At 30.4% G+C, this 115,343-nt stretch carries 109 protein-coding genes and 6 pseudogenes (1 of these 115 running past the window's edge); 83 read left to right on the top strand and 32 right to left on the bottom strand.

Annotated elements, in window-relative coordinates; genetic code table 11:
- The 11 genes from pstA to hypA form a co-directional block, all read left to right on the top strand.
- A protein-coding gene (pstA, locus tag ELQ04_RS02315; RefSeq protein ID WP_002921169.1) for a phosphate ABC transporter permease PstA crosses the window boundary here: on the top strand, positions 1–1,007 show its 3' portion. It extends 82 nt beyond the left edge of the window; the window shows 1,007 of its 1,089 coding nt (coding positions 83–1,089); its start codon lies beyond the left edge, outside the window; its stop codon occupies positions 1,005–1,007.
- Positions 1,004–1,744 carry a phosphate ABC transporter ATP-binding protein PstB gene (gene pstB, locus ELQ04_RS02310; RefSeq protein WP_002776307.1) on the top strand — a complete coding sequence of 247 codons (741 nt, stop codon included), beginning with the start codon at positions 1,004–1,006 and terminating at the stop codon, positions 1,742–1,744. The genes pstA and pstB overlap by 4 nt, the downstream gene beginning before the upstream one ends.
- A 79-nt stretch (positions 1,745–1,823) precedes the next feature.
- Positions 1,824–3,140 (top strand): MATE family efflux transporter, encoded by a 1,317-nt coding sequence (locus ELQ04_RS02305; RefSeq protein ID WP_044778156.1) that lies wholly within the window; start codon positions 1,824–1,826, stop codon positions 3,138–3,140.
- Positions 3,116–3,763: a M48 family metallopeptidase gene (locus tag ELQ04_RS02300; RefSeq protein ID WP_004316426.1), complete on the top strand. Its 648-nt coding sequence runs from the start codon at positions 3,116–3,118 to the stop codon at positions 3,761–3,763. The genes ELQ04_RS02305 and ELQ04_RS02300 overlap by 25 nt, the downstream gene beginning before the upstream one ends.
- Positions 3,764–3,804: 41 nt before the next feature.
- Complete coding sequence (locus ELQ04_RS02295; protein WP_004316423.1) at positions 3,805–5,325, top strand: hypothetical protein; 1,521 nt, start codon at positions 3,805–3,807, stop codon at positions 5,323–5,325.
- Positions 5,306–7,492: a carbamoyltransferase HypF gene (gene hypF, locus ELQ04_RS02290; protein ID WP_004316421.1), complete on the top strand. Its 2,187-nt coding sequence runs from the start codon at positions 5,306–5,308 to the stop codon at positions 7,490–7,492. The genes ELQ04_RS02295 and hypF overlap by 20 nt, the downstream gene beginning before the upstream one ends.
- A 72-nt stretch (positions 7,493–7,564) precedes the next feature.
- Positions 7,565–8,308 (top strand): hydrogenase nickel incorporation protein HypB, encoded by a 744-nt coding sequence (gene hypB, locus ELQ04_RS02285; protein WP_002785900.1) that lies wholly within the window; start codon positions 7,565–7,567, stop codon positions 8,306–8,308.
- The gene (locus ELQ04_RS02280; protein ID WP_002776342.1) at positions 8,308–8,589 is read left to right on the top strand and encodes a HypC/HybG/HupF family hydrogenase formation chaperone; all 282 of its coding nucleotides are present in this window, start codon (positions 8,308–8,310) and stop codon (positions 8,587–8,589) included. Before hypB ends, ELQ04_RS02280 begins: the two co-directional genes overlap by 1 nt.
- Positions 8,573–9,664, top strand: a complete 1,092-nt coding sequence (hypD, locus tag ELQ04_RS02275) for a hydrogenase formation protein HypD (protein ID WP_044778157.1) — start codon at positions 8,573–8,575, stop codon at positions 9,662–9,664. Before ELQ04_RS02280 ends, hypD begins: the two co-directional genes overlap by 17 nt.
- Positions 9,661–10,635, top strand: coding sequence for a hydrogenase expression/formation protein HypE (hypE, locus tag ELQ04_RS02270; RefSeq protein WP_044778158.1), 975 nt, complete (start codon positions 9,661–9,663; stop codon positions 10,633–10,635). The genes hypD and hypE overlap by 4 nt, the downstream gene beginning before the upstream one ends.
- Positions 10,635–10,979, top strand: coding sequence for a hydrogenase maturation nickel metallochaperone HypA (gene hypA / locus ELQ04_RS02265; RefSeq protein WP_044778159.1), 345 nt, complete (start codon positions 10,635–10,637; stop codon positions 10,977–10,979). Before hypE ends, hypA begins: the two co-directional genes overlap by 1 nt.
- Before the next feature lie 21 nt (positions 10,980–11,000).
- Here the strand turns inward: hypA and ELQ04_RS02260 are convergent, their stop codons facing one another.
- The 3 genes from ELQ04_RS02260 to ELQ04_RS02250 form a co-directional block, all read right to left on the bottom strand.
- The gene (locus ELQ04_RS02260) at positions 11,001–12,044 is read right to left on the bottom strand and encodes a type I restriction endonuclease (protein ID WP_002799865.1); all 1,044 of its coding nucleotides are present in this window, start codon (positions 12,042–12,044) and stop codon (positions 11,001–11,003) included.
- 92 nt (positions 12,045–12,136) lie between these two features.
- Positions 12,137–13,102, bottom strand: coding sequence for a DNA polymerase III subunit delta (gene holA / locus ELQ04_RS02255; RefSeq protein ID WP_044778160.1), 966 nt, complete (start codon positions 13,100–13,102; stop codon positions 12,137–12,139).
- A complete protein-coding gene (locus ELQ04_RS02250; protein WP_044778161.1) occupies positions 13,095–15,029 on the bottom strand; it encodes a ribonuclease R family protein in 1,935 nt (644 codons plus the stop codon). Before ELQ04_RS02250 ends, holA begins: the two co-directional genes overlap by 8 nt.
- Before the next feature lie 118 nt (positions 15,030–15,147).
- Here ELQ04_RS02250 and ilvC point away from each other — a divergent pair, with 118 nt between their 5' ends.
- Genes ilvC through ELQ04_RS02225 form a run of 5 tightly spaced genes read left to right on the top strand, consistent with a single transcriptional unit; the run spans position 15,148 to position 19,267 of the window.
- Positions 15,148–16,170: a ketol-acid reductoisomerase gene (gene ilvC / locus ELQ04_RS02245; protein ID WP_002921147.1), complete on the top strand. Its 1,023-nt coding sequence runs from the start codon at positions 15,148–15,150 to the stop codon at positions 16,168–16,170.
- A 3-nt stretch (positions 16,171–16,173) separates the two neighbouring features.
- On the top strand, positions 16,174–17,256 hold the full coding sequence (locus ELQ04_RS02240; protein WP_002938302.1) for a divergent polysaccharide deacetylase family protein: 1,083 nt from the start codon (positions 16,174–16,176) through the stop codon (positions 17,254–17,256).
- Positions 17,246–18,019: a DNA-processing protein DprA gene (locus ELQ04_RS02235; protein WP_002938303.1), complete on the top strand. Its 774-nt coding sequence runs from the start codon at positions 17,246–17,248 to the stop codon at positions 18,017–18,019. Before ELQ04_RS02240 ends, ELQ04_RS02235 begins: the two co-directional genes overlap by 11 nt.
- On the top strand, positions 18,016–18,399 hold the full coding sequence (gene ruvX, locus ELQ04_RS02230) for a Holliday junction resolvase RuvX (protein WP_002856861.1): 384 nt from the start codon (positions 18,016–18,018) through the stop codon (positions 18,397–18,399). Before ELQ04_RS02235 ends, ruvX begins: the two co-directional genes overlap by 4 nt.
- A 28-nt stretch (positions 18,400–18,427) precedes the next feature.
- Positions 18,428–19,267, top strand: coding sequence for an RsmB/NOP family class I SAM-dependent RNA methyltransferase (locus ELQ04_RS02225; RefSeq protein WP_074469326.1), 840 nt, complete (start codon positions 18,428–18,430; stop codon positions 19,265–19,267).
- Between the two features lie 175 nt (positions 19,268–19,442).
- Here ELQ04_RS02225 and msrA read toward each other — a convergent pair whose 3' ends face one another.
- Genes msrA through aspS form a run of 4 tightly spaced genes read right to left on the bottom strand, consistent with a single transcriptional unit; the run spans position 19,443 to position 22,835 of the window.
- Positions 19,443–19,940, bottom strand: a complete 498-nt coding sequence (gene msrA, locus ELQ04_RS02220) for a peptide-methionine (S)-S-oxide reductase MsrA (RefSeq protein WP_002855174.1) — start codon at positions 19,938–19,940, stop codon at positions 19,443–19,445.
- Between the two features lie 40 nt (positions 19,941–19,980).
- Positions 19,981–20,499, bottom strand: coding sequence for an inorganic diphosphatase (gene ppa / locus ELQ04_RS02215; RefSeq protein ID WP_002855031.1), 519 nt, complete (start codon positions 20,497–20,499; stop codon positions 19,981–19,983).
- A 9-nt stretch (positions 20,500–20,508) separates the two neighbouring features.
- Positions 20,509–21,087 (bottom strand): adenylate kinase, encoded by a 579-nt coding sequence (locus ELQ04_RS02210; RefSeq protein ID WP_002855137.1) that lies wholly within the window; start codon positions 21,085–21,087, stop codon positions 20,509–20,511.
- Positions 21,084–22,835 carry an aspartate--tRNA ligase gene (gene aspS / locus ELQ04_RS02205; RefSeq protein WP_044778163.1) on the bottom strand — a complete coding sequence of 584 codons (1,752 nt, stop codon included), beginning with the start codon at positions 22,833–22,835 and terminating at the stop codon, positions 21,084–21,086. The genes ELQ04_RS02210 and aspS overlap by 4 nt, the downstream gene beginning before the upstream one ends.
- 90 nt (positions 22,836–22,925) lie before the next feature.
- On the opposite strand from aspS, the gene ELQ04_RS02200 reads away from it, so the two are divergent.
- The 12 genes from ELQ04_RS02200 to mrdA all read left to right on the top strand — a co-directional run bounded on the left by ELQ04_RS02200 (position 22,926) and on the right by mrdA (position 33,700).
- Positions 22,926–23,786, top strand: a complete 861-nt coding sequence (locus tag ELQ04_RS02200) for an NAD(+) kinase (RefSeq protein ID WP_002938314.1) — start codon at positions 22,926–22,928, stop codon at positions 23,784–23,786.
- Positions 23,786–25,309: a hypothetical protein gene (locus ELQ04_RS02195; RefSeq protein ID WP_002938316.1), complete on the top strand. Its 1,524-nt coding sequence runs from the start codon at positions 23,786–23,788 to the stop codon at positions 25,307–25,309. The genes ELQ04_RS02200 and ELQ04_RS02195 overlap by 1 nt, the downstream gene beginning before the upstream one ends.
- A 102-nt stretch (positions 25,310–25,411) precedes the next feature.
- Positions 25,412–26,656 carry a bile resistance response regulator CbrR gene (gene cbrR, locus ELQ04_RS02190; RefSeq protein ID WP_002938318.1) on the top strand — a complete coding sequence of 415 codons (1,245 nt, stop codon included), beginning with the start codon at positions 25,412–25,414 and terminating at the stop codon, positions 26,654–26,656.
- A complete protein-coding gene (locus ELQ04_RS02185; RefSeq protein ID WP_002866502.1) occupies positions 26,647–27,462 on the top strand; it encodes a TatD family hydrolase in 816 nt (271 codons plus the stop codon). Before cbrR ends, ELQ04_RS02185 begins: the two co-directional genes overlap by 10 nt.
- The gene (locus tag ELQ04_RS02180) at positions 27,462–28,580 is read left to right on the top strand and encodes a lytic transglycosylase domain-containing protein (RefSeq protein ID WP_002852087.1); all 1,119 of its coding nucleotides are present in this window, start codon (positions 27,462–27,464) and stop codon (positions 28,578–28,580) included. Before ELQ04_RS02185 ends, ELQ04_RS02180 begins: the two co-directional genes overlap by 1 nt.
- Positions 28,540–29,367, top strand: a complete 828-nt coding sequence (locus tag ELQ04_RS02175; RefSeq protein WP_002852227.1) for a septal ring lytic transglycosylase RlpA family protein — start codon at positions 28,540–28,542, stop codon at positions 29,365–29,367. Before ELQ04_RS02180 ends, ELQ04_RS02175 begins: the two co-directional genes overlap by 41 nt.
- Positions 29,368–29,372: 5 nt before the next feature.
- On the top strand, positions 29,373–29,861 hold the full coding sequence (locus tag ELQ04_RS02170) for an HAD-IIIA family hydrolase (RefSeq protein WP_002866504.1): 489 nt from the start codon (positions 29,373–29,375) through the stop codon (positions 29,859–29,861).
- A complete protein-coding gene (locus ELQ04_RS02165; RefSeq protein WP_002921129.1) occupies positions 29,852–30,367 on the top strand; it encodes a hypothetical protein in 516 nt (171 codons plus the stop codon). The genes ELQ04_RS02170 and ELQ04_RS02165 overlap by 10 nt, the downstream gene beginning before the upstream one ends.
- Complete coding sequence (locus ELQ04_RS02160) at positions 30,349–30,810, top strand: LptA/OstA family protein (RefSeq protein ID WP_002859586.1); 462 nt, start codon at positions 30,349–30,351, stop codon at positions 30,808–30,810. The genes ELQ04_RS02165 and ELQ04_RS02160 overlap by 19 nt, the downstream gene beginning before the upstream one ends.
- Entirely contained in the window at positions 30,807–31,403 is a 597-nt protein-coding gene (yihA, locus tag ELQ04_RS02155) for a ribosome biogenesis GTP-binding protein YihA/YsxC (protein WP_002893924.1), read from the top strand. The genes ELQ04_RS02160 and yihA overlap by 4 nt, the downstream gene beginning before the upstream one ends.
- The gene (locus ELQ04_RS02150; RefSeq protein ID WP_002855248.1) at positions 31,400–31,894 is read left to right on the top strand and encodes a membrane protein; all 495 of its coding nucleotides are present in this window, start codon (positions 31,400–31,402) and stop codon (positions 31,892–31,894) included. The genes yihA and ELQ04_RS02150 overlap by 4 nt, the downstream gene beginning before the upstream one ends.
- Positions 31,895–33,700 carry a penicillin-binding protein 2 gene (mrdA, locus tag ELQ04_RS02145; RefSeq protein WP_002859991.1) on the top strand — a complete coding sequence of 602 codons (1,806 nt, stop codon included), beginning with the start codon at positions 31,895–31,897 and terminating at the stop codon, positions 33,698–33,700.
- Positions 33,701–33,819: 119 nt separating this feature from the next.
- Here mrdA and ELQ04_RS02140 read toward each other — a convergent pair whose 3' ends face one another.
- The 10 genes and pseudogenes from ELQ04_RS02140 to ELQ04_RS02095 all read right to left on the bottom strand — a co-directional run bounded on the left by ELQ04_RS02140 (position 33,820) and on the right by ELQ04_RS02095 (position 45,044).
- Positions 33,820–35,610, bottom strand: a complete 1,791-nt coding sequence (locus ELQ04_RS02140) for an aminopeptidase P family protein (RefSeq protein ID WP_002893926.1) — start codon at positions 35,608–35,610, stop codon at positions 33,820–33,822.
- A gap of 15 nt (positions 35,611–35,625) precedes the next feature.
- Positions 35,626–37,178 (bottom strand): annotated as a pseudogene (locus ELQ04_RS02135) (peptide MFS transporter).
- 170 nt (positions 37,179–37,348) lie between these two features.
- A pseudogene (locus ELQ04_RS02130) lies at positions 37,349–38,877 on the bottom strand (peptide MFS transporter).
- A 126-nt stretch (positions 38,878–39,003) separates the two neighbouring features.
- Positions 39,004–39,552: a hypothetical protein gene (locus ELQ04_RS02125; protein WP_002855032.1), complete on the bottom strand. Its 549-nt coding sequence runs from the start codon at positions 39,550–39,552 to the stop codon at positions 39,004–39,006.
- Complete coding sequence (locus ELQ04_RS02120; RefSeq protein ID WP_079264673.1) at positions 39,545–40,651, bottom strand: hypothetical protein; 1,107 nt, start codon at positions 40,649–40,651, stop codon at positions 39,545–39,547. Before ELQ04_RS02120 ends, ELQ04_RS02125 begins: the two co-directional genes overlap by 8 nt.
- Positions 40,638–41,513, bottom strand: coding sequence for a GTPase Era (era, locus tag ELQ04_RS02115; RefSeq protein ID WP_002893664.1), 876 nt, complete (start codon positions 41,511–41,513; stop codon positions 40,638–40,640). Before era ends, ELQ04_RS02120 begins: the two co-directional genes overlap by 14 nt.
- Positions 41,510–42,829: an ATP-dependent protease ATPase subunit HslU gene (gene hslU, locus ELQ04_RS02110; protein ID WP_002893662.1), complete on the bottom strand. Its 1,320-nt coding sequence runs from the start codon at positions 42,827–42,829 to the stop codon at positions 41,510–41,512. The genes era and hslU overlap by 4 nt, the downstream gene beginning before the upstream one ends.
- The gene (gene hslV / locus ELQ04_RS02105) at positions 42,826–43,368 is read right to left on the bottom strand and encodes an ATP-dependent protease subunit HslV (RefSeq protein WP_002855129.1); all 543 of its coding nucleotides are present in this window, start codon (positions 43,366–43,368) and stop codon (positions 42,826–42,828) included. The genes hslU and hslV overlap by 4 nt, the downstream gene beginning before the upstream one ends.
- Positions 43,368–43,811: a 50S ribosomal protein L9 gene (gene rplI, locus ELQ04_RS02100; RefSeq protein WP_002854980.1), complete on the bottom strand. Its 444-nt coding sequence runs from the start codon at positions 43,809–43,811 to the stop codon at positions 43,368–43,370. The genes hslV and rplI overlap by 1 nt, the downstream gene beginning before the upstream one ends.
- A gap of 12 nt (positions 43,812–43,823) precedes the next feature.
- Positions 43,824–45,044 (bottom strand): argininosuccinate synthase, encoded by a 1,221-nt coding sequence (locus tag ELQ04_RS02095; RefSeq protein ID WP_002854869.1) that lies wholly within the window; start codon positions 45,042–45,044, stop codon positions 43,824–43,826.
- Positions 45,045–45,198: 154 nt separating this feature from the next.
- Between ELQ04_RS02095 and ELQ04_RS02090 the strand changes: the two genes are divergently transcribed.
- The 10 genes and pseudogenes from ELQ04_RS02090 (at position 45,199) to ELQ04_RS02045 (ending at position 56,034) form a co-directional block, all read left to right on the top strand.
- Complete coding sequence (locus tag ELQ04_RS02090) at positions 45,199–45,444, top strand: RNA-binding S4 domain-containing protein (protein WP_002860004.1); 246 nt, start codon at positions 45,199–45,201, stop codon at positions 45,442–45,444.
- Complete coding sequence (tsaE, locus tag ELQ04_RS02085; RefSeq protein WP_002854905.1) at positions 45,441–45,848, top strand: tRNA (adenosine(37)-N6)-threonylcarbamoyltransferase complex ATPase subunit type 1 TsaE; 408 nt, start codon at positions 45,441–45,443, stop codon at positions 45,846–45,848. The genes ELQ04_RS02090 and tsaE overlap by 4 nt, the downstream gene beginning before the upstream one ends.
- Positions 45,841–46,569 carry an LPS export ABC transporter ATP-binding protein gene (gene lptB / locus ELQ04_RS02080; protein ID WP_002855252.1) on the top strand — a complete coding sequence of 243 codons (729 nt, stop codon included), beginning with the start codon at positions 45,841–45,843 and terminating at the stop codon, positions 46,567–46,569. The genes tsaE and lptB overlap by 8 nt, the downstream gene beginning before the upstream one ends.
- A complete protein-coding gene (locus tag ELQ04_RS02075) occupies positions 46,569–47,819 on the top strand; it encodes an RNA polymerase factor sigma-54 (RefSeq protein WP_002854994.1) in 1,251 nt (416 codons plus the stop codon). The genes lptB and ELQ04_RS02075 overlap by 1 nt, the downstream gene beginning before the upstream one ends.
- 163 nt (positions 47,820–47,982) lie before the next feature.
- Positions 47,983–49,407: an anaerobic C4-dicarboxylate transporter gene (locus ELQ04_RS02070; RefSeq protein ID WP_002856715.1), complete on the top strand. Its 1,425-nt coding sequence runs from the start codon at positions 47,983–47,985 to the stop codon at positions 49,405–49,407.
- Between the two features lie 157 nt (positions 49,408–49,564).
- Positions 49,565–49,734 (top strand): annotated as a pseudogene (gene kdpF, locus ELQ04_RS02065) (K(+)-transporting ATPase subunit F).
- Between the two features lie 9 nt (positions 49,735–49,743).
- Positions 49,744–51,435, top strand: a complete 1,692-nt coding sequence (gene kdpA, locus ELQ04_RS02060) for a potassium-transporting ATPase subunit KdpA (protein ID WP_044778274.1) — start codon at positions 49,744–49,746, stop codon at positions 51,433–51,435.
- 9 nt (positions 51,436–51,444) lie between these two features.
- Positions 51,445–53,490 (top strand): potassium-transporting ATPase subunit KdpB, encoded by a 2,046-nt coding sequence (kdpB, locus tag ELQ04_RS02055; RefSeq protein WP_004316763.1) that lies wholly within the window; start codon positions 51,445–51,447, stop codon positions 53,488–53,490.
- Between the two features lies 1 nt (position 53,491).
- The gene (gene kdpC, locus ELQ04_RS02050; RefSeq protein WP_004316759.1) at positions 53,492–54,100 is read left to right on the top strand and encodes a potassium-transporting ATPase subunit KdpC; all 609 of its coding nucleotides are present in this window, start codon (positions 53,492–53,494) and stop codon (positions 54,098–54,100) included.
- A 2-nt stretch (positions 54,101–54,102) separates the two neighbouring features.
- Complete coding sequence (locus ELQ04_RS02045; RefSeq protein WP_004316757.1) at positions 54,103–56,034, top strand: sensor histidine kinase KdpD; 1,932 nt, start codon at positions 54,103–54,105, stop codon at positions 56,032–56,034.
- Here ELQ04_RS02045 and uvrB read toward each other — a convergent pair.
- A complete protein-coding gene (uvrB, locus tag ELQ04_RS02040) occupies positions 56,029–58,002 on the bottom strand; it encodes an excinuclease ABC subunit UvrB (RefSeq protein ID WP_044778273.1) in 1,974 nt (657 codons plus the stop codon). The two genes, ELQ04_RS02045 and uvrB, sit on opposite strands and share 6 nt — an antisense overlap.
- Before the next feature lie 153 nt (positions 58,003–58,155).
- Here uvrB and ELQ04_RS02035 point away from each other — a divergent pair, with 153 nt between their 5' ends.
- Genes ELQ04_RS02035 through ELQ04_RS02020 form a run of 4 tightly spaced genes read left to right on the top strand, consistent with a single transcriptional unit; the run spans position 58,156 to position 60,887 of the window.
- On the top strand, positions 58,156–58,386 hold the full coding sequence (locus ELQ04_RS02035) for a hypothetical protein (RefSeq protein WP_002852327.1): 231 nt from the start codon (positions 58,156–58,158) through the stop codon (positions 58,384–58,386).
- A complete protein-coding gene (locus ELQ04_RS02030; RefSeq protein WP_002854947.1) occupies positions 58,376–58,618 on the top strand; it encodes a hypothetical protein in 243 nt (80 codons plus the stop codon). Before ELQ04_RS02035 ends, ELQ04_RS02030 begins: the two co-directional genes overlap by 11 nt.
- Positions 58,615–59,052, top strand: coding sequence for a prepilin-type N-terminal cleavage/methylation domain-containing protein (locus ELQ04_RS02025; protein WP_004316749.1), 438 nt, complete (start codon positions 58,615–58,617; stop codon positions 59,050–59,052). Before ELQ04_RS02030 ends, ELQ04_RS02025 begins: the two co-directional genes overlap by 4 nt.
- Positions 59,034–60,887, top strand: coding sequence for a primosomal protein N' (locus tag ELQ04_RS02020; protein ID WP_004316747.1), 1,854 nt, complete (start codon positions 59,034–59,036; stop codon positions 60,885–60,887). Before ELQ04_RS02025 ends, ELQ04_RS02020 begins: the two co-directional genes overlap by 19 nt.
- A 9-nt stretch (positions 60,888–60,896) precedes the next feature.
- On the opposite strand, the gene ELQ04_RS02015 is transcribed toward ELQ04_RS02020, so the two are convergent.
- Positions 60,897–62,291 (bottom strand): DUF2972 domain-containing protein, encoded by a 1,395-nt coding sequence (locus ELQ04_RS02015; RefSeq protein ID WP_057100498.1) that lies wholly within the window; start codon positions 62,289–62,291, stop codon positions 60,897–60,899.
- A gap of 145 nt (positions 62,292–62,436) precedes the next feature.
- On the opposite strand from ELQ04_RS02015, the gene ispG reads away from it, so the two are divergent.
- A complete protein-coding gene (gene ispG, locus ELQ04_RS02010; protein WP_004316745.1) occupies positions 62,437–63,510 on the top strand; it encodes a flavodoxin-dependent (E)-4-hydroxy-3-methylbut-2-enyl-diphosphate synthase in 1,074 nt (357 codons plus the stop codon).
- A gap of 29 nt (positions 63,511–63,539) precedes the next feature.
- Here the strand turns inward: ispG and flgH are convergent, their stop codons facing one another.
- Positions 63,540–64,238: a flagellar basal body L-ring protein FlgH gene (gene flgH / locus ELQ04_RS02005; RefSeq protein WP_004316743.1), complete on the bottom strand. Its 699-nt coding sequence runs from the start codon at positions 64,236–64,238 to the stop codon at positions 63,540–63,542.
- A gap of 91 nt (positions 64,239–64,329) precedes the next feature.
- On the opposite strand from flgH, the gene pta reads away from it, so the two are divergent.
- From pta to ELQ04_RS01990, 3 genes are all read left to right on the top strand, one after another.
- The gene (gene pta, locus ELQ04_RS02000; protein ID WP_079264672.1) at positions 64,330–65,835 is read left to right on the top strand and encodes a phosphate acetyltransferase; all 1,506 of its coding nucleotides are present in this window, start codon (positions 64,330–64,332) and stop codon (positions 65,833–65,835) included.
- A 13-nt stretch (positions 65,836–65,848) separates the two neighbouring features.
- On the top strand, positions 65,849–67,036 hold the full coding sequence (locus ELQ04_RS01995; RefSeq protein ID WP_044778238.1) for an acetate kinase: 1,188 nt from the start codon (positions 65,849–65,851) through the stop codon (positions 67,034–67,036).
- A gap of 70 nt (positions 67,037–67,106) precedes the next feature.
- Positions 67,107–67,598 (top strand): hypothetical protein, encoded by a 492-nt coding sequence (locus tag ELQ04_RS01990; RefSeq protein WP_002855147.1) that lies wholly within the window; start codon positions 67,107–67,109, stop codon positions 67,596–67,598.
- Here the strand turns inward: ELQ04_RS01990 and ELQ04_RS01985 are convergent.
- Together ELQ04_RS01985 and rsmH are read right to left on the bottom strand one after the other, a co-directional pair.
- A complete protein-coding gene (locus tag ELQ04_RS01985; protein ID WP_044778237.1) occupies positions 67,586–68,524 on the bottom strand; it encodes a hypothetical protein in 939 nt (312 codons plus the stop codon). The genes ELQ04_RS01990 and ELQ04_RS01985 overlap by 13 nt on opposite strands.
- Entirely contained in the window at positions 68,524–69,462 is a 939-nt protein-coding gene (rsmH, locus tag ELQ04_RS01980) for a 16S rRNA (cytosine(1402)-N(4))-methyltransferase RsmH (RefSeq protein WP_134224428.1), read from the bottom strand. Before rsmH ends, ELQ04_RS01985 begins: the two co-directional genes overlap by 1 nt.
- 158 nt (positions 69,463–69,620) lie before the next feature.
- Between rsmH and ELQ04_RS01975 the strand changes: the two genes are divergently transcribed.
- From ELQ04_RS01975 to flgG, 5 genes are all read left to right on the top strand, one after another.
- Positions 69,621–71,111: a peptidylprolyl isomerase gene (locus ELQ04_RS01975; RefSeq protein WP_002937906.1), complete on the top strand. Its 1,491-nt coding sequence runs from the start codon at positions 69,621–69,623 to the stop codon at positions 71,109–71,111.
- Entirely contained in the window at positions 71,108–72,496 is a 1,389-nt protein-coding gene (gene ftsA, locus ELQ04_RS01970) for a cell division protein FtsA (protein ID WP_074469321.1), read from the top strand. The genes ELQ04_RS01975 and ftsA overlap by 4 nt, the downstream gene beginning before the upstream one ends.
- A 15-nt stretch (positions 72,497–72,511) precedes the next feature.
- Entirely contained in the window at positions 72,512–73,624 is a 1,113-nt protein-coding gene (gene ftsZ / locus ELQ04_RS01965) for a cell division protein FtsZ (RefSeq protein WP_002937904.1), read from the top strand.
- Positions 73,625–73,779: 155 nt separating this feature from the next.
- Positions 73,780–74,592, top strand: a complete 813-nt coding sequence (locus ELQ04_RS01960; RefSeq protein ID WP_002937899.1) for a flagellar hook-basal body protein — start codon at positions 73,780–73,782, stop codon at positions 74,590–74,592.
- 28 nt (positions 74,593–74,620) lie between these two features.
- A complete protein-coding gene (flgG, locus tag ELQ04_RS01955; protein ID WP_002852142.1) occupies positions 74,621–75,412 on the top strand; it encodes a flagellar basal-body rod protein FlgG in 792 nt (263 codons plus the stop codon).
- A gap of 65 nt (positions 75,413–75,477) precedes the next feature.
- Here flgG and glnA read toward each other — a convergent pair whose 3' ends face one another.
- Entirely contained in the window at positions 75,478–76,908 is a 1,431-nt protein-coding gene (glnA, locus tag ELQ04_RS01950; protein WP_044778236.1) for a type I glutamate--ammonia ligase, read from the bottom strand.
- A gap of 203 nt (positions 76,909–77,111) precedes the next feature.
- Between glnA and ELQ04_RS01945 the strand changes: the two genes are divergently transcribed.
- The 18 genes from ELQ04_RS01945 to ELQ04_RS01860 all read left to right on the top strand — a co-directional run bounded on the left by ELQ04_RS01945 (position 77,112) and on the right by ELQ04_RS01860 (position 90,077).
- Complete coding sequence (locus tag ELQ04_RS01945; RefSeq protein ID WP_002852254.1) at positions 77,112–77,807, top strand: chemotaxis protein; 696 nt, start codon at positions 77,112–77,114, stop codon at positions 77,805–77,807.
- On the top strand, positions 77,804–79,057 hold the full coding sequence (locus ELQ04_RS01940) for a peptidase U32 family protein (protein WP_002937898.1): 1,254 nt from the start codon (positions 77,804–77,806) through the stop codon (positions 79,055–79,057). The genes ELQ04_RS01945 and ELQ04_RS01940 overlap by 4 nt, the downstream gene beginning before the upstream one ends.
- Positions 79,058–79,552 (top strand): 5-(carboxyamino)imidazole ribonucleotide mutase, encoded by a 495-nt coding sequence (gene purE / locus ELQ04_RS01935; protein WP_002937894.1) that lies wholly within the window; start codon positions 79,058–79,060, stop codon positions 79,550–79,552.
- 9 nt (positions 79,553–79,561) lie between these two features.
- The gene (locus tag ELQ04_RS01930) at positions 79,562–80,098 is read left to right on the top strand and encodes a DUF3972 domain-containing protein (RefSeq protein ID WP_002852251.1); all 537 of its coding nucleotides are present in this window, start codon (positions 79,562–79,564) and stop codon (positions 80,096–80,098) included.
- An 11-nt stretch (positions 80,099–80,109) separates the two neighbouring features.
- Positions 80,110–80,973: a glycine--tRNA ligase subunit alpha gene (gene glyQ / locus ELQ04_RS01925; protein WP_002861386.1), complete on the top strand. Its 864-nt coding sequence runs from the start codon at positions 80,110–80,112 to the stop codon at positions 80,971–80,973.
- Positions 80,960–81,685 (top strand): Nif3-like dinuclear metal center hexameric protein, encoded by a 726-nt coding sequence (locus ELQ04_RS01920; protein WP_002937892.1) that lies wholly within the window; start codon positions 80,960–80,962, stop codon positions 81,683–81,685. The genes glyQ and ELQ04_RS01920 overlap by 14 nt, the downstream gene beginning before the upstream one ends.
- A gap of 9 nt (positions 81,686–81,694) precedes the next feature.
- The gene (locus ELQ04_RS01915; protein ID WP_134224426.1) at positions 81,695–82,411 is read left to right on the top strand and encodes a zinc ribbon domain-containing protein; all 717 of its coding nucleotides are present in this window, start codon (positions 81,695–81,697) and stop codon (positions 82,409–82,411) included.
- On the top strand, positions 82,408–83,565 hold the full coding sequence (gene waaA / locus ELQ04_RS01910) for a lipid IV(A) 3-deoxy-D-manno-octulosonic acid transferase (RefSeq protein ID WP_002937888.1): 1,158 nt from the start codon (positions 82,408–82,410) through the stop codon (positions 83,563–83,565). The genes ELQ04_RS01915 and waaA overlap by 4 nt, the downstream gene beginning before the upstream one ends.
- Positions 83,546–84,298, top strand: coding sequence for an RluA family pseudouridine synthase (locus ELQ04_RS01905; RefSeq protein WP_002893636.1), 753 nt, complete (start codon positions 83,546–83,548; stop codon positions 84,296–84,298). Before waaA ends, ELQ04_RS01905 begins: the two co-directional genes overlap by 20 nt.
- A 67-nt stretch (positions 84,299–84,365) precedes the next feature.
- Positions 84,366–85,703, top strand: a complete 1,338-nt coding sequence (gene ffh / locus ELQ04_RS01900) for a signal recognition particle protein (protein WP_002937885.1) — start codon at positions 84,366–84,368, stop codon at positions 85,701–85,703.
- Between the two features lie 64 nt (positions 85,704–85,767).
- Positions 85,768–85,995, top strand: coding sequence for a 30S ribosomal protein S16 (gene rpsP / locus ELQ04_RS01895; protein WP_002852274.1), 228 nt, complete (start codon positions 85,768–85,770; stop codon positions 85,993–85,995).
- Positions 85,996–85,997: 2 nt separating this feature from the next.
- Positions 85,998–86,240, top strand: coding sequence for a KH domain-containing protein (locus tag ELQ04_RS01890; protein ID WP_044778235.1), 243 nt, complete (start codon positions 85,998–86,000; stop codon positions 86,238–86,240).
- A complete protein-coding gene (rimM, locus tag ELQ04_RS01885; protein WP_002937878.1) occupies positions 86,233–86,772 on the top strand; it encodes a ribosome maturation factor RimM in 540 nt (179 codons plus the stop codon). The genes ELQ04_RS01890 and rimM overlap by 8 nt, the downstream gene beginning before the upstream one ends.
- On the top strand, positions 86,769–87,473 hold the full coding sequence (gene trmD, locus ELQ04_RS01880) for a tRNA (guanosine(37)-N1)-methyltransferase TrmD (RefSeq protein WP_044778234.1): 705 nt from the start codon (positions 86,769–86,771) through the stop codon (positions 87,471–87,473). The genes rimM and trmD overlap by 4 nt, the downstream gene beginning before the upstream one ends.
- Positions 87,474–87,483: 10 nt before the next feature.
- On the top strand, positions 87,484–87,840 hold the full coding sequence (rplS, locus tag ELQ04_RS01875; RefSeq protein ID WP_002854824.1) for a 50S ribosomal protein L19: 357 nt from the start codon (positions 87,484–87,486) through the stop codon (positions 87,838–87,840).
- A 133-nt stretch (positions 87,841–87,973) separates the two neighbouring features.
- Complete coding sequence (gene uraH, locus ELQ04_RS01870; protein ID WP_044261162.1) at positions 87,974–88,387, top strand: hydroxyisourate hydrolase; 414 nt, start codon at positions 87,974–87,976, stop codon at positions 88,385–88,387.
- Between the two features lie 23 nt (positions 88,388–88,410).
- Positions 88,411–89,751, top strand: a complete 1,341-nt coding sequence (locus ELQ04_RS01865; RefSeq protein ID WP_044261161.1) for a 3-deoxy-7-phosphoheptulonate synthase class II — start codon at positions 88,411–88,413, stop codon at positions 89,749–89,751.
- Positions 89,748–90,077 (top strand): ArsC/Spx/MgsR family protein, encoded by a 330-nt coding sequence (locus tag ELQ04_RS01860; protein ID WP_002854966.1) that lies wholly within the window; start codon positions 89,748–89,750, stop codon positions 90,075–90,077. The genes ELQ04_RS01865 and ELQ04_RS01860 overlap by 4 nt, the downstream gene beginning before the upstream one ends.
- A 12-nt stretch (positions 90,078–90,089) precedes the next feature.
- On the opposite strand, the gene ELQ04_RS08950 is transcribed toward ELQ04_RS01860, so the two are convergent.
- The gene (locus ELQ04_RS08950) at positions 90,090–90,332 is read right to left on the bottom strand and encodes a SelT/SelW/SelH family (seleno)protein (RefSeq protein ID WP_257407388.1); all 243 of its coding nucleotides are present in this window, start codon (positions 90,330–90,332) and stop codon (positions 90,090–90,092) included.
- 192 nt (positions 90,333–90,524) lie between these two features.
- Here ELQ04_RS08950 and dnaE point away from each other — a divergent pair, with 192 nt between their 5' ends.
- Positions 90,525–94,127 carry a DNA polymerase III subunit alpha gene (dnaE, locus tag ELQ04_RS01850; RefSeq protein WP_002877994.1) on the top strand — a complete coding sequence of 1,201 codons (3,603 nt, stop codon included), beginning with the start codon at positions 90,525–90,527 and terminating at the stop codon, positions 94,125–94,127.
- Between the two features lie 12 nt (positions 94,128–94,139).
- Here the strand turns inward: dnaE and ELQ04_RS01845 are convergent, their stop codons facing one another.
- The 5 genes from ELQ04_RS01845 to ELQ04_RS01825 are packed head-to-tail and all read right to left on the bottom strand — an operon-like array spanning position 94,140 to position 98,076.
- Positions 94,140–94,772, bottom strand: a complete 633-nt coding sequence (locus ELQ04_RS01845; RefSeq protein WP_002938606.1) for a YggS family pyridoxal phosphate-dependent enzyme — start codon at positions 94,770–94,772, stop codon at positions 94,140–94,142.
- Between the two features lie 34 nt (positions 94,773–94,806).
- On the bottom strand, positions 94,807–95,556 hold the full coding sequence (flaC, locus tag ELQ04_RS01840) for a flagellin C (protein ID WP_002938605.1): 750 nt from the start codon (positions 95,554–95,556) through the stop codon (positions 94,807–94,809).
- Positions 95,557–95,593: 37 nt separating this feature from the next.
- Positions 95,594–96,064: a DUF4149 domain-containing protein gene (locus ELQ04_RS01835; RefSeq protein WP_002858582.1), complete on the bottom strand. Its 471-nt coding sequence runs from the start codon at positions 96,062–96,064 to the stop codon at positions 95,594–95,596.
- A 12-nt stretch (positions 96,065–96,076) separates the two neighbouring features.
- Positions 96,077–96,892 carry a HemK/PrmC family methyltransferase gene (locus ELQ04_RS01830; protein ID WP_002922339.1) on the bottom strand — a complete coding sequence of 272 codons (816 nt, stop codon included), beginning with the start codon at positions 96,890–96,892 and terminating at the stop codon, positions 96,077–96,079.
- Positions 96,889–98,076, bottom strand: coding sequence for a M48 family metallopeptidase (locus tag ELQ04_RS01825; protein WP_002938602.1), 1,188 nt, complete (start codon positions 98,074–98,076; stop codon positions 96,889–96,891). The genes ELQ04_RS01830 and ELQ04_RS01825 overlap by 4 nt, the downstream gene beginning before the upstream one ends.
- Before the next feature lie 98 nt (positions 98,077–98,174).
- Here ELQ04_RS01825 and ELQ04_RS01820 point away from each other — a divergent pair, with 98 nt between their 5' ends.
- Entirely contained in the window at positions 98,175–98,387 is a 213-nt protein-coding gene (locus tag ELQ04_RS01820; RefSeq protein WP_002938600.1) for a hypothetical protein, read from the top strand.
- Here ELQ04_RS01820 and mog read toward each other — a convergent pair.
- Together mog and corA are read right to left on the bottom strand one after the other, a co-directional pair.
- A complete protein-coding gene (mog, locus tag ELQ04_RS01815) occupies positions 98,384–98,926 on the bottom strand; it encodes a molybdopterin adenylyltransferase (protein ID WP_044778233.1) in 543 nt (180 codons plus the stop codon). The genes ELQ04_RS01820 and mog overlap by 4 nt on opposite strands.
- A 20-nt stretch (positions 98,927–98,946) precedes the next feature.
- Complete coding sequence (corA, locus tag ELQ04_RS01810; protein WP_002799370.1) at positions 98,947–99,930, bottom strand: magnesium/cobalt transporter CorA; 984 nt, start codon at positions 99,928–99,930, stop codon at positions 98,947–98,949.
- A gap of 116 nt (positions 99,931–100,046) precedes the next feature.
- Here corA and ELQ04_RS01805 point away from each other — a divergent pair, with 116 nt between their 5' ends.
- From ELQ04_RS01805 to ELQ04_RS01775, 7 genes and pseudogenes are all read left to right on the top strand, one after another.
- Positions 100,047–101,066: an extracellular solute-binding protein gene (locus tag ELQ04_RS01805; protein ID WP_002938598.1), complete on the top strand. Its 1,020-nt coding sequence runs from the start codon at positions 100,047–100,049 to the stop codon at positions 101,064–101,066.
- 37 nt (positions 101,067–101,103) lie between these two features.
- A pseudogene (locus tag ELQ04_RS01800) lies at positions 101,104–102,428 on the top strand (esterase-like activity of phytase family protein).
- A pseudogene (locus ELQ04_RS01795) lies at positions 102,425–103,233 on the top strand (alkaline phosphatase family protein). The pseudogenes ELQ04_RS01800 and ELQ04_RS01795 overlap by 4 nt, the downstream one beginning before the upstream one ends.
- Positions 103,230–104,069, top strand: a complete 840-nt coding sequence (locus tag ELQ04_RS01790) for an ABC transporter permease subunit (RefSeq protein WP_002836379.1) — start codon at positions 103,230–103,232, stop codon at positions 104,067–104,069. The pseudogene ELQ04_RS01795 and the gene ELQ04_RS01790 overlap by 4 nt, the downstream one beginning before the upstream one ends.
- Entirely contained in the window at positions 104,070–104,849 is a 780-nt protein-coding gene (locus ELQ04_RS01785) for an ABC transporter permease (protein WP_002878002.1), read from the top strand.
- Positions 104,850–104,852: 3 nt separating this feature from the next.
- Positions 104,853–105,843: pseudogene (locus ELQ04_RS01780) on the top strand (ABC transporter ATP-binding protein).
- Positions 105,840–106,478, top strand: a complete 639-nt coding sequence (locus tag ELQ04_RS01775) for an HAD family phosphatase (protein WP_002781807.1) — start codon at positions 105,840–105,842, stop codon at positions 106,476–106,478. Before ELQ04_RS01780 ends, ELQ04_RS01775 begins: the two are co-directional and overlap by 4 nt.
- Positions 106,479–106,501: 23 nt before the next feature.
- On the opposite strand, the gene ELQ04_RS01770 is transcribed toward ELQ04_RS01775, so the two are convergent.
- Positions 106,502–107,257, bottom strand: coding sequence for a basic amino acid ABC transporter substrate-binding protein (locus ELQ04_RS01770; RefSeq protein ID WP_002854837.1), 756 nt, complete (start codon positions 107,255–107,257; stop codon positions 106,502–106,504).
- 595 nt (positions 107,258–107,852) lie between these two features.
- On the opposite strand from ELQ04_RS01770, the gene ELQ04_RS01760 reads away from it, so the two are divergent.
- From ELQ04_RS01760 to ELQ04_RS08670, 5 genes are all read left to right on the top strand, one after another.
- Positions 107,853–110,165 carry a hypothetical protein gene (locus ELQ04_RS01760; protein WP_250492244.1) on the top strand — a complete coding sequence of 771 codons (2,313 nt, stop codon included), beginning with the start codon at positions 107,853–107,855 and terminating at the stop codon, positions 110,163–110,165.
- Between the two features lie 11 nt (positions 110,166–110,176).
- Positions 110,177–112,216, top strand: coding sequence for a filamentous hemagglutinin N-terminal domain-containing protein (locus ELQ04_RS01755; RefSeq protein WP_079396641.1), 2,040 nt, complete (start codon positions 110,177–110,179; stop codon positions 112,214–112,216).
- Between the two features lie 308 nt (positions 112,217–112,524).
- Entirely contained in the window at positions 112,525–113,538 is a 1,014-nt protein-coding gene (locus ELQ04_RS01745) for a hypothetical protein (RefSeq protein ID WP_074469327.1), read from the top strand.
- A gap of 9 nt (positions 113,539–113,547) precedes the next feature.
- The gene (locus tag ELQ04_RS08820; protein WP_079396640.1) at positions 113,548–113,898 is read left to right on the top strand and encodes a hypothetical protein; all 351 of its coding nucleotides are present in this window, start codon (positions 113,548–113,550) and stop codon (positions 113,896–113,898) included.
- Positions 113,899–114,000: 102 nt separating this feature from the next.
- On the top strand, positions 114,001–115,200 hold the full coding sequence (locus ELQ04_RS08670; RefSeq protein ID WP_243832996.1) for a ShlB/FhaC/HecB family hemolysin secretion/activation protein: 1,200 nt from the start codon (positions 114,001–114,003) through the stop codon (positions 115,198–115,200).
- The last annotated feature ends 143 nt before the right edge of the window (positions 115,201–115,343 follow it).

Genomic DNA, 115,343 nt, shown 5'->3' with positions numbered 1-115,343 from the left:
TTTTTCTTTGTATCTTTTTAGGAAGTGTGGCTTATCTTGGATTTCCTGCTTTTAAGCAAACCTATATTTTTGTAGAGGCTAATAGAAATTCTCCTGCTTATGATCTTTTATCTCGCGCTGAGCAAAGAAAGATAAGAACAGGGCAAATCACTGAAAAAACTTGGCTTTTGGCAAATTCAGAAGTGGATCAATATATGAAGCAAAAATATAATCGCCTTAGTGAAAAACAAAGAACTTTAGTCGATGATCTTGTGCAAAAAGGCGAGATAGAGCTTAAATTTAATAGCAATTTCTTTTTAAATGGGGACTCAAAATCTCCTGAAAATTCAGGAATTTTATCTTCAGTTGTAGGGACTTTGCTTGTTATGCTTGTCTGTATGGTTGTGAGTGTTCCTATAGGCGTTGCAGCGGCAATTTACTTAGAAGAATTTGCGCCACAAAATATCCTTACACATTTTATAGAAGTGTGTATTAACAACCTTGCAAGTATTCCAAGTATCTTGTTTGGACTTTTAGGACTTGGAGTGTTTATCAATCTTTTTGGAATGCCTCGCTCAAGTGCTTTAGTGGGTGGGCTTACTTTGGCGATCATGAGTTTACCTATTATCATTGTTTCAACCAAAGCGGCTTTAAAAAGTGTGGACATTAACATGAAAAACGCCGCTTATGCCTTAGGCATGACAAAGGTTCAAATGGTAAAGGGCATTATGTTGCCTTTGGCTATGCCTATGATTTTAACAGGTTCTATTTTGACTTTAGCTCAAGCTATAGGAGAGACTGCACCTTTGATGATTATCGGTATGATAGCATTTATCCCTGATGTAGCTAGTTCTATTTTTGATCCAACTAGCGTTTTACCTGCTCAAATTTACTCATGGTCGGCTATGCCAGAGCGTGCATTTTTAGAAAGAACAGCAGCGGGTATTATTGTGCTTTTAGGGCTTTTAGTCGTGTTAAATCTTAGTGCGATATTATTAAGAAAATATTTTCAAGGAAAATTAAAGTGATAGCAAAAACAACAAATTTAAATTTATTTTATGGAAAAAAACAAGCTTTATTTGATATCAATATGCAAATAGAACAAAACAAAATTACCGCACTCATCGGTGCTTCTGGATGTGGTAAATCCACTTTTTTGCGTTGTTTTAACAGAATGAATGATAAAATCGCAAAAATCGATGGTTTAGTGGAAATTGAAGGAAAAGATGTTAAAAATCAAGATGTAGTAGCTTTGCGTAAAAATGTAGGCATGGTTTTTCAACAACCTAATGTTTTCGTAAAAAGCATTTATGAAAATATCTCTTATGCACCAAAACTTCATGGTATGATTAAAAACAAAGATGAAGAAGAAGCTTTAGTGGTGGATTGCTTGCAAAAAGTAGGGCTTTTTGAAGAGGTTAAAGATAAATTAAAGCAAAATGCCCTAGCTCTTTCAGGCGGACAACAACAACGCCTTTGTATCGCAAGAGCTTTAGCAATAAAACCTAAGCTCTTGCTTTTAGATGAGCCAACTTCCGCACTAGATCCTATTAGCTCAGGTGTTATAGAAGAGCTCTTAAAAGAACTAAGTCATAATCTTTCTATGATCATGGTTACGCATAATATGCAACAAGGTAAACGCGTGGCTGATTATACTGCATTTTTTCACCTAGGTGAGCTTATAGAATTTGGTGAAAGTAAAGAATTTTTTGAAAATCCAAAACAAGAAAAAACCAAGGCTTACTTAAGCGGTGCTTTTGGATAATAAAACCGCTATTTTTAGCGGTTTTATTTTAAGAAAAATTTGTTAAAATTTGCCTTTTATCTTTAATAAGGCATTAATCATGGCAAAAAAACAATTCTCCTTAACAAGACTTAGTTTTCCTATATTTTGGGATTTGCTTTCTAAGTATTTAACTGTGATTATCAATACCGCTATGGTGTCGCATTATTCTAATTTTCTTGTCGGTGCTATGGGTGCTGGAAATCAAATTTTAGATCTTTTTATCACTATTTTTTCATTTTTAAGTGTGGGTTGTAGTGTGGTGATCGCACAAGCAATTGGTGCAAAAGATCAAGTTTTAGCAAGAAAAGTTATTCATCAAAGTTTGTTTTTAAATGCACTTTTAGGCTTTGTATGCGGTGTGCTTATTTTATGGCACGGGGAGTATTTGCTTTATCTTTTAAAAATCCCACAAGAATTGCTCAAAGATAGCGAAATTTACTTGCATATGCTTGCAATTTGTTTGTTTTTTGATGCCATAGGAATTGTTTTAGCGGCTATTGTAAGGGTTTATAATATGGCTTATTGGGTCATGCTTATAGGCTTTTTGATGGATATAGTGGTAATTTGTGGAAATTATTATGTTTTGCATTATACAAAATCAGAACTTTTTGGAGTAGGGCTTAGTAATATTTTTGCTCGTATTGTTGCTATAGTGGCTTTACTTGTGATACTTTTTTATAAACTTAAAATTCATCTTAAAATCAAAGAAATGATAAAACTTGAAAAAGAAGTTTTAAAAAAGGTTTTAAATATAGGAGGATTTTCAGCAGGGGAAAATCTTTTGTGGATAGTCCAATACACTATAGCCTTTGCTTTTGTAGCAAGCTTAGGTGAAGCAAGCTTGAGTGTACAAACGATTTATTTTCAAATTTCAATGCTTATCATGCTTATAGGACAAGCTACGAGCATAGCTAATGAAATTATAGTAGGTAAATTAATCGGTGCTAGATATGAAAATATCGCTTATAAACATACTTGGCGTGCTTTGTATTTTAGTGTGGTGGCAAGTGCTTTAGTGGCACTTTTGAACTATCTTTTTCAAGATTTTACTATGCAAATTTTAGGGCTTAAAGAAGAGTTAAAAAATTTAATGATACCTTTATTTGCTCTTTCAATCTTTCTTGAAATTTCACGCACTTTTAATATAGTTATGGTGAATTCCTTGCGTGCAAGTGGCGATGCTAAGTTTCCATTTTTTAGCGGACTTGTTTTTATGATGGGGGTATCTTTACCTGTGGGTTATGTGCTTTGTTTTCATTTTAATCTTGGAATTTTAGGGGTTTGGATAGGATTTTGTGCAGATGAGTTTTTGCGTGGAATGGTAAATTCATACAGATGGAAAAGTAAAAAATGGCAAGGCAAAGCTCTAGTTTAAAATCATTTATTTATAAAGATGAGTGCTATTTTTATTCTAAAAAACGCATAAAAACTTTAAGATTAAGGCTCAATGAAAGGGGTGAGTTTGTTCTTAGTATTCCTTATTTTTGCACCTTTAAAAGTGTTTATGAGTTTTTAGATAAATCAAGTTCTTGGATGAATGAGGCAAAAAAAAGATTTGAAAAAAAAGCCTTAAAAGATGATGAGTTAATCTTTTTAGCTAAAAAATATAAAATTATATTTGATGTAAATGCCAAAAAAACTTATTTTAATAAAGATAAAATTCTTTGTCAAAATAAAGCAAAATTAGATTTATTTTTAAGACAAAATGCTAAAAAGATTTTTACTTTTTATCTTAAAAAATGGAGTCAAAAAACAGGTTTATTTTACACGCATTTAAGCATTAAAAATATGAAAACGCGTTGGGGTTCATGTAATCACAATAAAGCTTATGTTAATTTAAATTTAAAACTCATTCAAAAGAGTTTAAAGGCTATTGAATATGTGATTTTGCATGAAATATGCCACTTAAAATTCCCCAATCATAGTAAAGAATTTTACGATTTTATTGAGTATTTTATGAGTGATTTTAGGCAAAGAGAGAAAGAATTTTTAAGTTAAAAATGTTATATTTATAGTTTATTTTTCAAAAAAGGCATAATATGACTTTGGATTTTGATTTTATTTATAATGCGGATAATGATATTTTTGAATATTTATTGCGTTTTTATGCGAAAAATTATAACTACACCCTTAGTAAAGAAGAAAATACTTATCATTTTTCTATCGATGCAGATGAAGAAAATTTAAAGACTTTTTGTGATTCTTTGAATTTCATGAGTCATAGCGTTTTTTTGAAAAAATTTGATGTAAAAGCGGGGCAGGATTTTAGCCCTTGTATACCAGAAGATAAAGAATTTTCGAAATTTTCTTATATTACTCATTTAAATTCTAATGCTTATCAAGAAAAAAAACTTTTAAACAAAAACGAATGGGGCGTGTTTTGTGAGTGTGAATTTTCAAGCAATTTATCAGAATTTGAAAAAATCAATGAAGAAAATTTCAATATTTTTTTAAATCTTGCTTTTGATTTGTTAAGTCAAGAAAAAAAGATTTATTTAAAAGATAAAAATGGTATTTATGAATTTTCTTTGTTTAAGAACAAATTTATAGGAGATTTTTTACTTCCTTGTGATATTAAAGCTATAAATTCAGTTTTTGTTTGTTCAAATGAAAATTTAAAACTTCTTGCAAGTTTGGAAAAACCTTTGATGAAGCTAAGGCTTAATGCTATGTTTAGAAAAAATCACAATCTTGATTTTAATGATTTTAAAATCAGACTTGCTAGGGATTTGTTTTGCTTTGCTTTAGGTTTAAAACTTTTTAAAAATGAATATAAATTTTTAAGCATAAAAAAGATAGAAGAATATCAAAAAGATTTTTATATCAGTGCTTTAGATGAGCAAGTGGTGGTTTTGGAAGGCTTTGAATTTATCAATGCTAAGGCAAGAGAGCTTATTTTTTCTAAAGAAGATAAAAATATGGCAAGAATTTCTTATCTTGTAAGCCGTTATAAAGAAAAGGCTTTTATTTTAGAGCTAAGTAAAGATGATGAAGATATTTTGCTTATCAACAAAGAGCTTAATTTACTTAAACTTTCCTTACCAAAACACAGCAAAGAGCTTTATGATGAGATTAAAAAAGATGAAATTGGTGCAAGGCTTTTAGAAAATTTTAGCAAGGAATTTCCTCTTTTAGATGAAAATTTTGAACTTCAAAACAATTTTTATTCCTTGCTTGGCTTGGTAGGAAGAGTGCTAAATTTGGGTAAAAATTTACAAGAGAGTGCTAGTGAGCTTTTAAAAATCGCTGATGAGTCAAAAATGCCTCGTGGAGTAAAGATTGATTATCGTTTGAAAGAAGATAAAAGTTTTGATTATACAAGAACTTTAAGATCTGCTATGAGTTTTATGTTAGCAGGTGTGGATAGTGCTAATATCGCTTATGGAGCGATTGAGAGTTTGGCTTATTTCTTGCGTGATACTTATGATGAATTAAGAGAGAAAAAGCAAAGTGATTTAGCACTTATAAGTGGATCTTTGTTTGAACATAAATCTTTGCTTAAAAATACTTTAAAACATCTTAAAAATTGTCAGTTAAGCGATGTGCCACTTAGGGTATAAGATTAAAATCTCAGGTCTAGTTCAAGGGGTAGGTTTTCGCCCTTTAGTTTATGAACTAGCTTTGAAATCAAAGCTTTTTGGAGAGGTAAGAAATGATGGTTTTGGGGTAGAAATCATCCTTGCTTGTACTCAAAAAGAATGTGAAAATTTCATAGAAAATTTAAAAAATCATCTTCCACCTTTAGCAAGAATAGATAAGCTTATAATGACCCGAATTTCTATTTCAAACTATGAGAATTTTAGCATTACTCCTTCTTTAAAGAATACAAAAAGCACGCCTATGTTAAGTGATTTTGCGCTTTGTAAGGAGTGTAAAAAAGAATTTTTTGATGAAAAAAATCCACGCTTTTTATATCCTTTTATCACTTGCACACATTGTGGGCCACGCTTTAGTATTATAAAAAGTCTTCCTTATGATAGATTTAATACTTCCATGCAAGAATTATTGATGTGTGAGTTTTGCAAAAGTGAATACGAAGATCCTAAAAATAGGCGTTTTCATGCCCAGCCCATCAGTTGTCCTAAATGCAAAATCAATGTTTTTCTTAAAAATCCAAAGGGTGAAATTTTAGCCAAAGATCAAGAAGCTTTTATGCAAAGTGCGAAGTTTTTAAAAGAGGGTAAAATTTTAGCCATAAAAGGCATGGGTGGTTTTCATCTCATGTGCGATGCTTTTAATGAAGAAGCTTTAAAAACTCTAAGACTTAGAAAAAATCGCCCTAAAAAACCCTTTGCTTTGATGTGTAAAGATTTACAAAGTGCTAAAGAACTTGCCTTTATAGATGAAAAAGAAGAAGCTTTGCTTGGTGGGGTTTTGGCTCCTATTGTGATTTTAAAGGCAAAAAAAGCCTTTTCTTTGATCGCTCCTGATGTTGATAAAATCGGTATTATGTTAGCTTATACGCCTTTACATCTTTTGCTTTTTGAGTATTTTAAAGGAAGTCTTGTGGCAACAAGTGCGAATTTAAGCGGAGAAAGTATCATTAAGGATGAGTTTAATTTGTGTCAAAAACTTGATAAAGTTTTTGATTTTTATTTAGATTATGATAGGGAAATTATCAATGCAAGTGATGATAGTATAGTTCAAGTGGTAAATGGTGAAACTATGTTTTTGCGTACTTCAAGGGGTTTAAATCCTTTTTATTTGGAAAGAAATTTTAATAAAAAAGGCACTTTTTTAGCTTTGGGTGCGGAGCTTAAAAACGAATTTGTGATTTTTTATGAAAATAAACTTTTAATTTCTCCTTATATAGGGGATTTGAAAAGTTTTGATGTGCATGAGAGATTTTTTAAACTTTTAGAATTTTTTAAACAAAATTATGATTTGAAATTTGATGCGATTTTGTGCGATAAACACCCGCATTTTAGCTATGCAAAAGAATTTGAAGAAAGGATTAAAATTTCTCATCATTATGCGCATTTTTGTGCGGCTTATTTTGAATATGAAGAAAGTTTTGCAAAAGATGAAAAGGCTTTAGCTTTTATTTGTGATGGAACAGGTTATGGCGAAGATGGCAAAATTTGGGGTGGAGAAGTTTTTGTAGGAAATTTAAAAGAATATGAAAGAATTGCACATTTTGAAAATTTCACTCTTATAAATAGTGATATTAAAAATATACAAAATTTAGCTCTAAGTCTTATTTTTCATTATGATTTAGAAGATAAGGCTAAGGAGTTTTTAGCAAAAATTCCAAAAATCAAACTTAAAAATCTTAAAAAAATTTATTCTCAATCTAACTTACAAACAAGCTCTTTAGGACGCATTATCGATGCTTTTGGGAGTATTGTTTTTAACTTAGAAAAAAGTTCTTATGAAGCCCAAGTTGGCTTAATGTGTGAAGCTTTTTATGATAAAAATCTTGATTTTTCTTATAAGCTTTTTGTAGAAAAAGGGCAGGTTAATTTTAAAAATTTAATCCTAGGGGCTTTACAAGATGAAAAAACTAAGGCAATTACAGGTATGTTTAATGCCTTAGCAAATTTTATCATAGATTTTAGCAAAGATTATGATTTAAAAGTGCTTTTAAGTGGAGGAGTTTTTCAAAACAAAACCTTACTTGAAATTTTAAAAGCTAAAAATTTTGATTTTTTTATACCTTTAAAATACCCTTGCAATGATAGCTCCATAGCTTTAGGGCAAATGGTACATTTTTTAAAAAAAGAGTGATTTTATCTTTAAACTCATAATTTTTTAATGCTTTTAAGGTTAAAATGAAACAAAAAATATAAAGGAAAGAAAATGTGTAAAGATTGCGGCTGTTCTATAAATTCAAGCCATACGCATGATCATCATCACGATCACCATCATGAAAATCCAAGTTTAAAAGAAAGTAAAACCATAGAAGTAATTTCTAAAATTTTAAGCAAAAATGATGAAGAAGCTAAACACAATAGAGCGCATTTTAATGAGGCTAACACGCTTTGTATCAATTTAATGAGTTCTCCAGGTAGCGGAAAAACCACGCTTTTAGAAAGCACGATCAAGGCTTTGAAAAATGAACTTAAAATTGCTGTGATTGAAGGGGATTTAGAAACCAATAATGACGCTATAAGAGTAAAAAATGCCGGAGCTTTGGCGTATCAAATCACTACAGGGCAAAGCTGTCATTTGGATGCTTTTATGGTGCATGAGGCTTTGCATCATTTAGCCATTGATGATGTGGATTTGCTTTTTATAGAAAATGTTGGAAATTTAGTTTGTCCTGCAAGTTATGATTTAGGAGAGCATTTAAATGTGGTTTTGCTTTCGGTAACTGAAGGAAGTGATAAACCGCAAAAATACCCTGTGATGTTTAAAAAGGCTGATATAGTTTTAATCACAAAGGCAGATTTGGCCCATCATTTTGATTTTGATGTTAAAGAGGCGACTAGGTTGATTAAAGAATTAAATCCTAGAGCAGATATTATCACTCTTGATGCAAAAAATGGCACTAATATGGAGCTTTGGTATAAGGTGCTTAAACTTAAAAAGGAGCTTTTTTAATGTGTTTATCTATACCTTCTGAAATTTTAGAAATCGATGAGCTAAATAATGCTTTAGTGCAAACTTTAGGTGTGAAAAGAAAAGTTAATTTGGATTTGATTGATGAGCCTTTAAAACAAGGCGATTATGTGTTAATCCATGTAGGCGTTGCTATGGAAAAAATCGACAAAGAAGCTGCACTAGAAAGCATTAAAACCTATCAAGAAATAGTAGAAAAAATGAATAGTGGAGAGATAAAAAGTGATGAAGGAGATTTGGGTTTAAATGAATTTCATCGATGAATTTAGAGATAAAAAAAGCATTTTAGCTTTAAAAAAACTCATAGAACAAGAACTTAAAAATCCTATCAATATCATGGAAATTTGCGGTGGGCATACGCATAGTATCATGAAATATGCCCTACCTTCTATTTTGCCAAAGGAAATTAACTTTATCCATGGGCCAGGATGTCCTGTTTGTGTTATGCCAAGAGTTCGCATTGATACAGCTATCAAGTTAGCCTCCATGAAAGATACGATTTTTTGTACTTTAGGAGATCTTTTAAGGGTGCCTGGAAGTGAAATTTCTCTGCTTGATTTAAGAGCTAAAGGGGTTGATGTTAGAGCGCTTTATTCTCCACTTGAAGTTTTGGAAATTGCTAAGCAAAATTTAAATAAAAATATCATCTTTTTTGCTATAGGTTTTGAAACTACTACGCCTATGAGTGCTTTACTTCTTCAAAAGGTTATAGAAGAAAAAATAAATAATGTCTTTTTTCATATCAATCATATCACAGTTCCAGCACCTATAGAAGCGATCATGAATGATGAAAATGTAAAAATCAATGCTTTTTTAGGCCCTTCTCATGTGAGTGTGATTACAGGTTATGGTATTTATGAGCCTTTAGCAGCAAAGTTTAAAACCCCTATAGCGGTGAGTGGTTTTGAGCCAGTTGATATTTTAGAAAGTGTGTTAAATATCATAAAACAAAGCAATGAAGGCACTTTTAAAGTGTATAATCAATACAAAAGAGCCGTAAGTAAAGAAGGTAATGTTAAAGCACAAAATTTAGTAAAAAAATACTTTAGGGTGTGTGATTTTGAATTTCGTGGCTTAGGACTTATTAAAGATGGGGGCTTGGAGCTAAAAGAAGAATTTAGCGCTTATGATGCGAGTAAAAAATTTGATTGTGTGGTGCAAAGTAAAAATGAAAGCAAAGCCTGTATTTGTGGGCAAATTTTAAGAGGTTTAGCCAAGCCTTATGATTGTAAAGTTTTTGGTAAGGCTTGTACGCCAAGAAGTCCTATAGGAAGTTGTATGGTTTCTGGAGAGGGTGCTTGTGCGGCGTATTATAAATACTCAAAGGTGAATGTATGAAAAATATTTCCTTAGCCCACGGAGGTGGTGGAGAAGAGATGAACGAGCTTTTAACTAAGCTTTTTAAGATCTTTGATAATGAAATTTTAAACGCAAATAATGATGCGGCGATTTTGGGAAATTTGGCTTTAAGCACGGATTCTTTTGTTTTAAGTCCGATTTTTTTAGATGAAGAGGTCAATATAGGCAAACTTTGTGTTTGTGGTTCTATTAACGATGTTTTGATGGTGGGTGCTAAGCCAAAATATCTAAGTTTAGGGCTTATCTTAGAAGAAGGTTTTGAACTAGAAAAATTAGAACGCATTTTAAAAAGCATTAAAGAAGAATGTGAAAAATGCGGAGTTATATTAGTTTGTGGCGATACTAAAGTTGTTCCTAAGGGTAAGGCAGATGAAATTTATATCAACACTACAGCCTTAGGCGAAATTATTTCTAAAAAAGAAAGTAAAAATATCAAAGCAGGGCTTAGCATACTTCTTTCAGGCGATATAGGAAGGCATGGAGCTAGTGTTTTAATCAAAAGAAATGAGTTAGAAGCTGATATTAAAAGTGATTGTAAAGCTTTAGATAAAGAGGTTTTAGAGCTTTTAGAAAAAGATATAAAGGTTGTAGCCATGAGAGATGCTACTCGTGGTGGGCTTAGTGCGGTTTTAAATGAGTGGGCAAAGCAAAGCGGAAATGATCTTTTGATCTTTGAAGAAAAAATCATCGTTCAAGATGAGGTTTTAGGACTTTGTGAGCTTTTTGGTTATGAGGCTTATGAGCTTGCAAATGAAGGCACTTTTATACTTTGCGTGGAAAAAGAAGATGAGTTAAAAGCCTTGGAAATTCTAAAAAAATACAATGCAAATGCGAGTATTATAGGAGAAGTTTTAGAAGAGAAAAAAGCACGCGTGATCTTACAAAACGCTTATGGGGCAAAACGCTTTTTAGAAAGCCCTAAAGGCGAACTTTTACCAAGAATTTGCTAATGCACGAATTAAGTATAGTAGAATCTTTAATCGAACTTTGTGAAGAAAATGCCTTAAACAATAAGGCTTGCAATGTGCAAGAAATTTATGTAAAAATCGGGCGTTTAAGCGGTATAGAAGTGGATCTTTTTAAGCGTTGTTTTGAAACTTTTAAAGAAAACTCAAATATTTGTAAAAATGCTAAACTTTTTATAGAACTTGTCCCACTTGAAATTTTATGCTTAAAATGCAATCAAACAAGTATTTTAGAAGAAAATGTTTTTAAGTGTCCTAAATGTCAAAGTATAGAATATAAAATCACGCAAGGTGAGGACTTGCACCTTATGCGACTTGTGATGGAGTGAAAGTAAAATCAATAAATGATTTTACTTTCTGCTTTCAAATGCTTTGATAATATCTGCTTTATATTGATAAATATCTTCTAATTTTTCTATATTATAACTTGCTCCATCCGGAAAACTAATAGATTTTTTGCTTGTATTAAAATATAATCTACATATCCACTTAGTAACTTTGCCTTGATATAAAATACTAAAATAGCTTAAAGTATCTTTGTAACTTACATCTTCAAGATTGGCACTGACACTAGCAAGAATTGATTTTACTATATAGAAACCTTGTAATTCTTCTTCTGTTGTGACAATATCTTTACTTTCATCAATTTGCTCATCATTTTCATCATCGTTTATGTTTTGAAGATTGTTTTTAATGCTTGTGATTTTTTCATAAGCTAAATCATTAATAATTTCTTTAAAAGATTTTTTAATGTAATTTTTGAATTCTTCTAAAACAGCACTAGTCATTCTTTTTTCTGTCATTTGTTTAGCAAAAAAACTTGTAAATTCATCGCTTGGATTTTCTATTTCACTTTTAAAAATTTCTTGTATACTTCGGTAATATTTTTTCTCCATAGCAATGCTTAGAATTTCATCTAAGTTTAAGTCAGTGCAAATAAAACGTTTTAGATCTTTAATATCTCTAGGTTTAAGTTTTTCAAGATTAACAACTAAAAATGGTATTTTATCCATAAGATTTTGTTGTTCAATATCTGTAAAAAATCTATATTCAATACCATTGGTAAGAATGGCAAATTTAATACTAGGATTAGTGTTAAAATATCTTACAAGCTGATTGTTATGATTATCTAAATTTTCAGTATGATTTTTAGCTTCAATTAAAATAAAAGGTTTTGAATCTTTGAAAATAGCATAATCCACTTTTTCGCCTTTTTTAGTTCCTATATCTGCTGTATATTCTGGCACAACAATACTAGGGTTAAAAACATCATAACCTAATGTTTTTAAAAAAGGCATTATAAAAGTCATTTTTGTAGCTTCTTCAGTATTGACAAGTGTTTTGCGTTCAGCTATTGTTTCAACGATGGCATTTAATTGATTTTCAAAATCCATTTTCATTCCTTTTGTTTTTATTAAAAGTATTATAGCAACATTTTTTAGTTTTATAATAAAAAAAGTGATTTTAATTTTTATAATTTTACTATTTAGCTTTTCAAAATCCTTGCAAGTTTAAGCAAATTTGAAATTAAAAATTCTTTTTTTACGAGCTTAGAATTGGTTTTAAGCTCGTATTCGCATTTAAGCAAAAGAGTGAAAATTTCTTTATATTGTTCGATTTTTAAACTAAAGGCTTGAGAGCTTAAATTTTGTCCCACTTGAGGAGGTGGAGTATAGCCTAAAAGATCTTTAAAGTCAATTTTACCATTGACTTTAGCATAAAGTGCGATTTTAAATAAACGATAAAAAGAATTATACAAAGAGTTGATTAAAGCAATTTCATTAAAATTATCTAAAATTTTTTCAAGTTCGCTTTTAAAGTCTTGTTTCTTTAAAATTTTCTCAAAAAAGCTTTCAAAACTTCCTGTATTCAAACTATAGCAGTATTGTTCTATGGTTTTTTCATCTACTCTTAAACCACTAAATTTATTAAGCTCGCTCGCAGCAAGATATAAGTTTTCATCAAAACTTGTAAAAAGAGTAAATAAAGCATTTTGAGTGATTTCAACCCCTAGTTGTTTTGCTTTTATGCTTAAAAGCTCCACGCCTTCTTTAGCTCCGTTAGCTTTGAAAAATCTTACAAAATGAGGAGAAAAAATTTTTTCTATATCGCTTTGTTTAGAACTTTCATCATAAAGCTCTAAAAGAAAGAAATTGTCCGTATTGTTTTTACAAAGATCTACTAAAACTTTAAGATCTTTTGTTGGAATTTTTTTAGAAGTTTTAATTTCGAGTAATTTTTTTTCACTAAAAAGCGATCCTGCGCTTAAAAAATCACTCGCACGAGTGAAGTTGTATTCTTCAAAAAAAAGTTTTAAAGTTTCATCGGGCTTATATTTTTCTTTTATAAATTCAGCATAAAGTTCGTTTTGAAAATTATCTGCTCCATAAAGAAAGAAAAAATTGGGTATTAAACCTTTAGAAAGTAGGGTTTGAAGCTCTTTTCTATACATTTTCTTCCTTTATAAGTCTTTGGGTGATTTTAGCATAAATTTTTGCCATAACTATATCCGCTTCCATGATTTGCACTTCAACACTTTCTAGCAAATTTACACGCGTATCATAAAGGATTATATCCGCTCCTTTGATTTCATCATCTAGTTTAGCTATACAAACTCCATCATTTTGAACAACTAAAGCTTTAAATTTTTTGCCTATATTTTTAGCTGCCCATCTAGCAAATTTTCTATCCATAAAATCAAAAGCAACTTTATCCGCCTCTCTTTCAAGTGTGCTAAGATTCTCGCAAGTGCTTTCTATGTTTAAAAGTAGATAATTAAAAAGTTTTTCATCGTTTTTTTGTTTGGCTTTTAAAAGTCTGTGCAAAATAAGATCAGAATACCTTCTTATAGGGCTTGTAAAATGTGAATATTTATCAAAACCTAAGCCAAAATGTCCTGCATTGACGCTAGAATATTCTGCTTTTTTTTGTGCTTTGATGATGAGTTTATCTACTTCTGCTCTTAAATTTAACTCATCGGCTAAAGCTTGTATGTCGCGTATGAGTTCAGGAAGATTGGGTTTAAAATTTACATCGATGCCTAGTTCGCGTAATTCATTTAAAAGCTTATCGATTTTTCTTGCATCAGCACTTAAGTGATTCCTAAAAACACCTATATCTATGAGTTTTGCTGCGGCTTTATTGGCTAAAAGCATACAATCTTCGATCAAATTATGCGAAGGCGTGTCTTTTTCAAAAACTGTACTTTTTAGACTTAAATTTTCATCTAAATTCATTCTTAATTCTTCGGTGCGAAATTCAAAGGCATTTTTAAGACGCATTTTGCGTAAATTTTTTGTGATTTCAAAAAGCTCATAAAGCCATGAAAGCTCTTTTAAATCAGGTTTTTGTATTAAAATTTCATCAACCTCATCGTAATTAAAACGGCGTTTTGAGTTGATAATACCTTCAAAAAGTTCTTCTTTTATGACCTTATTTTCATGATCGAGTGTAATTTTAAAACAATACGCTAAGCGATCTAAATGAGGTTTTAAAGAACAGATATTTTCACTTAAAGGACGCGGTAGCATAGGTATAGCAATATGTGGAAAATAAATAGAAAATCCACGATTTCTTGCTTCTTTATCTATAGCACTATAAGCATAAACATATTCGCTAATATCAGCAATAGCTACATAAATTTCTCGTTTTTGAGTATCAAAATAAATCGCATCATCAAAATCTTTTGCATGTATAGGATCTATGGTGCAAAAAGGCAAGGCTCTTAAATCCATGCGATTTTCATACATACTCGCATCAACGCTATCACCGTTTGCTAGAGCTTCTTTGATACAAGCGTCGCTAAATTCGTTATTTTTATTAAAAAGAGCTAAGGAGATTTTTTCATCTACGCTTTCATCATCGATATGTCCTAAAACTTCTATAATATTGTTATTTTCATTTTCTATTTTTAAAATTGTCCCTAAAGGTAGTGCTTTTAAGGATTTTTGAGAAGCTTTTAAGGCAGTGCTTAATCCTGTTTTGATATTCATTCCAAGCACGGCTTCGCCGTACCTTTTGGTGATCACTAAAGAGGTTTCATTGGCTCTTTTTAGAACTAAAATCACCTTTGCACTGGGGCGTTTTTTCTTTAAAGATAGAAGTTTTACTGCGACTATATCTTTATAGTTTGCACCTTTTAGGTTTTTGTTTTCTATCAAAAGATCTTTTTTGAAACTTTCATCAAAGCATTGTAAAAAACCTGTGCCTTTGCTTGAAATATCAAGTACTCCAAAGGCAAAACCATTGTTAAGATAGTATTTGTTTTTGTGTTCTTTGATGATATGATTAGCTAAAAGCTCTCTTAAAATTTGTTTAAATTCATTGCTTACTTCATGAGAGTTAATGCCATAACTAAGATTGTTTAAAAATTCTTTCACTTTTGATACTTTATGATTTTTTGTAAAATTCTTACATAAAGTTTATAAAAAAAATATGAAATTTATACTTTAATTGCTATAATAATACCTTTAATTTTTGAATTTTTAAGGAGTGAATATGGCTATTACAGTATATTATGATAAAGATTGTGATTTAAATTTAATCAAATCAAAAAAAGTAGCAATTATAGGCTTTGGCTCTCAAGGACACGCTCATGCAATGAATTTAAGAGATAATGGCGTAAATGTAATTATCGGACTTCGTGAAGGTAGTGTAAGTGCTGTTAAAGCAAAAAATGCTGGTTTTGAAGTAATGAGTGTAAGCGAGGCTTCTAAGACAGCAGATGTGGTTATGATTTTAGCTCCTGATGAAATTCAAGCAGATATTTTTAATGTCGAAATAAAACCAAATTTAAGTGAAGGCAAGGCTATAGCTTTTGCGCACGGTTTTAATATCCACTATGGTCAAATTGTTGCTCCAAAAGGTATAGATGTTATCATGATAGCACCTAAAGCACCAGGACACACAGTAAGAAATGAATTTACTTTAGGAGGTGGAACTCCTTGTTTAATAGCCATCCATCAAGATGAAAGTAAAAATGCTAAAAATTTAGCCTTAAGTTATGCAAGTGCGATTGGGGGCGGACGCACAGGTATTATAGAAACAACCTTTAAAGCCGAAACAGAAACAGATCTTTTTGGTGAACAAGCCGTGCTTTGTGGTGGACTTAGTGCTTTGATTCAAGCAGGTTTTGAGACTTTGGTTGAAGCAGGTTATGAACCTGAAATGGCTTATTTTGAGTGTTTGCATGAAATGAAACTTATTGTGGATTTGATTTATCAAGGTGGTATTGCAGATATGCGTTATTCTATCTCAAATACTGCAGAATACGGCGATTATATCACAGGGCCAAAGATTATCACTGAAGAGACTAAAAAAGCGATGAAAGGTGTTTTAAAAGATATACAAAATGGTGTTTTTGCAAAAGATTTTATCTTAGAACGCCGTGCAGGTTTTGCTAGAATGCATGCAGAACGCAAAAATATGAATGATTCTTTGATAGAAAAAACAGGGCGCAATTTGCGTGCGATGATGCCTTGGATCAGTGCTAAAAAATTAGTAGATAAAGATAAGAACTAAACATTGTCAAAGAAAAAATTAGTTCAAATTCAGCGTTATTTAATCATAGCTATACTTTTTTTACTTTGTATAGCTTTAGCTTTGGGAATTTTAGTAAAATATCAAAATTCCCAAGATGTTTCTTCTGTTAAGCCGGATTATTTTATTGATAAACAAGAAGATTTAATTTCATCAAATAAAGATCATTATGAAATTGGTATTTTTCAAGAGAATGAGTTTGATAATAATAAATCTGTAAGTATTTTAGAGCAAAAAATTCAAGAAATCGATGATTTAAATACAAGTTTAAATGAGCAAAATTTAAGCAGTGTGGAGCAGAATTTAAGTTTAGAGCAAAATCAGAGTTTGGAACAAAATTTTATTCCAAAAGATACAAATTTAACCCAAGATCAAAATTTAGCTTTTGATGAAGATATTCATTTAAATAAAATTTCTAAAAAACCAAAACTTGCTATTATTATCGATGATATGGCAAATGCAAGTCAGGTTAGAGGTTTAAAAGCTTTAAATTTAAAGTTAAATCCTTCTTTTTTTCCGCCAGATAAAAACCATATCGAAACGCCAAAACTTGCTTTAAAATTTGATTTTTATATGGTGCATTTACCTTTAGCAGCAATTAATTACAATAAACCCGAGCTTGATACTTTAAATCCAAATGATAGCAAAGAAAGAATTTTTAAAAAAATCAAGCAAATTAAAAAAGATTTTAAGGATTTAAGATATATTAATAATCACACAGGAAGTTTATTTACAAGCAATGAAGAAGCTATGAGAAAGCTTTATGAGGCTTTAAAAAATCAAAATATATTTTTTGTAGATTCTAAAACTATAGGAAATTCTAAGGCAAATAAAATCGCTAAAGAACTCAGTATGCCTTATATACAAAGAGATGTGTTTTTGGATAATGAAGATGATGTTAATTATGTTAAAAAACAACTCGAAAGTGCAGTAAAACTTGCACAAAAAAAAGGTTTTGTTATAGCCATAGGACATCCTAGGAAAAATACTTTTAAAGCTTTAGAGCAAAGTAAGAATTTGTTAAAAGGCGTTGATCTTGTGTATTTGAGTGAAATTTATGGCAAGTGAAATTTTGCCTGATGAATTTTTAGAACTTTTTAAAGATTTAAAAAAGCCTCCTAAAAAATTACACTATAAAGGAAATTTATCTTTATTAAAACAAGATAAAATCGCTATTATAGGTTCAAGGCGTATGAGTGTTTATACGAAAAATTGTGTTTTTTCTTTAGCGAGTATGCTTAAAAATGCTCATCTTTGTGTGGTAAGTGGCGGTGCTTTGGGTGTGGATATCACCGCAAGTGTGGCGGCTATGCCAAATACTATAGGTATTTTTGCTAATGGTTTAGATCAAATTTATCCAAGAACTAATGAAAAAATCATTAAACAAATTTATGAAAATGCTTTGGCTTTAAGTGAATATGAAGATGATTATTTGCCAAAAAATTATGACTTTTTACTAAGAAATCGTTTGGTTATTGCTTTAAGTAAGGCTGTTGTAGTTGCACAAGCAGATATAAAAAGTGGTTCTATACAAAGTGCAAAACTTGCTTTAGAGCTCAATAAACCTTTATATGTTTTACCGCAAAGACTAGGAGAAAGCACAGGGACTAATTTGCTTTTAAAGGAAAATAAAGCAAAATTGATTTGTGATTTTAAAGAATTTGTAAGTGAGTTTGCAAGTATAGATACAAATCAAGATGAGTTTTTAGAGTTTTGTAAAAAAGGTGTGAGTGTTGATGAGGCTTTAAAAATTTATGGACAAAAAGTTTATGAATATGAACTTGAGGGAAAAATTTCCATCGAAGGGCTTTTTATAAGGGTTTTAGTATGAGAGCTTTGGCTTTAGATGTAGGTTTAAAACGCATAGGTGTAGCGCTTTGCGTAGATAAAAAGATTGCTTTGCCTTTAGATGCAGTTTTAAGAAAAAATCGCAATCAAGCTGCCAATGAAATCAAAAATTTACTTAAAATACATGAAATTTCTTTACTCATTGTAGGCATTCCTAAGGGTGGATCAAGCGAAGAAGAAATGACAAGACGCATTAAGCATTTTGTATCTTTGCTTGAATTTGATAAAGAAATTTGCTTTGTAGATGAAAGTGGAACAAGTAAAGAAGCTTTAGGATACGGCGTAGCCAATACACGCAAAAAAGATGGTAAATTAGACTCTTTATCCGCTTTTATCATGATAAAGGATTATTTTGCTCTCTAGAATAGAAAAACTTTATACTAAAGATGAAATGCAAAATATTTTATCTTCTTTTGCTCAAGAAAAAAATGTTTGTGTATTTGCAAATACTTTAAAAACTAGCATTGAAGAATTAGAAAAAGAATTTTTAAAACAAAATTTAAAATTTAAAAAGATCAATGCTTATTGTTATTTGTTTGATGCCAAAGATAAAGCTATCTTAAGTTCTATGAAAGCTTTTAATGAGGCGTATTTTTATATACAAAATTATTCTTCTTATTTGTGTGCTTTAAATTTAGAAGTTAAAGCAGGGCAAAGTGTTCTTGATATGTGTGCAGCTCCGGGTGGCAAAAGTATCAATCTTGCAAATTTTATGCAAAATACAGGTTATTTAGCTTGCAATGAGATGAGTAGGGATAGATTTTTTATTTTGCAAAAAAATCTTAAAAATTACGGCGTGAATGCTAAAGTTTTTATGAAAGATGGTAAAAATATAGGCAATTTATGTCCTTTAAAATTTGATAAAATTTTACTCGATGCACCTTGTTCAACTTTTGCTAAAATAGGTTTTGATTTGGAAAAAAGTTATAAAGAAATCAAAAATATTGCAAAAACTCAAAAAAAACTTCTACATTCTGCTTTAAAGGCATTAAAAATAGGAGGAGAGCTTGTATATAGTACTTGCACCTTTACCAAGGAAGAAAATGAAGAAGTGATAGAGAATGCTTTAAAAAGCGAGTTTAAATTAGAGCTTTTAGATATTGATTTGGAAAATATTGAGGCTAAAGCAGGGCAAAGTGAAGAATTTGCTGAAATTTCAAAATGCAGACGGATTTTACCAAGCTTAGACTATGATGGATTTTTTATAGCTAAGCTTAGGAAATTATGTTAATTGATAAAATTATTCACATTTAAATACAAATTCATAAAAAAACTTAAAAAACAATAAATAATTTTTTCTTTATTTTAAAGCTTAAAGTTCTATTTTTAAGTACTTCGAAAAGAAAATCACAGCGTGAAAAGGCTGTGAATAAAGTTGAAATTTTTTTAACCTTAAAAAGATGAAATTAGTCTGATTGTATTTTTTGCAGTTTTGGAGCTATTACAGCTTGACAATATCCTTGATTGGGATTATTTATAAAATAATGTTGATGATAGTTTTCAGCTTTGTAGTAAGTTTGCAATCTTGAAATTTTAGTAACTATTTTTTTGCTAAATATTTTTTGCTGTTCTTCGATGAAATTTTGAGCTAAAATTTTATCTTCTTCATTTTCGTAAAAGATTATTGAGCGATATTGTATACCAATATCTCCACCTTGTTTATCTATGCTTGTTGGATCATGAATTTTAAAAAAGAGTGTTAAGATTTCAAGAAGAGAGATTTGTTTTTCATCGTAATTTATTTTGACAACTTCTATGTTACCATCACCATTGCACACGCTTTCATAGCTAGGATTTGGATTTCCTCCGCTATATCCAACTTCAGTATCGATTACACCTTTTAGGCGTTCAAATACGGCTTCAACACACCAAAAACAACCACCACCTAAAACGATATTTTTCATTGCGAGTTTTCCTTGAGTTTAGCCCTTTGAAGGGCTAGGATTATTTGTAGTTTTTGATTGCTTTTTCTAAAATTTCAATTGCAGCTTTTTCATCTTTAAAATCTTGCACTTTAACCCATTTGTTTGGCTCTAAAATTTTATAAGTTTCAAAGAAATTTTTGATTTTATTTAAAGTTGCTTGTGGTAAATCCGTGTAAGTTTTTATATTGTCATATCTTGCATCTATTTTTGAATTTGGAACTGCAAGAAGTTTTTCATCCATTCCGCTTTCATCTTCCATGATTAAAACACCAATTAAGCGACAAGGAATCACGGCTCCAGCTTGGATAGGATATTCATTAAGCACTAAAATATCCACAGGATCACCATCATCAGCCAAAGTATTGGCAATAAAACCATAGTTTGCTGGATAAAACATCGCACTAGCCATAACGCGATCTACCATGATAGCACCACTATCTTTATCGATTTCGTATTTGATGCTTGAGCCGTATGGAATTTCGATTACGGCATTGATTTTATTTGGAATATCTCCGATTTTGATTTTGCTTAAATCCATTTTTTCTCCTTATATACTTTGAATTTTTTTAATCAGTTCTTTCATGTCTGCAACGATAGGTTCGATAGTGCGTTCCCCATCGATAATAAAATGAAGTTTTTTCTTTTGATAAAAATCTAAAATTTCATTTAAAGGTTCTGTATAAACTTTCATTCTATTATAAAACACTTCTTCATTATCATCTGCACCACGATTTCTGCCTAAAACTCTTTCTTTGGCAACTTCTTCGCTTACTCTTACTTCTATGACACCTTTAAGACAAATTTCATTTTGCTCACTTAAAACCTTATCAAATTCCATCATTTGCTCTACACTTCTTGGATAACCATCGATGATAATAGTTTTAGTTGGAGCAGCTTTTAGAGCACAAACTATAGTATTTACAACAACATCTAAAGGAACAAGATTGCCTTTGGATATAAAACTATCTATAGTTTTTCCAAGCTCACTCCCGCTTGCTACTTCAGCTCTTAAAAGATCTCCTGTTGAATAGTGTGTGATATTTGTCGCATCTGCTTGTGCGATTAAACTAGCATCGGTAGTTTTTCCACTACCTGGTGCACCTATGATTAAAAACAATTCTTTCATTTTATATTCTCCCTTAATTTGATTCCTAATTCTCTCATTGCTTCATTGCTAGCAGGCGATGGTGCATCTGTCATTAAGCATTGCGCTCTTTGGGTTTTTGGAAAGGCTATAACCTCTCTTATACTGTTTGCTCCTGTAACTAGCATGATGAGTCTATCAAGTCCTATAGCGATACCTCCATGTGGTGGAGCACCAAAACTTAAAGCATCAAGCAAGAAGCCAAATTTTTCTTTTTGTTGTTCTTCATCGATATTTAAAAGTTTAAATACTTTTTGTTGAATATCGTTTTTATGGATTCTTATACTACCTCCACCTAGCTCAACGCCATTTAACACTACATCATAAGCAATAGATGAAATTTCTTCTAAATCAGTCTCATCGATATTTTTTGGCATGGTAAAAGGATGGTGCATCGCAGAATAACTTCCATCATCATTTTGTTCAAACATAGGAAAATCAACAACCCATAAGAATTCTAAGGCATTTGGATCTATAAGATTTAACTCGTTGGCTAAGAAAATTCTAAATCTTCCCATATAATCAAGCACGGTTTTTTTAGCTCCTGCACCGAAAAATACCACATCTCCTACTTCAAGCTCACAGCGTTTGCTTAGCTCATTTAAATCTTCTTCGCTAAAGAATTTGCAAAGCGGACCTTTAAGCCCATCTTCTTTAACTTGTATAAAAGCTAAGCCTTGGGCACCAAATTTACGCACAAATTCTTCAAATCTTTGCATTTGTCTTTTTGAAAAAATAGTATCGCCTTTTGGAACGCGTATGGCTTTGATGCGATTTTTCTTTGTATCTTTGGCAATATTTGCAAAAATTTCATTATTTGACTTAGCAAAAATATCAACCACATCAATAAATTTAAGATCAAATCTTAAATCCGGCTTATCAGAGCCATAATTCTCCATAGCGTCTTTGTATTGCATTTGTCTAAAAGGAGTTTGAATTTCTTTGCCACAAGCTTTGAAAATATCTTTTAAAAAAGTTTCAGCTACATTGATTACATCTTTTTGTTCACAAAAACTCATTTCAACATCAATTTGTGTGAATTCAGGTTGGCGATCAGCTCTTAAATCTTCATCTCTAAAACATTTTGCGATTTGAAAATAACGATCAAAACCGCTACACATTAAAAGTTGTTTGAAAAGCTGAGGGCTTTGTGGAAGAGCATAAAATTCACCCTGATGAACACGAGAAGGCACGAGATAATCTCTTGCGCCTTCGGGAGTAGCTTTGGTAAGAATAGGGGTTTCAACTTCTAAAAATCCCATATTTGCTAAAGAATTTCTAGCTGCTATACAAGCTTTAGAACGCAAGGCAAAATTTTCATAAAGTTTAGGATTTCTTAAATCTAAAAAGCGATATTTTAAGCGTAATTCTTCATTTACACTTTCATCGGCTATAGCAAAAGGAGGTACGGCGCTTTCATTTTCTATGGTAAGTTTAGAAACAACTACTTCGATTTCTCCTGTTTTTAATTTAGGGTTTACAAGTCCTTCGCCACGCGGACGAATAGCACCTTCTACAATAAGTACAAATTCATTTCTTGCATTGGAAGCGATTTCATGAGCTTCTTTGCTATCATTCGGATCGCAAACAAGTTGGATAATGCCACTTCTATCTCTTAAATCTATAAAAATAACTCCACCATGATCGCGGTAGCTATTTACCCAACCGCAAAGTTTAACGCTTTGACCAACATGGGAAATTCCCAAGTCTGTATTATAATGACTTCGCAAATTTATTCCTTGAAAAAGATTTTTTAAGATAATGAGCAAAATTATAGTATTTTTATTCTTTTGCTTTGCTAAGATTTGATATAATTTTTTATGCAAAATAAAATAGATTATAAAAATATTAAAAAAATCGGACTTGTTACACGACCCAATGTGAGTTTAGATAAGGAAATTTTAAAACTTCAATCGATTTTATCTATATATAAAGTTGAGCTTGTATTGTTTAAAGAGAGTTCTGAAATTTTAGATTTGCCAAAGTATGGATTGGATGATTTGTTTAAAATATCTGATTTTGTTATTTCTTTAGGTGGAGATGGAACTTTGATTTCTTTATGCCGTAAAGCTTGTGAATATGATAAAGCAGTTTTAGGAATTCATGCTGGACATTTAGGCTTTTTAACAGATTTTAAAGTTGATGAAGCTAAAAATTTTTTTCAAGCTTTTTTTCAAGGAGAATTTAGAATAGAAAAGCCTTATTTGTTAAGTATTTTTTTAGAAGATAAGCAAGGAAAAATTTTAGAAAAATTGGCTTTTAATGATGTGGTTATCAGTAAAAACAATCAAGCTTCTATGGCTCATATAGAAGTTTTTAGAAAAGAAAAGAAATTTAATGAATATTTTGGAGATGGGCTTATTGTTGCAACTCCTGCGGGTTCAACAGCTTATAATTTAAGTGCAAATGGGCCCATAGTTTATACTTTAGCTCAAGCTTTTATCTTAACTCCTGTTTGTTCTCATTCTTTAACACAACGCCCTATTGTTTTGCCAAAAGGTTTTGAAATAGAAATTATGGCAAAGGATTGTATACTTTGTATTGATGGGCAAGAAAATTATAAAATGAATGATTTTAAAAGTATAAAAGTGGGTTTAAGTGATAAAAATGTGGCTTTAATTCACCCAAAAAATAGGGATTATTTTCAAATTTTAAAAGAAAAATTACACTGGGGAAATTGATGATAAATAGAATTTTTATGAAAGAAAATCTTGGTTTTAAAAAGGCTGAGCTTGAAATTTCTAAAGGACTTACCGTTTTTACAGGCCTAAGTGGAGCTGGAAAATCAGTTTTGTTTAAAGGAATTTTATCCGCATTTTCTTTGAGTGAAAGTGAGGCTAAAATTGTCGAAATAGAACTAGATGATAAGTTAGATTTAGAAAGTTTCGGTATAGAAAGTGAAGAGGAGAATGTTTTTAAGCTTTTAAAAGAAAAAAACACAAAATATTTTATTAACAATCAAAGCATAGCGAAAAAAAGTTTGCAAAATTTAAGTAAAACTTTTATTAAGTATTTAAGTGCAAAGGAAAATAATGAATTTGGAAATGAAAAATTTTTAAATCTCTTAGATGCCTTGGAAATGCAAGAAAATACAAATTTTATTTCCTTTTTAGAAGATTTTAAAAAAGATTTTAATGCTTATAGTCAAATTTCTAATGAGCTTAATGTAATTTTAGAAGAAGAAAAAAAAGTAGAAGAATTAAAAGAACTAGCTAGAGTGCAAATTGAAAAAATTTCAAGCATTAATCCTAAAATAGGTGAGTATGAAGAGCTTTTAATACTTAAAAAAAAGCTTTCTAAAAAAGATAAATTAGAAGAAGCTTGGAGCAAGGCAGAGCGTATTTTTGAGCTTGAAAAAGTTGTTATTGAAGCTTTAAATTTAAGCGAAGTTGATGCGAGTTTTTTTAGTGAATGTTTAAATGAATTACGCGTGATTTGTGAAAATCAAAAAATGGAAGATTTGGATTTTGATGTGGAGACACTTTTAGATCGCATTGAAAATTTATCCTATCTCATTAAGCGTTATGAAAGCATAGAAAATGCTTTAGAAGTTTTAAAACAAAAAAAACATGAACTAGAACATTATGAAAATTTAAGTTTTGAAAAAAAAGAACTTGAAAAAAAATTTCAAGAATTAAAACAAAAATTAGAAGAAAAAGCGCAAATTTTAAGTCAAACAAGAAAGAAAAACCTTAAAAAATTGGAAAAATGTTTAAATAATTATCTTAAAGATCTTTATATGAAAGACGCAAGTTTAACGTTTAAAGAAAATGAAAAAATTTCAATTTTAGGCAAAGATGAGATAATACTAGATATTAATTTAGCTAATTTAAAAAATTTAAGTTCAGGTGAATTAAATCGCTTAAGACTTGCTTTTATAGCTACAGAATGTAAAATTTTAAATGCAGGTAAAGGGATATTATTTTTAGATGAAATCGATGCAAATTTAAGCGGAAAAGAGGCTATGAGTATAGCCAAGGTTTTAGAAGAGCTTTCTAAGTTTTATCAAATTTTTGCTATTTCTCATTTGCCTCAACTTTCCTCTAAGGCGCATAATCATTTTTTAGTTGAAAAAAATGGCGAAGAAAGCAAGGTAAAAAAGCTTGATCAAGAAGAAAGAATTAAAGAGCTTGCTAGGATGGTAAGTGGAGAGCTTGTTAGTGATGAAGCAATCGAATTTGCTAAGACCTTGTTTAAGAATTAAGCGGATTTTTTATTTTACTATGTTAGAATATATAACTATAAAATTTCCTTTCTTTGAAACAAATATATTAAAAATTTTAGATATAAAGGTATTTTACACACTATGAATAAGAAAATTTTAATTATTGATGACAATAAAATGCTCGGCAAACTTTTAGCTAAAAAAATTCAAATGACTTTAGATTATGAGGTAGATATTGCTTTTGGTTTTGCCGAAGCTAAGGAATTAATGAATAATGATTATTTTTTAGCTTTTGTGGATTTATGTTTGCCAGATGCCCCAAATGGTGAAGTTGTGGATTATATTATAGAAAAGAAAATTCCTGCTATTGTTCTTACAGCTAGTGGTGATAAGGCTACTAAAGAAAAATTTATGGATAAAGATATATTAGATTATATTTTTAAAGAAAGTGAAACTTGCATTGATGAGATTATTAGTTCTATTGTAAAACTTAATCAATATGCAAAAACTAAAGTGATTTTAGCTATGAGCAAGCTACCTGAACGTAATGAAATTAAAAAAATACTTACTCAAAGACAATTTAATGTTTTAGCTGCAGCTCATGGTGAAGAAGCAATGAGTTATTTAAATGATAATAATGATGTTAAGCTTATTATAGCAGATGTCAATATGCCAGTAATTAGCGGTTTTGAGCTTTTGATTCAAGTAAGAGAACGTTTTAGTGATGATGAATTAGGTGTGATTCTTTTGGGGGATCATAATGATTCATTTGAAGCGAATTCTTTTAAAAATGGAGTTAATGAGTATTTGTTTAAGCCTTTAAGCAAAGAAAGTTTTAATTGTCGCTTAGATCATTGTTTATCTTACATGGATGATAAAAAATTTTTAAGCACTTATAATGTTTTAGATCCTGTATCTGGGGTTAAAAATTATAATGCTTTAATCGATGGAATAGATGATTATTTTAACGAAATAGCAACAAAAGACGAGGAATTTGCTTTTGCTTTCTTAGATATAGATAATCTTCAAATGATTAACGATGAATACGGTCGTGAAGTTGGTGATGAAGTAATTAAAATCTGCGCCAATGAAATAGTCAATGAAACTAAAGGAAGAGATCTTGTAGGTAGATATAGTGCAGAAAAAATTTGTATTTTACTTAAAAATATATCCCAAGAAAGAGCGATTAAAATCTTTTCTCGTATACGAGTAAATATAAAAAAGGCTGGTGTTTTAGTTAATTTAGATGAAGTCTTTTTTACAGCTTCTATAGGCGTGGTTTTTGGAAAAAGTGGAGATAAGATCGATTCTTTGGTTGATAAAGCAAGTAAAATATTGTCTCAAGCAAAAGATAATGGCAAGGATAGAGTTGAAGTATGTTCTTAAATCTTGATTTTCAAGATGGTTTAAGGATTGTTGATACACATTGCCATCTAGACAGTGAAGCATTTAAAGATGATTTAGATGAAACTTTAAATCGTGCTTTTAAAAATGGTATAGAGAAAATCATCATACCTGGTGCTGATATAAAAGATTTGCCCTATGCAGCTACAATTGCTCATAAATATAAAAATATTTTTTTTGCAGTAGGGGTGCATCCTTATGAAATTGATAATTATGATGAGAAAATTTTAAGGCAGTATTTATACGATGAAAAGTGTGTAGCTGTAGGTGAATGTGGGCTTGATTATTTCCGTTTTAAAAGTGATCTTGCTGAAGAAATTCAAAAAGAAAAAGAAAATCAAAAAAAGATTTTTATCGCACAGCTTGAACTTGCTATTGAATTTAAAAAACCTGTTATCATTCACTCAAGAGAAGCAAATCATGATACTTATGAGATTTTACATGGGTATTCTAAGGATCTTGTAGGAGGAGTTTTACACTGCTTTAATGCAAGCGAACATTTGCTAACTCTTTTTGAAGATGGATTTTATTTTGGTATTGGGGGAGTTTTAACTTTTAAAAATGCTAAGAAATTAGTTGAAATTTTACCTAAAATTCCAAAAGATAGACTACTACTTGAAACTGATGCTCCATATCTTACTCCAGAGCCTTATCGCGGTAAAAGAAATGAACCTTTGTTAACTCAATTTGTAGCAAACAAAATGTGTGAAGTATTGAATTTATCAAGAAAAGAGCTTCTAGAAATTTGTTTTAACAATTCTGAAAAATTATTTTTTAAAGGTTATTAATGAAAAAAATTTTATTGTGTTTTTTAATATGTTTTAATTTTCTTTTTGCACAAATTAATACTCCTGAATTTTATGAAAGACAAATGAATGTTTTAAGAAATTTAGATATTAATCCAAGTTTTATTAGTGATTTGATTTTTGTGCAAACTCAACAAGATATAAAATCAAAACATGCTCAAACTTTAATAGATAGTATGCAAAATTTTTCAAAAGTTACTCCTATGATAAGAAAAATTTTAGCCCAGCAGGAAGTTCCTGATGAGATTTTGTATCTAGCTATGGTTGAATCAGGCTTGAAAACTCATAGCGTTTCTAATGCCAAGGCTGTAGGGGTTTGGCAATTTATGCAACCAACAGCTAGAAATTTGGGTTTAAGAATCGATGCTTATGTTGATGAAAGGCGTGATCCGGTCAAGTCAACTTATGCCGCTACAAATTATTTAAAAGAGTTAAAAGAAGAATTTGGCAAATGGTATTTGGCACTTTTAGCTTATAATTGCGGAAATGGCAAGCTAAGACAAGCTATCAAGCAAGCAGGAAGTGATGATTTAAGTGTTTTATTGAACCCTGATAAGAAATATCTTTCTTTAGAAACTAGAAATTTTATAAGAAAGATTTTAACGCTTGCTTTTTTAGCCAATGATAGGGATTTTTTACTAGATAAAGATGCGTCTTTAATGAATTATGCTTTAAGCAATGAATTTGCAAAAGTTGATGTGCCTTCTTCTGCATCTTTAAAAGAAATAGCTAAAAATTTAAATATGGATCTTGCAACTTTTAAGAAATATAATCCACAATTTAAACATAATTTTACGCCTCCTGGTAAAGGGTATTATATGTATATACCACTTAATAAAGTAGCATTTTTTGATAAAAATTTTAAAGCAGAAAAACTTGCAAAGGTTGATACAACTATACCTATGACAAGAACTTATACCGTTAAGTCTGGTGACTCTTTATATAAAATAGCAAAAAATTATAATATAAGTGTTGATGAAATTCGAGAATTCAATAAAATAGCAAAAAATCATCTTAGTATTAATCAAAAATTAATTATACCAATCAAGGAGAATAAAAATGCAAATAAAAACAATTACACTAAAGTTGTCAGCCGTTAGTCTAGGGGCTTTATTTTTTAGTGGTTGTTTAGGCACTAGTTTTTTTTCTAGCTTGGATAATGCTCAAGTGTATTATCCTTCAAATGATTTTAAAAGCAGTCCTAGTTCTTCAGGGACTAAAGGAACGATGAAGCCTTATACTATCAATGGTAAAACTTATTATCCTACTGTTGTAGCAGTAGGCGAAACTGCTGATGGTATTGCGAGTTGGTATGGGCCAGGCTTTCACGGCAAGAAAACCTCTAATGGCGAAACCTATAATCAAAATGCTTTAACCGCGGCTCATAAAACTTTACCTATGAATACCATCTTAAAAGTAACCAATTTAAATAACAATCGTCAAGTTACCGTTCGTGTGAATGATAGAGGTCCTTTTGTAAATAATCGTATTATAGATTTATCAAAAGGAGCTGCTAGTCAAATTGATATGATTGCTTCAGGAACAGCTCCAGTAAGGCTTGAGGTTATAGGGTTTGGATCAAGTAATTCGGGTAATAATATTGTACATTCTAATGTAAACTATGGAAATAGTGGAGAGATTGCGAATAATGGACAAATTTATGAAGGTGGAAATTTCATGGTTCAAATTGGAGCCTTTAAAAACCCAGCTGGAGCACAAACGATAGCAGCAAGATATAAAACTTATAGAACTTATAGCTCTACTATACGCACAAGCTCAGTGGATGGGTTAAATCGCGTTTTCTTAACAGGCTTTAGAAGTGAAGATGAAGCAAGGGATTTTGCTGCAAGTGGTGCATTTGCAGGTGCATTTGTTGTAAGAGAGTAGAAATTATGACAGAATTGATTTTTTTGGATGTAGATGGCTGTTTAACTGATGGGAAGATTATTTATACTTCTAATGGAGAATTTATTAAAGAATTTGATGTAAAAGATGGAGCGGCTATCGAGGCTTGGCTAAAGCTTGGTAAAAAAATTGCTATTATTACAGGTAGAAATTGTCCTTGTGTTGAAAAAAGAGCTAAAGATTTAAAAATAGAAATTTTATATCAAGGCATCAAGGATAAGTTAGCTTGTGCAAAAGAAATTTTACAAAAACTTAATTTAGATTTTTCTCAGTGTGCGGCTATTGGGGATTATTTTAACGATAAGGCTTTGCTTGAAAGTGTAGGGCTTAGTTTTAAACCAAAAGATGGTCATAAAGATTTAAATGTAGACATAGTGCTTAGCAAAAAAGGTGGTAAGGCTGCTGTAGCACAGATGATAGAAATTTTAGTAGAAAAAAATCATCTAGAAGAAGAATGGAATAAGCTTTGGCTATAAAAATTTTTGGAATTTTAATTGCTCTTTTTACAATTACTTTTACGATTTTAAGTTTGCAAGATCCGTATTCTTTGAATTTGCAAACTAATGCTTTAAATTTTAAAAATATTGAGGCTAAAAATTTGAAAGCTTATGAGAGTAATACTAGTACAATTAAGGCATATTATAAGGCAAATTCTTGGGTGAGATATGCAGATAGAGATGAATTTAATGATTTTATTACTTTAAATTTAGATTTTAATCTTAGCGCGAATCGTTTAGAATTTTTTAATAAAGATATGAGCAAGGTTTTGTTTGAAGGAAATGTTACTTATATAGGTTCTAATAATGTCAAAATTATTTCTCAAGAGGTAGAATACCAACCTAAGGATAAAATTTTACACACAAATACTAATTTTAAAGCTCTGATCAATGGAAGTATTATTAACGGAAATACTTTAAACTATGATGTAAAAAACAAAATTTTAAATATCCAAGGAGTAAATGCGTGGTTGCAAGACAAATAATTTTATTGTTAGCTTGTGTAAGTGTAACTTGGGCAACTCAAATTGAAGTAAAAGCTTTAAATTTTTATTCAGATGAAAATAAGGGTGAAAGTATTCTTAGTGGAAATGTAGAAGTAATTAGGGGTGATGATATTTTAAATTCTGAAAAATTGATTATTTATACGGATAAAAATCGCAAACCTATTCGTTATGAAGCAATGCAAAACGCTAGGTTTAAGATTGTTTTAAAAGGTAAAACTTATAAAGGTAGTGGAGATAAATTTATTTATAATGTTATTAAAGATACTTACGAGATTAATGGTCATGCTTATATAAATGAGCTTGGAAGCAATCAAAAACTTTTTGGTGATAAAATAATAGTCGATAGAAAAGCTAATATTTATCGAGTAGAGAGCAAGGATCAAAAACCTGCTCGTTTTGTATTTGATCTTAAAGACAAATGATAATTAGTGCTAAATTTATCACTTCTTTAGTGAAATTTGATGAGAATTTGAGCTCAAATTTTAGCGAAGTAGCATTTTTGGGGCGCTCCAATGTCGGAAAAAGTTCTTTAATCAATTCTTTGTGTAAACAAAAAAATTTAGCCAAAAGTTCGGCAACTCCTGGAAAAACTCAGCTTATAAATTTTTTCGAAGTAACTTGCAAAAGAAATGAAGAAAAATTTAATATCAATTTTATCGATTTGCCAGGGTTTGGTTATGCAAAGGTTTCTAAAAATTTAAAAGAAATATGGAATCAAAACTTAGATGAATTTTTAAAATTAAGAACCTCGATAAAGTTATTTATACATTTAATCGACTCAAGACATACTCATTTAGAGATCGATGTAAATTTAAATGACTATTTGAAAAGATTTTTACGACCTGATCAAAAAATTTTAAAAGTTTTTACCAAATGCGATAAATTAAATCAAAGTGAAAAAGCTAAGTTAAAAAATGAATTTAAAGACTCTATTTTAGTTTCAAATTTGAATAAATTTGGCCTTGATTCTTTAGAAGATATTATTATCAATCAAACTTTAGGTCTTGATAAATGAGAAGAAATTTAAGTGCTTATAAAGCAAAATTTAATGGAGCTTATGTCTTTTTAGGATTTTTTTTTCTAATCTATCAGATTCTTGGTTCGACTTTTATATATGCTCCGTTACTTTATGGGATTTTTTTCTGTTATATGTTTTGCTTACTAGAAGAGAGAGAAAGAACTTTTTCAAAGCTTGATTTTAGATGGTATTTTTCTTTATTTTTTTTATTTTTTACTGATATAACTTATAATTTTTTTATTTTTTCATCTTGGTTGGCATTTTTTATTTTTTATTATCTTTGTGCAGATTGGATTAAGACAAATTTAAAAATTGGTAAATTTATCCCTGTTGTTTTTGTGCTTTGTGCTTACGGCATTATTTTGTTTTTGGATATGATATTGTCTTATATTGGAGATGAAAAAATTAAAATTTTAGGATGGGCGTATATTGTTTCAGTTTTTATAGAATGTTGTTTAGCTTATGTGTTTTTTAAAGGTAAAATTTAAATGAGAATGCGTTTAGTTGTTGGATTTATACTATTGTTTTTTATATTTTTATTAAGTCGTGTGTATTATTTGAGTATAAAATCAAATGTATATTATGAAGAACTTGCCAAACAAAATGCCATAAAAACTGAATTTTTACCACCTGTTAGGGGTCAAATTACAGATAGAAATGGAACTTTATTGGCTATTAATGATTTGGGTTTTAGTATTTCTATTAAACCTTATTTGAGTATTAAAAAGTCAAATAAAGGAATTTTAGATAAAGAATTATCTGAACTTACAAATTTATTTCCCGATTTAAATGCTAGTAAATTAGCAGAAATTTATAAGAGAAATGATTCTTACTATAATCAAGATTTTATTAAAGTAGTAGATTTTATACCCTATGATGAGATTATTCCGCATTATTCAGAGTTAAATCTTAATAAAACAATAAAAATAGATCCTGTTGTAAAAAGAAAATATCCTTTTGGAAAATTGGCTTCGCATATTATTGGGTATGTAGGTAAGGCAAATTTGCAAGATGTTCAAGAAAATGAAATAGCAAAACTTTCTAATTATACAGGAAAAAGTGGTATAGAACGCTATTATAATGATATTTTACAAGGAGAAAAAGGAACTAGGGTTTATAAGGTTAATGCCTTAAATCAAGAAGTAGAACAGCTTTCTTACACTCCTGCTATGTCTAATGATATAGAACTTACGATAGATATAGAGCTTCAATCTTATTTAACTTCATTGTTTGAAGGGAATGCTGGAGCTGCTATAATTATGAATGTAAATGATGGATCTATTTTAGCTGCAGGGAGTTTCCCTGAATATGATCTTAATCCTTTTGTAACAGGGATTTCTTTTAAGGATTGGGATGAGCTTTCAAATAGTCTTGACCATCCTTTTACAAATAAACTTATAAATGGATATTATCCTCCAGGTTCTGTTGTAAAAATGGGAGTAGGGCTTTCTTTTTTAAATTCTAAAAATATTAGTCCATCAACTCAATATGTTTGCAATGGAAGCATTGAGCTTGGAGGTAGGTTTTTTAGATGTTGGAATCGATCAGGCCATGGACCTGTGGATTTAAAACATGCGATAAAATATAGTTGTGATGTTTATTTTTATAATGGCAGTTTGCAAGTTGGAATCGATCAAATAAGTGAAACTTTATCTCGCATTGGCTTTGGAGCGAAAACAGGGGTAGATTTACCTAGTGAATTTGTAGGAACTTTACCAAGCAAAGAATGGAAGATGCAAAGATATAGACAATCTTGGTTTCAAGGTGATACTTTAAATACAGCTATAGGTCAAGGTAATTTTCTTGCAACACCTATGCAAATTGCTAGATATACAGCTCAAATCGCAAAAGGTGGAGAGGTTATACCTCATTTTTTAAAAAGCATAGAAAATAATAATACAACTATAGAAAATCAAATGGATGAAAATAAAAAAGAAATTTTTACTTTATTTGAAAAGAGTCAATTGCCTTATATAAGAGATGCAATGTATGCTGTTGCTAATGAGCAAGGAGGAACCTCTTATCGTTATTTGCATAATCTTGATGTGAAAGTTGCAGCAAAAACAGGAACTGCTCAGGTTGTGGGATTTTCACAAACAGATAAAAATAGGGTCGATGAAAAACAATTTGAGTATTATACTAGATCTCATGCGTGGCTTACTTCTTATGCTCCTTATTCTAAGCCAAAATATGTAGTTACCGTTCTTTTGGAACATGGTGGGAGAAATATTACTTCAGGGGCAACTGTAGCTAAAATTTATCAAAAAATGATTGAACTTGGATATTTTAAATAATTTTTAGTTGTAAATTGAGTTTTTCAAAAAAACTTTTTTAGCAATTGGTTTAAAAACCTTGTATTAAACAAATTATAAGTTTAATACAAGGAAAATTTATCTATGTTAATAAAAGTATCTTAAAAGATAGCTTTTGTTCTTTTTTCAAGCCAAACTAGAGCTTTTGGATAATCACCTAGCTTAGGAGAAAGTTTTTCAAATACTTCTTTGTGATAATTGTTTAACCATTCTTTTTCTTTTTCATCTAACATTTTTGTATCAATACAAGATATTTCAAAAGGACAAAGAGTAACAGGTTTAAAGTATAAAAACTCTCCAAAATCTTTATTTTTAGGATTTTCTACTTTGGTATGAATAACTAAATTTTCAAGTCTTATACCCCATTTACCTACTTTATAAATACCTGGTTCTATGGAGGTTAGCATACCTTCTTTGGCTTTTGTTTTTTCAAGCACAGGGGATAGATAAGATAAAACTTGTGGACCTTCATGGACATTTAAAAAATATCCCACGCCATGTCCTGTGCCGTGTATATAGTCAATTTGTTCTTTCCATAAAGGTGCGCGTGTGATTGCATCAAGTAAGGGCATAGCTATATCTTTTGGAAAAATTGCACTGGAAATGGCAATATGTGCTTTTAAAACCAAGGTATAGTCATGAATTTGTTCTGCATTAGCCTTTCCTATTGGTACAACGCGTGTAATATCTGTTGTGCCGTTTTTATATTGTCCACCAGAATCAATAAGTAAAAGCCCATCTTTTTTAAGATAAGCAAAACTCTCTTTTGTGGCTTTATAATGTGGATATGCTGCATTTTCGTTAAAGCCTGCTATAGTGGCAAAACTATCACTTATGTAGTACTTGCTTTGTGCTCTAAATTCGCTTGCTTTAGCATCTATGTCTAATTCGCTTATTAATTCTTTATTTTCTATCGCTTCTTCAAGCCATGCAAAAAATTTACATAAAGCCACTCCATCTTCTATCATAGCATCTTGTATATGCGCTATTTCTTTTGTATTTTTAGCTGCTTTTAAGTGAGTGCTTGGATTAATTTCTTGAATGATTTTTACGCTTTTGTCTAAAGAATTTATGAGTAAAGCGGTCATTTTTGAAGGTTCAATAAGCAAATTTGTATTTGCAAGTTTTTCAAGCTCCATGATGATTTCATCATAATTTTTAAGCCAAAACCCATCTAAATTTAATTTTTTTTCAAGTTCTGAATTTACTTTTTTCTGATCAACAAAAAGCAAAGCTTTGTCTTCCAAGATTAGCAAATGACTTAAAAATACAGGATTATAATTTACATCATTCCCTCTTAAATTTGTAAGCCAAGCTATATCATCAAGGCTGGAGATTAAATGAGAGGTAACATTTAAATTTTTCATTTTTTGACGCACTAATGCTAATTTTTCTTTTCTTGAGTAAGAGCAGTATTCTAGTTCGTGTTCATAAATTTTTTCTTGTGGTAAAGTGGGACGATCTTTCCAAAGTGGACTTATCAAATCTATATGTTTTAAATTTGCCTTGCAATTAATCTTTAAATCTTTTTGCAAAGATAAAGGTAAAAGTGCAAAATCGATGCCTAAAATTTGATCTTCGCTTAAATTTTTTTCCAACCATTTGGTAAAAGTATTTTTAGCATCTTGCTTTTGTAAAAGTATGCCACTACCTTCTAATTCCTTTTGTGCTTGAAGCCAATATCTTCCATCTACCCACAAAAAGCCCTCTTCTTGTGTGATAAGAACTGTTCCAACAGAACCCTTAAAGCCACTGATAAAGACTCTGTTTTTGTAATATTCTGGTAAATATTCGCTCAAATGCGGATCCGCGCTTAAGATGAGATAGGCGTCAATATTATTTTCTTTCATTAATCTTCTAAGTTCTAATACTCTTTGTTTGTAAATACTCATATTTTCTCCTTAATATTAATTTTTTAGTATTTTATTGATAGGTTTTTTGAGTATAAGTAAAATTATAACAGCACCAAGTAATATCCACATACATTGGTAAAATAAATTTGGCAAATAAGCTATATTTTCTTCACTTGCTTTACCACCTATGAATCCAGCTAAAGCATTGCCTAATGCACTTGCTACAAACCAAAGTCCCATGACTTGAGATTTAATTAAATTAGGTGCAATTTTTGTCATTATAGAAAGTCCCACAGGGGAAAGGCAAAGCTCTCCTAAAACCATAAGCAAAAAGCTACTGACAAGCCACCAAGGTGAAACTAAAATAATTTGTGATGAATTTTCTAAATTTTCTCTTAATATATTAGCATCGCCATTTAAACTAATTGCATGATTTGAAGCTAAAGCCATTATTAAAAATGCCAAAGCTGCACCCAAAAGTCCTAATGCAAATTTAATAATAGATGAAATTTCTTTATTATTTTTGGCACATATAGTCCATATAAAAGCACTAAAAGGTGCAAAAAGTATAACAAATAAACCTCCAAGAGATTGAAACCATATTGTAGGAATTTCATAATTTAATATGGTTTTATCTGTTAATTTTTCTGCAAAAAAATTAAAAGAAGTGTATTGTTGCTCATATACTGACCAAAATAACGCAGCCGCTAAAAATAAAACAATAAAAATAATTAAATTTCTTTTTTCTTCTATTTTTAAAGAAGTAAAAGCGAAAAGATATAAAAAATAAATTCCAGCACAAGCTAAGATAGTTAGAATAATATTTTTATTAATAACTTGTGCATCTAATTTTATAAAACCACCAAGGATTAAAAATATTGCTCCAAGTAAAACAATACCTGATACAATATGATGTAAAATGCATTTTTGCTTTTTTTGCTTGGTCTATCCCAAGTAGCGTCTATGCCAACTTTTTCATCAAATTCTTTTAAATCAGGCATAGTTTTTAGGTAGAAAATAATTACCGCTAAAAGCATACCAATCCCACCTGCACCAAAACCAAAATGCCATCCGTATTCTTTTTGTAAAAAGCCGCAAATTAAAGGAGCTACAAAAGCACCAAAATTAAAGCACATATAAAAAAGAGTAAAACCAGAGTCACGCCTTGCATCATTTTTTTTATAAAGCATTCCAACCATTACAGAAGCACAAGTTTTAAAAAGTCCTGTACCTATAACCAAAAAAACCATACCAACAAAAATCATTTTATTGTTAAAATAAGAAAAGGCTATGCACAAATGTCCAAATGCTATAGTTAAAGCACCTAGTAAAATTGCTCTTTTTTGTCCTAAGTAATTATCCGCAAGCCATCCACCTGGCAAAGCAGCAAGATATAAACAACTTGCAAAAATTCCCATAATTGCACTTGCTTCTTCAGGTTTTAAGTTCATTCCACTTTTTTCAAAACTTGCTATCATAAAAAGGTAAAGCAAGGGACGAATTCCGTAAAAAGAAAATCTTTTCCAAAGCTCAGTAAGTGAAAGAGATAAAAGTGGTTTTGGATGTCCAAAAAATGAAGTATCTAAATTTTTTACATTTTTACTCAATTTATATCCTTTGTGTATTTTTATTTATAAATTATAGACAAGAAATTAAAAAATATGTATAACTTTGTAATATTTTTAAATGATTTATATCATAATGTTACTTTTTTGCAAATATAAAAAAAGAAATATTAAGATCAATTTTCAACTTTGGTGTATTTTGTATTTTAAGTTTAGTTAGATAATTGCTTATTTTTTTCGTTAAGAATTTTATAAATTGGTTTTTTAGCAATAAAAAGTAAAAGCGCTACAACAAAAAGCATCCACATGCATTGTACAAAAATATTAGGAAGTTGATCGATGTTTTTAATATTGACATTTCCCCCTATAAGTCCTGCAACAAAATTTCCAAGTGCACTTGCTACAAACCAAAGTCCCATGATTTGATTTTTGATTAAATCAGGGGCAATCTTAGCCATTATAGAGAGTCCAATAGGAGACACGCATAATTCCCCAAGTGTTAAAAAGAATATACTTATGATAATCCAAGCCATGGATATTGGTAAACCATTGTTGTTTATTAGATTTTGTGAAGCAAAGGTCATCATCATAAAACCAATACCGGCAAATAATATTCCTAAAGTAAATTTTCCAATGGAAGAAAAATATATATTTTTTTTCTCTAAAAATATCCAAATATAACTTGCTATAGGAGCAAGTACGATGATAAAAATTGGATTAAAAGATTGAAACCAGTTTGTTGGAATTTTCCAATCAAAAATATTTCTATTTGTAAAATCTTGCGCAAAAAGATTATAAGCGGTAGGTTTTTGTTCAAAAGTGCTCCAAAAAAAATGGCTGCAAAGAATAAAACAATTAAAATTGTTAATTGCTGTTTTTCTCTTTTATTTAAGGTTTTAAAAACAAAAAGATATATGAAATAAATTACCAAACATAGTAAAATTACAATTAGAAGTTTTTTTGATAGTATTATGGGATTAATATCTGCAAGATTAATAAAAATTAGAAAAAATCCAATAATACTTAACAAGCTTATACTTAGTATAAGAGTTAAATTTTTACTTTTTTTAAATGGTTGTTCCCAGTTTTGCTTTAAAGTACAATTTTTATGAAATTCTTCAAGTTCAGGGGTAGCTTTAAAATATAAAATAAGCAAAGAGATTAACATACCTAAACCTCCTATGCCAAATCCTAAATGATAATTCCATTTTGCTTGAACAAAACCACATATAAGAGGAGCAATGAATGCTCCAATGTTAATTCCTATATAAAAAATCGTATAGCCAGTATCGCATCTTGTATCATTTTGTTTATACAACATTCCAACTGTTACAGAAGCGCTAGTTTTAAAAAATCCAGTACCAATAACGATAAAAGTAAGTCCTAGGAAAAATATAGGTGTGCTTAGAATAGATAAGGCTATGCTAATATGTCCTAAAGCTATAATAAAAGAACCTAGAAATAAAGCCTTTTTTTACCCTAAATAATTATCAGTAATCCAGCCTCCAGGAAGTGCTGCTAAATACAAGCATCCTGCAAAAATGCCATAAATTGCCGAGGCGTATTCAGTGCTTATTCCAAGTCCACCTTTGCTTATGGTTGTTGCCATGAAAAGCACAAGTAAAGATCGTATGCCATAAAAAGCAAATCTTTCCCAAAGTTCTACCATTGATAGAGAGAATAAAGGCTTGGGATGACCTAGGAAATTTGTATCGAGTTTTTGTATTTCTTGTTTAGTCACTTCCCAATACCTTTCTTTTTTATGCTTAAAATATTTTAACTAATAGTAATAGAAAAATAATTAAATTACAATATTTTTAAATATTTTTTTTATAATAATATTTAAAAATATAATATTTTAATATTATTATAAATTAACAAATTTAAACATTAAATCAAGCTTTAATTTTAAACCCTGTGTATTGTATAGTTTTATTTTATCAATTTTTAAAGCTATAGGAAGATTTTCTAAATTTTGTATAAAATTGAGCAAGTCTTTAAAGTTGCCATTTAAACTTAGAGAAACATAATTATAGTGGATAAAATTTTTGTTTTCTTGGGAAAATTTTATTTCATTAATGGTTAAATTTTTGGATAAATTATTGATTTTTTTATTGAAAAAATCTTTATCATAAGAAAATAAATGCAATTTTTCTTTATAGTATTTTAATTTTTCTTCCTCTGTTTTTATCTGTTTTGTTAGCTTTGTTTCTATTTCTTTAAGATGTGAATTTTCTATTTTTGCTTCATTTAATGCAAGGTAATTATGTTCTACTAATGTTTTTTGAAAAATATCTTCCAAAAAGTGATCGTGAATTTTAAAAGCTAAAAACAAAGCACAAAGACAGATAAAAGAAATAAAAAGAAATTTTTCCCTAGGATTTAAATTCTGCAAAAATACTTCTATTTTATTCATGTATGACTTCTAACATGATATTCAATGTTTCTTCATTTTTATCAAGAATTTTAAAAGCAGAATTTAGATTTTCTAATGCTCTTTTAAAGTGGTTTTCATCGATAAAAGAAAGAATGATTTTTGTTTGTTCAAATTCAAGATTTGTGATTTTAAGTTCATTGGAGTTAAGCCATGATATGATTTGATTTAGAATGATTGCCTTATTTTTGTCTAAATTGATTTCTTTTGTTATGGTGGATAAAATATGAAATTGTTGTTGTGTAGATGATATTTTATTGGAAAGAGTAAAGTTTAAATCTTGTATGTTTGTTAATAATTTTTGCTTATCTTGTTTTAGTTTAGAAATTTCTTCTTGTATGATAAAATTTTTATTTTGAATTTCCTTATTTTGTTTGTACTCTATAAAATCTTTAAATAATAAAATCATCATGCTAAGACTAAAGCTAAAAATAAATATTAATATAATTTTAAAAGAAGTAGATATTTTTATTTTATTATGCTTGATAAAATTACAATTTTGATCTAGATTTTTTATACTATATGAACTTAATTTCAATAAACTATTTTTATCAAGAATATCATTTAGATTTAAACATTTTATTTGAGATGAGAAGTAATGTTTGATTGTATCCAAATCCTGATAAAGTAGCAATTTGCTTTCATAGTGTTTTAAAAGTTCTGTAAATCGATTTTGTTTAAAAAATAAATCCATATTACCTGGGTTGAAATTTTCGATTTTTTTAAGATTGATAAATTTTCCTTCTTGGTAAAAATATAAATATAAAGTTTGATCATATAAATTTAAAACACAATAATCACTTTCCTCAATAAATCTTTCATCAAACAAAGCTTGAAAAATTAAAGGCTCGGGAAAGCAAAAACGACTTTTTTTCAATTTGTAAACAGGTGCTAAAAAACAATGATAAATTTCATTATGTTTAAAAAAAGCTATTTGATAGTCAAAGGGTTTGCTTAGCTTAAAATCTGCGGTTAAATTGTTAAAAAGTTCGTCTTCTTTGGATATTCCTGTTCTTTGAGCATAGAGCAAATCTGTAGATTTTATAAAATTTATTTTATTTAATGAATTAATTTTCATCATTTAAAAGTTTTTTTAAAAATTCTTCATCTTTTTGCCAGTTTTTTTTCACTGTTACAAAAAGCTTTAAAAGTACTTTTTTTTGTGCAAGTTTTGAAATTTTAAAGCGTGCATCTTTGCCTATTCTTTTTAAAGTTGCCCCTTCTTTTCCTATAAGCATACCCTTGTGAGAGTTTGTATCTGTGATGATATTGGCTTCTAGGATTAAAAGATTGGGCGTGTCTTTGGTGCGATTGATAAGCACTTCGCTACTATAAGGAAGCTCATCGCTTAAATTTTCATAAATACTTTCAAGTATGAAATCTCTATAAAGTTCTTTTTCGCTACTCGCACTTAAAAATTCAGGATCATAAAAATATTCATGTTCGTCAAGATATTTTACTATCTCATCTAACAAGCCTTTTTTATAGCTTTTTTTCTTAGAAGAATAAGGAATGACAGCCTTAAAATGTTGGCTAAATTTTGCATATTCGCTAAGTTTTTTTAAAAGCGTAGCATTGTCGGTTAAATCTACTTTATTTAAAGCGATGATATGTGGTACTTGTGGGTTTAGACTAAGAAAATTTTCATAGTCTTTTGTACTATCAAAAACACTCGCCACAAATAAAATCACATCACAATCCCCTATAGATTTAATAGCGCTTTGGACAAGCAGTTGATTAAGTGTAGCACCGCTTTCGTGAAGTCCTGGGGTATCGATGAAAATGATTTGATTTTTTTCATGCATCACTATGGCTTTGATTTTACGCCTTGTGGCGTTTTGTTTGTGAGAAACTAGGGCGATTTTTTCTTCTAATAAGGAATTGATTAAAGTACTTTTTCCTGCATTAGTACGCCCTATGATGCTAACAAAGCCACTTTTCACAAAATATACCTTGCAAGATCTTTATTTTCTATGATATCTCCGAGTTTTTCTTCTACCATTTTTTTATCCACTACGAATTTTTTACCCGCATACTCATCAGCTTCAAAGCTTAGATCTTCAAGTAATTTTTCTATCACAGTATGTAAGCGTCTAGCACCTATATCTTGCATTTCTTCATTGGCTCTTGAAGCTATTTTTGCTATTTCTTTAATGGCTTCATCATCAAATTCAAGTTCTAAATTTTCAGTTTTTAAAAGCTGAGAGTATTGTTTTAAAAGTGAATTTTTAGGGCGTGTTAAAATTTCATAAAGAGCTTTATCATCAAGACTATCTAATTCCACTCTTAAAGGAAAGCGTCCCTGAAGTTCAGGGATAAGATCACTTGGTTTGCTAAGATGAAAAGCTCCTGCAGCGATAAAAAGAATATGATCGGTTTTTAAAGTACCTATTTTTGTTTGTACATTTGATCCCTCGACTATAGGAAGTAAGTCTCTTTGCACCCCTTCTTTACTTGGATCTTGGCGGTTTGAATTTCCGCTTGAAACAGCGATTTTATCGATTTCATCAATAAAAATAATCCCTTCATTTTCCGCTCTTTTTAAAGCTTCACTTTTGATACTTTCTTGATCTAGGATTTTTTCTCCTGCTTCATTTTTTAAAGCATTTTTAGCGTCTTTGATTTTCATTTCTTTTTTGACTTTTTTACTGCCAACGCCTATAACCTTAACTATATCTTGCATTGCACCCATTTCAGGAGGTAGGTTAGGATTGGTATCGAACATATTTTGTGAAATTTCTATCTCTATGGTGCTTTCATCAAGATCGCCATTTCTTAGCTTAGTTCTCATTTTTTCAAGACTGTTTTTATATTCTTCTTGTTTTTCATCGCTGATACCCTTTGGTAGAGGTGGCAAAAGTTTTTCTAAAATTTTATTTTCTATAAATTCATTGATTTTATCTTTGTTTTTTTCTCTTTGCTCATTTTTTACCAAATTTAAAGCCGCATTGGCAAGATCTCTTACCATGCTTTCTACATCACGACCTACAAAACCTACTTCAGTATATTTACTCGCTTCGATTTTAATGAAAGGAAAGCCCATCATTTTAGCTAAACGCCTAGCGATTTCTGTTTTTCCTACACCTGTAGAACCTATCATTAAGATATTTTTTGGCACTATATCATCTTGCAACTCAGGGCTAAGTTGCATTCTGCGGTAGCGATTTCTTAAAGCTATAGCTATGATTTTTTTAGCTTTTTTTTGTCCTATGACATAATCATCTAAAAATTTAACAATTTCTTTTGGAGTTAGATTCATTTCTCATCCTCGATCACATAAGTTTTGATATTAGTATTGGTATAAATGCAAATTTCACCCGCGATTTGAAGGCTTGATTTTACAAGCTCTTCTTCATCTAAACTTGCATGTTTTGCTAAGGCTCTAGCCGCTGAAAGTGCATAGTTTCCACCACTTCCTATGGCTGCGATTTGTCCATCTTCGGGTTCAACCACATCGCCTGTGCCTGAAAGTAAAAAAATGTGATTTCTATCAAGTACAAGCATCATGGCTTCAAGTTTTCTTAGGTATTTGTCTTTTCTCCATTCTTTAGAAAAATCAATGGCAGCTTTTAAAAGATCGCCTTTAGAACTTTGAAGGAGATTTTCAAACATATCAAAAAGATTAAAAGCATCAGCTGTTGAGCCTGCAAAACCGGCTAAAACTTTACCATTATTAAGTTTTCTTATTTTTACGGCATTGCCTTTTAATACCGTGTTTCCAAAGCTTACTTGTCCATCTCCGCCGATTACGGATTTGTTTTTGCCTTTGTAAGCTAAAATCGTTGTTGCGTGAAACATTATTCCGCCTTTATATTTATATTAAATTTAGCGTGGATTGCGTGTCCGAGCTTTACGCTTACTTCATGAAGTCCAAGACTTTTAAAAGTGTCACATTCTAAACTTTTTTTATCGATTTCTATATGGCTTTGTTCTTTTAGGGCGTGAGCGATTTCATCTTTGGTTACACCACCAAACAAACTTCCATTTGCACCTACGGGTTTTGAAATTTCAAGAGTGATTTTGCTAAGTTCTTCTTTGAGTTTTTCTAAATTTGCGATTTCAAAGCGTAAATTTTCAGCCTCTTTTTTCTTGTCGCTTTCGTATTTTTTTAAGACTTCATTAGTAGCTGCTTTAGCAAAGCCTTTGGCGATTAAGAAATTTTGTCCGTAACCGTCTTTTACTTCTTTTACTTCGCCTGCTTTTCCAAGTGCTTTTACATCTTTGATTAATAATACTTTCATTTTATTCCTTTATTAAAATTTTCTTCCATTTTTTCCTGCGATGATAAAACGCAAAGCATTAAGCTTGATAAAACCTGCTGCATCTTTTTGATTATACACTTCATCTTCTTCAAAAGTACAATAAGCTGCGTTAAACAAGCTATCGTTAGCACTTTCGCGTCCTATAACCATCACATTGCCTTTATAAAGCTCGAGTTTTACTCTACCATTGGCATGAATTTGAGACTCATCGATTAAGGCTTGAAGCATCATTCTTTCAGGCGAGAACCAATAGCCATTATAAATTAAACTTGCGTATTTTGGCATGAGTTCATCTTTTAAGTGTGCTGCTTCTCTATCAAGCGTGATGCTTTCAAGCGCTCTGTGTGCTTTTAAAAGTATAGTACCGCCTGGAGTTTCGTAACAACCACGGCTTTTCATTCCTACATAGCGATTTTCTACTATATCAAGGCGTCCTATACCGTGTTTGCAGCCTAGTTCGTTAAGTTTGGTTAAAAGTCCTGCAGGACTTAGTTTTTCTCCATTTATCGCTACTAAATCTCCTTTTTGGAAATCAAGTTCTATAATTTCACTTTCATTTGGAGCGTCTTTTGGGCTTTTACTCCATCTCCACATATCTTCTTCAGGTGCGTGTGCAGGATCTTCTAAAACAAGTCCTTCGTAAGAAATATGAAGTAAATTTGCGTCCATAGAATAAGGGGATTTTCCTTTTTTCTTAGAAATATCAATACCGTGTTTTTGCGCATAAGCAAGGAGTTTTTCACGACTGTTTAAATCCCACTCACGCCATGGAGCGATGATTTTTAAATCTGGGTTAAAAGCAAGATAGCCAAGTTCAAAACGCACTTGATCATTTCCTTTACCTGTGGCACCATGGCTTACCGCATCAGCACCTGTTTGCAGGGCGATTTGTGCTTGAGTTTTTGCTATAAGTGGTCTTGCTATACTTGTTCCTAAAAGATATTCTCCTTCATAAATCGCATTGGCTCTAAACATAGGAAATACATAATCTTTAACAAATTCATCTCTTAAATCTTTAATGAAAATATTTTCTTCTTTTATGCCTAAAGAAAGGGCTTTTTTTCTTGCAGGTTCGAGTTCTTCACCTTGACCAATATCTGCTGTAAAAGTTACAACTTCACAATTATACTCATCTTGAAGCCATTTTAAAATAATGCTCGTATCAAGCCCCCCAGAATACGCTAAAACTACTTTTTTTACTTCATTTTTCATAAGATATCCTTTGTTAAAATAGATTTGAAAATTGTAAAATTGTATCCAAATTTCATTAAAGAAAAGTTTTTACTTGCTATTTTCTTAAAAAATAAAGCAAAGGCGTAAGCAAATTTTGTTCCAAAAATTGATTTTTTTTGCTAAAATTGCTTTTATGAGAGTAGATAAATTTTTAAATGTAGTTAATATCACGAAAAGAAGAGCTATTTCTGAGGATATGTGTAAAAGTGGTGTAGTGGGGATTAATGGCGTTATTGTTAAAGCGAGTAAAGAGGTTAAGGTGGGTGATATCATCACTTTACATTTTACTGAATACACCCAAAAATATAAAGTCCTAGCTATACCTAGCACGAAAAGCATTCCTAAAAACGCACAAAATGAATATGTGGTAAAATTATGAAAGAATTTATTTTAGCAAAAGATGAGATCAAAACGATGCTTCAAATAATGCCTAAAGAAGGTGTTGTTTTGCTTCAAGGAGATTTGGCTAGCGGAAAAACAAGCTTAGTACAAGCTTGGGTTAAATTTCTTGGTCTTGATGCAAGGGTGGATTCTCCAACTTTTTCCACTATGCAAAAATATGAAAATCATGATATTTGCATTTATCATTATGATATTTATCAAGAAGGTTTAGAAGGACTTTTAGCGAATGGTTTATTTGAAAATTTTTTTGAAAAAGGTTTGCATTTGGTTGAATGGGGCGGTGAAAATTTGAAAAAAACTTTAATGAAATTTGGAATTTCTACTATCCAGATTAAAATTAGCATTAAAGACGACAAAAGAAAGTATGAAATTTATGAGTAAATTAGAAATTGTAAATTTAGAAAAAATTATTAAAAAAACTAAGATTATACATGGAATTTCTTTAGAGGTTAATAGCGGAGAAGTTGTAGGACTTTTAGGGCCAAATGGTGCAGGAAAAACGACAACTTTTTATATGATATGTGGACTTATTTCCCCAAGTAGTGGAAAAGTTCTTTTAGACGGTTTAGATGTGACAAAAGATCCTTTAAATAAAAGAGCTAGATCAGGGATAGGTTATTTACCTCAAGAAAGTAGTATTTTTAAGGATTTAAGTGTAGAAGATAACCTGCTTTTAGCGGCTCAGATTTTTTATAAAGATAAAAAAATTTTACATGATAAAGTTGAGCAAATGCTTGAACTCTTAAGTATAGAGCCTATTCGTTTAAGGAAAGGTTTAAGTTTAAGTGGAGGTGAAAGAAGGCGTTGTGAGATCGCTAGAAGCTTGATGTGTGAACCTAAGTTTTTGCTTCTTGATGAGCCTTTTGCAGGTGTTGATCCTATAGCAGTGGCTGAAATTCAAACTTTAATTAAAGAGCTTAAAAGATTGGGGATTGGGGTTTTAATTACCGATCATAATGTGCGTGAGACTTTGGCTATTTGTGATAGAGCTTATGTTATAAGATCGGGCTCTTTGCTTGCTAGTGGGAATGCTGATGAAATTGCAACCAATAAAGACGTGAAAAAGTATTATTTAGGAGCGGAGTTTAAACTCCTTGATTGATGTTAAAGCAAAAAATCACCCAAGCACCCAAGACTAAAATTTCTCAAACTTTACGCTCTTGGTTGCCGATTTTACAAGCAAATATAGAGGATTTAAAAGAAAATTTAGATAAATTTGCTGAGGATAATCCTTTCTTAAATGTTCAAGATTCGATACAAACTCATGATAAGGGTAAGAATTATTTTGATTCATTTTATAAACATAATGTAAATTCAGCTTTTGTGGATAGTAAAGGACTTGCCAAAAAAAGTGTTTATGAGCTTTTAAATGAACAGATTCTTCCTCCTTTGTTTCCTACAAACAAATCTCAAGAACTTGCAAAAAAAATTATAGAATGCTTAAATGAGGAAGGATATTTTGAATACGATGAAGAATTTTTAAAAGAGTATTCTTTGGAAGAAATTGAGCGAGTAAGAGCAAGATTTAAATTTTTAGATCCTGTAGGAGTGGGAGCTAAAGATTATAAAGAAGCATTTTTATTTGCTCTTGAAAATATGGAGTTAGATGAAGATATTGATGAGTTTTGTAGAATGTTGATTATGGATTTTGAAAATATACAAAACTATACCAAAGAGCCTTTATATAAAGAAGCATTGGCTGTACTTAAGCGCTTTAGCACTCCTCCTTTTTTGGAATATTTTGAAGATTCTCGTATAATTGTTCCTGATATTTTTGTTTATAAAGAAAATGGTGAAATTAAAGTAAAAATCAATGATGATTATTATCCTGAAATTTCAATCCAAACTGATGGTTTAGAGCATGATTTTTTAAGTCATTACATCAAAGAAGCAAAAAATTTAGTTGATGCTTTAGCGATGAGAAAAGCTACTCTTTATAAAATAGGGCTTATGATAGTAGAATATCAATATGATTTTTTCATGGGAAAAGAGATAAAACCTATGACTTTTAAGGATTTAGCACTTGATTTAGAACGCAATGCTTCGACTATATCAAGAGCTGTGGCAAATAAATATTTAAGTTGTGAAAGAGGACTTATTCCCTTGCGTGATTTTTTTGCTTTTGCTCTTGATGAAGAGGGAGAGACTTCAAATGTAGGTGTTAAAGAATTTGTGGCAAATTTAGTAAAGAATGAAGATCGCAATAAACCTTTAAGCGATAGTAAAATTTTAGAATTAATCAAAGAAGAATTTAAAGTTGATATAGGGCGAAGAACTATTACAAAATATCGCAAACATCTTAATATAGCAAGCTCTACAGATAGAAAAAAATTATATGAACTTGAAGGATAAAATTCTATCAATCTATCAAACCCATTACACTTTTGTTTTATATTTAAATTTAATTTAAATATTATAAAAAATTATTGTTTTATTTTTAGAAATATTATTCTTTAATTTAAAAATGTGATACAATAATAACTGTTTTTAAATATCAATTTTCAAAGGAGTTAAAATGGACTTTTTAACAAGCCTTAGTGAGGGAGGGCAATTTGCAATCCAAATCATTATCGTTTTAATTTGTCTTTTTTACGGTGCAAAAAAAGGCGGCATAGCGCTTGGTTTACTTGGTGGTATAGGTATTTTAATGCTTGTATTTGCTTTTCATATAAAGCCTGGAAAACCAGCCATAGATGTTATGCTTACAATTTTAGCGGTAGTGGTTGCGAGTGCAACTTTGCAAGCAAGCGGTGGTTTGGATGTTATGCTTCAAATAGCAGAAAGAATTTTAAGACGCAATCCTAAGTTTTTAACAATATTAGCGCCTTTTGTAACCTGCTTTTTGACCATACTTTGTGGAACAGGACATGTGGTTTATACTATTATGCCTATTATTTATGATATAGCGATTAAAAACGGTATTCGTCCTGAGCGTCCAATGGCGGCAGCTTCTATATCATCACAAATGGGTATTATTGCATCTCCTGTATCTGTGGCTGTTGTAAGTTTGACTGCTTTGCTTTTAAATGCTAATCATAAATTAGCAGGTTTTGATGGTTATATTAATCTTCTTCAAATTACCATACCTAGTACATTATTTGGTGTATTGTGTATAGGAATTTTTTCTTGGTTTAGAGGAAAAGATTTGGATAAAGATGAAGTATTTCAAGAAAAACTTAAAGATCCTGAATTTAAAAAATATGTTTATGGGGATTCTAAAACACTTTTAGGTGTTAAACTTCCAAAAAGCAATTGGGTTGCAATGTGGATTTTCTTAGGAGCTATTGCTTTAGTGGCTTTATTAGGTGTATTTGATTTCTTGCGTCCAAACTGGGGACAAGTTGTAAAAAATGGCATTCCTCAAGTAGATGCTTTAGGCAATCCTAAAATGGATGTTTTATCCATGGTTTCAGTTATTCAGATGTTTATGCTTTTAGCAGGTTCTTTGATTATCATCTTTACTAAAACAGATGCAAAGAAAATCGGCTCTAATGAAATTTTTAAATCAGGTATGATAGCACTTGTTGCGGTTTTTGGAATTTCTTGGATGGCTGATACTATGTTTGCAGTTCACACTCCTATGATGAAAGCAGCGCTTGGAGATATAGTAAAAGAGCATCCTTGGACTTATGCTGTAATGCTTCTTTTAATTTCAAAATTTGTAAACTCTCAAGCAGCAGCTATTTCGGCTTTTGTTCCTTTGGCTTTAGGAATTGGTGTTGAACCTGGTGTAATTGTTGCCTTTGCGGCTGCTTGTTATGGGTATTATATTTTACCAACTTATCCAAGCGATTTAGCTACTATACAATTTGATAGATCAGGTACTACTCACATCGGTAAATTTGTTATCAATCATAGTTTTATTTTACCAGGTCTTATAGGTGTAATCACTTCTTGTATAGCAGGATATTTTATTGCTATGGCAGCGGGTTATCTTTAACAATTTTTAGCAGGATTTTTCCTGCTAAATTCTTCATTTGTCTTTTTATTTAATATAGATAAAAATTATAAATAAATCATAAAATTAGCATTAATCAAAATATAAGCTTAACAAGGATAGAATAAATCCTATTTTGAATCAATGAAAGGGCTATCCTATGGATGTTATCTTTGCTTTGCTTCTGCTTTTAGCTTTTGGTAGTTTATGGTTTTTTATCCGTTTTTGTGAAATTCAAACTAGGACACGCGGATGATATTTTTATTAGTTTTAAGCTTAATACTTGCTCTTTATTTATTTTATGCTCTATTATATCCTGAAAAATTTTAAAGGAAAAATATGCTAGAAATTTTAATAACACTGATTATAGCTTTTATATTGGCTTTAATTTTTGGAAATTATCTTTATAAAATTGCAAGCTGTAAAAAAACTATTTTTGATTTTATTTTTAATCCAATTGACAACTTAATTTATAAAATTTGTGCAATTGATAGAAAAAATATGACTTGGCAAAAATATTCTTTGCATTTAATTGCTTTTAATGCCTTAGTGGCTATTTTTTCTTTCGTGATTTTTTATTTACAAGATAAACTTTTTTTAAATCCCAATTCGATAAATTCTATGAAAGGGGATTTGAATTTAAATACTGTAATTAGTTTTATTACAAATACAAACCTTCAGCATTATAGTGGAGAGAGTGCTTTAAGTTTGCTTTCCCAAAATACAGGCATTTTACTTGCTATGTTTGTTTCAAGTGCAAGTGGATATTCTGCTTGTATGGCTTTTTGTCGTGCTTTATGTGGTATGCAAATGGGAAATTTTTATGAAGATTTTACGCGTATTATTACGCGTTTGATGTTGCCTTTAAGTTTTATTTTGGCTGTAATTTTTATCTCTGAAGGCGTGGTGCAAAACTATCACGCAAATTTTAGCGTGCTTACTTTAGAAAATAAATTTCAAAGCATTGCCACAGGTCCTGTTGCAGCTCTTGAGTCTATAAAACATTTAGGGACAAATGGGGGTGGTTTTTTTGGTGCTAATTCAAGCATGCCTTTTGAAAATCCTACTTCACTTACAAATTTTTTACAAATTTTGTCCATGATGCTTATTCCTAGCGCCTGTGTTGTAGCTTTTGGATTGATGGTTTATCATAGAAAAGAAAGACAAGATTTTGCTCTTATGGGAAAAGAAGGGGGAGTTATTTTTGGTGCAATGGGGATTATTTTTATCATTTCTTTGCTTTTAATTTATTTTAGCGAAAAAATGTCAAATCCAAATTTGGATTCTTTGGGTTTAAATGCAAATTTGGGAAATTTAGAAGGTAAAGAAATAAGATTTGGCACAGATGGTTCGAGTTTATTTAGTGCTGTAACTACTGCTTTTACTACAGGAAGCGTCAATAATATGCATGATAGTTTAAATCCTTTAAGCATCAGTGCTACTTTGCTAAATATGATGTTAAATGTAGCTTTTGGTGGAGAAGGAGTAGGGCTTATGAATATGATTATTTATGTGCTTTTAACCGCGTTTATTTGTGCATTAATGATAGGCAGAACTCCAGAATTCTTGGGTAAAAAAATAGAAAGCGCACAAATGAAGCTTATAGCTTTGGTGATTCTTATCCATCCTTTATTAATCCTTGTTTTAAGTGCATTAGCTGTTGTTTTTGCAAAAGATAGTATAAGCAATCCTAGCTTTCATGGCTTGGCTCAGATTTTGTATGAATTTAGTTCTTCGGCAGCAAATAATGGTTCAGGACTTGAAGGTTTACAAGATGATAATTTATTTTGGAATTTAAGTACAGCTTTTGCTATGTTTTGTGGGCGTTATTTGGTTTTAATAGCTCAGCTTGCTATAGCTGGATCGCTTTTGGCTAAAAATACACAAGAAAATACTGCAAATTCTTTAAAAACGGATAATTTAACTTTTATGTTTGTGCTTGTTTGTATTATATATATTTTTGCTGCACTTACTTTTTTTCCAGTGCTTACTTTATCAAGCGTTGCAGAATATTTATCTTTATGGCATTAAGGAGAGTCAATGTCTAAAAAACAAAATAAACTCATTACAAAAGAAATTTTAAATAATGCCATAAAAGGAGCATTTTTAAAATTTGATCCACGCTTTATGGTAAAAAATCCTGTTATATTTATGGTGGAAGTTGGATTGATTCTTACTTTGATTTTAAGTATTTTTCCTACTTTGTTTAATGGAAATTCTGATGAAAGAATTTATAACATCTTAATCACTTTTATTTTATTTATAACCTTGCTTTTTGCAAATTTTGCAGAAAGTATTGCAGAAGGAAGGGGTAAAGCCCAAGCAGCTACCTTAAGACAAAGCAAAAAGGATTCTAAAGCTAGACGCATAAAAAGTGATGGCAGTGAAGAAATGCTTAATTCTAGCGAGTTAAAAATAGGTGATATAGTTTTAGTTAAAGCAGGTGAACTTATACCTAATGATGGAGAAATTATAGAAGGTGCTGCAAGTGTTGATGAATCAGCTATTACAGGTGAAAGTGCTCCTGTTATGCGTGAAGCGGGCGGTGATTTTTCTTCTGTTACAGGTGGGACTACGGTTTTAACTGATTTTTTAAAGATTAAAATTTTAGTTGGAGCTGGGGAAAGTTTTTTAGATAAAATGATCAATCTTGTAGAAGGTGCTGCGCGTCAAAAAACTCCAAATGAAATTGCTCTTAATACTCTTTTAATTGTTCTTAGTTTGAGTTTTTTGGTGGTGGTTGTAAGTTTATATCCTTTTATGCAATTTTTAGGCGTGAGTTTGCCTATTTCGTGGTTAGTAGCATTGCTTGTATGTCTTATTCCTACAACTATAGGGGGGCTTTTATCAGCTATAGGAATAGCAGGTATGGACAGGGTAACGCGTTTTAATGTGATCGCACTTTCAGGCAAGGCTGTTGAAAGTTGTGGTGATGTTGATACTATGATTTTGGATAAAACAGGAACGATTACTTTTGGAAACCGTTTGGCAAATGAATTTTATGAAGTCCAAGGTATAAGTAAAGAAGAAATGATTAAAGCTTGTGTTTTATCCTCTTTAAAAGATGAAACTCCAGAAGGTAAAAGCATAGTTGCATTGGCTCAAAAAATGGGTTATGAATTAGAAGGTAATGATATTAAAGAATTTATCGAATTTAGCGCTCAAAATAGAATGAGTGGTGTGGATTTGCAAGATAATACAAAAATTCGCAAAGGTGCTTTTGATGCTATAAGAGCTTATATAAGCGAAATGAATGGAAAAATTCCTAGCGATTTAGAAACTAAGGTAATGGAAATTTCAAATCTTGGTGGCACTCCTTTGGTAGTGTGTAAAAATGAAAAAATTTTAGGAGTAATTTATCTAAAGGATACAGTAAAACCAGGACTTAAAGAGCGCTTTGATGAGCTTAGAAAAATGGGCATAAAAACTTTAATGTGTACTGGAGACAATCCTTTAACAGCAGCTACTATAGCCAAAGAAGCAGGTCTTGATGGATTTATAGCAGAATGCAAGCCTGAAGATAAAATAGAAGCCATTAAAAAAGAACAAGCCCAAGGTAAGATAGTAGCCATGACAGGAGATGGAACCAATGATGCTCCAGCTCTTGCACAAGCTGATGTAGGTATAGCTATGAACTCAGGAACTCAAGCAGCCAAAGAAGCAGCCAATATGATAGATCTTGATTCTAATCCTACTAAAATTTTAGAAGTAGTTGAAATAGGAAAAGGTTTGCTTATTACTAGAGGCAGTCTTACAACTTTTAGTATGGCAAATGATATTGCTAAGTATTTTGCTATTTTACCTGCTATGTTTAGTGTGGTTTTACCTCAAATGCAAATTTTAAATATTATGCATTTGGCTACCCCGCAAAGCGCTATTTTATCAGCACTTATTTTTAATGCTATTATTATACCTTTGCTCATACCTATTGCTATGCGTGGAGTTAAATTTAAGCCTATGAAAAGCGAGCATTTGCTTTTAAGAAATTTAAGTATTTATGGTTTAGGTGGTATGATAGCACCTTTTATAGGGATAAAAATAATTGATATTCCTACAGCTTGGATACTTAGAATTTTAGGAGTGTGATATGCTTAGAACTTTGCTTAGTTTTTTTGTGGTAATGCTAATATTGTGTACTCTTATTTATCCTTTTGCTTTAAATACAGTTGCAAAATTTATTTTTCCTTATCAATCAAGTGGAAGTTTAGTGGATAAAGAAGGTCGTCCGACTTTGGATATAAGCAAAGCGGTAGGTTCAAAGCTTTTGGGTCAAGATTTTAATAAGCCTTATTTTCTACATTCAAGAGCATCTGTATCAAATTACAATACAAGTGATGCAAATGAAAGCAGTGTAAGTTCAGGTGGATTTAATTATGCTATGTCAAATCCTGCTTTAAAAGAGCGTGTGCAAAAAGATTTGCAAAAATTTTTAGATGAAAATCCGCAAATTACAAAAGAACAAATTCCTTTGGATTTGTTAAGCGCTTCGGGATCAGGACTTGATCCTCATATCAGTCTTCAAGCAGCCCTAGTGCAAATTCCTAGGATAAGTCAATCTTCAAAAATTACCAAAGAAGAATTAGAAAAAATCATTCAAGAAAATACCGAGTCTAAATTTTTAGGGATTTTTGGGGAAGAAAAGGTTAATGTTTTAGCTGTTAATATAGCTATTGCTAAAGCCATGAAAAAAGAATAAACATGCAAAGACAAAGTCCTGAACAAATTCTTAAAAAACTTGAGGTTAAAGCCAAGGAAGAAGAAAAAAACAAACTTGCAAAATTAAAAATCTTCTTAGGTTATGCTGCAGGTTCTGGAAAAACTTATGCTATGTTAAGTGAAGCTAGAACTTTAAGGGATAATGGAGTTGATGTTGTTTTAGGCTATATAGAGCCTCACGATAGACCTGAAACAATGGCTTTAACACAAGGTTTTGAAAGTATAGCTAATCTTGAAATTCCTTATAAAAATATAGTATTAAAAGAATTTGATTTAGACGCTACCCTTAAGAGAAAACCTGCTTTGGTTTTAGTAGATGAGCTTGCACACACTAATGCTAAAGGCTTGCGTAATGAAAAGCGTTTTCAAGATATAGAAGAACTTCTAAAAACAGGGATTGATGTTTATACTACTTTAAATATACAACATTTAGAAAGTTTAAATGATTTAGTCGCTAATATCAGTAAGATAGAAGTTAAAGAGCGTATTCCTGATCGTATTTTTGATGAGGCTGATCAGGTTGAACTTGTTGATATTGAACCTAATAAGCTTTTAAAAAGAATGCAAGATGGTAAAATTTATAAGGAAAAACAAGCTAAACTAGCACTTGAAAATTTCTTTCGTCAAGAAAGACTTATAGCTTTGCGTGAGATTGCCTTAAGAAGACTTGCTTCAAGAGTGAATTTAAGAGCAAGTGAACAAAGGCTTATTAATGATGATTTAGCTTATCATACTGGAGAGCATATTTTAGTTTGTATTAATGCTTCAAATGCAAAGGTTATTCGTGCAGCTGCAAGACTTGCTTTAGCTTTTCATGCTAAATTGAGTGCGCTTTATATAAAAAATCCCAATATTAAAGAAGAAAAAGCCTTAGAAGAAAATATAGAACTAGCTAAAAGTTTTGATGCTGAAATCATTAGCGTATATGATGATGATATAGCAAGACAAATTGCAGAGTATTCAAGCCTTAGCAATGTTTCTAAAATTGTTTTAGGTAAAAATAAAGATAAAAAAAAGTTTAAAGAAGAGATTTTTGAAGCTGTTGCTAAAAAAGCACCCAATATTGATTTGTATCTTGTTAATGAAAATCAAATTTCTACTCCTAAAATACGAAGTAAAAAAGGTTTTGATTTTTTAGGTTTTTTAAAAATCACAGGAGTTTTGCTTTTAGCAACTTTTATAGCTTTTGTATTTCATAAATTTAATACTCAGCCAAGTAATATAGTTATGATTTTTATTTTAGCAGTTTTTGCTTCTTCTTTTATTTCTGATAATAAAATTTTCGCCTTTTATTCTTCTTTGGTAAGTGTTTTGATTTATAATTTTTTCTTTTTAGAACCTATTTTTAGTCTTAAAGTTCATGATAGTGGAAATATTATTACTTTTACAACTATGTTTATAGTTGGATTTTTAACAGCTGTTTTTACTAGAAGATTAAAATTGCAATCTAAAGAACTCACTAAAAGAGCTTATAGAACAGCTATTTTACTTGAAAATAGTGAAAAGTTAGCAAGAGTGAAAAGCAAACAAGAGCTTTGGGAACAACTTGGAAATCAAGCTTTAAAATTATTAAATTTACCTATTATTATTTATCCTATGAATAAAAACAATATTTTATCGAAACCTTTGTTGTTTTTTAACGATGATAAGCAAATGTTAAAAAATTGTTTTAGTGCTGATGAGATTGCTATTGCTCAATGGGTTGCAACAAATAAAGAAAGAGCAGGTGTTTGTACAAATACCCTGCCTAATGCTAATGCTATGTATTTACCTATAGAAGATGGGGAAAAAACTAAAGGGGTTATAGGTATAGTTTTAAAAGAAAAACGTCCCTTGCAAGACTTTCAGTATGAAATTTTAAGTGCTTTACTTAATGAGGCAGGAGTTAGAACAAGGGATATATTTTTATTATAAATCCCTTAATTTATTAATCTCATCTCTAATTGCAGCAGCTTTTTCAAACTCAAGTGCTTTTGCTGCTTCAAGCATTTGCTTTCTTAATTCTTTGACAAGTTTTGCTCTTTCGCTAGCAGGCATTTTTTCTAGTTTTTTACCTTTGCGATAAATTTCGCCTAAATCCTCTTCATTTTTCAAGCTTTCTTCAATGTGGCGTTTGACTGAAGTTGGCGTGATATTGTATTTTTTATTATAAGCCATTTGAAGTTTGCGGCGTTCATTGGTAGTATCCATAGCTTCTTGCATGGATTTTGTGATTTTTTTGCAAAAAAGCAAAACCTTACCATTGACATTTCTAGCTGCTCTTCCCATGGTTTGGATTAAACTTGTAGTACTTCTTAAAAAGCCTTCCTTATCTGCATCCATAATGGCAATGAGTGAAACTTCAGGTAGGTCTAGTCCTTCTCTAAGTAAGTTAATGCCAATTAGCATATCAAAAGTACCACTTCTTAAACCTCTTATGATTTCATTGCGTTCTATAGCATCGATATCTGAGTGCATGTATTTGACTTTTATACCAAGCTCTAAATAATACCTTGTAAGCTCTTCAGCGAGTTTTTTAGTTAGCACGGTTACTAAAACCCGTTCGTTTCTTTGTATGACTTTTTTAGCCTCATCAAATAAAATTTCAACCTGATTATCACTATCTTTTAATTCTATTAAAGGATCAAGCAGTCCTGTAGGACGCATGATTTGATGAAAGATGTTTTCTTTGCTAAGTTCAAGTTCTAAAGGTGCAGGTGTAGCTGAAACAAAAAGAAATTGACAATTTTTATGGATAAATTCATCAAACATTAAAGGACGGTTATCCAAGGCTGAAGGCAAACGAAAACCATAATCCACCAAGGTTTGCTTTCTACTTCTATCTCCTGCAAACATACCTCTAAATTGTGGTAAAGATACATGGCTTTCATCGACTATAACAAGAAATTTTCTATTTTTAATCGCAAAATAATCAAAAAGCGTATAAGGAGTATCACCTTCTTTAAGCCCTGTTAAATGCCTTGCATAATTTTCAACTCCTTTACACATTCCTGTACTTGTAAGCATCTCAAGATCAAATTCAACCCTTTGTTTAAGGCGTTGATATTCTACGAGTTTATTTTCATGTTCAAAATAAGCAAGGCGTTCGTTAAGTTCTGCTTTGATATCTTTTATCGCTTGTTTTAGTCTTGTTTCGCCCACGCTAAACTGGCTTGTAGGATAGAGTATAAAGCGTTTTAAATCTTTGCCTTTTTTATTTTCTAAAACATTGTAATGATACATAGCATCAAGCTCATCGCCAAAAAATTCAAGTCTTACTACTTCATCTTCATAATAAGCTGGATAAATGTCTATAATATCTCCTTGAACTCTAAAATCTGCACGATCAAAAAAATTATCATTTCTTTTATAACCCATATCTACAAGTTTTTTTAAAAGTTCTTTTTGTGAAATTTGCATACCTAGTTCAAAGATTAAAACCATGCCTATGTATTCATTTGGATTACCAAGTCCATAATTTGCCGAAACACTAGCTATGCAAACTACATCTTCATAACTTAAAAGAGAAGCAGTAGCACTCAGTCTTAAACGCTCTAATTCTTCATTAGTGGAGCTGTCTTTTTCTATGAAAACATCAGTGCGTGGGATATAGGCTTCAGGTTGATAATAATCATAATAAGATATAAAATATTCCACATGATTTTTAGAAAAAAAGCCTTTAAATTCGCTATAAAGTTGAGCGCAAAGGCTTTTGTTGTGACTCATGATAAGAGTAGGTATATTAAGTTCTTTGATGACATTTGCCATGGTAAAGGTTTTTCCACTTCCTGTAACGCCTAGTAAAGTTTGATATTTGTTGCCTTTTTTTATGCTTTTTACTATGCCTTTTATGGCTTCTTGTTGATCGGGACTGGGTTTAAATTCGCTGGTAAGTTCTAACATTTTTCTACTTTATTTTTATTTTTGAAAAAATTTTAAAAGAAAATGCTTTAATTAAAAATTAATTGACAATAAAAACCTAAATTTAAATTTTTTTCTGCTACAATATCAAATAATATTTTCCATAAATTACAAATTTCTTAAGAAGGCAAAAATATGTTTGATGAAAAAATAATCAATACTATGACAGATAAAGTAAATGAATTAATTGAAAAGTATAACGAAGTTTGCGAAGCCAATGAGGCTTTAAGAAATGAGCTTGTAAGCGTTAAAGCACAAAATGAAGCGAAAAGTAATCAAATCATGCGTTTAGAAGAAGAACTTAAATCTCGCAATATAGAAAGCGAAGATATTTATAAGAAAATAGAGGCTGTTCTTGGCAGATAATCTAAAACAAGTCATTGTTAATGTCAATGCAAAAGATTTCATTGTTAAGTGCAGTGAAGAATTTGCAAATTTTTTAGAAGATGATATCGCTTTGATTTCTGGCGGTACTAAAAAAATAGAACTTAAACGCTTTGTAGATGCGTTTGTTAAAAAGAGTTATGAAAATTATATTTTAGAAAGAGAACTTAAGAAACTAATAAAAGCAATCAATGAAGAACTCCCGACAAAATGAATAAAGCTTTTACTCTGCTTGAGCTTGTTTTTGTGATTTTGATTTTGGGAATTTTATCAAGCTTATCTTTATCTTTTATCAATACTACAAAAGATGAGGTTAAAATTTTAAAATTAAAAATGGACTATGAAATGCTAAGCTCAGCTCTTGCTTTAATGCGTAGTCAAATGAGACTTAAAAATTTAAATTTTCCAGAAATTTTAGATAATGCGCAAAACAATCAAGCCAAAGAAAAACTCTTTTATTGTTCAAATGATTGTGATTATTCTTTGCTTGATACACCTATTTATTCTGATTTTAAATCTTGGATAAAAATAGGTAAAAATCACTATAGATTTGCATTAAACGCCAAAGAGATGGTTGAATTTATTTATGATTCTAAAGAAGGCTTGTTAAAGTGTATAGGAAGTTCTAGATGCAAAGATCTGATATAAGATATTATGAACTTGCAATTTGTGGTTTGTATTTGGATAATTTAACTTTTCATAGTTTTGATGAAATCAAACCTTTAACACAAGTATTAGTGGATTTAAAAACCAAAAAAAACCTTAAAGCTATCGTGCTTAAAGAATGTCAAAAACCTGATTTTAAAACCGTAGAAATTAAAGAAATTACAAAGTATTTTTTAACTCCTTTGCAATTTGAATTGGCAAATTTTATTGTTTATTATTATGCTTCAAAACTTGGTTTTGTTTTGGGATTTTTTGAAACTAGTCCTAAGTATGAATGTCAAAAAATGTTTTTTAAAGATACCCCTAAACTAAGCAATCAACAACAAAATGCTTTAAGTTTTCTTCAAAAAGAAAACAACTCCTTGCTTTTTGCTGATACAGGTAGTGGCAAGACTGAAATTTATATTTCTTTGATAAAAGAGTGTTTAGAACAGGGTAAGCAAGCTTTACTTTTAATGCCAGAAATCGCACTTACTCCACAAATGAAAAAGCGTTTAGAAGTGTATTTTAAGGATAATTTTTTCCTGTGGCATTCTAAAATTTCAAAGAAAAAAAAGCAAGAATATTTAGAGCGTTTTTGCAAGGGAGAAGTACTTTTAGTAGCGGGTGCAAGATCGGCTTTGTTTTTGCCTTTTAGAAATTTAGGACTTATTATAGTAGATGAAGAACATGATAATTCTTATAAGGCTTCTAATCAGCCTTTTATCAATGCGAGAGATTTAGCGCTTTTTTTGGGTCAAAAAAATAATATTAAAGTGGTTTTAGGTTCTGCAACCCCATCTTTGACGAGTTTTTACAAACAAAAAAGTTTTAGATTAAAAGGAACTTTTTTTGAGAGTAAAAAGCATTTTTTATATGATGAAAATGAGCTTGATATAACGCCTATGCTTTTAAGCGAATTAGAAAAAAGTTTAAAACATCAAAAACAAGCTATAGTGTTTTTACCTACAAGGGCTAATTTTAGGCAAATCATTTGCAAGGATTGCGGGGAAACGATAAAATGTCCTTTTTGTTCTATCGCCATGAGTATGCATAAAAAGAAAAATGTTTTAAAATGCCATTATTGTAATTATACTTCTTTGATAGAGCAAAATTGTCCAAGTTGCAAAGGAGAAATGTTAGAAGCTAGAAAAATGGGGACTGCTGAACTTTTAGAGCTTTTGCAAAATGCTTTGCCTTTAGCAAAAATAGCAAAATTTGATAGCGATGAAATCACAAGCGTTAAAAAGCTTAATACTATTTTAAAAGACTTTAATGAAAATAAGATCGATATACTTATTGGCACCTCTATGCTTGCTAAAGGGCATGATTATCATAGCGTGGATTTGAGTGTGATTTTAGGGCTTGATGAGTATTTGTTGCGTCCTAGTTTTAGAGCGAGTGAAGAAACTTTAGCTTTAGCTATGCAAGTTGCTGGTAGGGCAGGGCGTAAAGGTGAAGCAAGAGTGCTTTTACAAACAAAAAATAGAGCTTTTTTTGAAAGGTATATAGAAGATTATGATGCTTTTTTAAAAGATGAGTTAGAAAATAGAAAAGATCTTTACCCTCCATTTAAACGCCTTTTAAGAGTTCTTATAGAAGATAAAGATCAAAAAAATGCACAAAAACTTTGTGAAAAATTTGCCTTTCAATTTAAAAATATCAAACAGGTAGAATTGGTGGGCTATGGAATTTGTGGAGTTGAAATGCTGCATGGAAAATATCGTTTTTATTTATTGCTTAGAAGTGAAAATCACAAAGCTTTAGTGGCAATTGAAAATTATATTTTGCAATTTAAAAATGTAAGTGCGGATATCGACCCTATTGATTTTGTGTAAGTGATATAATTATTTGTCTTTATATATTTTTTCAAATTCTTTATAGTATGTCCAAGAGTTAATTATATTGGGAAATTTTTGCTTTAAATGATTTAGATCATTTTCAAAAATATTAAAAAAAGTGTAAACAAGTGATTTATTTTTTATAAAATAATCTATTACATCTTTTTCTTTCATCATTTTTGATTCTGTTTCATCTATGGTTATTTTAATTTGATATAAAAAATCATACAAATAATGTTTAATTGTTGAAAATAAAAGATTGTTTTGTTCCAATTGTTTAAAATCATTTTTATCAATATATACACCCATATCATTACATAGATCGTTTTTTATAATTTCTTGTATTATGTCTATTTTTTCATGATTGATATGTTTTCTGTCTAAAATTATGGGAATGCTAGAAGTTTTATCAATATTGAAATTTTTATTATTTTTAGGAGTATTAAGATAAAAGGTGTTATTAATATCTTTAGAATTTGCATAGAGTGTGATAGGAAAAAGATAGCGAATATAACCTCTAAATTCTTTAATTTTAAATAAATCTAATTTATCTTTATGGGGGGGGGTAAAATTAAAATTTATAGCAAGTAAATTCATGGTATCGAAGGCCTTTGATTGGCGGATTTCTTCCATATCAAGATAGTATACATTGTCTTTGTTAAAATATTTTAATAAATAAGAGATGATAAAAACTCCTTGTTGTAGTTCGTTTATATCGATTTTAATTTTATGATTTTGATGAGTAAGATAGTCAATATAATAACGCCAATCATAAGTTAGATTAAATTCAGAGGGATAGTTTCTTAAAACTTTACTCCAATCTCTTCCCCAGTTATGCTTTAAAATTCCTATTGGATCGCGAACTCCGCAAATAATTTTAGAGTTAAAATCCAATAAAGATAGATATTTATCAAAATAAGGTAGATTAATTTCTGATATATTAATAGCATATTGAGTAATCGTATTGTCGTTTAGACACATGTAATTAAGACAATATCTTTCTTTGGCATCAGGTGGTAAAACCCAGGAGGCAAAACAAGTTACATCGCAACATTGATTAAGGTATCTTAAAAATGCTGCTGCTCCAACGCCATGTGGAGAAATATAGATAAATTTATAGTGTTTAGGTAGGGGTAAATTTAAATCCCAAGCTAATTCTGCACAATGTCGACTAGCATCTATTTCTATAAAATTAGGATTGATTAAAGGTGGATAAGGATGTTTTATTGATAAATATCTATTCTTAAATTCGCTAGAATTGAGCCAAGTGCAAATTGTTTCAATATTTTCCAAAACAAAGGTAAAAAATTTTTCATTATTCGAATTTTTTAAAGCTTGTAAAAGAATTTGAGCTAGGGTTGGAGTTAGGTTATTTTTTATATAGAGTAAAAGATTTTGCACATAACCTCTTTTAATTGTATTTAATTTATATATAATTCATAAATATTTAAATATCATGAAATTTAAATATATTATCAAAAATAAACTTTAATTAAAGCAATAAAAAGTTAAAATTTGATATTAAAATTTTTCAAAGAGTGAAGTTATGGAGTATAAAAGATTTAAAACCAGACAAATCAAAGTAGGAGATGTTTTAATAGGCGGTGATGCACCCATTTCAGTTCAATCTATGCTTTTTACTAAGACAAGAGATATAGAAGGTTCTTTAGAGCAAATCAATCGTCTTTATTTTGCAGGAGCAAATATAGTGCGTTTGGCATGCTTGGATATGGCTGATGCAAGGGCTTTAAAAGAGATTAAAGTTAAAAGTCCTTTGCCTTTAATCGTAGATATTCATTTTAATCATAATTTGGCTGTATATTGTGCTGAATTTATCGATGGAGTGCGTATAAATCCTGGCAATATAGGTTCTAAAGAAAATATCAAAGAAGTAGTAAAAGCATGTAAAGAACGGGGTATCCCTATACGTATCGGTGTAAATCACGGCTCCATAGAAAAACAATTTAGCGATAAATTTGGCTATGGTGTCGATGCTATGCTAGAAAGTGCGATGTATAATATCAAGCTTTTAGAGGATTTAGACTTTTTTGATATTAAAATTTCCATGAAGACTTCAGATGCTCAAAAAACTATAGAAGCTTATGAGAGATTAAGACCGCTTTGTGATTATCCTTTTCACTTAGGGGTAACTGAAGCAGGAACTAAATTTCATAGCACCGTAAAAAGTTCTATAGCTTTAGGAAATTTACTTCTTAAAGGTATAGGCGATACTATGCGTGTTTCTATGACGGGTGAGCTTGAAGAAGAAATTCGTGTAGCAAGAGCGATTTTGCAAGATAGTGGAGTGCAAAAAAGCGGAGTAAATATCATCTCATGTCCAACTTGCGGTAGGATTCAAAGTGATTTGTTAAGCGCGATTAAAATCGTAGAGGAAAAAACCAAGCATATAAAAGAACCTTTAAATATCAGTGTTATGGGTTGTGTAGTAAATGCTTTAGGTGAAGCTAAGGGCGCTGATGTGGCTATAGCCTTTGGGAAAAATCAAGGACTTGTCATAAGACATGGTGAAGTTGTAGCTAAATTAAAAGAAAGTGAACTTGTAGATAGATTTTTAGCTGAAGTTGAAGATGAGGTTAAAAGTAGGGCTGTAAAAGAATAAAAGCCAAGAAGCAAGGTTTAACCTTGCTTTTAGAATGGCCATATCGCTTCTATAACTTTGCTACCCCAAGGTTTTCTTGTGCTTCTATCCACTTCACCTTCTGTTTTATAAAGAATTTTAGCATCTGCTATATATTTACTATCTATAGTATTGTCTTGACCGATGTCATAAGGACGAATAACACCGCTTAATTGTATGATTTGTTTCTCTCCGTTGATTAAAAGCTCTCTTGAGCCTTCGATAAAATAATTACCATTTGATAAAATTTTAATTACACGCGTTGAAATTGTAGTATTGAAACTTTCATTTCTGCTTTGCGAACCTGTTCCTGTGTAGTTGTTTGAACTATTGGTTTGAAAGCCTATATTAGAATAAGCATTGACTTTATTAAGAGCATTAGCTACCACTCCTGAACTTCCTGTTAAAGCACCTCCGCCTAAATTTGAGGTATTAGTTCTACTTGTTGCTTTATTAGCTTGTGTGCTTTGAGTGGTACTTTCTTGTATAACAACTGTAACTAAATCATTTACATTCATAGCTTTTTTATCTGAAAATAAAGGATTATCCCCTTTGCCAAAAAGCGATCCTGGTGCACTTTCTATATTATTACTTTGTTTTGGTGCAAGTTCTTCTACATAAGCAGGTGGTTTCATTGAAATTTGCGGATCAACCGTTGCAGAACAACCAAAAAATACAAATGGCAATATATAAAATAAAACTTTTTTCATTTTCGTCCTTTAAAATATAAATTTTTTATTTTTCTTTTGTTAAAATTAGAAAAAGCAAGGAGTGTTCCACATTTAAAAGTTAAGGAGAAAAATGATGGCAAATCTTTATTTGATAAGATCTAGAAGTGATGAGTTAAATACTATTATTAGCACAAAGTTGCTTAAAAAATATAGCAAAATTTACAAAAATATCGCAATTTATTGTCCTGTAATATACATACATCGCGTCCCTGTTTTGCAGGGTTGGTTGGAAGAATTTAATATCAATCAAACTGTAAAAAGTGCCTATGGTTTTACTTTTAGAGAGGCAATGGAAGAATTTAGCAAAGATCCACATAATTTCTTTAATATTATTTTGGAAGAATATGAAGAATTAAAACGCAAATATGATTTTGTGCTTGTAAATAGTTTTTGCGAATTTGGAATACTTGATGGATTTGATCTTAGTATAAAATTAGCTAAAAATCTTAATACGCCTATTGCTGCTATTATCAATGATGAAGATAAACTTATAGCTCAAAAATATTTCGATCATGCCCTAGATGGTCGTAATTATCTTTTGATTAATGAAAATTTTAATTTTGAAGAAGTGCAAAAACTTAAAGAATATGATTTTATAACTCCTCATCGTTTTAAATATGAATTAATCAAACAAAGTATAAAAAATAAAAAAACCGTTGTTTTGCCAGAAAGTAATGATGAGAGAATTTTAAAAGCTGCTGAAATTTTATTGAAAAGTAAAGTTGTTGATCTTATTTTATTGGGTGATGAAGAAAAAATTAAGCAAGATAGTGCTAAATTAAGTCTTGATTTAAATACTATACGGATTATAAATCCACTCAAATCAGAATATAATCAAGAATTTGCTTCTATTCTTTATGAAGCAAGAAAATCTAAAGGTATGAGTTTAGAAGAGGCTAGGAAGCTAGTTCAGGATAAAACTTATTTTGGAACTTTACTTATACACACTGGAAAAGCTGATGCTATGGTTAGTGGAGCGTCAACTACTACGGCTGAAACGATTCGCCCTGCATTACAGCTTATTAAAACCAAAGAAGGTATTAGTTCTGTTTCGGGAATTTTCTTTATGGGGCTTGAAGATCAAGTTTTAGCTTTTGCTGATTGTGCTGTAAATCCAAGCCCAAGTGCTGAGCAACTTGCAACTAGTGCCTATGTAAGTGCTATGACTGCTAAATCTTTTGGACTTGAACCAAGAATAGCTTTGCTTTCTTATTCTAGTGGTGATAGCGGTAAGGGAGAAAGCGTAGATCTTGTAAAAGAAGCATTAAAGATTGCTAAAGAAAAATATCCTGAGTTGAATATAGATGGTCCTATGCAGTTTGACTGCGCTTATGATCCAAAAACTGCAGCAAAGAAAATGCCAAATTCTAAGATAGCAGGTCATGCAAATGTGTATATTTTTCCTGATCTTAACGCAGCAAATATTTGTTACAAAGCAGTTCAAAGAACTGCTAATGCTTTAGCAATCGGTCCTATTTTGCAAGGTCTTAAAAAACCTGTTAATGATTTAAGTCGTGGATGTTTGGTAGATGATATTGTAGATACCGTAATTTTAAGTGCAATACAAGCTCAATAGAAAGGAATGATAAATGAAAATTTTAGTTTTAAATTCAGGTTCTTCATCGATTAAATTTAAATTTTTTGATAATAAAATCGTTAAAGCCAGTGGATTGGTAGAAAAAATTGGAGAGCAAAAATCAAAGGTTGTATTAAAAAATACTTTAAATAATGAAAGTTTTGAAAGAGAATTAACAATAAATAATCACGAAGAAGGCCTTAGTATAGTTAATGAGCTTTTTAAAGAATCAGGAATTTTAGCAGATTTAAATGCGCTTGATGGCTGTGGTCATCGTATAGTTCATGGGGGAAGAAATTTAAGCGAGCATTGTTTAGTGGATGATTATGTTCTTAAAGAGATAGATAGGGTTAGTATTTTTGCTCCTTTGCATAATCCTGCCCATTTAGCAGGTATAAAAACAATGATTAAAGCTGCACCTAGTGTTGCAAATGTCGCTATTTTCGATACAGCTTTTCATCGCACTATGCCTGATTTTGCTTATATGTATGCTTTGCCTTATGATTTTTATGATAAGCATAATATTAGAAGATATGGTTTTCATGGGACTTCTCATGCTTTTGTCAGTTCTAGAGCGGCAAGTTTGCTTGAAAAAGATAAAAGTGAACTAAATGTTATCTCTGCTCATCTTGGAAATGGTGCAAGTGTATGTGCTATAGAAAAAGGTAAGAGTGTGGATACTTCTATGGGATTTACTCCGCTTGAGGGGCTTGTTATGGGAACGCGTTGTGGAGATTTAGATCCTGCTATTTTACCTTTTATTAGTCATCTTAAGGGTTTAACTATAGAAGAAATAGATACACTGATGAATAAAAAAAGTGGAGTATATGGAATTTGCGGTTATAATGATTTTAGAGATATAGAAAGAGAGATAGAACAAGGTAATGATAAAGCACGCTTGGCTCTTGATATGTTTTGTTATCGTCTTGTTAAATATATAGGATCCTACTTTGCCGTGTTGCCAAAAACCGATGCTATTATTTTTACAGGTGGCATAGGAGAAAATGATAGTTTGGTTCGACAAAAAGTATGTGAGAGATTAGCTCATCTTGGTATCGAGTTAGATTTTGAACTTAACAAACAAAGGATTTCGGGCGAAAGAATGATAAATCATGCAAATTCTAAAGTTAAAGTGCTTGTTATTCCTACAGATGAAGAATTAGAAATCGCTAGAATTACAGAAGAATTAATAAGCAATTGAAAGAGGTTTATATTTAGTAAAAATTAATTTTGTTTGGATAAAATTTTAATCAAAAAATAAAGCATGGATTATGAAAAAATTTAAAGAATTTAGCCTTCGTTTTTTATTTAAAGTATCAGAACAACCTGTTTTAGTGAAGGATTTATTAGAGGCAAATGCACTTTTTAATGACGGTATGCTTGTAGATCCTTCTAAGCTAAATTTTAATTTCAAAATTCTAAATTCTTATATTTATTTTGGTGTTTTTTGTGCTGTGGTTTTGTTGCCATTGCTTTTAATTACTCATTATTTTTTAACAAAGCTTGACTTTCATATAAGCATAGTGAGTGCTGTTATGGTTACTGCTTGTGTATTTATAGGATATGATATTTTTAAAGTTTATACTCGCAAAATAATCTCAAAAAAAATAATACAAAAAGCCTGGGCTTTGCATTTCCCTTATTTTGCTTATGAAAAATACTCTATAATGGCAGGTGAAATTTATAAGGAAGCCTTAAAAGAAGAAATTCCAAAAGCAAATTTAGAGCAGTATGTTTTAGATAAGATTATTCATTCTAAATAATCTAAAATTTGATTTTGGAATCGCATATTTTCAAGTCTTCTTTTTAAATCTTTATTTTCTTCGTTTAAAACGCTTTCTTCTGTTCTTAATGTAGCAATTTCTCTACTAAGATAATAAATTTGATTTCTGATATAAATTTGTGGAGCAAATAAAAATAACGCAAAACTAACAAGTAAAGCCGCAAAAAGAAGATGATTGAAATTTAGGTTTCTATCTTCTTTGGTGGCATTAGAGAAGCCTTCTAGTAAAACATTTTTTGCCTTTTGAGCATCTTCATCATTTTGTTGTTTTTCTTGAGCTTGATTAGATGGTTTTGGAAGTTCTTGTTTATTTTCTTGTGGTGTTATTTTTTTTTGTAAATTTTCCAAACTTTGTTTAATATCGGGTTGTTTTTTAATATTAGGTCGTTTTTCTATAGTTTGAGAATTTTGTATCTTAGGTTCGGTTTTTTGAATTTTTTCTATAGATTTTATAGATTCTTTTTTTTCTTTTTTATCTTGGATAGGGTTTTGATCATTTTTTGTTTGAATTTTTGGTTTGGTTTGAATATTTTTTATCTCGTTTATTTTTTTTCTTCCAAACGAAAAAATCTTTTTAGTTTTTTTATTTTCTTCTTTTTTCCTTTCTTTCATTTTGGAAAAAAATTTTTTAGCAAGAGATTGCTTTTCTTCTAATTTAACATTGATCAGATCTTCTTTTAAATATATATTTGATTTTTTAGTATGTTTTGACTCATACTCTTCATCGAGTTCTTCTAAGAATTTATTAGGAGTCTTTTTTTTAAAACGACGTCTTAAAATATCATCGCTAGAAATTTCATCTCTTAAATCATCATCAAGCGGTTTGCCTTGATTTATAGCGCGAGAAAATTTCAGCATTTTTTGGCGTATGTTTTGGCGTTCTTTTATAAAATCATCTTCTAGCATTATTTATTGTCCAAATTATTAAAATAAAAAGCCCGCATTTTAGCACAACTAGAGCGAGAATTTTTTAAAAGTTCTTCCTTGCTTGCACTTATAGCTTTTTTGGTTATTATTTGCCCTAGGCTATGGTTATTTCCACATTCGCAGCGCATTATTTTTTCATCACAAATGCAGTTTTTTGACCATTTTTTGAAAAAATTTTTTACTATTCTATCTTCCAAAGAATGAAAACTAATGATTGCTAAAATGCAATTTTTTGGTTTTAAATTTTCTAAATGCCCAAGAAAATCTTTAAGCACTTTAAGTTCTTGATTTACTTCTATTCTAATGGCTTGAAATGCTAAAGTGGCTTTAGAAATTTTTCTATGATTTTGTTTGCCTTTTCCTATGATTTGATAAAGTTCCTTGGCACTTTTGATTGGATTTTTACTTCTTTCTAGGCAAATTTTTTCAGCAATAAAATGTGCATCGTGCAATTCTCCATAATCTTTAAAAATGGAAGTTAATTGCTCTTTTGTATAAGTATTAATAATCTCATAAGCCGATATTTTGGAGTTTTGATTCATTCTCATATCCAAAAAGTCAGAATTTACACTAAAACCTCTTTCGTTATTATCAAGTTGAAATGAAGAAACTCCAATGTCTGCTAAAATACCTCTTAATTCTTCTTTATGTGAAATTTTTTCTAAAACTTCACTAAAATTACTTTGTATAAAAGTTATCCTATTGTGAAAATTTTTAAGACGTTTTTTAGAAAATTCTAAAGCTTGTGGATCTTGATCACAAGCAATGAATTTAAGATCAGGATGATTTTTAAGCAAAGCTTCACTATGTCCGCCAAATCCTAAAGTGCAGTCTAAAAAATAACCTGTTTTAAGATTTTTAAAAATCTCTTGAACTTCATTAAGCAAAACTGGGATATGAGGAATTTCCAAAATCAATCCTAATAAATTTTTATAAACTATAATTATAACTAAATTTCATTGTAAAAATCATAAAATTTAAAGAACAAATATTTTTTGGTAAAAATTTTATAATTAAACTCCACTTAAACACTTCTACGATACAATATCTAGTTTAAATTTAATCAAGGAATGATATGCTTACTTGGATGCAACATCACAAAAAATATCTTGTTGTTACTATATGGGTTAGTACTATAGCTTTTGTTGGCGCTGGCTTTTTAGGTTGGGGTGCTTATGATTTTAATCTCAATAGAAGTTCGAGTGTTGCAACCGTAGGAAATGAAAAGATAGGTTTTAGCGAATTTGATACTAGATATAGACAAATTTTAAGTTATTATAATCAAATTAGCAATGGTGCTTTAACTCCAGAAAATGCTGAGCAACTAGGCATTAAAAATATAGCTTTAAGCTCTCTTGTTGAAGATAAGCTTTTGTTAAATTTTGCTAAAGATTTGGGTATTGGCGTAAACGAGAATGAAATTTTACAAAAACTTGCAAATACTAGAGAATTTCAAGATCCTACAGGGGATTTTAACAAAACAATTTATTATGAACTTTTAAATGCCAATAATTTAACTCCAAAAGATTATGAAACACAACTTGCAAATGAAGTAATTACCGATAAACTTAATCAAATTTTTAATATTCCTAGCAAAGATGAAGAATTAAAAATGTTAGCTTCTAGTTATTTCATGCAAGATGCTTTAAGTATTGCAAAAATTGATTATGACAAAAAAAATATTAAGATTAATGAAGAGGATTTAAAAAAGCTTTGGAATGAACATAAAGAAGATTATAAAACTAAAAAAATATATGAAATTTCAACTTATTTTTTGCCAGTTAGCAATGAGAAAATTGACGACAAAGAATTAGAAAAATTTTATAATCAAGATGAAAATAAACTAAGATATAAAGATTTTGCAGGTAAAGTGATGGATTTTCAGACTGCTAAAAATGAAGTTGCTAAAGATTATGCTTTAATGCAACTAAAGAATGTGGCTAATGCTAAATTTTTAGATTTAAAAAATGGGAAAGATAATTTTCAAAAAGATCAAAATATTAGTGAATCTGATGTTTATTATCCAATTGATCTTTTGAATAAAGCTAAAAATGGAGATGTTTTACGACCGGCACCTTATAATAACGGATATATCATAGTTAAACTAAATAAAGTAGATCCTATAAGAAATAAAACTTTTGAAGAAGCTAGAGAAGAAGTTTTACCTATGTATTTAAGCGAACAAGCTAGAAAAAATTTAGAAGAAAAAGCTAAAAATAGTTTAGTAAATTTTAAAGGCGATGATATAGGCTTTGTAAGTCGAGATAGTTCTCGCGAGAGTGTAAAGCTTAGTGATAAGATATTAAATGATTCTGAATTTGCTTATTTTTTAATGAATGTATTTAATACTGATCAAAATAGTTCTTATGTGATCATTAATGACAATAAAGCAATATTATATAAAATAAATAAACAAAAATTAGATATGAACTCCGATAAATTTGAACAATACAAAACTATGCTTGAACAAAATTTGCGAAATTTAAAAGCAAATGAGCTTAAGCAAGAACTTGTTGATGAACTTAAAAAGATATATCCGATAAAAATTTATTATAAAGGGAATTGATTTTGAATATATTAGGAATTGACTTAGGCTCAACCCAGACTTGTGCCATTATTGCTCAAAAAGATGAAGATGGATTAAAAATTATTGGTTTTTCCAAGTCGAAAACCAACGGGGTTAAAAAAGGTGCCATTACCAATATAGAGCTTGCTTCTAAATCTATTGAAGAAGCTGTTAGAAGTGCTGAGATGATGAGCGGAGTTCATTATGATAAGGTTGTGGTGTCTATATCAGGTGCTTATACTAAAAGCGTTGATAGCATAGGTGTTGTTAATATTCCAAATCATGAAATAGGCATTAAAGAAATTCATCGTGCTGTAAGTACAGCTAAGCATACTGCCAATCTACCAAGTGGTTATGAAATTATCCATGTTTTGCCTTATAATTTTAAGGTTAATGATCTTGAACATGTTGATGATCCTTTGGGAATGAGTGGCAATCGTTTGGAAGTTTCAACCCATATAGTGATTTCACAAGAATCTCATATTAAAAATCTTAAGAAAGCAGTTGAATTAGCTGATTTAAGAGTGGATAATATAGTTCTTTCAGGATATGCTTCAGCTATAGCTTGTTTAGATGATAGCGAAAAGGAATTAGGTGCTGTTTTGATTGATATGGGTGGAGCGATTTGTGATATGGTTGTTCATACTGGAAATTCAATTAGATATAATGATTGTTTGCAAATTGGCTCGATTAATATCACCCAAGATTTATCAATGGCATTGCATACACCTTTAAAAGAAGCAGAAAAAATCAAGCTTAATTATGCAGCTCTTTCGCAACAGCCTAATACCCTTATACAAATTCCTTCAATGGGTGATGAAAGAAAGGTTAATGAAGTTTCTTTGGATATTATTTCAAACGTAATTTATGCAAGAGCGGAAGAAACTTTGATGATTTTGGCAAAAATCTTAAGTGATAATCGTTATGCCAATGCTATAGGCGGTGGAGTTGTTTTAACAGGTGGAATGACTAAGTTAGCAGGTATTGATGAGCTAGCTCCTGCAACATTTGATAATCGCTCAGTTAGACTAGCTACTGCAAGAAAAGATTTGATTACTGGTTTTAGTGAAATTTTTAATGATCCTGAAAATACTTGTGCTATAGGACTTTGTTTATATGGAGCGGGGTATTTTACGCCTTATGAACTTGATTCTAATGAAAAATTAAGATATAAAGGGGAAATTGAAAATTTTAATCGTCAAATTAAACAAGATATTGTTTTGCAAAAAGATGCAGAAAGTGAAATAAAATCTGATTTTTTTGATGAAAATTTGCAAGAAAATGATACAATTGCAATACAAGAACAATTAGATTTTAAAGAGCCAAAAGAAAAAAAACCTAGTGTTTTTTCAAATATCTGGCATAAAATTATGAATCAATTTTAACAAGGAGAAATTTTTATGAGTGAATTTTTAGTAGAAGAAATGCAACATAATAAAGGTGCAAAAATTAAGGTTATAGGCTGCGGTGGCGGTGGCGGCAATATGATTAATCATATGGTTAAAATGGGATTAAATGATCTTGATTTAATTGCAGCAAATACTGATGCACAAGCTATTTCAATTTCATTAGCAAAAACTAAAATTCAACTTGGTGAGAAAAAAACTAAAGGTTTAGGTGCTGGTATGCTTCCTGAAGTAGGTGCAGAAAGTGCTAGAGAAAGTTTTGAAGAAATAAAAGCAAGTCTTAGTCAAAGTGATATTGTATTTATTGCTTCAGGTTTTGGTGGAGGTACTGGAACGGGGGCCACTCCAGTTATTGCACAAGCAGCTAAAGAGATTGGAGCTTTGACTGTTTCTGTTGTAACTATGCCTTTTGCATTCGAAGGAAAACAAAGAAAAAAACTTGCTGAAAGCGGTCTCCTTGAGCTTAAAAAAGAAAGTGATTCTATTCTTGTAATTCAAAATGAAAAATTATTGAGCATTATTGATAAAAAAGCAGGCATTAAAGATGCTTTTAGATTGGTTGATGATATTTTAGCTCGTGCTGTAAAAGGTATGGTGTCTATCTTGCTTGATAATGGAGATATTAATGTTGACTTTGCAGATGTAAGAACCATTATGAGTCATCGTGGACTTGCACTTATGGGTGTTGGCAGTGCTAGTGGTGAAAATGCTATAGAAGAGGCTCTTTCAAACGCTATAGAATCTCCTTTGCTTGATGGAATGGATATTAAAGGTGCTAAGGGAGTTATTTTACATTTTAAAACAAGTTCTAATTGCTCTTTGTTTGAAATTTCGGCAGCAGCAAATAGCATACAAGAAATTGTTGATGAAAATGCTAAGATTATTTTTGGTTCTACTACAGATGATAGCATGGAAGATAGAGTTGAAGTGACTATTATTGCGACAGGGTTTGAAGATAAAGATACAGTAGCTAAAAAATCTACCGAAGAAGCTCAAGCTTCTAAGAAAAATCCTTATTTAACTCTTAAAAAGGTAAGCGGTGGTTATGATGAAGAGATAATGGCGCAAATTGAAACACCAACTTTCTTGCGTCGTCAAATGGATTAAAATTGATTTTTAAAGCAAGATTGAGTCAAATCTTGCTTTTTATAGTTTAAAATTCTCTTCTAATAATCTTTCAAATATTTATTTTTCTTTGTTTTTAAAAGTTGGAACACTCTTTGCTTTTATAGCTATAAAATCTTAATTTTATAGGTGAAAATATGCAAAATGGATATTATCAAGCAACTGGCGGAATGGTAACTCAGTTTAATAAACTTGATGTGATTACTAATAATCTTGCCAATATTAATACAAGTGGATACAAAAGAGATGATGTGGTTATTGCAGATTTTAAAAGGATTTTTAAAGAAACTCAGGATGAGTTGCCTATAGAAAATCACACAAGAGATGCATCTCGTTTTGTAAATACTACAATAGATGGAATCCCACAAGTTTCTCAAGAATATACGGATTTCAGCCTAGGTTCTTTAAAGGCCACAAACAATCCTTTGGATTTGGCAATGACTAGAGAAGATGCTTTTTATTTGGTTCAGACCAAAGATGGAGAAGTGAGATTAACTAAAGATGGAAATTTTCAACTTGATGATGAGGGTTATTTGGTAAATAAGCAAGGATACAAGGTATTAAGTAGTGATTATTTTAATAATCCTCAGAATGCTGGCATACGCATTCCTAATGGCGCTGTTCAAATTAGCGTTGATAAAAACGGAAGCATTGAAGTTGATGGAGCTCAAAATGCAACATTATTTGTAGCACAAGTAGATGATATAAGAGCTTTGCAAAAAGATGGGGATAATGTCTATAAAATAGATGATCTAACCCGTATTAGAGATTTGAAAAACTCCAATGCTATTCGCCAAGGTTTTTCTCAGGGATCAAATGTTAATCCAGTTACTGAAATGGTAGGACTGATTGAAGCAAACAGAATGGTAGAAATGTATCAAAAAGTTATGACAGCTCATATGGATGACTTAAATCAAGAAGCTATCAATAAGCTTGCAGCTGTTAAATAATTTAAAATAAAATAAAAAAGGATTAAAAATGATGAGATCACTTCATACTGCTGCTACAGGAATGGTAGCGCAGCAAACACAAATTGATGTTACTTCAAATAACATCGCCAATGTTAATACAGCAGGTTTTAAGAAAAGTCGTGCAGAATTTGCTGATCTTATGTATCAAGTTATGAAGTATGCAGGAACTTCAACTTCAGCCACTACTCTTTCTCCTTCGGGTATAGAAGTGGGTGTGGGTGTGCGTCCAACAGCGGTAACTAAAGTTTTTACTGAAGGAAATTTAAAATCAACAAGTACTGATGGTCTTGATATGGCTATTGCAGGCAATGGGTTTTTTCAAATACAACTTCCTGATGGCACTATAGGATATACTAGAAATGGGCAATTTACAAAAGATAATGAAGGTAATATTGTAAATTCAGACGGTTATAGACTTTTACCTGAAATGACAATACCTGAAGGTGCAACAGCAATTAATGTTGCTACAGATGGAACCGTTTCTGTAATGCTACCAGGGGAGCAACAAGAAACTCAAATTGGTCAAGTGGAGCTAGTTCAGTTTATAAATCCAGCGGGTCTTCATTCTATGGGCGATAATCTTTATCTTGAAACAGGAGCAAGTGGTGCACCTGTTGCGGGTATAGCAGGGCAAGATGGACTTGGAACCATAAGACATGGATTTATAGAACTTAGTAATGTTCAGCTTGTTGAAGAAATGACAGATCTTATCACAGGACAAAGAGCTTATGAAGCGGGTTCTAAGGCAATTACAACAAGTGATGATATGCTAGGAATTGTAAATCAGCTTAAGCGATAGTTGATATAAAATAAATAATTTTTAATTCTTTTTTATTTAATGGCGTGTTAAACGCCATTAAATTTTTAGCAAGAGTAGCAAGTTTTAAATTCATAAGCAGTTGGACGAGCTTCTACTGGCCAAACTTGTGTTTCAAATTTTAAATGCTGATAGTCATCGATAAAAATATCGCTCATTACAGGTTTTAAATAAGAATTATGTCGGATTAAAGCTTCTAAACTTCCTCTTAGAGTATGTGGTAATTGCTCTATCCCTTTTTCACGTATTTCATCCAAAGTAAGATCAAATAAATTTTCATCCATAGGACCCACAGGAATGGTTTTATTTTTGATTCCATCAAGACCTGCCATTAAAAGACTAACAAAAGCTAAATAAGGATTAGCAGTGCTATCAGGGAAGCGAATTTCTATACGAGCTGAATTTTTACCTATGCCATAAGGAACGCGACAACTTGCTGATCTGTTTTGACAAGAATAAGTTAAAATACAAGGAGCTTCAAAACCAGGAACTATTCTTTTGTAAGAATTGGAACTTGGATTTGTAAAAGCTACGACACTTCTAGCATTTTTTAAAATTCCACCTATATAATTTATAGCAGTTTGACTAAGTCCACTGTATCCATCTTTATCGTAAAATAAATTTACCCCATCTTTCCATAAGCTCATATGAACATGCATACCATTGCCATTATCTCCGTATAAAGGTTTTGGCATAAAAGTGGCAGTTTTGCCATTTAAATGAGCTACCATTTTTACAACATATTTATAAATTTGAACATTGTCAGCTGCTTCTACAAGCGTGCCAAAATTTACTCCTATTTCAGCTTGTCCTTGTGCAACTTCATGATGATGAACAAAAGTTTTAAGACCTACTTTTTCAAGGGTTTGAACCATTTCAGAACGAATATCTACTAAAGAATCAATTGGCTGAACTGGAAAATATCCACCTTTGTTTCTCGGTCTGTGTCCAGTATTGTAGCTATCAGTAAATTCTCTATCATCATTCCACTCTCCTTCTTCGGTATCAACTTCATACTTAGAACAATGAGTAGTATCAACTATTTTTACACTATCAAAAACAAAGAATTCATTTTCTGGTCCAAAGTAAGCAGTATCAGCTATGCCACTATTTTTAAGGTGTTCCATTGCTTTTTTTGCTATGCTTCTTGGACATTTTTCATACATTTGTCCTTTGTAAATATCATACACATCACAAAATACTATGATAGTAGGATCAGCCGTAAAAGGATCTAAAAAAGCACTTTGAGCATCAGGTTTTAAAATCATATCTGATTTTTCTATAGGTTGCCATCCATGGATTGAGCTTCCATCAAATGGAATGCCAGTTTGAAATGTTTCTTCATTGATTGCATGAAGATTATAGGTAATATGATGCCAAGTTCCTATCATATCTGTAAAACGAAAATCAACAAAAAGCACTTCATTTTGTTTACAAAATTTGAAAAAATCATCTATATTATTAACAAATTTTCCCATATTTTTACTCCTTTTATGTAATTAAATTTATAAAATTATATCATAAAATTTTTAATTAAGATTTAATTAATATATTTTTTTTAATAAATTTAAAAATTTAATTTAAAAAGATTAAAAAATAAAAATTTATATTTTTGTTTTAGATAAAATTGATTATAATTTTAAGCAATTATTGAAAATCTAGATTTAAAAAAGGGAAAAAAATGACTCAAGAAGAGCTTGATGCTTTGATGAATGGTGATGTTGATCTTGATTCAGAGACAGAAGCAGAGGTAAAAACCGAAGAATCGAATACCGAAGAAGATGCTTTGATGTTAGAAGATGTCAAAATAGCTGATTACAAACCTAATCCTAGTGTAGTATGGCCACCACCCCCACCAAATCAGGAGCATAAAGTTGTACATCAGTTAGATGATGTTACAAAAGATAGTGAGCTTAAAGCAACGGAAATGATGGATAAGCTTGAAAGTATTAATAATTTTTTTGCGGATTCTGAAAGTTTACTCAAAGAAATAAATAAAGCAATAGAAAAAAATATTGATATTTTTTCTAAACTTAATGAAAAATTTCCTAATGTGGAAAGTTTCAGTGAAGCTTTAGAATTAAACAATCAAGCTAAAAAAAGTTCTAAGGAGATTGTCGGAAATCTTCAAAGCGGACAAGATGAAGTGATGATGGCAATGGATGCAATGCAGTATCAAGATATACATCGTCAAAAAATCGAACGTGTTATTAATGTAATGCGTGCTTTAAGCCGTTATATGAGTTCTTTATTTGAAGGTAAAATTGATGATAAAAAACGTGTAAGTTCTGCAGTGCATATTGAAGGTGATAGTACTGCTGATGTTGTAAGTAATGATGATATAGAAGCTTTAATTGCAAGTTTAGGGCAAAAATGATCATTCCTGAAATAGTAGCTCCTGCAGGAAATTTCACAAAATTAAAAATTGCTTTGGCTTATGGTGCAGATGCGGTTTATGCGGGTGTGAATAATTTTTCTTTAAGATCACGCACTGCAAGAGAATTTAATTATGAAAGTTTTGAAGAAGCTATCAAATATACTCATGAGCGTGGTAAGAAAATTTATGTTACTTTAAATGGTTTTCATCTAAGTTCCCAAATTGAAGGTTTAAAAAGACATATATTAAAATTACGCGAGATGAAACCCGATGCTTTTATTGTAGCTTCTGTTGGAGCTATGCGTCTTGTTAAAGAGCTTGCACCTGAAATTTCTTTACATGTTTCTACTCAGGCAAATATTTTAAATTATTTAGATGCTCAAGTTTATAAGGATATGGGTGCTAAAAGGGTTGTAATTGCCAGAGAATTAGGGCTTAAAGACGCTAAAGCTTTAAAGGAAAATTGCGATATTGAACTTGAAGCTTTTGTGCATGGTTCTATGTGTTTTGCTTATTCAGGGCGTTGTTTAATAAGCTCTGTGCAAAGTGGAAGAATGAGCAATCGTGGATCTTGTGCAAATGATTGTAGATTTAATTATGAGCTTTATGCTAAAAATCCAGAAAATGGCACTTTATTTCGCTTAGAAGAAGATGAAAATGGTACTCATATTTTTAATTCTAAAGATTTAAATCTTTGTTCTTATATAGAAAAAATCATGCAAGAAAATTGTATCAGTGCTTTTAAAATAGAAGGGCGTACTAAAAGCGAATATTATGTTGCGCTTACAACAAGGACTTATAAAATGGCCATACAAGATGCTTTAGAGGGTAAATTTGAGTCAAGTAAGTATGAAAAAGAGATTGCTACACTTAAAAATCGTGGTTTTACAGATGGCTATCTTGTTTCGCGTCCTTTAGAAAAAACCGACACGCAAAATCATAATACAAGCATAGAAGAAGGTTCTCATCAAGTACATGCTATAAGCGAAGATGGAAGCTTTTTTAAATGTAAAGAGAAAATCGTTTTAAACACGCCTTATGAAATTTTAGCCCCTTTAGGCGATGTGATTCAAACTTGCGATAATGAACTAGGTAAAATTTATCAAAAAGAGGATAGATATTTTATAGAGTTTAAAAAACTCATTGCTAAAAACAATAAAGAATTTAGCGAAATTCATAGCGGTAATGAACATGAAATCCAATTACCAAATAAAATCAGTGCATTAAGTTTTTTAAGAAAGGAAATATAGATGAATTTTGTTTCTATTTTAATGGGAAGCAAGAGTGATTATGAGACTATGAAAGAGGCTGTTAAAACTTTAGAAAGTTTTGGGGTAAAGTATGAACTTATCATCTCATCAGCTCATCGTAGTCCAAAAAGAACAAAAGAGTATATTGCAAATGCTGAAGAAAAAGGTGCGAAGGTTTTTATAGCAGCAGCTGGAATGGCAGCGCATTTAGCTGGAGCTGTTGCAGCTTATACAACAAAACCTGTTTTAGGAGTGCCTATGCCAGGAAGTAATCTTGCAAGTATGGATTCTTTGTTTTCTACGGTGCAAATGCCTAGTGGAATTCCTGTAGGAACTTTAGCTATTGGTAAGGCTGGAGCGATCAATGCTGCTTATTTGGCTATGCAAATTTTAGCTATTTATGATGTTGATTTAGCACAAAAGCTTAAAGAAGATCGTCTTGAAAAAGAAAAAAAACTTGTATCTGATTCAAAAGAAGTAGAAGTTTTATTATAAGGGATAAAAATGCAAACCTATCTTGAACTTGAAGAATTTTGTAAACTTGTGCATTTAAATGAAGATGTGGTTAAGGGTATGATGGCCAATGGGGCTTTAAATTTTAAAGAAGAAGAGGGTAAAATTTACATCGAAGCTCATCAAGGTACTTTTAGTGTAGTACCTAGTTCTGCAAAATCTCAAACTGCAATGGTAAATTCAATGACTTTAGCAGGAGAAAGTTTTGTTGAAAAAACAATAGGAACTATTTTAAATTTGCATGAAAAAGTTTTAGATGCTAAAGATGAAACACTTGAAGCATTAAAAAATGAGAATAAATTTTTAAAAGACGCCCTTTATTCTATGCAAGAACTTTATGATGAAGATAGAAAAACTATAGAAACCTTAAACAATGAGCTAAAACATGCGCGTGAAGAGATAGAATTTCTCAAGCGTAAATATAAATTAATGTGGAGTAAAACCGCAGAAATTTTTGGAGCTAAGACAGAGCCTGATTTGGAAATGAATAAAAATTTAGAAAAACCTATTGAAAATATGGAACAATAAAGAGAGATACAATGACTTTTTCACAAATGATACTTAATTTGCAAAATTATTGGCAAGAGCAAGGTTGTGCGATTATGCAACCTTATGATATGCCAGCAGGTGCAGGAACCTTTCATCCAGCAACTTTTTTAAGAAGTTTAGGAAAAAAACCTTGGGCAGCTGCTTATGTGGCTCCAAGTAGAAGGCCTACTGATGGACGTTATGGTGAAAATCCTAATCGCTTAGGTGCTTATTATCAATTTCAAGTTTTGATTAAACCTAGTCCTGATAATATCCAAGAATTATATCTTAAAAGTCTTGAAAATTTGGGTTTTGATTTAAAAAGTCATGATATTCGTTTTGTTGAAGATAATTGGGAGAGTCCAAGTTTGGGTGCTTGGGGTTTAGGCTGGGAAGTATGGCTTGATGGTATGGAAGTCACTCAATTTACTTATTTTCAGCAAGTTGGCGGTATAGCAGTAGATTTAGTAAGTGCTGAAATTACCTATGGTCTTGAAAGAATAGCTATGTATCTTCAAAATGTTGATAATGTTTATGATATAGTTTGGAGTGAATTTAATGGAGAAAAAATTAAATACGCAGATGTGCATAAGCAAAGTGAATATGAATTTAGTAAATACAATTTTGAAGTAAGTGATGTTAAGATCTTAAATGAGCAGTTTGAAAATTCTTACAAAGAATGTAAAAATATTTTAGAACAAGGACTAGCTTTACCTGCTTATGATTATTGTATGCTTGCTGCACATACTTTTAATCTTTTAGATGCAAGAGGAGCAATTTCTGTAGCACAAAGACAAGATTATATGTTAAAAATTCGTGAGCTTTCGAAAAATTGTGCTGAAATTTATAAGAAAAATTTAAATGAAACTGAGTGAAATTTATAATTTTTTAGATCAATTAAGTCCCTTTGATATCCAAGAATCATGGGATAATAGTGGAATTTTGCTTGGAGATAGGGATAGTGAAATTTCAACTGTTTATTTAAGCTTAGATATTGATGAAAATATCATTAAAGAAGCGAGTGAAAATTCTTTAATTATCACACACCATCCTTTGATATTTAAAGGTTTAAAAGATTTATATGACAAGACTTATCCTAGAGCTTTTATTAAAGAAATGATTTGTAAAAATATTTCTTTAATCAGTATGCATACAAATTACGATTTAAGTCATTTAAACACTTATTTTACGGAAGAAATTTTAGGTTTTAAAATTTCTTTTAAAGACGAATTTTTAATTTATGTGGAAAATTCTATGTCTTTTGAAGCTTTGTGTGACTGGGTGAAAAAAAAGTTAAATTTACAAATTTTACGTGTAAGCAATTGTGGTAAAAAAGACATTAAGCGTATTGCTATATGTACTGGAAGTGGCGGGGATTTAATTTCTAAAGTAGATGCGGATTGTTTTTTAAGCGGAGATTTTAAATATCATCAAGCTTTAGAGGCACTTAGTAATCAAATCAGTCTTATTGATTTGGGTCATTTTGAAAGTGAGAGATATTTTTCTCAATGTTTAGCAAAAGACTTGAAAAATTTGCCGCTACAAGCTATAATAACAGTTTCAAAAAATCCATTTCAATATTTTTAAGGAAAATAAATGAATAAATATCTCGAACAATTAGTGCTTTTATCAAAAATAGATCAAGAAATTGATAGTTATGAACCAAAAATAGACAGTATTAATAAGACTTTAAAAGATGCTGAGTTAAAAATAGGAAAAATCAACACAGATTTAGAAAAAATTGATGAAGAAATCAAAGATATAGAAAATCAAAAAGTACAAAATAATGCTCATATTTCTGAGTTTTCGGCAAAAATTAAAGAGCTTTCTAAAAAAAGTGGTACAGTAAAAACAGAAAAAGAAGCTAATGCTTTAAAAATTGAAGAAGATATTGCAAAAGAGCAATTAGACGCTGCAAATGATGAAATTGTAAGACTGGATAAAATTTTAGAGAATAAAGAAACTTATAAAAAAGAACTTGAAGAAGAAAAAATTAAACAAGAGCAAAATATTAATGAGATTAGAGTAAGCATTAAATCTGAAATGGAAGTTCTTGAAAAAGATAGAATGAGTGTTTATAATAAAAAAACCAAACTTGTGGGCGAGATGAATCAAAAAGTTTTAAGTTTTTATGAAAAAATTCGCAAATGGGCGAAAAATACTGCTGTAGTTCCTGTTAAAAAACAAGCATGCTATGGATGTTTTATGAAAATTTACGATAAGACTTATCTGTCTGTTGTAAAAGGTGAAGAGATTGTAACTTGCCCTCATTGTGGAAGAATTCTTTATAAAGAGCAAGAAGAACAAAATTGATCTTTTTTTATTATTTTTTAACTTGGGCGGCATTTTTATTTTGTGCCGTCTTTATTCTTTTGCTTTCTTTTTTAAAATCCAAATACAAAACTAGTTTAAAATCCCGATTTTTTCTTTATAAAAATTTACATCAAGAAAAAGCTGATGTACATTTTCATGCTTGTTCTTACGGGGAGGTAAGAAGTATTAAAACTTTGGTTCTGAAATTTGATTCAAGAATAACTACTATTACTCAAACAGGTTTTGAATATGCAAAAGAATTTTGTAAAAAGGTAAATTATCTTGCTTTTGAAAATTTTTTGCCTTTTTGGTTTAAGCCTTGTAAGGTTTTGGTAATTTTTGAAGCAGAATATTGGCTTATGCTTGTTTTCATGGCACACATTTATAAAACTAAGATTATTTTGCTTAATGCAAGAATATCTGATAAATCTTATCATTCTTATCAAAGATTTTCTTTTTTTTATAAAAAAATTTTTTCTTATATTGATGAAGTTTTTGCTCAAAGTGAATTAGATAAAGTAAGACTTGAAAGTTTGGGAGCTAAAAATGTTAAAATTTTTAAAAATATTAAGGCAAATTTAGAAATTAAAAATAATAAAATTTATGCCAAACCTAAGGAAAAACTTATCATTTTTGCCAGTACTCATAAGGACGAAGAAGAGCTTTTGCTTGATCATTTTAAACTAGAAGAAAATGAAAAACTCATTATCGCCCCACGACACCCTGAGCGTTTTAAAGAAGTTGAAAATTTGCTTTTAAACAAAGGTTTGGAATTTGAAAAATTTAGTTCTTTAAAAGATGAAAATAAGAAATTTGCTAAAAAAATTTTGCTTTTAGATGCTTTAGGAGAGCTTGTAAATTTTTATGCAATTTCTGATGTTGTTGTGCTTGGAGGTTCTTTCATAGAAGGCATAGGAGGACACAATCCTATAGAAGTGGCATATTTTGACAATGTATTAATCAGTGGGAAATTTATTCATAATCAAAAGGCTTTATTTGAAGAAGTAGAAAATGTATATTTTTGCGAAAATTTAAAAGATTTAAATGATAAAATTCATTATTTAAATTTAAAAGTTAAAATTTCCAAAAAAGAAAATTTAGATCTTATTATACAGACCATACAAAAGGGAATTGATGCAAGAAAAAGCTTATAAACTCTTAGCTTTGCAAGAAAAAATTTCAAATCGTGAAGCTAAAGATTTGATTGATAAGGGTTGTGTTTTTTCACATGGAAAAAAAGTTGTGGTTGCTAGAGCTTTGATGAGCGATAAGGCAAGATTTAATGTGATAAAAACCAAAAATCCTCAAATTATTTTTGAAGATGATAAGATTATTGCTATTAATAAACCTTATGCTTATGTGAGTGAAGACTTGGAGAGAAAATTTAATGCCAAGCTTTTAAATCGTTTAGACAAAGAAACAAGCGGTGTGATTTTGCTTTGCAAAGATGAAGATTTTAGAAAGCTTTGTATAGAAGAATTTAAAAAACACAGGGTTTATAAAAGTTATATTGCGGTTTTAGATGGGGTTTTGGCTGAAGAGGTTGAAGTGAATGAGCCTATTTTTACCATAAAAGCAAAAGGTGGGGCATTAAGTAAAGTTTCAAAAGATGGTTTAAGTGCCTTAAGTATCATTACTCCTATCATGATGCAGTCAAAAAAAACCTTAGCAAAAATAGTCATTCAAACAGGTAGAACTCATCAAATCAGAGTGCATGCTAAATTTATAAAACATGGCGTTGTAGGTGATGAAAAATATGCTAAAATTTCAAGCGATAGAATGTATTTGCATAGCTATGAAATTAAAATTTTTGATTATTATTTTAAGGCTGAGCTAGATAATAGTTTTGCAAAAGTTGGCTTTGAGATAAAAAATTTAGATTTTTAAAGCCATTTAAGAAAAAATTTTGTATAATGCAAGGTTTAATTTAAAAATTTTATAGAAAGGTGATAAAGTGTTTGAGTTAGTTAGCGAATCTTTTAAATCAGCGATTAATAAATTACGTTTTGTTGATGATGAAAAAGCACTTAAGAACGCTTTAGAAACCTTAAAAAAAGCTCTTTTAAAAGCAGATGTTCACCATAAGGTAACTAAAGAGCTTTTGACTTTGATAGAAGAAGATGTAAAGCAAAACGGAATAGGTCAAAAACAATTTTTAAATGCCATTAAAGTAAATTTAGAAAATATTTTAAGTGTCAATGGTAAGAATCAAGGTTTTGTTTTTGCTTCTAAACCCCCAACAGTAGTTCTAATGGCAGGTTTGCAAGGGGGCGGTAAGACTACAAGCACTATTAAACTTGCAAATTATTTAAAATTACGCAATAAAAAAGTTTTAGTTGCGGCTTGTGATTTACAGCGTTTAGCGGCAGTGGAGCAGCTAAGACAACTTTGTGAAGCTAATGAAATTGAACTTTTCTTCATAGAAAATGAAAAAGATCCTATTAGGGTTGCTAAAGAGGCTTTAAAAAAGGCTGAAAGTTCTATGGTAGATGTTTTGCTTGTGGATACTGCTGGACGTTTGGCTATAGATGAGGCTTTGATGAATGAATTAAAAGCAGTTAAGGATGTTTTAAATCCTGATGAGATTTTCTATGTTGCTGATGCAATGAGTGGTCAAGATGGGGTTAAGACTGCGGCTAGTTTTAATGAAGTTTTAGGTATCAGCGGGGTAATTTTATCAAAATTTGATGCAGATACTAAAGGTGGAGTAGCCTTAGGTATAGCAAAACAAATCGGTATCCCTTTAAGATTTATTGGTGTGGGTGAAAAAGTAGCAGATTTAGAAGTTTTTATACCAGATCGTATAGTAAGTCGTATTATGGGTGAGGGTGATTTGGCAACTTTAGCTGAAAAAACTGCTGCGATTATTGATGAAAAAGAGGCTAAAAAACTCAATCAAAAAATTAAAAAAGGTGAATTTAATTTTAATGATTTTCTTAATCAAATGGAAAGTATTAAAAAATTAGGAAGCATGAAGTCTTTAATCGGTATGATACCAGGGCTTGGCGGAATGGCAAATGCTGTAAAAGATATAGATTTGGATAATTCTAAAGAAATCATACGCATTAAAGCAATGATTTCTTCAATGACTCCAAAAGAAAGAGAAAATCCTGATTTATTAAATAATGCTAGAAAACGTCGTATAGCAGAGGGAGCGGGTCTTTCTCAGGTAGAAGTCAATCGTTTTTTAAAACAATTTAGCAATGCAGCAAAACTTGCAAAAAGATTTTCAGGTAAAAAAGGAATGGAGAGTTTGACGCAAATGATGAGTCAAGCTAGAAGGCAATTTTAAATTTTATTTATAAATACTTTTTATAGTATCTATAAATAAAATTTTTAATTTTTAAGGAGTATAAATGACAGTTATTAGACTTACAAGAATGGGTAGAACTAAAAGACCATTTTATCGTATTGTAGTTACAGACAGTAGAAAACGTCGTGATGGTGGTTGGATAGAAAGTATTGGGTATTATAATCCTATGGTAGAACCTGAGGTAATTAAAGTTGATGCAGAGCGTTTAGCTTATTGGAAAAGTGTTGGTGCAAAACTTAGCGATAAAGTTGCTTCTATCACTAGCAAATAATCATGGTAGAGAATTTTCTTAGAGAATACGCAAAATTAATTGCAGATTATCCTGGACAGATTGATACTCAAAAAATTGAATTAAGTGAAAATTTTTTTGAGATTGTTCTTTTTGCACATAAGGTTGATACAGGTAAGCTTATAGGTAAAAATGGAAAAATGATCAATGCTATAAAAACCGTAATCTCTGCTTATAAGAGCAAGGATGCAAGTTCTTATAGAGTAACGGTAAAAGCACTTGAGTGAAAAAGATTTTGTTCAAGTTGCAAAACTTGGTAAAACTGTGGGTCTTAAGGGTTATGTAAAATTGCATAACCTGAGCGACTTTTCTTCTCAATTTAAAAAAGATGCTACTTTTTTTATAAAAAACACCAAAGAAATGTTAAAGATTAAGCATTATAATGCAAGCAATTCTACTGTTTTATTTGAAAATTATGAAGATATAGAAAAGGCCAAAGAATTAACTAATCTTATTCTTTTTCAGAGTATCGAGAAAAGCAGACAAACTTGTAAATTAAAAAAAGATGAGTTTTTTTATTTTGATATTTTAGAGTGTGAAGTTTTTGAAGAAGATAAAAGATTAGGTAAAGTGGTTGATATCTTGGAAACTGGAGCTTCTTATTTATTTGAAATTCAAAGTGATGAAAAATGGGTGGAAAAAAAATATCCTAAAATATTTTTTATTCCATATTTAGATAAATTTGTTAAAAATATAGATATAGAAAAACGACAGATTTTTTGCACGCAAGATGCTTTTTTAATTTTAGAAAATTCATGAAATTTAGTTTCGTTTCTTTGTTTCCTAATCTTATGGAATTTTACTTTCAAGATTCTATACTTGCAAGAGCAAAAGAAAAAAAACTTTTCAAACTTAATTTTTATAATCCAAGAGATTTTTCTAAAAATTCCTATCATAAAGTCGATGATTATAAAATAGGTGGCGGAGCTGGACTTTTGATGCAAGCTGAACCTATGTATGAGGTGTTAAGAAGTATTCAAGAAAAAAAAGAAAATCCCTATTTTATTTTTTTAAATCCAAGTGGTAAAACCTTTAATCAAAAAGACGCCAAACGCTTAAGTAAAAAAGAACATATAGTTTTTGTATGCGGGCGTTATGAAGGTATAGATGAAAGAGTGCTTGAAATTTTTGCGAATGAAGTTTTTAGCATAGGGGATTTTATTTTAACAGGAGGAGAATTACCTGCGCTTGTAATGTGTGATGCGATTTTAAGAAATGTTAATGGGGTTTTAGGAAATATGGAAAGCTTGGAAGAAGAAAGCTTTGAAAATAATTTACTCGAAGCGCCTGCTTTTTCAAAACCTTTTATTTTTGAGAAAAAAAATAAAAAATTTTATACTCCTTCAGAGTTTTTAAAGGGTAATCACGCTAGAATTGCAAATTTAAAAACTACTTTGGCGTCTTGCAAAACGAAATTTTTTCGTCCAGATTTATTTTTAGAGCATGAACGCAAAAAATAAGGGATTTTTTATGAAAAATAAATATATAGAACAATTTGAAGCAAAACAAATTGAAGGTAAAAATGTTCCAGATTTTCGTGCTGGTGATACTTTAAAGCTTGCAATTCGCATCAAAGAAGGGGATAAAACAAGAATCCAAAATTTTGAGGGTATTTGTATTGCTAGAAGAGGTAATGGCGTAAGTGAAACTTTTATCGTGCGTAAAATGGGTGCTAATAATGTTGGCGTTGAGAGAATTTTCCCTATTTATAGTGAAAGTTTAGAGAGTATTACTGTTTTGCGTCGTGGTCGTGTACGCCGTGCAAGATTATTTTACTTAAGAGATAGACGTGGTAAAGCAGCACGTATTAAAGAGCTTAAAAAATAATTTATAATTATTTTTTATTATAAGCCTAACAATTAAATAATTATAATTAATTTATAATTTTTTATTATTTGATTTTAATTATTAATAATACTCTTGTATAATATTCCTTGTAAATATTATACAAGGAGAGAAAATGTTTTCTATTAAAAAAACTTTATTAATACTAGCAAGCGTGCCAATGTTTTTGAGTGCTACTGAATATCAATTAAGTACTCATGTCTTGGATATTACTTCTGGACAACCTGCTCCTAAAGTAAAAGTTGAGCTTTATAAGTTGGAAGCAAATCAACAGTGGAAAAAAGTAAGTGAAGAATTTACCGAAGAAAATGGTAGAATAGGAGATTTATTACCATATGAAAAAGCTGAAAATAGGGCTTTTGGAATTTATAAGCTTAAATTTTTCACAAAAGACTATTACACATCACACAAAATAAATACTTTTTATCCTTTTGTAGAGGTAAGTTTTGAGCTTTCTAGAGATCAAAAACATTACCATGTTCCAATAACCCTTTCTCCTTTTGGTTATTCAACTTATAGAGGAAGCTGATAAATAAAACGAAAGAAAAAACCATGTGGACTAAGAATTCTTGGAAAAACTATCCTATAAAACAGCAACCTATCTATCCAGATCAAGAGGAAATGAATAGAGTTTTAGCAAGACTTAAGAAACTTCCTCCTTTGGTTTTTGCTGGAGAAGTGAGAAATCTTCAAGAGTCTTTAGCAAGAGTTTGTAAAAAAGAAGCTTTTTTACTTCAAGGTGGAGATTGCGCTGAAAGTTTTGAAAATTTTGGCGCTGTAAATATCCGTGATATGTTTAAAATTTTACTTCAAATGGCTATAGTGCTTACATTTGCCGGTGGATGCCCTGTTGTAAAAATTGGTCGTATTGCAGGGCAGTTTGCCAAGCCAAGAAGTAGTGATTTTGAAGAGTTAGATGGTATAAGTCTTCCTAGTTATCGTGGTGATATTATTAATGGTTTTGAATTTAGTGAACAAGCACGTATTCCTGATCCACATAGAATGCTTGAAGCTTATTATCAAAGCGCAACAACGCTAAATTTGTTGCGTGGATTTGCTAAGGGTGGTTTAGCAGATTTGCATGAAGTGCATCGTTGGAATTTGGGCTTTTTAAAAAAGAGTGAACTCCATAAGCAATATACTGATATCAGTGAAAAAATTTCACAAGCTTTAGCTTTTATGGAAGCTTGTGGAATTAATACAAGTAATACGCCGAGTCTAAGAGAAGTTAGTGTTTATACTTCACATGAAGCTTTACTTTTGCCTTATGAAGAAGCTTTAACTAGGGTGGATAGTTTAAGTGGGGAAATTTACGATTGTTCAGCTCATATGCTTTGGATAGGTGAAAGAACAAGGGCGCTTGATGAAGCTCATGTACATTTTTTAAGCGGAGTAAAAAATCCTTTAGGGGTTAAAATAGGACCTAGTGCAAGTGCAGATGATATCATAGCTTTAGCAAATGTTTTAAATCCAAATAATGAAGAAGGAAGATTAAATATTATTATCCGCATGGGTGCAGATAAAATTATCAATAATTTGCCAAAAATTTTCTCTAAACTTAAAAGTGAAGGTTTAAATTTAGTATATAGCATAGATCCTATGCATGGAAATACAGTAAAAGCAGGTAATTTTAAAACACGTGAGTTTGATAAAATCATGCAAGAAGTGAGATCTTTTTTTGAGATTGCAATAAGCGAAGGAGTTTATCCAGGTGGGGTGCATCTTGAAATGACTGGGAAAGATGTAACAGAATGTACAGGTGGTGCAAGCAATGTTACTGCTCAAAGCTTGGAAGATCGTTATGAGACTCAATGCGATCCAAGACTTAATGCGGATCAAGCATTAGAACTTGCTTTTTTAATTGCAGATTTGGTAAAAAAGGCTAGAAAATGAAACTTTATGGTATTAAAAATTGCAATTCTGTAAAAAAAGCTATGGATGCTTTAACACAAAAAGGCATTGTGTTTGATTTTATGGATATTAAAAAGATTAATCAAGATATTTTATACACATGGTTAAAACAAAAATCTTTTGAAGAACTTATCAATACTGCTGGATTAACTTCTAAAAAACTTGGTTTAAACAAAGAAAAAGTTAAAAATTTAAATGAAAAAGAACTTGAAAAAATTGTATTAGAAAATCCAAGTTGTATTAAGCGTCCTATTATCGAGTATGAGCAAAACATATATATTGGTAAGGAATATGAGAAAATGTTATGATAGAGTGTTTGATTACACTCTATTTTTTATTAATTGATTAATTTCATTTTGATATGGAAGTCTTTCGCTTTCGCAATTAATAAGTTGTGTTTTAGAGAAGATAACTTTTCCGTCTACTTCAACGATAAAATCACCTCTGCCGCCAATTTCAAATTCTACTTCAACATCTTTGAAATCGCTTTGTAGTTCTTCTGCAACCCTTGCAGCTTGTGGGCGATAATTTCAAAGATTGCAATAAGCAATTTTTACTTTCATCATTTCATCCTTTGAAAAGTTCATTTTATTAAGATTAAAATCTTAGATTTTATTATAGTTTATTTTGGCTGAATTTTTGCCTTTTTATCAAATTTAAGTTGAAATTTAGGGCCAATTTCTTTCAAATTCAGCGAGAAAAATTTATAATTTTTATCAAAATTAAAATAAGCCTTAAAAAACTAAAGGAAGAAAATGAGTCAATTTACACATTTGCATTTACATACAGAATATTCTTTGCTTGATGGAGCCAATAAGCTTAAAGAATTAGCTTTGACTTTAAAAGAGCAGGGTGCTACAAGTGTGGCTATGACAGATCATGGAAATATGTTTGGGGCAATTGATTTTTATCAAACAATGAAAGCACAAGGTTTAAAACCTATCATTGGTATGGAAGCGTATTTACATAATCACGATGAATTAGATGATAAAAGTTCTCGTCAGCGTTTTCACCTTTGTTTGTATGCAAAAAATGAGATCGGATATCAAAATTTAATGTATTTAAGTTCTCAAAGTTATATTAAAGGTTTGTATTATTATCCGCGTATCAATAAAAAGCTTTTGGAAGATCATAGCGAAGGTCTTATTTGCTCTTCTGCTTGCTTGCAAGGTGAAGTAAATTGGCACTTAAATACTTATAGTGAAAGAAATGTGCGTTTTGGTGCAAAAGGCTATGAAGCAGCAAAAGAAGCGGCATTATGGTATAAAAAAGTTTTTAAAGATGATTTTTATTTTGAAATCATGCGTCATGGTATAGGCGACCAAAGAATGATAGATGATGATATTATCAGACTTTCTAAAGAATTAAATATAAAAATTATTGCTACAAATGATACGCATTATACTTTCAAAGAAAGAGCGGCTGCCCATGAGGTTTTTATGTGTATAGCTATGGGAAAAAAACTTAATGATCCTGATAGAATGCGTCATAGTGTGCATGAATTTTATGTTAAAAGTCCTGAGCAGATGAGTGAGCTTTTTGCAGATATTCCAGAAGCTATAGAAAATACACAAGAAATCGCACAAAAATGTAATTTAGAGCTTAATCTTGGCAATCCCACTCCACCGAATTTTAAATTTACAAGAGAATATGCTAAAGATCATAATATTACCTTGCCTGAAGAAACAAAAGAATTTAGCTTTGATAATGATGACATAGTTTTTGAAGAACTTTGTAAAAAAGGACTTGAAGAGAGATTAAAATTTATCGATGAAAGTAAGCATGAAGAATACAAACAAAGACTTGAAGTAGAAATTAACATCATTAAAAATATGAAATTTTCAGGTTATATGCTTATTGTTCATGATTTTATTAAAGTGGCTAAGGATAAAGGTATTCCAGTAGGCCCTGGAAGAGGATCAGCTGCAGGAAGTTTAGTTTCTTATTGTTTAAGGATTACGGATTTAGATCCTATTCCTTATAGTCTACTTTTTGAGCGTTTTTTAAATCCTGAGCGTGTGAGCATGCCTGATATTGATGTGGATTTTTGTCAAGACAGACGTGCTGAAGTGATTGATTATGTGATTGATAAATATGGAGCGGATAAGGTTGCACAGGTGATTACCTTTGGTAAACTTTTGGCTAAGGGGGTGATTCGTGATGTGGCTAGAGTTTGTGATATGAGTATTCAAGATGCTGATGAGCTTGCTAAACTTGTGCCTGAAGAGCTTAAAATCACTCTTGATGCTGCTTATGAAAAAGAACCTAAAATCAAAGAATTTATCGATCGTCATCCTAAAGGTCCTGAAGTTTGGGAGTATGCAAGAGCTTTAGAAGGATTAAATCGCAATGCGGGTATGCACGCAGCAGGTGTTGTAATTTCTAATGAAAGTTTATGGAAGAAAACTCCGCTTTTTAGACAAAGTAAAAATGATGAAAGACATTTGGTAACGCAGTATTCTAAAGATCATTTAGAAGATGTGGATTTGATAAAATTTGACTTTTTAGGTCTTAAAACCTTAACAGTAATCAATAATGCGATCAAGCTTATTAAAAAGCGTTACAATAAAGACATTATTTGGGAAACTATAGATGTAAATGATAGCAAAGTTTATAAAACCATACAAAGTGGAAATACTTTGGGAATTTTTCAAATCGAATCAGGCGGTATGCAAAGCTTAAATGCACGCTTAAAACCAGAGCGTTTTGAAGATATCATTGCGGTTCTTGCGCTTTATCGTCCAGGCCCTATGGAATCAGGAATGCTTGATGATTTTATCGACAGAAAGCATGGTTTAAAAAGTATAGAATATCCTTTTGACAGTTTAGAAAAGGTTTTAGAGCCTACTTATGGGGTTATTGTTTATCAAGAACAGGTTATGCAAATTGTTCAAATTATAGGTGGCTTTTCTTTAGGAGGTGCTGATGTAGTGCGTCGTGCTATGGGTAAAAAAGATCCTGAGAAGATGAAAAAGCTTAAAACTGATTTTGCAGATGGAGCAGAAAAACAAGGATATGATAGAGCAAAAGCTGAGGATTTATGGGAGCTTATCGTAAAATTTGCAGGATATGGTTTTAATAAATCTCACTCTGCGGCTTATGCGTTGATTACTTTTCAAACAGCTTATTTAAAAACTTATTATCCTAGTGAATTTATGGCAGCGCTTTTAACAAGCGAAGAAAACAATGTGGATAAAATTGCTGTTTATATTGATGAGATGAAAAAAATGAATATTAAACTTTTACCTCCATCGATTAACAAAGCGATCCGTGAATTTAGTGCTTTAGAGCAAGATGGCAAGGATGCTATTATATACGGACTTGGGGCTATAAAAAGTGTGGGTATTCCTGCAGTTGAAAATTTACTTGAAGCAAGACAAGATGGAGAATTTAAGGATATTAATGATTTCTTAGGTAAGATAGATCCTACCAAAATAAACCGTAGAACATTAGAAAGTCTTATTAAGGCAGGGGCTTTTGATGAGTTTGGTTTTACTAGAAAAGCTTTGTTTGATAATATGGAAAATCTTAGCGAAGCATCGCGTAAAATGGCTGAAGTAAGAAAAAATGCTGCAAGTTCTCTTTTTGGTGAAGAGGAATTAACTTCAGGTGTTCAAGTAAATTTTACTCCCAAAAATGAAGAATTTGAAGTGATGGAAAAATTAGGATATGAAAAAGAAATTTTAGGAATTTATGTTTCAGGCCATCCTTTAGATCGATTTTATGAACAAATTAATGCCATAGATTATGTTAAAAGTTTAGATTTTGAAAGTTTAAAAAACAATGGAGAAATTTTAAGTATAGGTAAAATTGAAGATTTCAAATCCATGATGAGTAAAAATAATAAGCGTTATGGTAGAATTGAAATTTTGGATTATTATTCTTCGTTTGATGCTACTGTATTTGAAAGCAATGTAGAAGAAATAGAAAACATCATCAAAGATGAAAATTTAAAAAATAATGCCTATGGTTTTGTATTGGGATTTAAAGCTGAGGGAGGGGAGAAGCCTAGCTTTTTTTTAAAAGCAATTAAAGATTTACAAAGTCTTGAAGATGGTGAGATTAAAGCTATAAAAAAATTTGGAGCAAAAAAAGATTTCAAAAATAAAGAAGAAAATCATTTTACCGCAGAACCTAAGGAATTTGAAAAAAATATCATAGAGCTAGATTTGACAAGGTTAAATAGAGAATTAATCTATGAAATTCATGAAATTGCTAGAAATGCACATAATCCTAATGAAAAAAATAATAAAAAACTTGTTTTAAAAGTTATTAGCGCGGGATCTTGCTTGCTTTATCATACAGATTTTATTATCTCTGATAGTATAGTAGAGGAAATTTCTAATAAATATGCTTAAGTAAGATTGTTCTTACTTAAGATTTTTAAATAAAATACTTCCAAGTCTTACTAAGTTAGATCCGCATTTTATAGCAATTTCAAAATCATTACTCATCCCCATAGAGCAAATTTTAGCCCCATGTTTTTGAAGAATTTCATAAATTTTAAATGTAGTTTCAAAGCTTTTTATAATACTTTCTTTATCTTGGCTGTGTGATCCTATGCTCATTACGCCACAAAGATTTAGATTGGAGCATTCTTCTTGTATTTGTAAATATTCTTCTACAGCTTGATTTGGATCTAGACCGCTTTTGCTATTTTCATTTGCACTATTGATTTCTAATAAAGTATTTAATTGATAATCAAGTCTTTTGTCCATAGCTTTAGCTATTTTAATACCATTACAAGAGTGCCATAATATAGGTTTTTGTTTGATTAAGAGATTGATTTTGTTGCTTTGTAGAGTTCCTATAAAATGCCACTTTATGTCTAATTTTTTTTCATCAAGATTTTCTTTTTTTTGTGCTAGAGCTTGGACTTGATTTTCTCCAAATTCTACTATACCTTGATCAAAAAGCTTTTCAATTACACTTGCATCGACATACTTGCTTGCGGCTACAAGACGAACGTTTTTGGTTTTTTCTAAAATTTGCTCTAAAGTCATTTGATAAAGAAATAAGCCCTATTTAGGGCTTATATTATTGTAACAAATTAGCAATTTTGCTTTGAAGCTGTATGTTGGATTGCGCAGCAACAAAAGCAGCAGCATTTTCTTTTAGATAATTGGCATTAAAATCATTGACATTTTTTGCCATGTCATTATTGAGTAAATTATTTTCAGCTGCTTTTGAATTAATACTATTTTGAACACTTGCGTTAATATTTGATGTGATGGCATTGATACCTGAGCCTATTTCACTTCTTAAACTTCCAAGTTGATCCATAAAATTTGTAATACTATCTTGATTATCTATGCTTAATCCACCTGTTGCTAATGGATTTAAATTTGTAGTTTCAGTTCCACTACCTACTACAAAATTCATAGTTTGAAAGACATTTTTTCCATTATAAGTTGCATTATTAAAAGAATCATTGATGGATTCTTGTATGCGTGTTGCTTCTGTTCTTAGCATTCCTTTTTGAGAATCATTAAGTGCAGCATTGTTCATTTTCACTGAAAGTTCATTAAGTCTATCTGCGCTTTGAGAGATATTGGTAAGGCTAGTATCTGCAATTTGTAAAACCCCTATAGCATCATAAGCATTTGCGACACCTTGATCTATAGTGCTTGATTGAGATCTTAAAGAATCAGCAATAGCTAAATTAGCACTATCAACTCCACTTATTGCGCGAACAGCTGCAATATTTTCTAAAGCTTTATCGCTAGCTTTTTGTGCATTATTTAAATAATAATTTTGTTGCATCATAGTTGCATCAGAGATCATCATGGCCTACTCCTTCTCTTTTGGATTTATTTATATTTTATCATTTTTTTGCTATTTTAAAGCTTAAGAAATATAAAAAAACTTGCATTATCAAGATGATTTTAATCACCACTTCACTTGCATTATGGATACTGATAAATTCTTGAGTTTTTGTAGCGTTTTCGCCTAAGTTTTGGAGTTCAATTATGGTATTAGTAAAATAAAAAACAAATATTAAGCTTAAAATCAAAATAAGCAAACTCAGCATAAATTTTGAAAATTTTATTTGAAATTTCATTTCATCTTTTATAAGAGAATAAATTTCATATAAAAAATTAACCACTGAAACAAAAATCAGTAAATATCCCATTTTAATAAAAATTTGCGTCATCATTAAGCCACTTTGAAAATGGCTCAACACTCCTTCTCCTATAAGATTTTGAGGAAAAAAAATTGTTGGTGCAACAACTATTCCTAGTATGAGTTCAACCCCTATGATGGAGGCAAGTAAAAATAAATTAACAGCTTTCAAGAGTTTCTCCTTTTATTTTTTATCATAACGCATATTTGTAAATTTAGCTACAAAAGCACGATTATAACCTTGTTCATCTTTGAAAAAATCAACAATGAAATTATTTTGATATAAAATTTTTTCCAAAATTTCTTTTTGATCATAGCCAAATTCGCAAGCTAAAAATTTAACTTTTTTATCAAGGGAAAAATGTATGATTTCTTCTAGAATTTCATATCCTTTTTCTCCGCCAAATAAAGCCTCTTTGGGTTCTTTTTGCACCCAAATATCTATAGGATATGAATTTTTAATATAGGGCGGATTTGAAAAAATAAAATCATAATTTTCTTTAATTTGCTTAAAATTACAAAGTTTAAAGTCAATCAAGTGATCGACTTTGTGTAATTTGGCATTCTCTAAAGCTAATTCTAAGGCTTTGGGATTGATATCGCAGGCTGTGATTTTTAACCCAAGTTCTTTGGCTAAAACAATGCTTAAAATTCCGCTTCCAAATCCTATTTCTAAAATCCCATTAAAAGTATTTTTTTTGCATAAATTTAAAATTTGAAAAAGTAAAATTTCACTATCGTAGCGAGGGATTAGAACACCTTTTTTTATATTAAATTCTAATCCCCAAAAATCTACTTTTTCAAATATATATTCAAAAGGTTCTCCAGATTTAAAACGCCTTATAAGCTCAAAATAAGGTTCATGATCTATTTGTATATCTTGGTTTAAAAATAACCAAGCTTTATCTTTTTTTAGATATTCGCAAAGTATAAATACCGCTTCATTTTCATAACCTTTTAAGCTAGATTTAGCTTCCATAAGAGCATTTTTTATAGTCAAGAAAGAGCCTTGATTCTATCACTAATACTTGGATGGCTGAGATAAAAAAATGTATATATTTTACTTGTTTTGATAAAAGCTTTATTTTCTCTTGCTAGAGCTATCAATGCATTTTTCATATCTTCTTTGCTTGTAACTTTAGCTCCGTGTTGATCAGCTGCAAATTCATTTTTTCTACTTAAGGCATTAAGCATAGGAGAGATTAAAAAGCTAAAAATATTCGCCAAGATAAACAAAAGAGCAAACACGCCACCATTTACTCCTTCTAGATGACTTTCTAAGTAAACAAATTCAGGTAAATTTGCAAAAACAAAAAAAAGTAAAAACATAGTTATAGCGCCGTTAAATAAAGCTTTGATAATATCCTTATGAACAAAATGTCCAAGCTCGTGTCCTAAAACAGCTAAAAGTTCTCTTTCATTTAAGGCTTTTAATAATGTATCAAAAAGCACCACTCTTTTGCTTTTAAAAAGTCCACCAAAATAAGCATTTAAACGCTTATCTCTTTTGCTTGCATCAATAACATAAACCCCATTTGCACTAAATCCGCATTGTTTCATTAAAGAGCTGATTTTTTTCAGCAAATTTTCATCGTTTAGTTTTTCCATTTTATTAAAAATAGGTGCTATTAAGGTAGGGTAGATGAGATTTATAATCACTATAATGCAAAAGGCAAAAATAAAGGCCGCAATCCACCAAAAAGTTCCAAAAAAATCATAGCAAAAAAGCAAAGCATAAAGGATTAAAAATCCAAATATTAAAGTTAAAATAAGACTTTTCATAGTGTCTTTGATAAAAAGTTTTACAGTCATATTTGAAAAACCATGGGCTTTATCTTTGATAAAACTTTCATAAATACTTAAAGGTAGATTTAAAATACTTGTGATTATTAAAAAAGATAATAAAAATAAAGTATTTTCAAAACGAGTGTTGCTTGAGATAAGCAATTCTTTAAGATATAAAAATCCAAAACCTATCCATGCAATATTGATGATTAAATTATAAAAATTGGAAAATAGTTTAAATTTTTCATTTTCGATGGCAATATCTGCTGCATTTTGATAGTCTTTTTCGCTTAAAATTTGAGCTTGTTTGTCTTTTTCTCTTTCTAAGAAACGAATTTGAGCATAGGAAATCCAAGATAAAAGTGCTGTGTAAAGACATAAAATTGCAATTAAAGTCATTATTTTTCCTTGATTGGTTTTTTGTGAATTCTAGCTTAAAATAATGAAATAAAGTTAATAGTTTAAAATCTAAAATAATATTCTTTTCAACTAAGTTGATGTATATTTATAAAAAAGGATTAAAGAATGTTTTTAAGAAAAAGATTTCACAAAAGCAAAAAGAAAAGCCTAAAATTCCGATCAATGATGTGATTTTAGATGACAGGCTTTGTAAGTTTAAAAATAAAGTACAAAAGATAAGCAAAGATGAAGCTTCAGCAAGTCTACTTGCTAGACAATTAAGCAGACTTGTTAGGGCTAATAAATTTTAATTTTGACATTTTTTCTTAGGGCGAAAAACCTTAATAACTTCATCATTTGCTTCTATATAAGCGCCTTCTATCAAATCGATACAGTAAGGTATAGCCGGAAAAACAGGCTCTAGGCATTCTTTTATAGCCTTAGGATTTCCTGGTAAATTAATGATAAAAGATTTATTGCGAATTCCTGCACTCTGTCTTGAAAGTATAGCTGTTGGGACATATTTTAAACTTTCTAAGCGCATAAGTTCTCCAAAACCTGGCATCATTTTATCACACACGGCTTCCGCGGCTTCTGGGGTTACATCACGAAGTGCTGGACCTGTACCTCCGCTTGTAACAATCAAATCGCATTTTTTTTCATCTGCTAGATAAAGTAATTTTTTAATGATCAAATCATAATCATCAGGGATTAATTCTTTATGATAAATAATATCATTTTTTATATATGAATTTAACACTCTTTCAATTTCAGCAGTGGCTTTATCTTCGTATATACCACTACTTGCTCTATCGCTTAGGGTTAAAATTCCTATGTTTATTGTATCCATTATTTCTCCTTAATAAATTTTTATAACCATCCTTTTTTCTTGAAAACAACCAAAGGTAAAATGATAGAAATTACCATCACGCCAAGCACTATGGGATAAGCATAGTGAAGTTCAAGTTCGGGCATGAATTTAAAATTCATACCATAAACAGTTCCTATTAAAGTAGGTGGCATCATGGCAACAGTTGCAACGGTAAAAATTTTAATGATTTTGTTTTGCTCTATGTTGATTTGGCTGGCTAAAATGGTTTGGATATTATCTAAGATATTAAGTTGCGAAACACTAAATTCAACCAAAGAATTTAAGTCTTTTAAAACTATAGTGAGATTTTGTTTTATATCTTTATCGATTTTATCGCTTTTTAGCAAAGAAGTCATAGCGCGACGCTTATCAAATAAAGAATCTCTTACACGCATATTAAGCTCTTGTAAACTTGAAATATCCTTTAGCATTTCATCATAACTATATTCATCTTTTTTTTCTAAAACACTTGTTCTTAAGCGTCTTGCTTCTTTATCTATCCATTCTAGCAAATCCGCATCTTTTTCAACGCGCACTTCAAACATTTTATCAATAATATCAAAACCATCTTCAAAATTCTTCGGACTAGCTAAAATCCTTGCTTGAATTTCTTCAAAAGTGCTAAATTCGTTATATCTTATAGTAAATAAGATATTTTTAGCGGTAGCAAAAGTAACAATTTCTGTGCGAAGCTTGATTAAATTCCTATCTTCTTCATCGCTTTTAAGATCTCTTACTAAAAAATGAGCATTGATGGTTATTGTCGCATTATCTTCCCAATATTTTGCGCTAAGCTCTATTTCTTCCCTTTCTTCTTTTGTAGGAAACTCAAGATTAAATTCACTTGATATAAAAGCAATTTCTGCTGCACTTGGATGAAGTAAATCAATCCATAAAATATTTTGTGGTAGTTCTTGACTATCGAGATTAAAATTGATTCTTTGAACTAAAGCATTTTGAGTTTTGATATAAATATAAAGCATGATCGCTCCTTGTTTATGACTTTAAAATTATAACCTTGTTTGCTTAAAAATTAACTTGTTTCTAAAATGTTTCTAAAACTCATTAAATTTCCAAAATATTTTTTGAAAGGAAAAAAATGAGTAAGAAATTTTTCTTAAGTTTAGGTCTTGTTGCTTTATTGTTTTCAAATTCACAAGCTATTGATGAGAATTTGATTAAAGCTGCGCAAGCAGAAGGTAGGGTAAATTCTTTAGCTATGCCTGATACTTGGGCAAACTGGAAGGATACTTGGGCAGATCTTAAAAATCTTTATGGCATAGAACATAGTGATACAGATATGAGTTCAGCTCAAGAAATTGCTAAATTTAAAGCCGAAAAGAAAAATGCAAGCGGTGATATAGGGGATGTAGGAGCTTCTTTTGGAGAGATAGCGGTTAAACAAGGAGTAGCTCAGCCTTTTAAGACAAGCTACTGGGATCAAATTCCAACTTGGGCTAAAGATAAAGATGGAAATTGGCTTTTAGCTTATACAGGAACCATAGCTTTTATAGTCAATAAAGATGTAGTAAAAGATATACCTAAAACTTGGCAAGATTTGCTTAAGGGAAATTATAAAATTACCGTGGGTGATGTAAGTGTAGCAGCTCAAGCTGTGAGTGCAGTTTTGGCAGCTAATTATGCCTTAGGTGGGGATGAAAAAGATTTAAGTCCTGCTTTAGCTTTTTTTAATACTTTAGCCAAACAAGGAAGACTTGTAAATAATGATGTAAGTATAGCCAATCTTGAAAAAGGTGAAGTTGAAGTGGGTTTAGTTTGGGATTTTAATGGTTTAGGCTATAGAGATAAAGTGGGCAAAGATCGTTATGAAGTTTTAATCCCTGCTGATGGTAGTGTTATTTCGGGTTATACAACTATTATCAATAAATACGCAAAACATCCAAACGCAGCTAAATTAGCCCGTGAGTTTATACTTTCTGATAAAGGACAAATCAATCTAGCAAAAGGTTATGCAAGGCCAATAAGAATTGATCATATTACCTTGCCAGATGATATAAAAGCTAAACTTTTACCAAGTGAGCAATACAAAAATGCAAGAGCAATCAAAGATCAAAAAGCTTGGGAAAAAAGCGCTAAAGAATTGCCACAACTTTGGTAAGAAAAAGTTATAGTGGATATGAAATAAAGGAGATTGGATGAAAAAGGTTATTTTAACAAGTGCTATGCTTTGCAGTGTTTTATTTGGAGTTCAAGAGTATGAAGCCAATTTAGCAGGACATATTATCATAGATTCTAAAAGTACAGTAAAACCTCCTAAGGATGCTCCTGATTTTTTCAAAACTTATGGGAAATTTGCAAATATCACTAGAGAAGAAAAAATTGGAACTTTTAAATCTAAGGGAAACAGGGAAACAGATTTTTATTTACCTTTTAAAAATCAACCTATACAAGGACATAGTGGGATAAAATATATTCCAAAAAAAGATGTTTTTTGGGTGATTAGCGATAATGGCTTGGGTAAAAAGTATAATTCTTATGATGCTATGCTTTATGCTCACGAGTTTAAATTTGATTTTAAAAACTCAAAATACAAACTTTTAAAAACAGTTTTTTTAAAGATAGTGATAAAAAATACCCTTATCCTATAACCACCGAAACAACCAAAGAAAGGTATTTAAGTGGGGCTGATTTTGATACTGAGAGTATACAGCTTATCAATGATGAATTTTATATAGGTGGTGAATTTGGTCCTTATTTGCTTCATTTTGATAAGAATGGGAATTTAAAAGAAGTTTTTGATGTGTATGTGGAAGGTAAAAAACTTATTTCTCCTGATAATCCAAATTTAAAATTTAGTGATAAGCCTGATGGAGAAAATGAGAAATTTAATATCAAGCGTTCTAAAGGCTTTGAAGCTATGGCAAGCTCTAAAGATGGTTCTAAACTTTATTTGCTTTTAGAAGGAAGCATTTACAATAACAACGCTTATGAGAATGAAAAAGGTAAAGAATATCTAAGAATCATAGAATTTGATGTAAAAAATAAAAAATTCACCGGAAAAACTTATAAATATTTCTTAGAAGATAAAAGCCATTCCATAGGTGATTTTAATATGATAGATGATAAATACGGCATCATCATAGAAAGAGATCAAAAAGAAGGCACTAAAGATAAGGCTTGCAAAGAAGGTGAAGATACTAAGCATTGTTTTAATAATGTAGCTCAATTTAAAAGAATTTATAAGGTTAAATTAGATGATAAAACTCATGAAGCTCAAAAAATTTCTTATATAGATCTTTTAAATATTAAGGATAGAAATAAAATTTCTAAAAAGCCTTTGGTAAATGATAAATTTGTTTTTCCTTTTGAAACCATAGAAGGTGTGGATATAGTAGATGACTCTCATATAGTCGTAGAAAACGACAATAACTTTCCTTATTCTTCAAGCAGAGAACCTAATAAGACTGATGATAATGAGTTTATTTTGCTTGAAGTAAAAGATTTTTTAAAGAGTAAATGATGTCCAAAGTTATTTTAGTTGTGCTTGATGGCTTAAATTGTAAAAGCGCTAGTATAAATATGGGATATTTAAATGCACTTTACAAAGAGAATTTAGGTAAATTTTATTCTTTAGAATGCGAACTTCCTAGTATGTCTCGTCCTTTATACGAGTGCTTATTAACAGGCGTAAAGCCTGTTTTAAGTGGGATAATTAATAATAAATTGAGTTTTTCAAAACAAACAAGCATTTTTGACCTTTGCAAAGAGCAAGGCTTAAAAGCTGGAGGCGCAGCTTATCATTGGGTTTTTGAGCTTTATAATAAAAAAGAATTTATTCCTTCTTTACATCGCCATATAGAAGATGAAAATTTAACTTTGCCTTATGGACATTTTTACTATGAAATGATTATCTAGATTCTCATTTATTTGCAGATGGGGAGCATTTAAGAAACAAATATAATCTAGATTTTACTCTTATACATTCTATGAATATAGATGATACAGGACATAAATTTGGCTCACACTCTATTGAGTATGCTAATAAAACCAAAAAAGTTGATGTTTTGATTTCTGAGTATTTGCCTACTTGGTTAGAACAAGGTATTAATGTAATCATCACAAGCGATCATGGTATGACGGAGGGTAAAAGTCATGGAGGCTTAAGCGAAGATGAAATTTTAGTGCCTTTTTTCACTTTTGGTAGTGCTTTTTCGTATGAAAATGCCAAGATAAAACAGGATGAAATTTGTGGCAGTATCTGTGAAATTTTAGGACTTAAACACGATAAAAGATATAATGATGAAATTTTAAAGGCCAGAAAATGAAAGAAAAATTTCTAGCCTTTTTAAGTATTTTACCTTTTTTTATAGTTTTTACTTTTTTTATGATAGCACCTTTGATTTGGATTGTTTTTAATGCTTTTTATGTAGAAGAGGATGAAATTTATTCTTTAGCCAATTTTATACATATTTTTGAGTCCAAATTCTATCTACAAAGCATTATAAATTCTTTACAAATCAGTTTTATTTCTAGTATTTTTGGACTTTTAATAGGGCTTTTGGCGAGCTATTCTTTATTTATTTTAGCTCCATCAAAAATATGTAATTTTCTCTTTTCTTTAAATACTATGATAAGTAATTTTTCAGGAGTTCCTTTAGCTTTTGCTTTCATTATAGTTCTTGGAAGCAATGGTGTAGTTAATGTGTTTTTGAAAAATTTAGGCATAGAGCCTTTTGTTAGTGTTTATGCTAATTTCGGGGTAAATATTGTTTATGTGTATTTTCAAATTCCTTTGGCAATCTTGCTTTTGCTTCCAGCTTTTAAAAGTCTTGAAAATTCACATTTAAATGCTTGTAAAATGTTAGGTGGAGGCAATTTTTTATATTGGTTAAAAATAGCTTTGCCTTTGCTCGCTCCTGCTTTGTTTGGTGTTTTTGTGATTTTATTTGCCAATGCTTTTGGAGCTTATGCGACTATTTATGCTTTAAGTTCGGGAAATTTTAATGTCGCTCCTGTAAGAATCGCTGCTTTAATCGCAGGCGATATCAATCTTGATCCTTATATGGCTAGTGCTTTAAGCATCATTATAACTATTATTATGCTTGTTGTTACCTTTATAGCCAATTTCCTTTCTAAAAAATATAATTTTAAGGTGCTTTAAATGAATGAAAATTTGAGTTTAAAAGCTAAAATTTATCATTATGCAGTTTTGTTTTTGGTTTTTTTATTTTTAGCTTTGCCTTTAATGGCTACTTTTTTATATTCTATTTCCACTTCTTGGGGTGTAAGTGTTTTGCCTGATGATCTTACGCTTAAATGGTATCAAGAACTTTTTCATGATGAAAGATTTTTACTTGCTCTTTGGCATTCTTTGCTTGTTTGTGTGGGCAGTATTTTACTTTCTGTGATTCTTGTTTTCCCTTTGGTTTTTGTGCTAAATTATTATTTTTTAAAATTAAAAGCCTTTGTAAATATACTTATTATCATGCCTTTTGCCGTACCTCCTATAGTTAGCTGTGTGGGGCTTTTGCAACTTTATGCTGACAATATAGGAGGCACAGCTTGGATACTCATTTTTACTTATTTTACTATAGCTTTGCCTTTTATATATAGGGCTTTAGATAATGCTATATCTAATGTCAATTTAAATGAACTCATCGCATCTAATGCTATGCTTGGAGGTTCTTTAATGGGAGCGATTTTTAAACTTGTCTTGCCTAACTTAAGAAATGGAATTTTGGTGGCAGTTTTTTTAAGTTTTTCTTTTTTAATAGGTGAATTTTTATACGCAAATATTCTTGTAGGAAGTGCTTATGAGACTTTACAAGTTTATCTTTATAATATCAAAAATCAAAGTGGGCATTATTCTAGTGCTTTGGTAATAGTTTATTTTGTATTAATTTTTATAACAACTTTTATAGCTAGTTTGATTAAGGAGTGAAAAATGGCTTATTTAAAGATTAAAAATTTTAAAAAAGCTTATGGGGATAAAATTATTTTTGAAGATATTAATTTTAGTGCTAAAAAGGGTGAGTTTATAACCCTTTTAGGCCCAAGTGGCTGTGGAAAATCCACTCTTTTAAGGTGTATAGCAGGGCTTAGCCAAATTAATGGAGGAAAAATTTCTTTAAATGATAAAGATCTTACCAAATTAAGTCCTCAAAAAAGAAATATAGGTATGGTTTTTCAAAATTACGCTCTTTTTCCAAATCTTAACGTTTTTGAAAATGTAGCTTTTGGCTTAAAGATCAAAAAAATGGATAAAAAGGACATAGAAAAAAAGAGTGAAAAAAATGTTAAAACTCGTCGAGCTTGAAGAATACGCTAAAACTTATCCACATAAGCTTTCAGGCGGACAAATGCAAAGAGTGGCTTTAGCAAGATCTTTGGTGACTAAACCTGATTTACTTTTACTTGATGAGCCTTTATCGGCACTTGATGCTAAAATTCGTAAGCATTTAAGGGTGCAAATTAAAGAAATTCAAAAAGAACTTGAACTCACCACTATTTTTGTAACGCACGATCAAGAAGAAGCTTTAGAATTATCCGATAGGATTATTTTAATGAATGAGGGTAAAATCATACAAAATTCCAACGCAAACAATCTTTATCTTTTGCCAGAATCTCATTTTGTGGCTAGCTTTATAGGAAATTACAATATTTTAAGCCCTAAAGAGCTTGATAGCTTGGGTTTAAAACACGATTTTAAAAAAGATATAGCCTTGCGTCCTGAAACCATAGAAATTTCTAACGAAGGCTTAGAGGCTAAGATCAAAGAAAAATCATTACTAGGCAATATCATACGCTATAGGGTTAGAGTGCAAGAAATTGAATTTAAGGTAGATACTTTAAATTTTAGCACTCATAGTACTTATGAAGCAGGTGATAAAATCGCTTTAAAATTCAATCTTTCTTTAGCAAAAGAGTTAAAATGAAGCTTGTTTTATTTGATTTAGATGATACTTTAATACAAGGCGATAGTGCTAAACTTTGGCTTAAATTTTGTGTTGAAAAAGGTTTTTTACCTCAAGAATATTTAGAAAAAATCGTTTTTTATCAAAAACAATATCAAGAAAAAAAGCTTGATATGGATGAATTTATGACTTTTTTTCTTCAAAGTGTTAAGGGTAAAAATGAAGATAGAATTTCATCTTTAGTAGATGAATTTATAAAAATTTATATAAAACCTTATGAAAAAGCTAAAGAACTTATAATCAAATACCAAGATCAAAGGTGTATTATAATTTCAGCTACGGCTGAATTTTTAGTTAGAAAAATCGCCTCTTTTTTGGGAGTGAGAGAAAGCATAGCCATAAAATGCGAGCGTGTGGGTGATAAATTTAGTGGAAAAGCTTATGGGATTTATAGTTTTAAGGAAGGCAAGGTTTTAAGACTTAAGGAATATTTGGGTAAAGATTATGAAAAATGGATGAAAGATTCTTATTTTTTTAGTGATTCTATCAATGATTTACCTTTACTAGAGTCTGTTAGCAAAGCCTTTGTATGTAATGGTGATGAAAAAATTTTAAAAATTGCAAAAGAGAGAAAATATGAAATTTTAACTTTTTAAGCTATAAGCGTGAAAATTCACGCTTATTCTAATTCATATTTTTTAATTAAAGTATCATAAAATCCATCAGTTTTTGCTTCATCTATGCCTTTGTTAAATATTTCAATAATATCTTTTTGTTTATTTTTATCAAAAGCAAAACTAAAGCCTTCTCCTCCATCTGTTTCTTGGTAGAAGCTTACCAATTCTGGATTTTCAGCTAAAAAACCTTTAGCAGTATCTTGATCAGCTACAATAGCATCGATTTTGTTGTTTTTTAGTGCTAAAACAGCTATGTTTAAATCTTTATTGCTTTGTACTTGTGCATTTTTGATAGCTTTTGCAGTATTTTCTTGTAAAGTTCCTAGTTGAACTCCTATTTTTTTACCTTCTAAATCATTTTTCGTTTGAAGAGAGTCGTTGTTTTTTAGCTTAAGATAAAGATTTTTACTCATATAGTAAGGTTTGGTAAAATCAACACTTTGTCTTCTTTCATCAGTTGCACTCATAGCTGAGGCAATCATATCGATTTTGCCAGCTTTTAAAGCAGGAATCAATCCATCGAAATTGGTTTCAACCCAAACAATTTTAATACCATTTTTTTTGGCAATCTCTTCAACCAAATCAGTATCAAAACCTGTAAGTTTTGAGTTTTCTTTATAATTAAAAGGTTTATAATTTGGAGCAGTTCCAACCTTTAATTCTACACTTGCATTTGATTCTTTATTTTTAGAATCACTACAAGCACCTAAAAATAAACCAACTAAAGCAACTAGAGCAATGCTTAATATTTTTTTCATTTTTTTCCTTTGATATAAAATGTTTTAAAATTATACTTATTTTAAATTTATATTTAATTAAGTCTGGATCAATTTTTAGAAAAGTTATATTAATGTTGTGCTTTTAGATAATATTTAAATAATTATAAAAGTATTTTTTTAATATTTAAAATAAAATTTTATTTAAGAATATATTAATATAAAATTTGTTAAATTTTCATTAAATTTAAATATTGAAAAATAAAATATCAAATTAATATTTTATTTTATAATCAACTCAGGACATACGGGATAATGTTGCAAATAATCAATTTGCGATAAATCAAAAGGTTTTATTTTAGTGAGAAATGAGATGAAAAAATATTTTAATATTTTTAAAATTTTTACAAATAAGACAAATGCAAAATTTGGCTTGGGTGTTTGTAGTGTGGTTTTATCTTCTTCGGTTTGTTTTGCGGCGGTTCAGGCTACAAGCAAGGATGGAAAAATTTTTTATATTTCTGAACATTCTTTTAAGGATAATCAAGTTTATGATCCTCAAGCAGAAATTTTTAAAAAAATTAATGGAAAAAATTTCTATGCTTCTAAGTCAAAATACCCTATATCAAATTTAACTATGATTTATAATAACCCTAAATCTGGAAATAAAAATTTATCCAAGCTTGAAATTTTAACTCCGGATACTTCAAAAGAAGAGATCATAACAGCTTTTAGCACTTTAGGAACCGTATCTTCAGATACTCAAGCCGTTCCTAGTTCTTTTATACCTTTTATTGTAACAGCTTATGCTCAAAATACAAATGCAACAAATAATAAACTTATATTAGAAAATGGAGAATTATCTTCTGTGTATTTTTGCAAACCAAGCATAGGGGATTGTGGAGTGCCTAATAATTCTCAAAAAGGCGATCGTTTTAAGTATTTAATTACTGCGGCGTTTACTGACAGGGGCGGGGGATTTAACAATCAAACCATTTTAAAAGAAAACTCCTATATCAATATGGGTGTAGAAAATATCTACACCTTGCCCTTAAATGGAGCTCCTTATATTTCAGGATCTGTAGCTTTTGATGGTGAAGCTAAAGACAATAAATTAATCTTAGAGTCAAATACAAAAATTGACCTTCATAATTCCCAGTATTTTTCAGATGAAGAAGGTAAGGATATTTATGATGAAAGAATTACTCGTTTAATGGGAGCTTTTGGCATAAATTCTAATTTGCAAAACAATAAAGTTCTTATCGATTCAGCTAATATCGTCCTTCATGGGCCAGATGGTGAGTATACAGCTCGTTCAACCTTTGAAATTTTGGGTGCTTTAGCTGATGTAAATAATCTTAAAAAATACAATGTAAGTAAAAATTCTGTAATAATTAAAAATTTAAATTTAGATTTAATGGTAAATTCGCAAAATAAAATAACTTTTTATGATGCTGTTTTATTTGGAGAAATTTACGGTGGAAGAACATTACAGGGTAATGCAGAGAAAAATTCTATAGAAGTTTATCATTTTAACTCATTAGATCATCTTAATAAAAACATTAAAACACATGCATCGTTAAACCTCTATGGTGGGTATTCTAACGATGGTGAAGCTAATGGAAATAAAATTGTATTTCGCCTTAAAAAACCTTTAAAAATCAGTGATAATTTTTATGGAAAAAATTATTACAATCTTTACGGAGGTTTTGCTACAGAGGGTGCGAATTTTAATGTTATTGATATACAAAATGATTTAACCTATGAAAAAGTTCCACAAAATTATTCTGATAAATTTACTGTATATGCGGCAAGAACTTTAAGCGGAAAAGCAAATAATAATACCTTAAGTATAAAAGATTCTGTTATTTCATTGCCTTTATATGCTTTTATTACAAGTGAAACTACGCTAGATGGTATAGACTATATCGCCGATGAATCAAACAATAATGAAGTAAATTTTGAAAATATTAAATCATCTAAAAATTTAAGTTTGATGATCAATGCTAAAAATGTTTCAAATAATAAAATAAATTATAATCTCATTCAGAGTTTAACCGAAGCGAGCTCTTTAGGAAAGGGCTCAAAAATTATTTTAAAAGCAACTCAAAATGCAAACGACAATCTTATAAAGCTTAAAGATTGTTCTTCGGCTGCCGTGGAAAGTTCGTGCATCATAAAAGCAGATAAAGAAAGTGCTTTTAATAAAATCATCATCAACAACACAGCTTTTAGTACTGCCTCAGATAAAAGACAAGGTTATGTGGGGTTGATAGCTGGAGTGTCTGCAAATTCTCATGATAATATCATGGAGCTTGTTAATTTAAATATAGATGAGTATAAAAATCAAGATGCTATATTTTTAGCTCCATCTGGAACTTCGGATATTTCAAATTTTAAATCTTATAACAATACTTTATATTTAGGTGGAGAGTTAAATTTCTTTAAAGATGTAAATATCGATTTGCTTTCTGGTTCTGTTTTTCATGAAGTAAATAAAAAAGGCAAAATAATCACTCAAATTCTACCGCATCAAGAAGATTTTTCTAAAAACAATCGTTTGATTATAGATACTCAAGATGTTAAATCAGAAGTGGTAAATAACTTTGAAAATTTTACTTTTATTTTGCCAAATAAAATAAAAAATCCTATCTTAACTATAGAAAAACTTATCAATCTTCCTTCAAATGGAAGTATGGAAATTCTTACTAAAAATAAACCAACAAAAGGAAAATATATTCTCATACAAAGTGATGTTGGAATTTATGATGGTGACAATAGATTGTTAAATCAACAAGAATTAGAAAATTTGTTAGAAAAAATGAAAAATAATAAAAATAAATTTAATTACAACAAGATAGAAAAGTTGGCTAAAAGTACATTGAAAAATGTAAATTTTAGCTTTGAAGTTTCAGATGATGCAAAAATAATTTATATCAACATACTTTAAAGGAGAGTAACATGAAAAAGATGAGTAAACATATAGTTTTATCATTTGCGGTGAGTTCTTTACTCTTTTCTCAAGCTTATGCTTTACCACAAGGAGGTAAATTTACTCATGGTACAAGTGGGACTATCCATACCTCTGGAAATACTGTAACGATTACAGGAAAAGGACAAAATCATGTTATCCAATGGGGTGGTGGTTTTAATATAGCTCAGGGAGAAAGTGTAAATTTTACAACTTCTGGTAAAAACTACCTAAACATTGCTTATCAAAAAGATGCTTCTAAGATAAACGGAGCTTTAAATGGCGGGAATAACAATATCTTTTTAGTTAATCCCATGGGAGTTTTGATTGGCAAAACAGGAACTATCACTGCGGGAAAATTTGTAGCTAGCACGACACCTTTAAATGATGAGAATGTTAAAACTTTTTTAAAGCAAGGAGCTAGTTTTTCTCCAGCATTTGATGTAAGCAAGCAAGGAAATATTATCAATCTTGGAAAGATTAATGCAGATAATATTGTTTTAATAGGAAATAAGGTTGAAATAGGAGTAGGAGCGGAGCTAGCGGGGCAAGATGGGCAAACTAATGCTAAAACAGCCCATTTAATAGGAAATTATGTTTATATTAGTGTAGGAAAAGATAAAGAGAATAAAAATACTATTAAAATTGATAAAGATGGCTTCAAAGGCACGGCTATTGTTGAGGGATTTATGCAAAGGGATATGACAAGTTTTGCAAATGATAAATATCAATTTGGAGATTTTGGTAGCATAAAGTCACAATCATATGATGGTAAGAATAGTGTTGATTTTTATAGAGCTATTACTATAGGAGGACATTACTATAACAACGGACAAAATATAAATCATTATATGAATGCTAATGAATGGAAGCTTTTTGCCGATGGTTGGAATAGCGATGCACTCAATGGAGATATTTTTAAAGACGGTTTAACCACAATTCGCCTTATGAGCGATATTGATTTTTCATATTTAACTAGCAATGGAAAGCAAATAGCTATTGATCCTGTTGGCGCCAATAAATATGCTTTTAGCGGTAATTTTGATGGTGGAAATTATACTTTAAAAAATATACTTATCAATGCTCAAAACACAGACAAAGGATGGAATACAGGTATTTTTGGTAAAGTTGAAGGAAAAGATAGTAATAAGAAGGCTAAAATTTATAATCTTAATGTCGATGGTTTGAAATTTAGTGGAAAAACAAATTCTGGAGGAGCTTTTGTTGGGCAAAGCTCTAACGCAGATTTTAGCAATATTCATTTAAAAAATATTGGAGATTTAATTTTCTTTGACCCAAATTCCAAAAATGGAACCGATGGATTTCTTTATGGTGGTGGTTTTGTAGGTTATGCTCAAAGTGGTTCTAGTTTTAATCGTATTAGTTTAGATAATTTTTCTAAAATCGCACTACAGCCAGAGGGTAAATTTAGCAGTGCGTATATTGATATTTACTTAGGTGGTTTTGCTGGCTATTCAGAAGGTAGTAATTTTTCTAATATTTTATTAAACAATATTGGCGGAGTAACGATTTTAGGTTCAGAAACAGGTGGCAATATTTTTGCAGGTGGTTTTGTAGGTTATGCTGGAGATAAATCATATTTTTCTCAAATTGATTTAAAAAATATAGGTAGTGTTCAAGCAGATGGTAAAACTTTTGTCAAGCATGCTGGCGCAGGAGGTTTTGCTGGAGCTATAAATGGAACTAATTCTTTTGAAAAAATTTCTTTAATAAATTTTGGAGATATTATTGCGAAAAGAGGATATGTTTGGACTCCTGATGGAATTGCTTCAGATAAGCTTTTTAATGTTGGATCTGGTGGATTTATTGGAATTTTAAATCCTCTGAATAAAGATATACTTTATGTTAGCTTTAAAAATATTTTAATTAATTTTGATCAAAAAATGCAAATTTATGCTAAAGCTGGAGATGGTGTCGGTGGCTGGTTTGGCAATGATTATAATAATTATGAATTTAATGCTGCAGGTGGATTCTTAGGGGGCTTTTTAATTCTAGAGTTGGAGATGTAAATTTTAATAATATCCAAATGAAATTTGGAAAAGAAACAAAAATAAAAGTTCAAAAATATAGAACTAATAATAAAGAGATGTTCCAAGGTTTATTTATGGGATATTTTGTTAAAGATTGGTGGGATGGAATATTAAAAACAAACAATATTTTCGTATACTATGAAAAAAATTCTCGAGATACTTACGCTGGTTATTATGATGTTAAAGGTAAATTTTTTGGAGAGATTTTAAATGATTCTGCTCTTGCACATGGAAGAGGCTTTGAATTTTATGATTATAATATAAAAAATAAAGTTATTAATGAAGCAATGGTTGGATTTTTAGAGAATCAAGGAGGGGTAGTTAGTAAAGATTATAACAATGGATATGTTTCTTATTATGATGGTAATGCAAAAATTACTCCAGAAGTACCTGATTTTAAAGATCCTGTATTATCCAAAAATGACTTTGATCCAAAATTACTTCAAAGAATTTTAGATGATTTGATGAATGGAAAATACACTTATGATTTTGATACCAAAACTTGGACTTACACAGATAGTAAGGGTGTGGTAGGGGAAAATGAAGCTAGTGAGATCACTCAAAGTTTAAATTTCTTAAATGCGTTTAAAGATACTGGAGTAGAACAAGAATTTGTAAATTTGTGGAAAAATTCCCAAGATCAAAATTATAAAAATTATACCAATCTTTATGAAAAATGGACGCAAAAGAAAACTGCTATGCATAAAATCAAAACCGGCGAAGGTTATTTCGCTAGTTTTAAAGAAGAATTACAAAAATACCAAGAAGCCTTAGCTCAACTTGACAAAGAAAATAAAAACTATGAAAAAATCAAAGAATCAGGCTTAGTTAGCGATGAAACACTTAAAGTTATGTATGAAAAACTTTTAGAACAAAAAGAAGCTCTTGAAAAGCAGTTTGCGGATCTTAGTGGAAATGAAGGATTTCACTATAAGCTTGAAAATGAAATTCTAAATTCTCAAGGTTTTTCTATAGAAGGTAAAGATGTAGATGATAAAGCATACACTGGAAATTTTAATTTTAAAGGAAAATTAGCCTCATTGCCAGAAAAACCAAATATATCTATCTATGAGCCAGATAAACAAGGGGGTGAAGATCCAGACAAACCTTCTGTATTGCCGCCTGAAATTCCTGAAAAGGTTGTAGAAGCTCCTATAAAAATTCAAACCGAAGTAGACACAAAAAAAGAAGAAGATGATGATCAAGTGGAAATAGGAGAAGCAGATGCTAGAAGTAGTGGTTTGCGTTGTATTGTAAGTGATAATTTTAAGACAATGAATATTTGTGTAAATGCAAAATAGGAAATAAAAATGAGAAAAATTTTAGTTGTTTTAGTCTTATTGCAAGTATTTTCACATGCTGAAGAGCTAAATAATAATAAAATAAGAGAGCTTATAGAAAGCTCTCCTGAAGCAAATGAACCGCAAAATAAAAATTTAAAGAATACATTAAAAAATCAAAAAAGCCCTGTAAATTTTAAAGAGCAAAATACTACAAATATTACAAATTCACAAACTGATCAAAATGAAGCTAAGGTTTTTGTAAGAGAGTATGTTTTGCATATCGATAATAAAGATTTGACATTTAAAAAATTAAGAATTAGCGAAAAAGAAATTCAAGATGCAATAGCTGAGTATCGCAACCAAGAGTTAAGCTTATAAAATTTAAAAGATATAACAAACATTATAGCTTATTATTGTCAAGTAAGTGGCTATCCTTCGGCAACTGCTTATATACCACCACAAGATTTAAGTTCTAACAAAGTGCAAATTAACATAGCTTTTGGAACTTTAGGAAAAGTAATCATTAAAAACAACTCAGGTGTGAGGGATTATGCTTTAGAGAGTAAATTGAACAAAAATCTTAAAGGGAAAGTTATCACAACTAAAAATGTGGAAAATGAAATTTACAAAATCAATGAAATATACGGAATCCAAACCAATGCTAATTTACAATCAGGTGATGGTTATGGAGAAAGCGATGTTATTATAGAAGTAAACAAAGGTGATAGTGCAACTTTAACTTTATATTCTAACAACTATGGGACTAAAGAAACAGGTCGTTTTAGAGCAGGAATGAGTCAAAGTTTAAACAATATAGCAAGACAAGGGGATAACTTAAATTTTTATCTTCAAGATAGCGATGAAAATCAAATAGATTATGGGATTAATTATAGTACTTTTATAGGAAATTTAAAAATTACTCCATTTGCAACTCAAGGACATTATGTTCTTGGTGGAATTTATAGAAATCTTGGTTTTTATGGGGACTCTATGAATGTTGGGGTAAATTTTTCTTATCCTGTGTTTTTATATACCGAGTATTCTTTATATCTTGTTTCGGGTTTTACTCATAAAAAGATTAAAGATTATTATCTTGATGGTTTAGTAAGTAATGAAAAAGCGAGCAATAGTGTAAATTTAGGCATAGAAGGAACTTATAAAGGTTTGGAGAATAATGTCCTAAGTTATACTTTAAATTTTACATATGGCAATGTTGAAAATGATGGTGATTCTTCTGGATTTAATGGAGTAAATTTAGGGAATTTTGGAAAAATGAATTTAAATTTAAGCAACGAATATCAATTCCAAGAACGCTTAACTCACATTTTTCAACTCAATTATCAAAAAGTTATCGGTGGTGCTGTTTTAGATAGTAGTGAATCCGTGTCTTTAGGTGGACCTTATGGTGTGCGTGCTTATTTAGAAGGCGAGGGGAGTGCGGATAATGTTATTTCTGGCACCTTAGGAATAAGATTTCAAACACCTTTAGAAGGGCTTTACTTGACTCCTTTTTATGATATAGGATATTCTTGGTATGAAAATAAAGAATATCAAAGCGAAAATCATTATTTTATGGATGCAATGGGTATGCAAATACTCTATACAAGAAGCGCTAATTTTTATGTAAAAATGGATGCTGCAAGAGCTGTTCATCGGTTTAAACACGATGGAGAACATTGAGCAAGAGTTTATGTAAGCCTAGGAAAATACTTTTAACTTTGGGGTGATTGGAGAAATTTCTACCCCCCCCCATTTTTCAACCCACCAAATACTTATATAAATACTTACACAAATATTTATACTATTTAATCCTTTATTTAATC

The sequence above is a fragment of the Campylobacter sp. CH278 genome (assembly GCF_004378845.1).
Lineage (GTDB): Bacteria > Campylobacterota > Campylobacteria > Campylobacterales > Campylobacteraceae > Campylobacter_D > Campylobacter_D jejuni.
Note: the sequence above shows the minus strand (reverse complement) of the source record. Positions and strands in the feature narration are given on the sequence as shown.

Coding starts and splice junctions, on each gene's coding strand:
- kdpA (WP_044778274.1), top strand. CDS start 49,744: ATGCTAGAAATTTTAATAACACTGATTATAGCTTTTATATTGGCTTTA.
- ELQ04_RS02170 (WP_002866504.1), top strand. CDS start 29,373: ATGACAGAATTGATTTTTTTGGATGTAGATGGCTGTTTAACTGATGGG.
- msrA (WP_002855174.1), bottom strand. CDS start 19,940: ATGAAAAATATCGTTTTAGGTGGTGGTTGTTTTTGGTGTGTTGAAGCC.
- ELQ04_RS02025 (WP_004316749.1), top strand. CDS start 58,615: ATGAATAAAGCTTTTACTCTGCTTGAGCTTGTTTTTGTGATTTTGATT.
- ELQ04_RS01770 (WP_002854837.1), bottom strand. CDS start 107,257: ATGAAAAAAATATTAAGCATTGCTCTAGTTGCTTTAGTTGGTTTATTT.
- ELQ04_RS01990 (WP_002855147.1), top strand. CDS start 67,107: ATGAAAAAATTTAAAGAATTTAGCCTTCGTTTTTTATTTAAAGTATCA.
- glnA (WP_044778236.1), bottom strand. CDS start 76,908: ATGGGAAAATTTGTTAATAATATAGATGATTTTTTCAAATTTTGTAAA.
- rplS (WP_002854824.1), top strand. CDS start 87,484: ATGAAAAATAAATATATAGAACAATTTGAAGCAAAACAAATTGAAGGT.
- ELQ04_RS08820 (WP_079396640.1), top strand. CDS start 113,548: ATGAGAAAAATTTTAGTTGTTTTAGTCTTATTGCAAGTATTTTCACAT.
- hypF (WP_004316421.1), top strand. CDS start 5,306: ATGTGCCACTTAGGGTATAAGATTAAAATCTCAGGTCTAGTTCAAGGG.
- ELQ04_RS01940 (WP_002937898.1), top strand. CDS start 77,804: ATGATCATTCCTGAAATAGTAGCTCCTGCAGGAAATTTCACAAAATTA.
- rpsP (WP_002852274.1), top strand. CDS start 85,768: ATGACAGTTATTAGACTTACAAGAATGGGTAGAACTAAAAGACCATTT.
- ELQ04_RS01805 (WP_002938598.1), top strand. CDS start 100,047: ATGAGTAAGAAATTTTTCTTAAGTTTAGGTCTTGTTGCTTTATTGTTT.
- ELQ04_RS02200 (WP_002938314.1), top strand. CDS start 22,926: ATGCAAAATAAAATAGATTATAAAAATATTAAAAAAATCGGACTTGTT.
- ELQ04_RS01785 (WP_002878002.1), top strand. CDS start 104,070: ATGAATGAAAATTTGAGTTTAAAAGCTAAAATTTATCATTATGCAGTT.
- hypE (WP_044778158.1), top strand. CDS start 9,661: ATGAAAAATATTTCCTTAGCCCACGGAGGTGGTGGAGAAGAGATGAAC.
- ELQ04_RS02020 (WP_004316747.1), top strand. CDS start 59,034: ATGCAAAGATCTGATATAAGATATTATGAACTTGCAATTTGTGGTTTG.
- ELQ04_RS02305 (WP_044778156.1), top strand. CDS start 1,824: ATGGCAAAAAAACAATTCTCCTTAACAAGACTTAGTTTTCCTATATTT.
- ilvC (WP_002921147.1), top strand. CDS start 15,148: ATGGCTATTACAGTATATTATGATAAAGATTGTGATTTAAATTTAATC.
- ELQ04_RS02075 (WP_002854994.1), top strand. CDS start 46,569: ATGTTAAAGCAAAAAATCACCCAAGCACCCAAGACTAAAATTTCTCAA.
- ELQ04_RS01820 (WP_002938600.1), top strand. CDS start 98,175: ATGTATATTTATAAAAAAGGATTAAAGAATGTTTTTAAGAAAAAGATT.
- kdpB (WP_004316763.1), top strand. CDS start 51,445: ATGTCTAAAAAACAAAATAAACTCATTACAAAAGAAATTTTAAATAAT.
- hypD (WP_044778157.1), top strand. CDS start 8,573: ATGAATTTCATCGATGAATTTAGAGATAAAAAAAGCATTTTAGCTTTA.
- ELQ04_RS01860 (WP_002854966.1), top strand. CDS start 89,748: ATGAAACTTTATGGTATTAAAAATTGCAATTCTGTAAAAAAAGCTATG.
- ELQ04_RS01975 (WP_002937906.1), top strand. CDS start 69,621: ATGCTTACTTGGATGCAACATCACAAAAAATATCTTGTTGTTACTATA.
- kdpC (WP_004316759.1), top strand. CDS start 53,492: ATGCTTAGAACTTTGCTTAGTTTTTTTGTGGTAATGCTAATATTGTGT.
- hslV (WP_002855129.1), bottom strand. CDS start 43,368: ATGTTTCACGCAACAACGATTTTAGCTTACAAAGGCAAAAACAAATCC.
- corA (WP_002799370.1), bottom strand. CDS start 99,930: ATGCTTTATATTTATATCAAAACTCAAAATGCTTTAGTTCAAAGAATC.
- ppa (WP_002855031.1), bottom strand. CDS start 20,499: ATGGATTTAAGCAAAATCAAAATCGGAGATATTCCAAATAAAATCAAT.
- glyQ (WP_002861386.1), top strand. CDS start 80,110: ATGACTTTTTCACAAATGATACTTAATTTGCAAAATTATTGGCAAGAG.
- hypB (WP_002785900.1), top strand. CDS start 7,565: ATGTGTAAAGATTGCGGCTGTTCTATAAATTCAAGCCATACGCATGAT.
- ELQ04_RS02175 (WP_002852227.1), top strand. CDS start 28,540: ATGCAAATAAAAACAATTACACTAAAGTTGTCAGCCGTTAGTCTAGGG.
- ELQ04_RS01890 (WP_044778235.1), top strand. CDS start 85,998: ATGGTAGAGAATTTTCTTAGAGAATACGCAAAATTAATTGCAGATTAT.
- ELQ04_RS02235 (WP_002938303.1), top strand. CDS start 17,246: ATGGCAAGTGAAATTTTGCCTGATGAATTTTTAGAACTTTTTAAAGAT.
- mrdA (WP_002859991.1), top strand. CDS start 31,895: ATGAGAATGCGTTTAGTTGTTGGATTTATACTATTGTTTTTTATATTT.
- ELQ04_RS02210 (WP_002855137.1), bottom strand. CDS start 21,087: ATGAAAGAATTGTTTTTAATCATAGGTGCACCAGGTAGTGGAAAAACT.
- flaC (WP_002938605.1), bottom strand. CDS start 95,556: ATGATGATCTCTGATGCAACTATGATGCAACAAAATTATTATTTAAAT.
- ELQ04_RS02180 (WP_002852087.1), top strand. CDS start 27,462: ATGAAAAAAATTTTATTGTGTTTTTTAATATGTTTTAATTTTCTTTTT.
- ELQ04_RS01745 (WP_074469327.1), top strand. CDS start 112,525: ATGGTTGGATTTTTAGAGAATCAAGGAGGGGTAGTTAGTAAAGATTAT.
- cbrR (WP_002938318.1), top strand. CDS start 25,412: ATGAATAAGAAAATTTTAATTATTGATGACAATAAAATGCTCGGCAAA.
- ELQ04_RS02150 (WP_002855248.1), top strand. CDS start 31,400: ATGAGAAGAAATTTAAGTGCTTATAAAGCAAAATTTAATGGAGCTTAT.
- ELQ04_RS01995 (WP_044778238.1), top strand. CDS start 65,849: ATGAAAATTTTAGTTTTAAATTCAGGTTCTTCATCGATTAAATTTAAA.
- ELQ04_RS02195 (WP_002938316.1), top strand. CDS start 23,786: ATGATAAATAGAATTTTTATGAAAGAAAATCTTGGTTTTAAAAAGGCT.
- tsaE (WP_002854905.1), top strand. CDS start 45,441: ATGAAAGAATTTATTTTAGCAAAAGATGAGATCAAAACGATGCTTCAA.
- hslU (WP_002893662.1), bottom strand. CDS start 42,829: ATGAATCTAACTCCAAAAGAAATTGTTAAATTTTTAGATGATTATGTC.
- ELQ04_RS02185 (WP_002866502.1), top strand. CDS start 26,647: ATGTTCTTAAATCTTGATTTTCAAGATGGTTTAAGGATTGTTGATACA.
- rplI (WP_002854980.1), bottom strand. CDS start 43,811: ATGAAAGTATTATTAATCAAAGATGTAAAAGCACTTGGAAAAGCAGGC.
- ELQ04_RS01775 (WP_002781807.1), top strand. CDS start 105,840: ATGAAGCTTGTTTTATTTGATTTAGATGATACTTTAATACAAGGCGAT.
- yihA (WP_002893924.1), top strand. CDS start 30,807: ATGATAATTAGTGCTAAATTTATCACTTCTTTAGTGAAATTTGATGAG.
- ftsZ (WP_002937904.1), top strand. CDS start 72,512: ATGAGTGAATTTTTAGTAGAAGAAATGCAACATAATAAAGGTGCAAAA.
- ELQ04_RS01960 (WP_002937899.1), top strand. CDS start 73,780: ATGCAAAATGGATATTATCAAGCAACTGGCGGAATGGTAACTCAGTTT.
- ELQ04_RS02125 (WP_002855032.1), bottom strand. CDS start 39,552: ATGAATAAAATAGAAGTATTTTTGCAGAATTTAAATCCTAGGGAAAAA.
- ruvX (WP_002856861.1), top strand. CDS start 18,016: ATGAGAGCTTTGGCTTTAGATGTAGGTTTAAAACGCATAGGTGTAGCG.
- ELQ04_RS01845 (WP_002938606.1), bottom strand. CDS start 94,772: ATGACTTTAGAGCAAATTTTAGAAAAAACCAAAAACGTTCGTCTTGTA.
- hypA (WP_044778159.1), top strand. CDS start 10,635: ATGCACGAATTAAGTATAGTAGAATCTTTAATCGAACTTTGTGAAGAA.
- ELQ04_RS02225 (WP_074469326.1), top strand. CDS start 18,428: ATGCAAAATATTTTATCTTCTTTTGCTCAAGAAAAAAATGTTTGTGTA.
- ELQ04_RS01905 (WP_002893636.1), top strand. CDS start 83,546: ATGCAAGAAAAAGCTTATAAACTCTTAGCTTTGCAAGAAAAAATTTCA.
- ELQ04_RS01930 (WP_002852251.1), top strand. CDS start 79,562: ATGCAAACCTATCTTGAACTTGAAGAATTTTGTAAACTTGTGCATTTA.
- purE (WP_002937894.1), top strand. CDS start 79,058: ATGAATTTTGTTTCTATTTTAATGGGAAGCAAGAGTGATTATGAGACT.
- ELQ04_RS02045 (WP_004316757.1), top strand. CDS start 54,103: ATGCAAAGACAAAGTCCTGAACAAATTCTTAAAAAACTTGAGGTTAAA.
- ELQ04_RS02120 (WP_079264673.1), bottom strand. CDS start 40,651: ATGATGAAAATTAATTCATTAAATAAAATAAATTTTATAAAATCTACA.
- flgG (WP_002852142.1), top strand. CDS start 74,621: ATGATGAGATCACTTCATACTGCTGCTACAGGAATGGTAGCGCAGCAA.
- lptB (WP_002855252.1), top strand. CDS start 45,841: ATGAGTAAATTAGAAATTGTAAATTTAGAAAAAATTATTAAAAAAACT.
- ELQ04_RS01985 (WP_044778237.1), bottom strand. CDS start 68,524: ATGCTAGAAGATGATTTTATAAAAGAACGCCAAAACATACGCCAAAAA.
- ELQ04_RS02035 (WP_002852327.1), top strand. CDS start 58,156: ATGTTTGATGAAAAAATAATCAATACTATGACAGATAAAGTAAATGAA.
- uvrB (WP_044778273.1), bottom strand. CDS start 58,002: ATGTTAGAACTTACCAGCGAATTTAAACCCAGTCCCGATCAACAAGAA.
- ELQ04_RS02140 (WP_002893926.1), bottom strand. CDS start 35,610: ATGAGTATTTACAAACAAAGAGTATTAGAACTTAGAAGATTAATGAAA.
- mog (WP_044778233.1), bottom strand. CDS start 98,926: ATGGATACAATAAACATAGGAATTTTAACCCTAAGCGATAGAGCAAGT.
- dnaE (WP_002877994.1), top strand. CDS start 90,525: ATGAGTCAATTTACACATTTGCATTTACATACAGAATATTCTTTGCTT.
- ELQ04_RS01790 (WP_002836379.1), top strand. CDS start 103,230: ATGAAAGAAAAATTTCTAGCCTTTTTAAGTATTTTACCTTTTTTTATA.
- ELQ04_RS01755 (WP_079396641.1), top strand. CDS start 110,177: ATGAAAAAGATGAGTAAACATATAGTTTTATCATTTGCGGTGAGTTCT.
- pta (WP_079264672.1), top strand. CDS start 64,330: ATGATGGCAAATCTTTATTTGATAAGATCTAGAAGTGATGAGTTAAAT.
- ELQ04_RS01920 (WP_002937892.1), top strand. CDS start 80,960: ATGAAACTGAGTGAAATTTATAATTTTTTAGATCAATTAAGTCCCTTT.
- uraH (WP_044261162.1), top strand. CDS start 87,974: ATGTTTTCTATTAAAAAAACTTTATTAATACTAGCAAGCGTGCCAATG.
- ELQ04_RS02295 (WP_004316423.1), top strand. CDS start 3,805: ATGACTTTGGATTTTGATTTTATTTATAATGCGGATAATGATATTTTT.
- ELQ04_RS02260 (WP_002799865.1), bottom strand. CDS start 12,044: ATGGATTTTGAAAATCAATTAAATGCCATCGTTGAAACAATAGCTGAA.
- ELQ04_RS01945 (WP_002852254.1), top strand. CDS start 77,112: ATGACTCAAGAAGAGCTTGATGCTTTGATGAATGGTGATGTTGATCTT.
- ELQ04_RS01915 (WP_134224426.1), top strand. CDS start 81,695: ATGAATAAATATCTCGAACAATTAGTGCTTTTATCAAAAATAGATCAA.
- ELQ04_RS02090 (WP_002860004.1), top strand. CDS start 45,199: ATGAGAGTAGATAAATTTTTAAATGTAGTTAATATCACGAAAAGAAGA.
- holA (WP_044778160.1), bottom strand. CDS start 13,102: ATGTATAGAAAAGAGCTTCAAACCCTACTTTCTAAAGGTTTAATACCC.
- ELQ04_RS02280 (WP_002776342.1), top strand. CDS start 8,308: ATGTGTTTATCTATACCTTCTGAAATTTTAGAAATCGATGAGCTAAAT.
- ELQ04_RS01760 (WP_250492244.1), top strand. CDS start 107,853: ATGATTTATAATAACCCTAAATCTGGAAATAAAAATTTATCCAAGCTT.
- ELQ04_RS01865 (WP_044261161.1), top strand. CDS start 88,411: ATGTGGACTAAGAATTCTTGGAAAAACTATCCTATAAAACAGCAACCT.
- ELQ04_RS01825 (WP_002938602.1), bottom strand. CDS start 98,076: ATGACTTTAATTGCAATTTTATGTCTTTACACAGCACTTTTATCTTGG.
- trmD (WP_044778234.1), top strand. CDS start 86,769: ATGAAATTTAGTTTCGTTTCTTTGTTTCCTAATCTTATGGAATTTTAC.
- ELQ04_RS02095 (WP_002854869.1), bottom strand. CDS start 45,044: ATGAAAAATGAAGTAAAAAAAGTAGTTTTAGCGTATTCTGGGGGGCTT.
- ELQ04_RS02070 (WP_002856715.1), top strand. CDS start 47,983: ATGGACTTTTTAACAAGCCTTAGTGAGGGAGGGCAATTTGCAATCCAA.
- ELQ04_RS02300 (WP_004316426.1), top strand. CDS start 3,116: ATGGCAAGGCAAAGCTCTAGTTTAAAATCATTTATTTATAAAGATGAG.
- ispG (WP_004316745.1), top strand. CDS start 62,437: ATGGAGTATAAAAGATTTAAAACCAGACAAATCAAAGTAGGAGATGTT.
- flgH (WP_004316743.1), bottom strand. CDS start 64,238: ATGAAAAAAGTTTTATTTTATATATTGCCATTTGTATTTTTTGGTTGT.